At 43.3% G+C, this 115,343-nt stretch carries 108 protein-coding genes and 1 riboswitch (2 of these 109 only partly in view); of the genes, 68 read left to right on the plus strand and 40 right to left on the minus strand.

Annotated elements, in window-relative coordinates; genetic code table 11:
* The 5 genes from DYI25_RS18765 to DYI25_RS18785 all read right to left on the minus strand — a co-directional run.
* Positions 1-860, minus strand: the 5' portion of a protein-coding gene (locus DYI25_RS18765) for a hypothetical protein (RefSeq protein WP_213371793.1). Its footprint begins 43 nt before the window's first position; 860 of the gene's 903 nt are visible here — the first part of the coding sequence; it begins with the start codon at positions 858-860; the stop codon falls past the left edge of the window.
* A gap of 369 nt (positions 861-1,229) precedes the next feature.
* Entirely contained in the window at positions 1,230-1,421 is a 192-nt protein-coding gene (locus DYI25_RS18770; RefSeq protein ID WP_213371794.1) for a YvrJ family protein, read from the minus strand.
* A 69-nt stretch (positions 1,422-1,490) separates the two neighbouring features.
* Positions 1,491-1,709, minus strand: coding sequence for a DUF2922 domain-containing protein (locus tag DYI25_RS18775; RefSeq protein WP_213371796.1), 219 nt, complete (start codon positions 1,707-1,709; stop codon positions 1,491-1,493).
* Positions 1,710-1,745: 36 nt separating this feature from the next.
* Positions 1,746-1,961 (minus strand): DUF1659 domain-containing protein, encoded by a 216-nt coding sequence (locus DYI25_RS18780; RefSeq protein ID WP_213371798.1) that lies wholly within the window; start codon positions 1,959-1,961, stop codon positions 1,746-1,748.
* A gap of 334 nt (positions 1,962-2,295) precedes the next feature.
* Positions 2,296-2,664, minus strand: coding sequence for a PH domain-containing protein (locus DYI25_RS18785; RefSeq protein ID WP_213371800.1), 369 nt, complete (start codon positions 2,662-2,664; stop codon positions 2,296-2,298).
* A gap of 235 nt (positions 2,665-2,899) precedes the next feature.
* Here DYI25_RS18785 and DYI25_RS18790 point away from each other — a divergent pair, with 235 nt between their 5' ends.
* The 4 genes from DYI25_RS18790 to DYI25_RS18805 all read left to right on the plus strand — a co-directional run bounded on the left by DYI25_RS18790 (position 2,900) and on the right by DYI25_RS18805 (position 6,614).
* Positions 2,900-3,475, plus strand: a complete 576-nt coding sequence (locus DYI25_RS18790; RefSeq protein ID WP_213371802.1) for a hypothetical protein — start codon at positions 2,900-2,902, stop codon at positions 3,473-3,475.
* Between the two features lie 88 nt (positions 3,476-3,563).
* On the plus strand, positions 3,564-4,655 hold the full coding sequence (locus tag DYI25_RS18795; RefSeq protein WP_213371804.1) for a mechanosensitive ion channel family protein: 1,092 nt from the start codon (positions 3,564-3,566) through the stop codon (positions 4,653-4,655).
* 217 nt (positions 4,656-4,872) lie between these two features.
* A complete protein-coding gene (locus DYI25_RS18800) occupies positions 4,873-5,490 on the plus strand; it encodes an acetate uptake transporter (RefSeq protein ID WP_213371806.1) in 618 nt (205 codons plus the stop codon).
* A gap of 293 nt (positions 5,491-5,783) precedes the next feature.
* Positions 5,784-6,614 (plus strand): formate/nitrite transporter family protein, encoded by an 831-nt coding sequence (locus tag DYI25_RS18805; RefSeq protein ID WP_213371808.1) that lies wholly within the window; start codon positions 5,784-5,786, stop codon positions 6,612-6,614.
* Positions 6,615-6,807: 193 nt separating this feature from the next.
* On the opposite strand, the gene DYI25_RS18810 is transcribed toward DYI25_RS18805, so the two are convergent.
* On the minus strand, positions 6,808-8,373 hold the full coding sequence (locus DYI25_RS18810; protein ID WP_249745549.1) for a cation acetate symporter: 1,566 nt from the start codon (positions 8,371-8,373) through the stop codon (positions 6,808-6,810).
* Complete coding sequence (locus DYI25_RS18815; RefSeq protein WP_213371810.1) at positions 8,373-8,735, minus strand: hypothetical protein; 363 nt, start codon at positions 8,733-8,735, stop codon at positions 8,373-8,375. Before DYI25_RS18815 ends, DYI25_RS18810 begins: the two co-directional genes overlap by 1 nt.
* 198 nt (positions 8,736-8,933) lie before the next feature.
* Between DYI25_RS18815 and DYI25_RS18820 the strand changes: the two genes are divergently transcribed.
* Complete coding sequence (locus tag DYI25_RS18820; RefSeq protein WP_213371812.1) at positions 8,934-10,169, plus strand: helix-turn-helix domain-containing protein; 1,236 nt, start codon at positions 8,934-8,936, stop codon at positions 10,167-10,169.
* 81 nt (positions 10,170-10,250) lie between these two features.
* Here the strand turns inward: DYI25_RS18820 and DYI25_RS18825 are convergent, their stop codons facing one another.
* Complete coding sequence (locus DYI25_RS18825; protein ID WP_213371814.1) at positions 10,251-11,984, minus strand: ABC transporter ATP-binding protein; 1,734 nt, start codon at positions 11,982-11,984, stop codon at positions 10,251-10,253.
* A 176-nt stretch (positions 11,985-12,160) separates the two neighbouring features.
* On the opposite strand from DYI25_RS18825, the gene DYI25_RS18830 reads away from it, so the two are divergent.
* The 3 genes from DYI25_RS18830 to DYI25_RS18840 all read left to right on the plus strand — a co-directional run bounded on the left by DYI25_RS18830 (position 12,161) and on the right by DYI25_RS18840 (position 17,072).
* Positions 12,161-12,400, plus strand: coding sequence for an ABC transporter (locus DYI25_RS18830; protein ID WP_213371820.1), 240 nt, complete (start codon positions 12,161-12,163; stop codon positions 12,398-12,400).
* A 200-nt stretch (positions 12,401-12,600) separates the two neighbouring features.
* Positions 12,601-14,781 (plus strand): bifunctional diguanylate cyclase/phosphodiesterase, encoded by a 2,181-nt coding sequence (locus DYI25_RS18835; RefSeq protein ID WP_213371821.1) that lies wholly within the window; start codon positions 12,601-12,603, stop codon positions 14,779-14,781.
* A 113-nt stretch (positions 14,782-14,894) separates the two neighbouring features.
* Complete coding sequence (locus DYI25_RS18840; RefSeq protein WP_213371822.1) at positions 14,895-17,072, plus strand: beta-propeller domain-containing protein; 2,178 nt, start codon at positions 14,895-14,897, stop codon at positions 17,070-17,072.
* Between the two features lie 274 nt (positions 17,073-17,346).
* On the opposite strand, the gene DYI25_RS18845 is transcribed toward DYI25_RS18840, so the two are convergent.
* The 5 genes from DYI25_RS18845 to DYI25_RS18865 all read right to left on the minus strand — a co-directional run bounded on the left by DYI25_RS18845 (position 17,347) and on the right by DYI25_RS18865 (position 23,120).
* On the minus strand, positions 17,347-17,769 hold the full coding sequence (locus tag DYI25_RS18845) for a VOC family protein (protein ID WP_213371823.1): 423 nt from the start codon (positions 17,767-17,769) through the stop codon (positions 17,347-17,349).
* A gap of 136 nt (positions 17,770-17,905) precedes the next feature.
* Complete coding sequence (locus DYI25_RS18850) at positions 17,906-19,252, minus strand: GntP family permease (protein WP_213371825.1); 1,347 nt, start codon at positions 19,250-19,252, stop codon at positions 17,906-17,908.
* 161 nt (positions 19,253-19,413) lie between these two features.
* Positions 19,414-20,949, minus strand: coding sequence for a gluconokinase (gene gntK / locus DYI25_RS18855; RefSeq protein ID WP_213371827.1), 1,536 nt, complete (start codon positions 20,947-20,949; stop codon positions 19,414-19,416).
* The gene (locus DYI25_RS18860) at positions 20,942-21,670 is read right to left on the minus strand and encodes a GntR family transcriptional regulator (RefSeq protein ID WP_213371829.1); all 729 of its coding nucleotides are present in this window, start codon (positions 21,668-21,670) and stop codon (positions 20,942-20,944) included. Before DYI25_RS18860 ends, gntK begins: the two co-directional genes overlap by 8 nt.
* Before the next feature lie 544 nt (positions 21,671-22,214).
* On the minus strand, positions 22,215-23,120 hold the full coding sequence (locus DYI25_RS18865; RefSeq protein ID WP_213371831.1) for a nuclease-related domain-containing protein: 906 nt from the start codon (positions 23,118-23,120) through the stop codon (positions 22,215-22,217).
* 116 nt (positions 23,121-23,236) lie between these two features.
* Positions 23,237-23,414: riboswitch (Lysine riboswitch) on the plus strand.
* 156 nt (positions 23,415-23,570) lie between these two features.
* On the opposite strand from DYI25_RS18865, the gene DYI25_RS18870 reads away from it, so the two are divergent.
* From DYI25_RS18870 to DYI25_RS18880, 3 genes are all read left to right on the plus strand, one after another.
* A complete protein-coding gene (locus DYI25_RS18870; protein ID WP_213371833.1) occupies positions 23,571-25,169 on the plus strand; it encodes an amidohydrolase in 1,599 nt (532 codons plus the stop codon).
* 148 nt (positions 25,170-25,317) lie between these two features.
* A complete protein-coding gene (locus tag DYI25_RS18875; protein ID WP_249745550.1) occupies positions 25,318-27,045 on the plus strand; it encodes a methyl-accepting chemotaxis protein in 1,728 nt (575 codons plus the stop codon).
* 196 nt (positions 27,046-27,241) lie between these two features.
* Positions 27,242-27,439, plus strand: a complete 198-nt coding sequence (locus tag DYI25_RS18880; RefSeq protein ID WP_213371834.1) for a hypothetical protein — start codon at positions 27,242-27,244, stop codon at positions 27,437-27,439.
* Between the two features lie 51 nt (positions 27,440-27,490).
* Here the strand turns inward: DYI25_RS18880 and DYI25_RS18885 are convergent, their stop codons facing one another.
* The 8 genes from DYI25_RS18885 to DYI25_RS18920 form a co-directional block, all read right to left on the minus strand.
* On the minus strand, positions 27,491-28,285 hold the full coding sequence (locus DYI25_RS18885; protein ID WP_213371836.1) for an alpha/beta fold hydrolase: 795 nt from the start codon (positions 28,283-28,285) through the stop codon (positions 27,491-27,493).
* Positions 28,286-28,413: 128 nt separating this feature from the next.
* A complete protein-coding gene (locus tag DYI25_RS18890; RefSeq protein WP_213371838.1) occupies positions 28,414-33,975 on the minus strand; it encodes a pullulanase in 5,562 nt (1,853 codons plus the stop codon).
* A gap of 570 nt (positions 33,976-34,545) precedes the next feature.
* The gene (locus tag DYI25_RS18895; protein ID WP_213371840.1) at positions 34,546-35,361 is read right to left on the minus strand and encodes an alpha/beta fold hydrolase; all 816 of its coding nucleotides are present in this window, start codon (positions 35,359-35,361) and stop codon (positions 34,546-34,548) included.
* Between the two features lie 18 nt (positions 35,362-35,379).
* Positions 35,380-36,681 (minus strand): TRAP transporter large permease, encoded by a 1,302-nt coding sequence (locus DYI25_RS18900; protein WP_213371842.1) that lies wholly within the window; start codon positions 36,679-36,681, stop codon positions 35,380-35,382.
* Between the two features lie 28 nt (positions 36,682-36,709).
* Complete coding sequence (locus DYI25_RS18905; RefSeq protein WP_213371844.1) at positions 36,710-37,270, minus strand: TRAP transporter small permease; 561 nt, start codon at positions 37,268-37,270, stop codon at positions 36,710-36,712.
* 24 nt (positions 37,271-37,294) lie between these two features.
* The gene (locus DYI25_RS18910; RefSeq protein ID WP_213371846.1) at positions 37,295-38,323 is read right to left on the minus strand and encodes a TRAP transporter substrate-binding protein; all 1,029 of its coding nucleotides are present in this window, start codon (positions 38,321-38,323) and stop codon (positions 37,295-37,297) included.
* A 31-nt stretch (positions 38,324-38,354) separates the two neighbouring features.
* Positions 38,355-39,029 (minus strand): cysteine hydrolase family protein, encoded by a 675-nt coding sequence (locus DYI25_RS18915; protein WP_213371848.1) that lies wholly within the window; start codon positions 39,027-39,029, stop codon positions 38,355-38,357.
* Positions 39,030-39,301: 272 nt separating this feature from the next.
* The gene (locus tag DYI25_RS18920; protein WP_213371850.1) at positions 39,302-39,658 is read right to left on the minus strand and encodes a Na-translocating system protein MpsC family protein; all 357 of its coding nucleotides are present in this window, start codon (positions 39,656-39,658) and stop codon (positions 39,302-39,304) included.
* Between the two features lie 284 nt (positions 39,659-39,942).
* On the opposite strand from DYI25_RS18920, the gene DYI25_RS18925 reads away from it, so the two are divergent.
* The 3 genes from DYI25_RS18925 to DYI25_RS22685 are packed head-to-tail and all read left to right on the plus strand — an operon-like array spanning position 39,943 to position 41,786.
* Positions 39,943-40,725 (plus strand): arylamine N-acetyltransferase family protein, encoded by a 783-nt coding sequence (locus tag DYI25_RS18925; RefSeq protein WP_213371852.1) that lies wholly within the window; start codon positions 39,943-39,945, stop codon positions 40,723-40,725.
* A 59-nt stretch (positions 40,726-40,784) separates the two neighbouring features.
* Positions 40,785-41,597: an EcsC family protein gene (locus DYI25_RS18930; protein WP_213371854.1), complete on the plus strand. Its 813-nt coding sequence runs from the start codon at positions 40,785-40,787 to the stop codon at positions 41,595-41,597.
* Between the two features lie 57 nt (positions 41,598-41,654).
* Positions 41,655-41,786, plus strand: a complete 132-nt coding sequence (locus DYI25_RS22685) for a hypothetical protein (protein WP_274609538.1) — start codon at positions 41,655-41,657, stop codon at positions 41,784-41,786.
* A 41-nt stretch (positions 41,787-41,827) separates the two neighbouring features.
* Here the strand turns inward: DYI25_RS22685 and DYI25_RS18935 are convergent, their stop codons facing one another.
* The gene (locus tag DYI25_RS18935) at positions 41,828-43,081 is read right to left on the minus strand and encodes an MDR family MFS transporter (protein ID WP_213371856.1); all 1,254 of its coding nucleotides are present in this window, start codon (positions 43,079-43,081) and stop codon (positions 41,828-41,830) included.
* Between the two features lie 98 nt (positions 43,082-43,179).
* On the opposite strand from DYI25_RS18935, the gene DYI25_RS18940 reads away from it, so the two are divergent.
* The 8 genes from DYI25_RS18940 to DYI25_RS18975 all read left to right on the plus strand — a co-directional run bounded on the left by DYI25_RS18940 (position 43,180) and on the right by DYI25_RS18975 (position 51,889).
* Entirely contained in the window at positions 43,180-44,826 is a 1,647-nt protein-coding gene (locus DYI25_RS18940) for an ABC transporter substrate-binding protein (protein ID WP_213371858.1), read from the plus strand.
* A gap of 337 nt (positions 44,827-45,163) precedes the next feature.
* Complete coding sequence (locus tag DYI25_RS18945; protein ID WP_213371860.1) at positions 45,164-45,346, plus strand: hypothetical protein; 183 nt, start codon at positions 45,164-45,166, stop codon at positions 45,344-45,346.
* Positions 45,330-45,518: a hypothetical protein gene (locus tag DYI25_RS18950; RefSeq protein ID WP_213371862.1), complete on the plus strand. Its 189-nt coding sequence runs from the start codon at positions 45,330-45,332 to the stop codon at positions 45,516-45,518. Before DYI25_RS18945 ends, DYI25_RS18950 begins: the two co-directional genes overlap by 17 nt.
* 46 nt (positions 45,519-45,564) lie before the next feature.
* The gene (locus DYI25_RS18955; protein WP_213371864.1) at positions 45,565-46,431 is read left to right on the plus strand and encodes a GNAT family N-acetyltransferase; all 867 of its coding nucleotides are present in this window, start codon (positions 45,565-45,567) and stop codon (positions 46,429-46,431) included.
* A gap of 271 nt (positions 46,432-46,702) precedes the next feature.
* Positions 46,703-47,344, plus strand: coding sequence for a 2OG-Fe(II) oxygenase (locus DYI25_RS18960; protein WP_213372510.1), 642 nt, complete (start codon positions 46,703-46,705; stop codon positions 47,342-47,344).
* Positions 47,345-47,585: 241 nt separating this feature from the next.
* On the plus strand, positions 47,586-49,115 hold the full coding sequence (locus DYI25_RS18965; RefSeq protein ID WP_213371866.1) for an AbgT family transporter: 1,530 nt from the start codon (positions 47,586-47,588) through the stop codon (positions 49,113-49,115).
* Between the two features lie 123 nt (positions 49,116-49,238).
* Positions 49,239-50,216: a GNAT family N-acetyltransferase gene (locus DYI25_RS18970; protein ID WP_213371868.1), complete on the plus strand. Its 978-nt coding sequence runs from the start codon at positions 49,239-49,241 to the stop codon at positions 50,214-50,216.
* Between the two features lie 584 nt (positions 50,217-50,800).
* A complete protein-coding gene (locus DYI25_RS18975) occupies positions 50,801-51,889 on the plus strand; it encodes a hypothetical protein (protein WP_213371870.1) in 1,089 nt (362 codons plus the stop codon).
* 53 nt (positions 51,890-51,942) lie between these two features.
* On the opposite strand, the gene DYI25_RS18980 is transcribed toward DYI25_RS18975, so the two are convergent.
* Both DYI25_RS18980 and DYI25_RS18985 read right to left on the minus strand, forming a co-directional pair.
* Positions 51,943-52,899 carry a calcium/sodium antiporter gene (locus tag DYI25_RS18980; RefSeq protein ID WP_213371872.1) on the minus strand — a complete coding sequence of 319 codons (957 nt, stop codon included), beginning with the start codon at positions 52,897-52,899 and terminating at the stop codon, positions 51,943-51,945.
* A 131-nt stretch (positions 52,900-53,030) separates the two neighbouring features.
* Entirely contained in the window at positions 53,031-54,524 is a 1,494-nt protein-coding gene (locus DYI25_RS18985) for a peptide MFS transporter (RefSeq protein WP_213371874.1), read from the minus strand.
* A gap of 328 nt (positions 54,525-54,852) precedes the next feature.
* Here DYI25_RS18985 and DYI25_RS18990 point away from each other — a divergent pair, with 328 nt between their 5' ends.
* The 4 genes from DYI25_RS18990 (at position 54,853) to DYI25_RS19005 (ending at position 58,913) form a co-directional block, all read left to right on the plus strand.
* Positions 54,853-55,311: a DUF305 domain-containing protein gene (locus DYI25_RS18990; protein WP_213371876.1), complete on the plus strand. Its 459-nt coding sequence runs from the start codon at positions 54,853-54,855 to the stop codon at positions 55,309-55,311.
* 119 nt (positions 55,312-55,430) lie between these two features.
* A complete protein-coding gene (locus DYI25_RS18995; protein WP_213371878.1) occupies positions 55,431-56,273 on the plus strand; it encodes a hypothetical protein in 843 nt (280 codons plus the stop codon).
* 254 nt (positions 56,274-56,527) lie between these two features.
* On the plus strand, positions 56,528-58,021 hold the full coding sequence (locus DYI25_RS19000; protein WP_213371879.1) for an amidase: 1,494 nt from the start codon (positions 56,528-56,530) through the stop codon (positions 58,019-58,021).
* A 178-nt stretch (positions 58,022-58,199) separates the two neighbouring features.
* Positions 58,200-58,913 carry a hypothetical protein gene (locus DYI25_RS19005; RefSeq protein ID WP_213371880.1) on the plus strand — a complete coding sequence of 238 codons (714 nt, stop codon included), beginning with the start codon at positions 58,200-58,202 and terminating at the stop codon, positions 58,911-58,913.
* 152 nt (positions 58,914-59,065) lie between these two features.
* Here DYI25_RS19005 and DYI25_RS19010 read toward each other — a convergent pair whose 3' ends face one another.
* From DYI25_RS19010 to DYI25_RS19030, 5 genes are all read right to left on the minus strand, one after another.
* A complete protein-coding gene (locus DYI25_RS19010; RefSeq protein ID WP_213371881.1) occupies positions 59,066-59,557 on the minus strand; it encodes a hypothetical protein in 492 nt (163 codons plus the stop codon).
* 79 nt (positions 59,558-59,636) lie between these two features.
* Positions 59,637-60,485: a cation diffusion facilitator family transporter gene (locus DYI25_RS19015; RefSeq protein WP_213371882.1), complete on the minus strand. Its 849-nt coding sequence runs from the start codon at positions 60,483-60,485 to the stop codon at positions 59,637-59,639.
* Between the two features lie 90 nt (positions 60,486-60,575).
* Positions 60,576-62,231 carry a glycerol-3-phosphate dehydrogenase/oxidase gene (locus DYI25_RS19020; protein WP_213371883.1) on the minus strand — a complete coding sequence of 552 codons (1,656 nt, stop codon included), beginning with the start codon at positions 62,229-62,231 and terminating at the stop codon, positions 60,576-60,578.
* 141 nt (positions 62,232-62,372) lie between these two features.
* Positions 62,373-62,927, minus strand: a complete 555-nt coding sequence (locus tag DYI25_RS19025; RefSeq protein WP_213371885.1) for a glycerol-3-phosphate responsive antiterminator — start codon at positions 62,925-62,927, stop codon at positions 62,373-62,375.
* Positions 62,928-62,976: 49 nt separating this feature from the next.
* Positions 62,977-63,699 carry a TspO/MBR family protein gene (locus DYI25_RS19030; RefSeq protein ID WP_213371887.1) on the minus strand — a complete coding sequence of 241 codons (723 nt, stop codon included), beginning with the start codon at positions 63,697-63,699 and terminating at the stop codon, positions 62,977-62,979.
* Positions 63,700-63,894: 195 nt separating this feature from the next.
* Between DYI25_RS19030 and DYI25_RS19035 the strand changes: the two genes are divergently transcribed.
* From DYI25_RS19035 to DYI25_RS19050, 4 genes are all read left to right on the plus strand, one after another.
* Positions 63,895-64,815 carry a methyl-accepting chemotaxis protein gene (locus tag DYI25_RS19035; RefSeq protein ID WP_213371890.1) on the plus strand — a complete coding sequence of 307 codons (921 nt, stop codon included), beginning with the start codon at positions 63,895-63,897 and terminating at the stop codon, positions 64,813-64,815.
* A 437-nt stretch (positions 64,816-65,252) separates the two neighbouring features.
* Positions 65,253-66,917 (plus strand): ribonuclease J1, encoded by a 1,665-nt coding sequence (rnjA, locus tag DYI25_RS19040; RefSeq protein ID WP_213371891.1) that lies wholly within the window; start codon positions 65,253-65,255, stop codon positions 66,915-66,917.
* Positions 66,918-66,993: 76 nt separating this feature from the next.
* Complete coding sequence (locus DYI25_RS19045; RefSeq protein ID WP_213371893.1) at positions 66,994-68,442, plus strand: SulP family inorganic anion transporter; 1,449 nt, start codon at positions 66,994-66,996, stop codon at positions 68,440-68,442.
* Positions 68,443-68,457: 15 nt separating this feature from the next.
* On the plus strand, positions 68,458-68,877 hold the full coding sequence (locus DYI25_RS19050) for a universal stress protein (RefSeq protein ID WP_213371895.1): 420 nt from the start codon (positions 68,458-68,460) through the stop codon (positions 68,875-68,877).
* A gap of 53 nt (positions 68,878-68,930) precedes the next feature.
* Here the strand turns inward: DYI25_RS19050 and DYI25_RS19055 are convergent, their stop codons facing one another.
* On the minus strand, positions 68,931-70,787 hold the full coding sequence (locus tag DYI25_RS19055) for an LTA synthase family protein (RefSeq protein ID WP_213371897.1): 1,857 nt from the start codon (positions 70,785-70,787) through the stop codon (positions 68,931-68,933).
* A gap of 263 nt (positions 70,788-71,050) precedes the next feature.
* On the opposite strand from DYI25_RS19055, the gene DYI25_RS19060 reads away from it, so the two are divergent.
* The 3 genes from DYI25_RS19060 to DYI25_RS19070 all read left to right on the plus strand — a co-directional run bounded on the left by DYI25_RS19060 (position 71,051) and on the right by DYI25_RS19070 (position 73,318).
* A complete protein-coding gene (locus DYI25_RS19060; protein ID WP_213371899.1) occupies positions 71,051-71,920 on the plus strand; it encodes a cation diffusion facilitator family transporter in 870 nt (289 codons plus the stop codon).
* A gap of 86 nt (positions 71,921-72,006) precedes the next feature.
* Positions 72,007-72,198, plus strand: coding sequence for a hypothetical protein (locus tag DYI25_RS19065; protein ID WP_213371901.1), 192 nt, complete (start codon positions 72,007-72,009; stop codon positions 72,196-72,198).
* Between the two features lie 253 nt (positions 72,199-72,451).
* Positions 72,452-73,318: a TRM11 family SAM-dependent methyltransferase gene (locus DYI25_RS19070; RefSeq protein ID WP_213372512.1), complete on the plus strand. Its 867-nt coding sequence runs from the start codon at positions 72,452-72,454 to the stop codon at positions 73,316-73,318.
* Between the two features lie 243 nt (positions 73,319-73,561).
* Here the strand turns inward: DYI25_RS19070 and DYI25_RS19075 are convergent, their stop codons facing one another.
* Entirely contained in the window at positions 73,562-75,007 is a 1,446-nt protein-coding gene (locus DYI25_RS19075; protein ID WP_213371903.1) for a DEAD/DEAH box helicase, read from the minus strand.
* A gap of 433 nt (positions 75,008-75,440) precedes the next feature.
* Here DYI25_RS19075 and DYI25_RS19080 point away from each other — a divergent pair, with 433 nt between their 5' ends.
* Positions 75,441-75,623 (plus strand): DUF3896 family protein, encoded by a 183-nt coding sequence (locus DYI25_RS19080; RefSeq protein ID WP_213371905.1) that lies wholly within the window; start codon positions 75,441-75,443, stop codon positions 75,621-75,623.
* 64 nt (positions 75,624-75,687) lie between these two features.
* On the opposite strand, the gene DYI25_RS19085 is transcribed toward DYI25_RS19080, so the two are convergent.
* Complete coding sequence (locus DYI25_RS19085; RefSeq protein WP_213371907.1) at positions 75,688-76,188, minus strand: hypothetical protein; 501 nt, start codon at positions 76,186-76,188, stop codon at positions 75,688-75,690.
* A gap of 96 nt (positions 76,189-76,284) precedes the next feature.
* On the opposite strand from DYI25_RS19085, the gene DYI25_RS19090 reads away from it, so the two are divergent.
* The 5 genes from DYI25_RS19090 to DYI25_RS19110 all read left to right on the plus strand — a co-directional run bounded on the left by DYI25_RS19090 (position 76,285) and on the right by DYI25_RS19110 (position 81,037).
* Positions 76,285-76,869, plus strand: a complete 585-nt coding sequence (locus DYI25_RS19090) for a vWA domain-containing protein (protein WP_213371909.1) — start codon at positions 76,285-76,287, stop codon at positions 76,867-76,869.
* 18 nt (positions 76,870-76,887) lie between these two features.
* Entirely contained in the window at positions 76,888-77,535 is a 648-nt protein-coding gene (locus tag DYI25_RS19095; protein WP_213371911.1) for a DUF4352 domain-containing protein, read from the plus strand.
* 246 nt (positions 77,536-77,781) lie between these two features.
* Positions 77,782-78,819 carry a hypothetical protein gene (locus DYI25_RS19100; protein ID WP_213371913.1) on the plus strand — a complete coding sequence of 346 codons (1,038 nt, stop codon included), beginning with the start codon at positions 77,782-77,784 and terminating at the stop codon, positions 78,817-78,819.
* Positions 78,820-78,957: 138 nt separating this feature from the next.
* Entirely contained in the window at positions 78,958-79,644 is a 687-nt protein-coding gene (locus DYI25_RS19105; protein WP_213371915.1) for a response regulator transcription factor, read from the plus strand.
* Complete coding sequence (locus DYI25_RS19110; protein ID WP_213371917.1) at positions 79,628-81,037, plus strand: ATP-binding protein; 1,410 nt, start codon at positions 79,628-79,630, stop codon at positions 81,035-81,037. The genes DYI25_RS19105 and DYI25_RS19110 overlap by 17 nt, the downstream gene beginning before the upstream one ends.
* A 21-nt stretch (positions 81,038-81,058) precedes the next feature.
* Here DYI25_RS19110 and DYI25_RS19115 read toward each other — a convergent pair whose 3' ends face one another.
* On the minus strand, positions 81,059-82,129 hold the full coding sequence (locus tag DYI25_RS19115) for a UvrB/UvrC motif-containing protein (protein ID WP_213371919.1): 1,071 nt from the start codon (positions 82,127-82,129) through the stop codon (positions 81,059-81,061).
* A 268-nt stretch (positions 82,130-82,397) separates the two neighbouring features.
* Here DYI25_RS19115 and proC point away from each other — a divergent pair, with 268 nt between their 5' ends.
* Positions 82,398-83,246, plus strand: coding sequence for a pyrroline-5-carboxylate reductase (gene proC, locus DYI25_RS19120; RefSeq protein ID WP_213371921.1), 849 nt, complete (start codon positions 82,398-82,400; stop codon positions 83,244-83,246).
* A 38-nt stretch (positions 83,247-83,284) separates the two neighbouring features.
* Here the strand turns inward: proC and DYI25_RS19125 are convergent, their stop codons facing one another.
* Positions 83,285-83,761, minus strand: a complete 477-nt coding sequence (locus tag DYI25_RS19125) for a hypothetical protein (protein WP_213371923.1) — start codon at positions 83,759-83,761, stop codon at positions 83,285-83,287.
* Between the two features lie 179 nt (positions 83,762-83,940).
* Here DYI25_RS19125 and DYI25_RS19130 point away from each other — a divergent pair, with 179 nt between their 5' ends.
* From DYI25_RS19130 to DYI25_RS19175, 10 genes are all read left to right on the plus strand, one after another.
* A complete protein-coding gene (locus DYI25_RS19130) occupies positions 83,941-85,662 on the plus strand; it encodes an ABC transporter ATP-binding protein (protein ID WP_213371925.1) in 1,722 nt (573 codons plus the stop codon).
* 67 nt (positions 85,663-85,729) lie between these two features.
* A complete protein-coding gene (locus tag DYI25_RS19135; protein ID WP_213371927.1) occupies positions 85,730-85,945 on the plus strand; it encodes a hypothetical protein in 216 nt (71 codons plus the stop codon).
* 199 nt (positions 85,946-86,144) lie between these two features.
* Complete coding sequence (locus DYI25_RS19140) at positions 86,145-86,528, plus strand: GntR family transcriptional regulator (RefSeq protein WP_213371929.1); 384 nt, start codon at positions 86,145-86,147, stop codon at positions 86,526-86,528.
* Positions 86,528-87,430: an ATP-binding cassette domain-containing protein gene (locus DYI25_RS19145; protein ID WP_213371931.1), complete on the plus strand. Its 903-nt coding sequence runs from the start codon at positions 86,528-86,530 to the stop codon at positions 87,428-87,430. Before DYI25_RS19140 ends, DYI25_RS19145 begins: the two co-directional genes overlap by 1 nt.
* Positions 87,405-88,157 (plus strand): hypothetical protein, encoded by a 753-nt coding sequence (locus DYI25_RS19150; RefSeq protein ID WP_213371933.1) that lies wholly within the window; start codon positions 87,405-87,407, stop codon positions 88,155-88,157. The genes DYI25_RS19145 and DYI25_RS19150 overlap by 26 nt, the downstream gene beginning before the upstream one ends.
* Entirely contained in the window at positions 88,154-88,837 is a 684-nt protein-coding gene (locus DYI25_RS19155) for a hypothetical protein (RefSeq protein WP_213371935.1), read from the plus strand. The genes DYI25_RS19150 and DYI25_RS19155 overlap by 4 nt, the downstream gene beginning before the upstream one ends.
* Before the next feature lie 92 nt (positions 88,838-88,929).
* The gene (locus DYI25_RS19160; protein WP_213371937.1) at positions 88,930-89,985 is read left to right on the plus strand and encodes an aromatic acid exporter family protein; all 1,056 of its coding nucleotides are present in this window, start codon (positions 88,930-88,932) and stop codon (positions 89,983-89,985) included.
* A 448-nt stretch (positions 89,986-90,433) separates the two neighbouring features.
* A complete protein-coding gene (locus tag DYI25_RS19165; RefSeq protein ID WP_342032541.1) occupies positions 90,434-92,032 on the plus strand; it encodes an aspartate:alanine exchanger family transporter in 1,599 nt (532 codons plus the stop codon).
* Between the two features lie 302 nt (positions 92,033-92,334).
* Positions 92,335-92,907, plus strand: a complete 573-nt coding sequence (locus DYI25_RS19170; RefSeq protein WP_213371939.1) for a helix-turn-helix domain-containing protein — start codon at positions 92,335-92,337, stop codon at positions 92,905-92,907.
* Entirely contained in the window at positions 92,885-93,844 is a 960-nt protein-coding gene (locus tag DYI25_RS19175; RefSeq protein ID WP_213371941.1) for an alpha/beta hydrolase, read from the plus strand. Before DYI25_RS19170 ends, DYI25_RS19175 begins: the two co-directional genes overlap by 23 nt.
* Positions 93,845-93,934: 90 nt before the next feature.
* Here the strand turns inward: DYI25_RS19175 and DYI25_RS19180 are convergent, their stop codons facing one another.
* Positions 93,935-94,789 carry an amidohydrolase family protein gene (locus DYI25_RS19180; RefSeq protein ID WP_213371943.1) on the minus strand — a complete coding sequence of 285 codons (855 nt, stop codon included), beginning with the start codon at positions 94,787-94,789 and terminating at the stop codon, positions 93,935-93,937.
* 11 nt (positions 94,790-94,800) lie between these two features.
* Entirely contained in the window at positions 94,801-97,848 is a 3,048-nt protein-coding gene (locus tag DYI25_RS19185; RefSeq protein WP_213371945.1) for a GNAT family N-acetyltransferase, read from the minus strand.
* Positions 97,849-98,099: 251 nt separating this feature from the next.
* On the opposite strand from DYI25_RS19185, the gene DYI25_RS19190 reads away from it, so the two are divergent.
* The 4 genes from DYI25_RS19190 to DYI25_RS19205 all read left to right on the plus strand — a co-directional run bounded on the left by DYI25_RS19190 (position 98,100) and on the right by DYI25_RS19205 (position 101,754).
* Positions 98,100-98,603, plus strand: coding sequence for a methylated-DNA--[protein]-cysteine S-methyltransferase (locus DYI25_RS19190; protein ID WP_213371947.1), 504 nt, complete (start codon positions 98,100-98,102; stop codon positions 98,601-98,603).
* 612 nt (positions 98,604-99,215) lie between these two features.
* Positions 99,216-99,716, plus strand: a complete 501-nt coding sequence (locus DYI25_RS19195; RefSeq protein ID WP_213371949.1) for a flavodoxin domain-containing protein — start codon at positions 99,216-99,218, stop codon at positions 99,714-99,716.
* Positions 99,717-99,814: 98 nt separating this feature from the next.
* On the plus strand, positions 99,815-100,366 hold the full coding sequence (locus DYI25_RS19200) for an undecaprenyl-diphosphatase (protein WP_213371951.1): 552 nt from the start codon (positions 99,815-99,817) through the stop codon (positions 100,364-100,366).
* Between the two features lie 122 nt (positions 100,367-100,488).
* Positions 100,489-101,754 (plus strand): hemolysin family protein, encoded by a 1,266-nt coding sequence (locus DYI25_RS19205; RefSeq protein ID WP_213371953.1) that lies wholly within the window; start codon positions 100,489-100,491, stop codon positions 101,752-101,754.
* A 109-nt stretch (positions 101,755-101,863) separates the two neighbouring features.
* Here the strand turns inward: DYI25_RS19205 and DYI25_RS22690 are convergent, their stop codons facing one another.
* From DYI25_RS22690 to DYI25_RS19220, 4 genes are all read right to left on the minus strand, one after another.
* Positions 101,864-101,995: a hypothetical protein gene (locus DYI25_RS22690; RefSeq protein ID WP_274609539.1), complete on the minus strand. Its 132-nt coding sequence runs from the start codon at positions 101,993-101,995 to the stop codon at positions 101,864-101,866.
* Positions 101,996-102,031: 36 nt separating this feature from the next.
* Positions 102,032-102,895 (minus strand): permease, encoded by an 864-nt coding sequence (locus tag DYI25_RS19210; RefSeq protein WP_213371955.1) that lies wholly within the window; start codon positions 102,893-102,895, stop codon positions 102,032-102,034.
* A 27-nt stretch (positions 102,896-102,922) separates the two neighbouring features.
* A complete protein-coding gene (locus DYI25_RS19215) occupies positions 102,923-103,093 on the minus strand; it encodes a hypothetical protein (RefSeq protein WP_213371957.1) in 171 nt (56 codons plus the stop codon).
* A gap of 191 nt (positions 103,094-103,284) precedes the next feature.
* On the minus strand, positions 103,285-103,593 hold the full coding sequence (locus DYI25_RS19220) for an ArsR/SmtB family transcription factor (protein ID WP_213372516.1): 309 nt from the start codon (positions 103,591-103,593) through the stop codon (positions 103,285-103,287).
* A 257-nt stretch (positions 103,594-103,850) separates the two neighbouring features.
* On the opposite strand from DYI25_RS19220, the gene DYI25_RS19225 reads away from it, so the two are divergent.
* From DYI25_RS19225 to DYI25_RS19285, 14 genes are all read left to right on the plus strand, one after another.
* Entirely contained in the window at positions 103,851-104,195 is a 345-nt protein-coding gene (locus DYI25_RS19225) for an ArsR/SmtB family transcription factor (RefSeq protein ID WP_213371959.1), read from the plus strand.
* A 15-nt stretch (positions 104,196-104,210) separates the two neighbouring features.
* Entirely contained in the window at positions 104,211-105,506 is a 1,296-nt protein-coding gene (locus tag DYI25_RS19230) for an arsenic transporter (protein ID WP_213371961.1), read from the plus strand.
* 21 nt (positions 105,507-105,527) lie between these two features.
* Positions 105,528-105,947: an arsenate reductase (thioredoxin) gene (gene arsC, locus DYI25_RS19235; protein ID WP_102261348.1), complete on the plus strand. Its 420-nt coding sequence runs from the start codon at positions 105,528-105,530 to the stop codon at positions 105,945-105,947.
* A gap of 60 nt (positions 105,948-106,007) precedes the next feature.
* On the plus strand, positions 106,008-106,355 hold the full coding sequence (gene arsD / locus DYI25_RS19240; RefSeq protein WP_213371964.1) for an arsenite efflux transporter metallochaperone ArsD: 348 nt from the start codon (positions 106,008-106,010) through the stop codon (positions 106,353-106,355).
* A 15-nt stretch (positions 106,356-106,370) separates the two neighbouring features.
* A complete protein-coding gene (gene arsA, locus DYI25_RS19245; protein ID WP_213371966.1) occupies positions 106,371-108,155 on the plus strand; it encodes an arsenical pump-driving ATPase in 1,785 nt (594 codons plus the stop codon).
* A gap of 186 nt (positions 108,156-108,341) precedes the next feature.
* Positions 108,342-108,764, plus strand: a complete 423-nt coding sequence (locus DYI25_RS19250) for a protein-tyrosine phosphatase family protein (RefSeq protein WP_213371968.1) — start codon at positions 108,342-108,344, stop codon at positions 108,762-108,764.
* A gap of 136 nt (positions 108,765-108,900) precedes the next feature.
* Positions 108,901-109,059, plus strand: coding sequence for a hypothetical protein (locus DYI25_RS22830; RefSeq protein ID WP_425374537.1), 159 nt, complete (start codon positions 108,901-108,903; stop codon positions 109,057-109,059).
* A gap of 457 nt (positions 109,060-109,516) precedes the next feature.
* The gene (locus DYI25_RS19255; RefSeq protein ID WP_213371970.1) at positions 109,517-110,263 is read left to right on the plus strand and encodes a YveK family protein; all 747 of its coding nucleotides are present in this window, start codon (positions 109,517-109,519) and stop codon (positions 110,261-110,263) included.
* A complete protein-coding gene (locus DYI25_RS19260; RefSeq protein ID WP_249745551.1) occupies positions 110,250-110,936 on the plus strand; it encodes a CpsD/CapB family tyrosine-protein kinase in 687 nt (228 codons plus the stop codon). Before DYI25_RS19255 ends, DYI25_RS19260 begins: the two co-directional genes overlap by 14 nt.
* Before the next feature lie 214 nt (positions 110,937-111,150).
* A complete protein-coding gene (galU, locus tag DYI25_RS19265) occupies positions 111,151-112,029 on the plus strand; it encodes a UTP--glucose-1-phosphate uridylyltransferase GalU (protein WP_213371972.1) in 879 nt (292 codons plus the stop codon).
* A gap of 25 nt (positions 112,030-112,054) precedes the next feature.
* On the plus strand, positions 112,055-113,377 hold the full coding sequence (locus DYI25_RS19270; RefSeq protein ID WP_213371974.1) for a UDP-glucose dehydrogenase family protein: 1,323 nt from the start codon (positions 112,055-112,057) through the stop codon (positions 113,375-113,377).
* Positions 113,378-113,438: 61 nt separating this feature from the next.
* Positions 113,439-114,095 (plus strand): sugar transferase, encoded by a 657-nt coding sequence (locus tag DYI25_RS19275; RefSeq protein WP_342032549.1) that lies wholly within the window; start codon positions 113,439-113,441, stop codon positions 114,093-114,095.
* 27 nt (positions 114,096-114,122) lie between these two features.
* Positions 114,123-115,070 carry a glycosyltransferase family 2 protein gene (locus DYI25_RS19280; protein ID WP_213371978.1) on the plus strand — a complete coding sequence of 316 codons (948 nt, stop codon included), beginning with the start codon at positions 114,123-114,125 and terminating at the stop codon, positions 115,068-115,070.
* Positions 115,071-115,194: 124 nt separating this feature from the next.
* Positions 115,195-115,343, plus strand: partial view of a glycosyltransferase family 4 protein gene (locus DYI25_RS19285; RefSeq protein ID WP_213371980.1) — the 5' end (the start) only. It continues 955 nt past the right edge of the window; only the first 149 of its 1,104 coding nucleotides appear in the window; its start codon is at positions 115,195-115,197; the stop codon falls past the right edge of the window.

Below are 115,343 nucleotides of genomic sequence, written 5' to 3' on the forward strand. Positions count from 1 at the left end.
GTGCCTTCAAAGCTTTCGTGTATTATTCTTCCTTTATCATCTTTTTCTTCTTCCATTTTCTTCATTGCAAAGGTTGAAACAATATAACCTTCAACTGGCAATTGCTCATGATCTAATAATTGGATTTCTCCATTTGATACAAAGAAATCAGTTCGATCTTCTTCTGCATAAAAGACCCGTTCCCCGGAACTTTGAATAACATAGAATGAAAAACTGCCCTTCGTTTTCGTAAGGTCTTTAATATCAAGTTCATCAAGATTTTCAAAGAAACGGTCAGCATCAGTTAATCGATCATACTGAAGCCATGTATCGGCCCGGCTTTTCGTAACTTGATACCTGCTCCTGCCAGAATCATATTGAATATAATAAAGATAAAAGCTATTGTCATCTTGTCGTACCAGTTGCCAGCTTACTTCTTCAATGCTGCCATCTTCAAGATAATCCGCTTTAAAGTCTCCGAGCTTCAAAAAGTCGTTCTCCAGATTTAATTCCTGCTTAATCAGCTCATATTCATCTTGAAAATCCATCGTATATACGGAGCCAATTTCATGCTCGATAAAAATGGAGCGATTTTCCCATTGGTTAATGCCAAACGGGAAAATCCAATGCACAATGATAAAGGAAAAAACACCAAGAACAGCAGCCATCCGTTTTACATGCGCATTTAACTTGGGACGAAAAAACAGGAGATACAGTATAAACCCAAGCGGCAGAGAGACTTGATTTAAATTAAAGGCAAAAGAGCCTAATAAAAAGTATCCAATGATTTTTAACGGAAAATATGATTCTGTATCGTCTTTTTTCCGTAATAAAAATATGAAACTAGCAATTAATATGACATTATAAATAAAAGATGCCATTTTTGACCCCCTTAAGCCTTCAAGTCAGTCAACCAAGCAAAGCAAGCCGAATAAATCATTGATTACATTTTAACATATAATTCCAATAATTCTTTCGTAATTATGTAAAAAATTTAATCAAACGTTTGATTAAATAAAGGCTGTTTTCGTAAAGATTGTTGTTAAAATCCTAATGCCGATTTTAACGCAATATAATGCTATTTTGTAGTTCGGTATTAAGTTTGCATGCTCTTTTCTCATAAAAAGGGGCTGCTTTGAGAAGAAAAATAGTTCATTCACTCCTATTTTGTAGTCAATAGCAACAAAGTTTGAGAAAAGAGCCTAAATAAAAAACCACCCTCTTTTTAACAGAGTGATGGTTTCAAATGTTTAGTGATTGACTTCACGGATTGCCTTTTGGGTATAAACCGGCTCTGGCTCTTGCCTTTCCTGCAATCTCGCGGGCAGGCCCTGGATCGATTGGACGACCGTATCCAGCTTGGCTTCGATTCGGTGAAGCAAGTACAGTGTCACGACAATCGGGAACCCGACATCGCTGATGAACGGAATAAGCTGTTCCATTAGCGAGTCCTCCTTTCTTTTGGTTTTAAAATAAGAGCCGGTCCCTGGAAAAAGACCGGCTCAGCCTTATTAAATTAGTTCATAGTCAGTGACGTTACGTTCGACGACGCGTGCACTGTGAACGGAAATAAGGGTTCCGTTCGTTGGCTGGAATGCATTGGAAGCGATGATTTGTTCCATTGCCAGCTTGACAGCAGCTGGATCAACCGGTTCAGTCGGATTATCAACTGTAAGCTTGGCATACTTGCCAAGGTCGGTAGCGAATTGCAGCTCAAGTGTTTTAGCCATTTATTTCACCTCCTATTGAATTAGTAGATTGCCAGATTAGATGATATCAAAGCTGTCGTTACGCTCCACAGAGCTTAACAAGTTCGCGCTAAGGCCACCAAGTGCTACAGCCGCCTGCTGAACCTGGTCAGCAGTAGCTGATTTTCTTACATAGCGGTAAGTCTTGCCCTTGAAGATCGGCTCGCCCTTCTCATCAACACCAGCCTCAAACATCAGCCTGATATTAGAATCCTTCAACATCGCCATTGCCATTTGCCTCACCTCCTTTCACCTTCTATATACAAGTGGGGAGGGGGAAAGGACAGGGTGGGTGAAAATATTTAATTTAGTAAGCCGCAAGAAGGGTTTTATCGGACAAACTGGACGGAAAAGAAGAGGAGAATGTCCGATAGGAAGGCTCTATCGGACAAACTGGATGGGAAAGAAGAGGAGAATGTCCAATAGGAAGGGACTATCGGCCGAACCGAACGGAAAAGAAGGGAAAAGTGTCCGATAGAAATCAAGCAGGATTTGATTTAGTAGGGGCACCATCGCCATGCTTCCAAAACAAAAGCATTCCCTCTTGTTATCGGGAATGCCGTTAAATTTATAAAATCGCTTCAGCTATCAGCTTATCAAACTTGCGAATATCTACGCCTTTTTTCAAGTTGACCTTAATATGGCCGGCCCTGGTCCATAATTCCACTTCGGCGTTCACGTCGAACAAGCTGCCTGCATTTTCGGTGGACCACATATTGATGGATGAATACGGCAGGGAGTAGATCTCCACCTTTTTACCGGTAAGTCCCTGCGCGTCCCTGACAATCAACCGCTTGTTTGTGAAAATCGCGCTGTCCCGAACGGTTTTATAAGCGGCGACTGCCTTTTCACCTTCTACTAAAAGCTCATTCACGTCATTAGGAATCGGGCACTCAGAGATAAACGTCCACGCTAAAATTGCTTGTGTTGCAACCATCTTCATAACCTCCCAATTTATTATTTCTCAGTTGGTATTCTGTATATAATTAGCAATCCCTGCTGCTCCGTTTAAATCTTTTTCTTTTTCCAGGGTCTTATAAAGGAAATGATGAAAATGAAGACAGTGACGGAAAATCGACATCATGCCAAGAACGAAACGGATGCTCCTCCAAAATAATTACTCTCATAATGGTTACTCTATAAGTGGAAAAAACTATATGGAGGAGACGATTTTGAAAAGAATCACCTTGGTTAAAACAGTATTAATTTTCGTCAGTAGCCTGTTCGTTTGTTATGTCGCCCAACCCGTTTATGCTCAAGTGGATATGAGTGGAGTCACCTTCATAAAATCTGAAACGAAGCGGGATCCTGAATTGGAAAAGGCGTTCAGTAAAGAGTTTGGATTGAAACCCGGAGAGGATAATGTGAGGTATTTTTATAATCGTGTCGACCTCAATGAGGATGGGGCGTCAGAGACATTTGTCTATTTAACAGGCCCTATTCTATGCGGAACAGGAGGCTGCAGCGGGCTTGTATTACAGCGTGCCAATGGCGGCTATAAAGTTATATCTCGCTTCAGTTTAGTCAGAACGCCTGTCATTATCAGTAATGATAAAACGAATGGATGGAAGGATATCATTATGTATGTATCAGGCGGAGGGATTGAACCAGGATATAAGGTGTTGAAGTTTGATGGCCATACATATCCGTTAAATCCATCGATTCAACCAGATGTGAAAAGTGGAAAGATTAAGGGGATTGGGATTATTGGTGATGATGTGACCGAAAATCCCGGGATTGAATACTAGTGGCTTGGTGAAGAAGCATGGGACGCCCTCATGCTTCTTCAATATTTGTGTTATGATGGAACGAGTAAAAATAGAGAGGAATGATGAAATGACCTGGTGGGAATATCTTTTGTCTTATGAAGTGCTGAAAAATTTGGGGATCTCCATAGGGATCTTCTTTTTATTCCTTTTATTCAGGAAGCTTTTCACGAAGTATGTGTTTAAGCTGATGTTAAAACTCGGCCAGAAAACGCCGACTGAGCTTTTCTCCAATATAACCGTCGCATTTGAGCAGCCGATTCGATGGTTATTTATCATTATAGGAATCTATGTTGCAGCGGATTATTTTCCTTTCATGGAGCAATCTAATCCACTATTCTTAAAGATTATTAGAGCGTCAGTCATCGTTCTGATCGCCGGGGGACTGTACAATCTATCTTCGGGTTCATCACTGCTCTTCATGAAAATCAATGATCGTTTTAACATGGAAATCGACCAGATTTTGATTCCATTCTTCTCAAAAGCGATCCGGTTCATCATCGTCGCAATCAGCATCAGCATTATCGCGCAGGTGTTCGAATACGATGTCAATGGATTCATTGCAGGGCTTGGCTTAGGTGGCCTCGCGTTTGCGCTGGCAGCAAAGGACGCGATTGGGAACTTGTTCGGCGGCATCATCATTATTACCGAAAAACCATTTACGATTGGTGAGTGGATCAAAACTCCGAGTGTCGAGGGAACGGTTGAGGACATTTCCTTCAGAAGCACGAGAGTCCGTACCTTCGCACAAGCCGTCGTCACGGTTCCAAATGCCATTTTAGCAAATGAATCAATCACGAATTGGAGCAAAATGGGGAAAAGGCAGATCACGTTCAAGCTAGGTGTTACGTATGACACACCTAGAATGAAGCTGCAAAGAACGATCGTTAGGATTGAAGAAACATTGAGAGCAAATGACGACATCCATCCTGATACGATTTTTGTTAAGTTTGACGAATATAATGACAGCAGCCTCGACATCTTCCTGTATTTCTTCACTAAAACAACCGTCTGGGAAGAATACCTGACAGTGAAGGAAGAAATCAATTTCGCGATCATGGAAATCCTCGAAGAAGAAGGCGTATCCGTCGCATTCCCAAGCAGGACATTATATGTGGAAACACAGGCAGATCCCGTTGGCAAAATGGCAGGAACAATGTAAGGAAGCATGGGGAAGTATCTCATGCTTCCTTTTTATATGCAATACAGCGGTACTGAAGGTGAAAAATTGCTCACCTGACAAATAAATCATATTGACTCTCCTACTTGAATCCTGTAAAGTACAAAAGTATGTTTTTGCGCAGAACGCTCTTTCTTGCAGAAGTCTCCAGTTTCTGTTTTTGGGTGGCGCTTGCGCATTACTTTATAGGAGGAAAAAAATGGATACGAAAGATCAAACACAAATTAAAATCACAACAGCAGATCCATCAGCACTTGGTTTGTTTGGACTGGCGATGGTTACATTGGTGGCATCGTCCCAGAAACTTGGAATGACAGATGGCGTTTCATTCATCATTCCTTGGGCTATTTTCCTTGGTGGTCTTGCACAGCTATATGCTGCCATTCTTGACGGCAAGCATAATAATATATTTGGAATGACAGCTTTCGGCGCGTTCGGCCTTTTCTGGTTCGGTGTCGGAACGACTTGGCTGATTCAACTTGGATTTTTCGGTGAAAGCCTTGCAGCCGACGGCGATGCCAAGCAGTTAGGAATGGCCTTCATTGGTTACCTGATTTTCAGTATTTTTATGACCGTTGGTGCCCTGGAAACAAATAAAGTCTTGTTCTTTATCTTCATATTGATCGATTTCTTGTTTATTGGACTTTCATTAAGTTCATTTGGCGTTATCCAAGAAGCATCACATATGCTGGCAGCTGTGGCGGAACTTTGTATTGCGATTCTTTCATTTTACGGATCAGCAGCCAATGTGCTGAATACCCACTTTGGAAGAGTTGTTCTGCCGATTGGAAAGCCATTCGGGATTTTTAAAAAATAATCGGAAGGGTGCTAAGCATTGCTTAGCGCCTTTTTTTTGTATTAGTACGGCCACCTCTTTAAAAATAAAACGTGTAACCGCTTTATAAATAGCCAACAAATGTTCACAAGCGAAAGAGCAGACTTGAGGTACAATTTAAGTAGTGTTGTATGTGATTTATTTCACAATTCGTTAAAAATCTTGAAGTGGACTATTAGTATCACTATCTGGATACTGCATGTTAAAAAAAAAAGGATTCGTAAGAATAGCAACAATCAATGCGAAAACAGCCATAGAAAAGGAGCCCAGACGTCATGGCCTATTACAAACCTGAACAAATTATGGATATTACAATTGGAAGCGGACAAAAGAAGACGAGTTATTCATTAATGCAAACAATGATCCTCGGTTTTCAGGCTGGAGCCTTCATATCTCTTGGCTTTCTCCTTTACATAAGAGTGACCGCCCCGCTTGCAGGGCCGCTTGAAGGCTTGAGCAGCTTGATTGGCGCAGCTGTTTTCCCGATTGGCTTGATCCTCACGCTGTTGGCGGGAGGGGAATTGCTGACAGGAAATATGATGGCTGTGCCGCTTGCAGGGCTTGCCCGCAAAGTTTCGGGCTGGCAGGTGATGAAAAATTGGAGTTTGATCACACTCAGTAATTTTCTTGGCGCCATTTTTGTTGCATATGTATTTGGACATTTGACAGGGTTGACAGAGTCGGGTATTTACCTTGAAAAAACAATCAGCATCGCGGAGCATAAAATCGAAGCCACTTTTCTCGAAGCGTTCCTTTCAGGAATCGGCTGCAACTGGTTGGTTGCCCTAGCTGTCTGGCTGTCGTATGGATCGGAGGACATGGGAGGGAAAATCCTCGGAATCTGGTTCCCGACAATGGCGTTTGTGGCTATTGGATTCCAGCACGTGGTCGCCAACATGTTCGTCATTCCGGCTGCCATTTTCGCCGGATCTTTTACATGGATTGAATACTTCCACAATTTCGTGCCCGTGTTCCTGGGAAACGCAGCCGGTGGAACGCTGTTCGTCGCTATGGCCTACTGGTATTCATACAATAAGAAAACAAGTCCGCAGAAACAGAAGCATGTTTCCTTGGTGAAAAACAGCAGTGGTGTCTCAGTGAAATAATTGTGTGAGCGACTTATTATAGAGTCGCTCTTTTTTACATGAGTGCCCGTAAAGGGTTGGAGGAACAATGCGGAGGGAGTGATCAGAAAAAGAAGCTTGGAAAACCCATGAAGCCCTAAAAAAGACTCCACAAAAGAAAGAAAAGTCACTCATCTACAAGATGAGTGACCAAAAACGAAACAGCCATGAGATTCTATGCGGCTTCTGACTCTTTGGAATGAACTTGCTTCATAAAGTCGTTTACATCGGATGGCACTTTGCGGTCGAGCTTTGAGACGATGTAAACTGACAGGAATCCGATTGGTACGGTGATGATTCCCGGTACGTTGAACTGCAGGAACTCCGGCAGTGTCGTCTTGAAGAAAATCATGTACATGGAGGCAGCGAGACCCAATACAAGGCCGGCGATGGCTCCTTTTTCCGTCATGCCTCTCCACCAGATCCCCAGGATAAAGATTGGTGTGAACGTACTTGCCGCAACAGTGAACGCTAGTGCGACAAGGTGGCCGATGGAGGCTTCTTTTACCATCAGACCAAGGACTCCATACAAAACGCCAAGAACAATGATTGAAAGTTTACCAGCGATTACGCGCTCTTTTTCAGTAATGTTTTTACGGAAGAAGGTTGCGTACAAATCATGTGCCAATGCACCTGAACTTGCGATGAATAGCCCGGAAAGGTTTGAGAATACAGCTGCGAATGCACCGGCGATGACAAGGCCAAGCAACCATTCTCCACCAAGGGCTTGTGCTGTTGACGGGACAACCATGTTATTGCCGCCGGCAATCAGATCCTTCATGACAGCTGGATCAGCTTCGCCAGTCAAGAAGATGGAGCGTCCTACTACTCCAAGGTAAACAGCGAACAAGAAGAACACGCTCGCGATTCCGATTGCCATTAGGGCGGACCTTCGGGCAGCTTTCGCGCTTGGGTTTGTGTAGAAGCGCAAAAGGATGTGCGGAAGCCCGATGGTACCAAGTGAAAGCCCGATTGTCATCGAAATGGTTTGCCAGAAGGAAGGGAAGTAGTTGCCTGTTCCAGTCCAAACAGAACCGTCAAACGGAATATCTTTTCCATCAGCCGTGAAGCTTGCTGTACCTGTGATCGTTCCTTTGAACTCATTGATGGATGCCAGGATATCTTGATAATGAAGTCCGCCCCAGATGGCTGCGCCGACCATAAGGAGGAACGCACCAAGGCGAATCCATAATTCTAATGCCTGGTTCAGAGTAGTACCTTTCATGCCGCCGATTCCCACATAGAAAATCATGACGGAACAGGTAAAAATGATTCCGAATTCATAGCTGGTGCCAAAAAACATGCTTAGGATTTGAGCAGCGCCAAGCAGCTGAGGGGCTGCATAGAAACCGGAAATAGCGAGTACGACTGCGACGGCTGCAAGGCGGGCGCGCCGGCTGTGGAACCGGTAGGCCAAAAAGTCAGCCACTGTATAGGCTCCAAAACGGCGAAGCGGTCCAGCGACGAATATCGCCAGGAGTGTCAAGCCGATCGAGAAGCAAAATGCATAGTAAGCACCGTCATAGCCGAGCTGATAGGTCAGGCCGGCAATCCCTAGGAAGGTGGCTGCGCTCAAATAGTCGCCGCCAATCGCTGAGCCGTTGGTGAACCAGCCGAAGCTGCGTCCCCCGACGAAGTAGTCGGAAGCAGTCGCGCTTCTCTTTGTAAGATAAGTGATATACACAATGGTTCCCATCAGGATTAACGTTAACAGGAATTTCGGCTCAAGGAATGTGGACATCAGCCAATCCTCCTTCCATCAGCATGAGCTGATGACTGCTCAGTTTCATTTTTCTTCAGGCGCTTTTCATATAAAGTGGTATGAATGAATGCAATGACGAACGCCATTGCCATCGCGACAATACTTGTGAAGAACCAGCTGTAGGTCATGCCGCCCCACATCCGGGAAAACATAAATTCTCCGGCGTACCAATTCAAAATAGGAATGGAAAGGATAAATACATAATAAAAGAGCGTAAGTTTAATGCCAGTACTGAATTCACTTTTCATGATTTGCTTTGTTTCTGGATCAAGCGGCTTGAGTTCGCTTACGTCGATCGTATCAGCCGCTACATAATTATACTCCCGGTACTCCCCTGCCAATTATATTCCCCCTAGATAATATTTTGGCTTTTCCCGTTATCAACATTTCCCTCCTTTAGGCAAGCCATGATATGATTAAATTGATTGTACGATAGAGAATTGTCCAATACCTTACAAATAATTATCAGAAATATACAAATATTTAATGTGATTTAAATTTTTATTCACTGATGTGAATATTGCAAGGGGGTGTCATGGTTGTATTCAATTTGGCTTGCGGTGGAAGATGAAGGGGAGTACAGAAAGCTGGCTGCATGGATTTTAGAAGAATGTCAGGAGAATTGTCAACTCGTAGACGAAGAGAATAATATACATATTGCGATTATCGAAGTGAACAAATGGCATGATTGGGTGAAAATTCATCGGTTCCGCAAACGGAATAAAGGCTGCCGGGTCATTCCGCTTCTGGACCCTTCCCTTTTGCACACCTCTCCACTGGCAATCGAGTTCAAGCTGACCTACCTCTTGGTAAAATCGGTGAAACAGCGGATTTTTTTACGTACATTAAAACGGGCGGTCGACGAGATTGAAAGTGAGAATACCAGATTCGCAGAAAGCGAGGAAGTATTCCATCATATCGGTGCGGAGCAGGCTATTGGGCAGAATGACTTGCCTTTTAGGGAGGCTTTTTTACGAAGACTGTTGTCAGGGGAAGTGAAGACAGAGGAGGAGCTTCTGCAGGCCCGCTTTTTCCTGTCAGGGGAAGCTGTTCCGAATGTGGTCTGTTTTATTCAGGGATTCGTCCGCTGTCCGGATAAACGAATACAAGAAGACTGGCAGGCTCCAACGGTCATCCAGGAGTTTTTAAAAAGACAGTTTGAAGGGTATCACCTCACTTTCCTGTCCTACAGGAAACATCTGCTCGTGCTGATTCAGGTGCCGTCGGAGTTTGGTTCATTGAAGCATTGGAAAGAGGGTGAAGGGCGAATCCTTGCGACAATTGACTCGTTGGAAAATGAATACGGGATTCAGCTTTATATTGGAGTAGGCTCCATTTATCGCGAGCCGCTGCTGCTGCACCATTCGTATAAAGAAGCTTGTAAAGCAAGGCGGACATCGCCATACGAAAGACTTCAGCTCCGTTATTATGAAGAAATCACAAAAGACATGCAAATTCAAAAATGTACCGAGTACATTTACCAGTACTGTACCGAGGACTTGTCAATCAAGCAGGTGGCCGATCAGATCAATCTGAGCGTCCCCTATTTCAGTCGTATATTTAAACTAGAAACGGGACGAAGCTTCGTCGAGTATGTCACCTTCGTTCGCATGCAGCGCGCCGTCTGGCTGCTGCGCCACACCGACCACACAGTGGAAGCCATCGCCGAAGAACTAGGGTACAACACCCCTAACTATTTCAGCGGAACATTTAAAAAATATGTCGGCCTGTCACCAAGGGATTATCGGGCGACCGAGGAGATTATTTTTGTTTAGGGGTACTGGCTTGCTGCCGAGAAAATAAAAGCATGAAGAAGGAGGTCCGCCGTAATAATGGCAGGACCTCCTTCTTCATGCTTAAGCCAGCTGCTGCTGTGCAAACTCCCTGTATAAATCATGTGTCTGGATTAATTCCTGGTGAGTGCCGATACCGGTCACTCTTCCTTTTTCTATAAAAACAATCTTATCCGCATTGACGATGGTGGAGAGCCTGTGGGCGATGACAAATGTCGTCCGGCCTTCCATCAGGCGGGTCAGGGCCTGCTGGACGATGCCTTCTGACTGGCTGTCGAGGCTGGCGGTGGCTTCGTCCATCATCAGGATTTTCGGATCACGGAGAAAGGCGCGGGCGATTGCGATTCGCTGCCTTTGACCGCCAGACAGTTTGACGCCGCGTTCGCCGACTTCCGTATCAAGTCCTTTGGGAAAGTCTGCGATGAATTGGTCGGCATAGGCCATTTTTGCGACCTCCCAAAGACGTTCATCCGGAATCTTGTCTCCGTTTTCCAGCCCATAGTACAGATTTTCGCGGATGGTTCCAGCCATCATGGCGCTTTCCTGCGAGACATAGCCGATTTGGTTTCGCCAAGAGGAAAGCGATAGTTTCTGGATCGGAGTGTCACCAATCCGGATTTCTCCTTTTGTTGGTTCGTAAAAACGTTCAATCAGGCCAAACATGGTAGTTTTACCGCCGCCGCTTGGTCCGACGAAAGCAACCATCTGGCCAGGCTGCGCATCCAGTGAAACTCCTTCAATGACCGGCTCATCCTCGCTGTAGGCAAAGCTGACATTATCGATGGTGATGGGCAGGTTGCTGATGTCTGTTTCGATGCCTTCCTGACCTTCTTCAAGCGGCTGGTCGAGAATTTCAATGATCCGTTCTGTCGCGCCTTTCGCTTTTTGCAGCTGGGTAAAGAACATCGCGAACGAAGTGATCGGCATAATAATCTGGAACAGATAAAGCAGGAAGGCAATGAGCGCCCCTGTGGACATTGTCCCGTTAACTACGCGCATTCCTCCGTAGGCAATGATGATGACAATAACGACCATGATCATGAGTTGCATGACAGGTCCAATCAACGCAAAGATTCGCGCTTCCTTCAATCCAAAGTTGAACAGTTTATCAATTCCGCCATAACCGTTATTCTCTTCAATTTTTTCCGCGGTTGAAGCTTTCATTAAGCGAATTTCCCCGAGAGTCTGGGTGATATGTCCGGTGAAAACAGCCGTCTCATCCTGCAGCCCTCGCGCAATCTTAGCCATTTTCCTGCCGAGAGGAATCATGATTGCCAGCGTGAGCGGCACGGAAATTAGCATGAGCAAGGTCATTTTCCAGTCCATCACGAGCAAAATCACCACAGCACCGATGATTGAAATAATCCCCGTTGAGAAATTAGGAAAATGGCTCGTGATCAACTCTTTGACAATACTGGTGTCATTGACAATCCGGCTGACCGTTTCCCCGCTGGACTGCTTGTCAAAGTAGCGGACTGGCATGCGAATCAGCTTCGTCCACATCCGTTCGCGCAGCCGCGCGACGACCTTTTGGCCGACATAGCTGAGCAGATAGATGGAAATCCCGCTGATCAATGCCTGAATCACGAATGCAGCGCCAATCGCGATGACAAGCGGAACGCTGATCGCCTCAACAGAAAAGCCATCTACCAGATTTTTCGTCAGGATTGGAACCACCAGGCCAGCCAGGGTCGTGATGATACTCGCAGCCAGCCCGGTGAAAAGCGCAGCCTTCGGAATATTCGTTGATACAATGAGTGAAAGGAAAGGCTTTATACTTGTTTGCTGTTTCTCCATTGCTATTCTCCTATTCATTCTGGTTGATTACATCATAAACCACTTTCATTATAGATGGAAATAGTGGTAAAAAAGCATAAAAAGATAGTATATTCACCTCTTTTTCCTTCATTAATAAACAAGCTGTTTGGTACATGCATATTATGTTGGTGAACAAAGGATTGGAGGTGAAGCATATGAGTAATGGAGTTCATGCTGCATGCAGTGTGTTCGACTTATTTCTTGGAGTCCTGGTGGGGGCAGGATTGATTCTGTTATCCTATTTCGGCGTGATTGCTGTTGTCCTTGCTTGGTTGGGTTCATTCGCTGCTACAGTAAATACAGCTGTAGGTGTAATTGGTATTATCGCGGTAATATTGTTTGCGTATTGCATCTTCAGGAGATTATGGCGTTGTTGTTTTGGAGGACGGTGCTAACCACTAATCATACCCTTCCAATGACAGTCTGAGGCCCTTGATTAAGGGTCTTTTCTTCGTGATTTTATGTTTGAAAAAACCTCATAAATAGTCCAACAGGCCTGTTTTGTAAAAAAATACCTGTGTAACCATAGACAGGGAGTGCCGATATAAATCAATAACATGTATATACTACGAATTTAAAGGGGCGGGTGACTATAATGCAGCCAGATTTAAATAGCAAATCTCTTTTTGAGGTATATAAATCCTTGTTTGATTATAACCATGATGGTTGCTACGCCCTTGATATGAAAGGAAATTTTATTGGGTTCAATGAAGCAGCTGTAGTGATAACGGGGTATTCGCTGGAAGAGGCTTTGGATATGAATTTCATTTCGATCATTCATGATGATTTCCTGGAAGATACAATTCAGCAATTTAAGCAAGTGACGTCAGGAGGGCGAACCAGATTTGAAACGGCCATCTTTAAAAAGGATACTGGTGAACGAGTTGACCTGATGGTTACGGCTGTTCCGATTACCCTAGGTAAGGAGATTTTGGGCATTGTCGGGTGTGCACAGGATATCTCGAAAAAAAAGGAGCTCGAGGCATTGTTGAACGGCCAAAATCGAATCCTTAAAATGATGGCGAAGGGAATCTCTTATCAAGAGGTCCTGGATGAGATTGTCCTTTTTATCGAGAGTTTTACAGACGGGGCCCGCTGTTCAATCTTGATTGCCGACCAAGAGGGAAAGAAATTAGTACAAGGGTCATCTCCTAATTTGCCGCCAGTATATAATGTGGCAGTTGATGGGATGCCGATTGGTCCAAAGGCTGGTTCCTGTGGCACGGCGGCCTATTTGAGGAAATCCGTGGCGGTAAAGGATATTGAGTCCGATTCGTTATGGGAGGAATACCGAGATCTGGCCCTCTCTTATGGTTTAAAGGCATGCTGGTCAACACCAGTTTTCGACGATGATCATAGGGTGATTGGCACGTTTGGCCTTTATTACTGCCGTTCAAGGTCTCCGCGTGAAAAGGACCGGGAAATCATCCAGAAAGCAACGGATCTCGCTAGCCTGGTGATCCAGCATTATCAGGCAAAAGAAAAAATTGATTTCATGGCGTATCATGATGCGCTGACAGGACTGGCGAACCGGCGGCTGTTTGATGATAGGGTTAATAAGGCTTTAGCTGAGACAAAAGTGGATGAAGGTGAAAAACTGAGCCTCATGTTTCTCGACCTGGACAGATTCAAATTCGTCAACGATTCTCTCGGTCATTCTATAGGTGACCGCTTGCTTGTACATGTGTCTGGAAAGTTGAAAAACAACCTTGGAGATGGAGTGTTTTTTTCAAGACAGGGCGGGGACGAGTTTACTATTTTACTAGAGCACACTACGAAGGAAAAAGCTGAAGCCGTGGCGCGTGATATCCTGAAGACATTAGAGGAGCCTTTTGTGCTTGATGGGACAGATATTTTCATCACAACGAGCATAGGCATGAGCTTTTACCCTGATGATGGCGAAAAAGTTGACATGCTGCTGAGCAAGGCGGATGTCGCGATGTATCAGGCAAAAAAACAGGGGCGCAACAATTACCAGCTGTATGATGTGTTGCTCGATCGCAAGGCATTCGAAAAGCTCCAGATTGAGAATGCGCTCCGTAAAGCGCTCGAGCGTAATGAATTTGTACTGCACTATCAGCCAATCATCAACCTGTATACCAATAAGGTAACGGGAGCGGAGGCGCTGATCCGCTGGAAAAATGAGAGGGTGGGGTTTGTCTCACCAGATCAGTTCATCCCAATCGCAGAAGAAACAGGGCTGATCATTCCGATTGGGGAATGGGTGCTGAAAACCGCCATGCTGCAGCTCAAGGACTGGCACGAAAACGGAATGGAAGGTTTGACGATGTCGGTTAACTTATCGATTCGCCAATTTTATCAGCCTAATTTGATTCCGATGATAAAGGAAACTCTTGAGTTAGCCGGAGTGGAGCCGAGGTACCTGACAATCGAGATTACCGAAAGCATGACGATGGACGTGGAAAAAGCAAACGTAATCCTTCATGAGCTGAAAGGAATTGGAGTTAATATCTCGATCGACGATTTCGGCACAGGCTACAGCTCGCTGAGTTACCTGAAGAGATTCCCGATTGATCATTTGAAAATTGACCGTTGCTTTGTGAAGGACATCGCCGATAATAAAAGCGACGAAAACATCGCTACAACGATTATTCTGATGGCGCATAATCTGGGGCTGTCCGTAATTGCGGAAGGAGTCGAAACAGTAGACCAGTTAGGATTGTTGAAGCAGCATCACTGCAATCAAGCACAAGGTTATCATTTCAGCAAACCCGTGCCAGGAGAAGAGTTTCCTAGAATCAAAGTTCCTTCGTGATCCGGAGGAGCTTTTTTCTATAAAAAAAGATGTTTTTTCATTGAATTTTGAGGATGAAATCTGAAACACCTGGAACAAATTCCCGTCTAATTTTACAAGGGGGTTCGAAAAAGATGAAAAAATGGTGGCTTATAAGCGGTTTGTTGCTCGCTTCAATTGTTGCAGTGGCTTTCTTTTCTTTTTCCCAGTTCAAAGTCGTGAATGCATGGGAAGAAGAGCATGTGGTCCTTCCGAATAAGGTGTGGAAGCTCGAGTTTTCCGAGAATATCTCTGAAAAAAGTCTTGATGCCGATTTGATTTTTGTGACGAATGACAAGGGCGAGAAGATCGACACGAAGCTGGAGTTGGGTGACGACCGGAAAACCATTTACATCCTTCCTCCGGCACAAGGGTATGACCTAAAATCGAAGGAATACACCGTTCATTTTAAAAAAGGAATTAAATCTGCGCTAGGCAGGGAGCTGAACTCTGGGCACAACTGGAAGTTCGTTGTAAAAGAAACCCTGCCGACGGTTGGCTCGCAGGAGAATCTAGCGAGTTATTTTGAAGACATTATAGAGGAAGAGAAAGAGGCCCGAAGCTGGTTTGGCGGATTGAAGGAATCCTTTTCTGCTGGTGAGGATAAGGCGACGGAAGAGTCAGTGGCTGCCGATAAGTCCGGTGGCGGTGGGGATGTTTCCGAAACGAATGTCCAGGTACAGGGCGTTGATGAAGCGGATATCGTCAAAACAGATGGCGAAAGTATTTTTCAGGCTGAGCATAATAAGGTGCGAATCATTCAGGCAGTGCCTGGCACGCAGATGAAGGTTTTATCGGTTTTGCATTTTGATGAGAATTTTTCACCTAGTCAGCTATTCCTGCAAGACGATCAACTGGTGGTCATTGGCCATCAGTACAACGAAATATATAGGCCATATGAAGATGTCGCTAAGGACTCGTTGATTGCCCCTATGATGCAATCTACGACAATAATTGTCTATGATGTTAAAAATCCTGCTGATCCCAAGCAGATCCGTGAAGTCAAAGTGGAAGGTCACTATGTTTCGGCAAGGAAAGTCGAGAATCTTGTCTATCTCATCACTCAGCATTACCCGGATTACTGGCTGCTGAAGGAGAACAGGAAAATTGATATCAGGCCAAAGTTTACTGACACTGCCTATGATTCAAAGGAAAGAACGATTGATTATGATGATATTCATTATTTCCCAGAGTCACGCCAGCCGAACTATACATTGATTGCCGCTCTTGATCTCGAACAGCCGAAAAAGGAAGTGGCTCTGACGACGTACCTGGGCAGCGGGAACCAGCTTTATATGTCCAAGGAAAATCTTTACCTGGCTGTCGAGAATTATGGGGATATGGACAGGAAGGATCGTGGTGTCATCGCTCCGGACACCGATGTCCATAAATTTGAGATTAAGGGCCTGGATGTTAAATACCATAGCTCCGCTACCGTAACGGGAACCGTGCTGAACCAGTTCTCGATGGATGAACACAATGGCTATTTCCGCGTCGTGACGACCAAAGGCTACGCTTGGGATGAAAAGCGGCCTTCTAGCAACCATCTCTATATATTGGATAAAAACTTAAAAGAAACCGGGAAGATTGAAGAACTGGCTCGAGGGGAAAGAATCTACTCTGCGAGATTCATGGGTGACCGCATCTATATGGTTACTTTTAAAGAAACCGACCCGCTGTTCGTGTTTGACGCAAGCGATCCAGCCAATCCGAAAGTGCTTGGCGAATTGAAAATACCTGGCTTCAGCAATTATCTGCACCCATATGATGAAAACCATATCATCGGCTTCGGCCAGGATACGAAAATCGTCGCTGAAAAAGGAGCCTCACAGCCGAGAATCCTTACAGATGGAGTTAAGATTTCGCTATTCGATGTCAGTGATATGACCAATCCGAAAGAGAAATTCACCGAAATCATTGGCGGGCGCGGCACCTACTCACCATTGAACCATGACCACAAGGCCCTGCTGTTCAATAGGGAGAAAGACATTTTTGCCTTCCCAATCTCGGTTTATAGAAACAGCGAGAAAAACGAATACGAACAATTCTTTGAATATCAGGGAGCTTATGTATATAGTATCGATCCAGTGACCGGATTTAAGCTAAAGTCTAAAATTACCCATATAAATGGAGAAATGCCATATTACGAAGAGTGGGAGCACCAAATCCAGCGCCTGCTCTATATCGGTGACAAATTGTACGGCTTGTCACCAGAGAAAATCACGAGCCATAAAATGGGCAGCTATGAGAAGGTTGGGGAGCTGGAGTTTTAAAAAGCTTGCTAGGTGAATTGATTTCTAAAAAAGCTTGCTAAGTGAATTAATTTTTTAAAAAGGTTGCTAGGTGAATTAATTTTTTAAAAAAGCTTGCTAGGTGAATTAATTTTTTAAAAAAGCTTGCTAGGTGAATTAATTTTTTAAAAAAGCTAGCTAGTTGAATTCGATTTTTTCAAAACCTGGCTAGGTCAATTCGTGTTAAAAAGCCAGGGAATTAGAAGCTTCCATATAGAAGGCTCTTCTGCACCCACCGCAGAAGAGCCTTTTCACTTTAATTATTCCCCAACCCAGAAGAATTCTGGAGAACAATCCTCCAGCCATCCGGATCGGCAATCGTGACACCAGCATTTTTCCAATACGGATTTTCCGGTTCGACTTCCGGATAGCCCATATTGTGCAGCCGCAGGGCGATAGTGTCTCGTACTTCGTGATCAGGAATGTAAAAGACTAATAGATTGTCTTCGGTCGGTGCGGGGCAGGGACTGCCTTCCACATGCTGGGTGAATTCCAGGTGATAGCTGAAATCAGGCAGGCCTAGCATCACTCCGTCATAACCATCGTGTTTTTCAAACGAACCAACAACTTCAAGCCCAAGTCCATCACGGTAAAATTCAACGACCTTCTCCAATTGATCTGTTGGCCGCGCAATCCGGAATTGGACAGCAGGCATTTTATCTGACCAGATTTTTTTCATAAAAAATCACCTCTTATTTTTATTTTACAAGGTTAAAAACAAAAGTGTATTCGGAAGTTAGATTGATAAAATCTAAGACTTTGGTTGTAGACAAAATAAGAGGTCAGCCCTTCATTAAAGGACTGACCTCATCGTATTAAACAAATAGGCTAAGCAATAGGACGAATCCTAGACCAGCTACGGAAATGATGGTTTCAAGCAGTGTCCATGTTGCGAATGTTTCTTTCATGCTTAAGCCGAAGTATTCTTTGAACATCCAGAAGCCTGCGTCGTTTACGTGGGAAGCGACCAAGCTTCCTGCTCCTGTAGCGAGTACGACCAGAGCAAGGTTAACATCGCTTGTGCCAAGCATTGGAATAACCAAGCCAGCAGTTGTCAAAGCTGCAACTGTTGCAGAACCAAGAGCGATACGCAGGATGGCTGCGATGATCCATGCAAGCAGGATTGGCGATAATGCTGTATCCTTGAACATTTCAGCTACATAGTCACCAACACCGCCAGTGATCAATACTTGTTTGAAGGCGCCGCCTCCACCAACAATCAATAGCATCATGCCGATATGTGAGATGGCTGTTGCGCAAGAATCCATAACCGTCTTGATTGGAATGTTACGTGCAATTCCCATTGAGTAGATAGCGAATAATAGAGACAATGTCATGGAAGTACCAGCATCACCGATGAATCGGATCCCTGCTAGGAAACTATTATCTTCAAAACCCATTGTTTTTTGAAGCAATGTAATGATTGTTGCGATAGACATTAATATAACTGGTAGTAATGCTGTGAAAACGCTGATCCCGAAACCAGGAGTATCTTCAAGTTTGAATGTTTTTTGTTCGCCTAAAGAAGCGATGCTTCCAGTTTTGTTGAAAGATTCTGGTACAAGTTTTTTAGCGATTTTCGTAAATACAGGCCCTGCAAGAATCACAGTTGGAATGGCAATGATAAAGCCATAAAGCAATACTTCACCAATGTTTGCCCCAAACTCACCAGCAATGACAGTTGGTCCTGGGTGAGGAGGCAGGAATCCATGAGTTACAGATAAAGCAGCAGTCATCGGAATACCTAGATATAGGATTGAAATCTTTAATTCTCTTGAAATCGCAAATACGATCGGAATCAATAATACTAAACCTACTTCAAAGAATAGAGCGACACCAATGATGAACGAAGCCACTACGACTGCCCATTGGATGTTCTTTTCACCGAATTTGTTTACAAGGGTCATCGCGATTCTCTGAGCACCGCCAGAATCTGCGATCAATTTACCCAACATAGCACCAAGCCCGAAGACTAACGCCAGGTGGCCAAGTGTGCCGCCTAAGCCGGCTTCGATTGTTTTAACAACTTCTCCTAATGGAATACCAAGCGCTAAAGCAACCCCGAATGAAACGATGATCAATGAGACAAAAGTGTTTAGTTTTAAGCCCATGATCAATAAAAGTAAAGCTAAGATACCAATTGCTACAATAACCAATGGCATTGTAATTTCCCCCTAAGATGTCTATATTTCCCGCATAGAGCGGAGTGTTTCCTCTTTGAAATTGTGCAACGAGCAGGTCCCGCTTTTGAATAAGTGAAAAACCAGCTGTTACTCTGTAAAATAAAGCGCTAACATTTTGGTGCCGGGGATCAGGTGTCCCCTTATTTAATCAAGCTTCTTTGATAGTTTGCTATTCTTGAATAATCTTGTTCCAGTGCTCTCGATAAGCTGATGAAGATTGGCACCAGCTGTCTGTATTCTTTTGCGGCTTCCTCATTCGGCATATGTTTTTGAGTACTGCCGATCATGTCAGAAACTACATCAAACGAATCAATTTTACCTGTTGCATAAAGACCGAGGATGCAAGCACCAAGGCAAGAGCTTTCGTAGCTTTCAGGAACGACTACCTCAATGTCGAATATATCGGACATCATCTGGCGCCATACATCTGATCTTGCGAAACCACCGGTAGCCTGAATCCTTGTAACCGGACTCTCCATCGCTTCGGTGAGCGCTAAAAAGACGGTATACAGGTTGAAAATGACCCCCTCTAATGCTGCGCGGATCATGTGCTCTTTTTTATGGGACATCGTCAGTCCGAAAAAGGAACCGCGGACATCAGGATTCCATAAAGGGGCACGCTCGCCTGCAAGGTATGGATGGAACAACAACCCTTCCGCTCCAGGCCTTACGCGCTCAGCGATTTTAGTTAACACATTATAAGGATCGATTCCTAAACGCTTTGCTGTCTCGACTTCTGATGCAGCGAATTCATCGCGGATCCAGCGAAGGACCATCCCGCCATTGTTAACAGGTCCGCCGATTACCCAGTGGTTTTCAGTCAGTGCGTAGCAAAAAATCCGTCCTTTTTCATCGGTTTGCGGTTCGTCGATAATCGTACGGATAGCACCGCTTGTCCCGATTGTGACTGCAATTTCGCCTTTGCCAATCGCATTGACTCCGAGGTTGGAAAGGACCCCGTCACTTGCACCGATGACGAAAGGTGTCTGTGGGTCAATTCCCAGTTGCATCGCAATTTCCGGATCGATGTTCGTGAAAGTCTTTGTAGTCGGTACAAGCTCGGATAAATGGTTTTTGGTGATTCCTGCAATTTGCAGGGCTTCTTCATCCCAGTCCAGATTCTTGAGATTCATCATCCCCATTGCTGACGCCAATGAGTGATCAACCACATACTGATCAAAGAACTTTTTAAAAATAAACTCCTTGATACCGATGTATTTTTTCGCCTTGGTGGCGATTTCGGGACGCTCGTTCACAATCCAGGCAATTTTGCTTAATGGTGACATCGGATGTATCGGCGTTCCGGTGCGCTTGTAAATTTCATGTCCATTCAGTTCATTCTGGATTTTATGAGCCCATGCTTCACTGCGGTTGTCCGCCCAGGTGATGCATGGTGTAAGCGGCTCATCATTTTCATCAATCGGAATGACGCTATGCATCGCGCTGCTGAATGAGATGAAAGCCAATTTTTTTTGCTGGTGGTGCTTCATTATTTTTGTAATGGCCGTCAGAACCGCCATATAAATTTCTTCAGGATCTTGCTCGGCTGTTGAAATATCCGGTGTATAAAGAGGGTAGCCAATGTTCTCCTGCTGGACGACTTCACCTTTTTCACTGAATAAAACAGCCTTGGTACTTGTTGTACCGATGTCGACCCCTAGCATATACTCAGTCACTTTTCTCCACTCCCTTGGAAAGCGTTTGCTGCGATATCCAAAGGTCTTCAACTTTACCTTGAACATCATCAAAATTTTGGTGTAAGGATTTAATCATAAGTTCGCGATTCTTCGTTTTGATGGCTTCAATATAAAGCTCGTGATTTTCGAGGATGCGGTCGAAGTCCTCGTATTTTTCTTTGATTCTTGCCCGCATCGATAACAGGATGAAAGCTTCCATGACGGGTTTCGTGTTGTCCCAGATCATTTTGATATAGGAATGATTAATCGCCCGGATGATCGTTTCATGGAAGAGGACATCCTGCAGGCTGAATTCGTCGGCATCCTTGTATTTGATGGCAATTTTCATCATTTCGAGGATCTTGCTCAATTCAATTACCAGGTCAGTCGTGTCTATTTTAATGAGTCGTTCAAAAACAAATGATTCGATCAATAAGCGGACGTCGTAAATCTCTTCGATATCTTTTTCTGTCAGTCCAATGACAACGGCACCCATTCGTTCAAGTCGGATCAAGTTTTCGGAAGCGAGAATTTTCAATGCTTCCCGGATTGGAGAACGGCTGACACTGAAGTCGGCAGCCAGTTTATTTTCCGAAAGGATGGCACCGCTTTCAATCAATCCCGAGATTATTTGCATCCGTAGCTCACTTGCGACACGGTCACCAGTCGATGCTTTTGAAAGCCATTTCTGGGGATAAAGAAATTCCTGCTTTTCCGTCATTACATCACCTTCCTGGTTAATCAAGTATACTTGTATACAAGTATTATAAAACGGATTTGAAAAATTGCAAGCGTTTTCTGTTTTGTTTATTTTGCCAAATTATTTTGTGGTCATTCCAGGATGGGGGGATTTGTGATGTGATTTTGTCCAGAGGTGTATGGGAGTTAACAGAGTTAGAAATATGTGACCGAAAAGAGAAGGAGCCGAAAATTTCGGTAACAAGTTGGAGGAACATGTGCCCGAAAAGAGGAGGAGCCGAAGATTTCGGTAACAAGTTGGAGGAACATGTGCCCGAACAGAGGAGGAGCCGAAAATTTCGGTAACAAGTTAGAGGAACATCTGCCCGAAAAGAGAAGGAGCCGAAGATTTCGGTAACAAGTTAGAGGAACATGTGCCCGAAAAGAGGAGGAGCCGAAGATTTCGGTAACAAGTTGGAGGAACATGTGCCCGAAAAGAGGAGGAGCCGAAGATTTCGGTAATATAAAAAATAAAAAAATTACCATAAAGGTGATAGACACTTCATGGCAATTCTTATAGTACTCCATTACTCGTAATAGGTGGAACTACACTCTCCCTTGGCTGAGAAATTGCTCTTTAATACTCTCCTAATGGTTTTCGGGGGGATACGAGCATCGATCCACTCATAGAGAGTCGCTGTGGTCACTTTGCGCTCTGGAAAAAGCAACTGAAAACTTTTGGCGGCACGAATCACCACCGATTCAATATGCTCTTGAGATTCACATTGCCTGCAAATGAATTTATTCCTGCTATAACTCTCCAAAAACTCCCCGCAAGCCTCACAAATAACCCCTTTCCTCAACCGATCAAAATCGTATCCCGGCACTCTGGAAAATGGTGATTTCTTAATATGCAAAGACAATAGTGCCTCCGCCAGTTTGGTATGTTTGTTTGTTAATTTTGAAGTGGTACGGTTCATCTTATCCATAAAGCGGTTCAGTTGGTTTGGTAAAATAATGGGTGATTTTAGTGGTGTTTGCAGAAGGGCGAATTCAGGGTTGATGAACACGAGGTGAGGTTCGAGAGGGATGTAAAAGCCCAGATTTTTTAGTAGTTGCTTTAGTAGAGATTCTGCGCGGCTTAGTTGATGGAGGGGATTTTTGATTTCGGTGCCGGCGACTGTCTTAAATTTGTCTCCATCCAGATAATAGTCTCCTTCAAGATTTTTCACTTCGAAAAGATGCAGCCGGTCCTGCGTGATCACGAGGGAGTCGATTTGAAAATGAGTGCCATTTACTTCGAGGAGCAGGTCGTTGATAATGAGGCTTTCGACTATATGGTTCGTGAACCAATGATCGAAGTGTACTTCTCCTTCATAGCCTTTCTCCAGCGTTCGCAGGTTTTGAGCATCTTTCTCTTCCAATTCCATCCGGGCCTTAAGGGTTTGTAGGATTACTAATTCTTCTGGTTTGGTTCTTTCTTTTACTATCATATTCCACTTCCTTTCTTCTTTCATTGTAAAAAAGTGCCCGCGAAAAATCAGTGAACATTTTACGAATTATGATAAATCTGTTACTATTAACCTAATTTCATATGATCTTATCAGATCGGTGAGGTAGAGGAGCGAATAACAAGATTAGTCCATCGGAGTATGACATCGTTGATGGTGGATGAAAGGGTTGTTTGCCGAAGCGTAATTAGGGTCAAACTGGTTACTGCTGGGATGCTTTCTGAACAAGGAGCAGACTGTCATGCTTGGTTTTGTGCATGGAGAACTACTGATCGAAATGGAGGATAACGTATATTGTAAAAAGCAATGATAGGTTATTTTCTGTCATTGCTTTTTGCATGCCAGAGCTTTCCAAGTATCCCCCTTCTATCAAACTCCTAACGCACTCCCCAGGCATTCACCATTTTTATCTATCCAAAGGGGAGATTCTTCTTGAGAACCATATACAAAAATGGAACCATCTATACATTCAACACGCGCAATCCAATTGTACAAGCAGTGGTCATCGAAAATGGCCGTTTTATTGATATGGGATCATCCGCAGATATGGTGCTGCAATGGGGCAGCCAGGCACAGGTGATCGATTTGGAAGGAAAAACAGCTACTCCTGGCCTGATTGACAGCCATCTTCACCTGTCGATTATGGCGGATAGTTTTATCAATCTCGATTTTGTCGGAATCACGTCCAAGCATGAGATGCTGGCAAAAATTCAGGCAAAAGCCAGTCAGCTTGCGCCGGGGGAATGGATTGTCGGCAGCAGCTGGGATGAGAATCTTTTTACGGACGGAGGAATCCCGACGATTTCGGAGCTGGATTATGTGGCGCCTGTCAATCCGTTATTTTTAACAAGAACATGCTTGCACGCGACTCTAGTCAACAGCAAGGCGTTGGAAGTGAGCGGCTATCACCCGGCAATTACAGTGCCAGAAGGCGGCACCATCGTACTGGATGATATTACGAAACAGCCGACGGGATTATTCCTGGAGTCAGCGGCGAATCTGATCAGGCAGTACATCCCTGAGCGCTCATACGACGACTGGAAAAAAGCGATGCGCCAGACGATGCATTTTGCGATGAGCAAGGGGCTGACTAGCGTACATACGAATGATCCGCTTTATCTCGGCGGGCTTGAAAAAACGTGGAATCTATTCAATGAGCTTTTAAATGGAGAGCAGCTCGGCTTACGCAGCAATCTCTTGATCAACCATGAATTTTTACCAAACCTGAAAGAAGCTGGAATGTACACTGGTTATGGCAATGATACGCTGCAAATCGGCTCGGTGAAGATTTTTGCCGACGGGGCGTTTGGCCGGAGAACCGCACTGTTATCGGAACCATATAGTGATGCGCCAGGCCATTACGGCGATGCGATGTATGATCAGGAGCATTTATACGAACTCGTGAAAGGTGCACGGGAGCTGGATATGCCGATTGCAGTCCATACGATTGGCGATCAGGCACTGGAAAATGTTCTCGATGTGCTGGATCAGTTCCCAACTGTAGCATATCGCGACCGGCTGATTCATGCCCAGGTTTTAAGAGAAGAATTGATTCCTCGACTGAAAGCACCTAGCAGGATTGCGGATATCCAGCCGCGGTTTATTGCGAGTGATTTCCCATGGGTCCAGGAGCGTCTAGGTGAAGAGAGAATCAAGCTTTCCTACGCATGGAAAACATTAATGGAAGCAGGTGTTATTTGTGCAGGAGGCTCTGATTCTCCGGTTGAGCCAGTCGATCCAATTCTCGGAATCCATGCCGCAGTCACTCGGAAAAAACCAGGTGAAACCCATGACGGTTATGTGCCAGAGCAGAAGTTGTCGATGGTCGATGCGTTCCGCTTGTTCACAGAGCTCGGTGCTTATCCAACGAACGAAGAGACGCTTAAAGGAACGATCTCCCGCGGAAAATTAGCGGATATTACCGTTTACTCAGCCAATCCATTCGAAATGGAAGAACCGGATGAACTTTTAACGATGAAAGTTGAAATGACCATCATAGGCGGAGAAGTCAAATATCGCAGGCATTCTTAGCAGTATGGGGACGGTTTTTTACTTCTAAATTGGAAGAAAACCGTCCTTTTTTCGTTTTTATGGCTAAAGTCCTAAAATTTTCAAAAATTAAACCGAAATAGAAAGTAAGAATAGTAATTTACTATATTGCTGGACAGGAGAGCGGAAAATGAAATTCAAGAAGAGATTCGCAAGAAAATCACAGATGAAGTTCAATGTTCGCGCCAAACTATTGGCGGGCTTTTTCTCGGTTTTGACTTTGCTGGCAGTTGTGGCAATCATAACGAATTTTCAGTTTAACAAGATGAACAACCAGTATTCTTCATCCATTGATGAACGGATGGATAAGGTGAATCTGATTGTCGAGATGAAGGATGCAATCATGAGGGAGCAACTGGCACTCCAAAAGTATATGGCAAATGGTGATGGTGAAAGCCTGATTGAATTTGAGGGTGCGGTAGAAGATTTTGAAAAAAGCTCTAAAAAATATTTAAGCTCGACAGAATCAGCTGAGGAGAAGAAGGTAGGAGATAACCTTGTTGCAGCTGAGGCACAATATTATGAGATGGCATCAGAGGCTTTTATTTTAATAAGAGATGAACAAATGGTCAAGGTCAGGTTGTTGATGCAGGAAAAAGGAAATCCTCTTATCTTCAGCCTGAATTCTGCTGCTGAGGATGCGTTTGAGTACCAGGAAGATGCCTTGAATTCTACGAGTGAAACGTTATCTGGAGACGTACAAAAAGTAGCCTTGCTGATCATTATACTCAGTGCAGCGGCTTTTATCATTGGAATCGGAATTGCAACTTACATAAGCAGGGTGATTTCCAAGCCTGTCCAGCTTGTGTCTCAGGCGGCAAAGCAATTGGCTGATGGAAACCTCGTTATTGATAAAATCAATGTGAAGAATAACGATGAAATTGGGCAGTTAGCAACAGATTTTAATGAAATGGCGACCAACTTGAGGAATTTGATTTTGCAGGTAAGCAGTACTTCGGAGCAGGTTGCCGCCTCTGCTGAAGAAATGATGGCAAGTACGGAACAGACCAATTCTGCTACGCACCAGGTAGCAACGGCAATCCAGGAGGTCGCAGGCGGTGCAGAGCTCCAGAGTAAAAATACCGAGGAAAGTGCGAAAGCGGTAGGCGAGATGTCTGGAGGAATCCAGCGCGCTGCCGAAACGACTTCGAATGTTGCCGAGTCTGCGGCAGAAACGGCAAAACAAGCACAAGTTGGACAGGAATCTTTGGAAAAAGTAATCGAAAAGATGAAGTCCATCAATGATACGACAAGCGAAACTAATGGAGTAATAAAGGATCTGGATCGGAAGTCCGCTGAAATCGGCAAGATCATTGAGGTTATCACAGGTATCGCGGACCAGACGAATTTGCTTGCGCTGAATGCTGCCATTGAAGCAGCAAGGGCTGGGGAGCATGGCAAGGGCTTTGCGGTTGTCGCAGATGAAGTCAGGAAATTGGCCGAGCTTTCAAGACAGTCTGCCAGCCAGATTTCGGGTTTGATTGAGGTTATCCAAAAAGAAACCCACCAGGTCGTGGAAATGATGAATAAAGGAACGGTCGAGATATCTGAAGGGTCGTTATTAGTTGAGGAGACGGGTCGTACATTTGAGGAGATTCTAAAATCGATCGAAAATGTCAGCGAGGAAATCCAGGAGGTATCCGCAATTTCAGAAGAAATGTCGGCAAGCGTCCAGCAGGTGAACGCCTCAATCGAAGAGGTGACCAAAATTGCCCGCGGCTCCGTCGCAAGCACAGCAGAAATCGCATCCGCAACGGAGGAACAGCTGGCATCAATGGAAGAAGTCGCTTCATCATCCGCTTCACTAGCTAATCTGGCAGAGAATCTGAGAGAGATGGTCACAAAGTTCAAAGTATAATTTTGAGAAGCATGAGGACGAGGAGTTCTTATGCTTCTTTTTTTGTTGGAGTATTGGAGAACGCGAATGAGAAAAAATGAAAAAAGTGGTCACCGATAGGCATCAATCAGAATACAGGTACACTCGCCCAAGCCAAAGTCGTGATAAACGCATATAAAGTTAATGAATACAAAAAGAGAAGAGGGAGGTAAGCCGTATGCATGCATACAGACATCCTTATCGAACGCATGATCAGAGGTTTTGGGGCTTTGGATTACCGTTTTTAGGTGGTTTGGCTGGTGGATTATTGGGCGGTGCTTTACTTTATCCGCGTCCTTATTATGGTTATGGCTATCCTGGATACCCGCCATATGGATATCCTTGCTGTCCACCTAGATATCCGTTTTATTATTAATGAGCCAATAACAAAAGGGAATGAGCTGCTTAGCTCATTCCCTACTTTTATTTAACTAATGTTTGCTTGTTTATTTTCATGCTTATCCATGAATTCGAGTGATAGCTCATTGAATTCATCGGCTTTTTCAATATTGCAGACATGTCCGCACCGCTCCAAAATCACCAGATCGGAGCTTTCGTCCCCGTGAAGGTCTTCTGCTAATTCCTTAACAAACATATGGTCCTCAGCACCTGAGATATATAGCTTTGGGACATTCTTGCTTTTTTCTTGAACCTTGCTATAGGTGGTTTTGACGTCACTGGCAAGAGGGTACCACGCAAGGAAGTTTTTTCGCTTCATCTTATAGGCTTCCTGGATGAAAAATCTCCTTGAGCCTTTATGGTTTCCACGAGGCATCAGGATCCAGGCCAATATGCGGTAAAGCCACATAAATGGAATGAAATCCCTTATTAACCAGGCGAATTTAATCAGTGATTTTGCAAATAGGTTTAACCTTGTGATTGCTCCTCCAAGGACTGCTGACCTCACTCGTCCGGGTTCCGTCTGCAGCAGATGATGGACGATGATCGTTCCCAGCGAAACGCCGACAAAATGGGCCTTGCGGATTGAGAGGTGGTCTAATATCTTGAGGATTTCCCTGACAATCAAGTCAAATGAGAGTCTTTCTTTATAGGAATCTATGTCTGGTGATTCTGCATGGCCAGGCATGTTAATCGCGACTATATTATATTTTTTCAGGAATGGCTTTAGCTGTTTGTAGAAAATATTCGAGTTCCCGCCAATTCCGTGCAGCAGTACAATATACTCTGAGCCGCGGCCCTTATACAATCTGTAATCTAGCATCCGATTCTCCTTAGTGGTTCATATGGTGATAATTAATGATACCCTTGATGCTGATGTTAGTAAACAAAAAGCAGATGCCAAAATAATGGCAGGCACCATCCTGATAGGATGATACCTGCCGTGTGGAATTATTTTTTCTTGCCTTTGTGGTCCACTTTTATGACCACTGTTGTCAATGGATCAAGAGTTATCTTGCCATTTGTAAGTTTAAAGCCAGATGGCTTGGATACAGGTGTTTTTCCTGCTTCGTCGTTATCGACTAAAACCTTAGCTTTATAGAAATCAAGGTCCCCTAAAGTCAACTTGCGAGTTTCAGTGTCAGCGTTTACGAATACGTAGTATGTTCCGGTTTTATCCGTCGATACGTTCTCGTATGCGATGACTAAATCTGAATCTTTGATTTCAGGTAAATCTAGCAATTTTACATTCTGATCAACTAGTTCTTTCTCGCCTAGGCGGAAAGCATTTGTTGATTTTCTCAGTTCAATTAGGCCTTGAGTGTAGGCTTGTGTTGTAGTGTTAACTGAGTATTCCTTTTTGTTTGTTGCTTTTTGCCAGTCAAACATGTTGATGGCATCGGAAGAATCGTACGAATCGTGGATGAAGTATCCAAATGGATTTCCTTGTTCATCCGTCAATTCGTGATATTTCTGCTCAGGAACGCCTTCGCCTTTCCATTGCTTCGTTCTTCCATATTCCTGGCCGGCATGAAGGAATGCTGTACCCTGTGACGTCAGGATCATGGAGTTGCCAAGTCGAATCCGTTTATGAATCTCAAGGTTGTTTTCAGGAATTGCTGGATCCTTTTTAATCGACTGGGCAATGACATCATATAGCGGCAGGTTATCGTGTGCCGCGATGTACTGGACCATATCGCCCGGGTCATCGTCAGCTGTATTGCCTGGCTGGCCTTTGATGTTTTTGAAAATCGTATTGATATCACGCGCACCGCCAGTCAGGAATCGTGGCTCACCTTCAGAGCCAAAGCCTGATTTCAATTCGTTGCGGATTTCATCAGAGAATACACCAACATCATCTGTTTTATCCATCCAATCCTGGTCAGCACCCATGCCAGCAAGTTCAGGCTCGGCGATGTGGCCAGCGAATGTTCTCCAGCCTTCACCGATGAACAATGCATCAGGGTTAACGGAAGCTGCAGCATTGTATGCATTTTGGACTGCCGGATAGGTTGCGTCACCCATCATATCGAAACGCATTCCATCAATCTTGTATTCTTCAAACCAGTATTTCACGGAATCTACCATCAGCTTTTCAGCCATTTTGTGGCTTGTTGCCAGGTTGTTTCCAAAGCCGCCAAGGAAGTTTCCTTGCGCATCCTGGAACGCATAGTAGTTAGGAACGATATCATTCAGTTGACTGGATTTTGCCATATGAGTGTAAACAACATCAAGGACAACACCCATTCCTGCATCATGAATCGCATCAATCATCTGCTTCAATTCTTTTACGCGTAATTCAGGATCAGCTGCATCCTCTGAATAAGCGCCATCTGGCGAGAAGTAGCTGTGTGGGTCATAGCCCCAGTTGTACTCATTTCCGCCAGCAGAGTAATCGAGCTCTCTTTGGCCCATCTTCGTTTCATCACCATAATACCAAGCCATTACAGGAAGTAATTGAACGTGTGTTACACCAAGCTTTTTAATATAATCCAGCTTGTCGATGAAGGCATTGTAAGAACCCCATCTAGCGTCCAGGTCACCAGCGATAGATGGATCAGAAGTGAAGTCACGTACATGAACTTCATAAATCACGGCATCTTCACGCTTCTCATAGCCTTTGATTTTTGCATGATCGAAATCTTCAGGGTCTGTCCCGCTCATGTCAACAATCGCTGCTTTACCGACAGTATCTCCGTCCGGACCAGCTTCGCCCTCTGTATTCACTGTAAAGGCTGCCATCGATTTTGCATAAGGATCAAGAACCTTCTTTGTCACTCCAGCATTTGTTACCTCATACTGGTAAAAATAACCCTTAAGATCGGTTACATTCAAGTCGCCAGGAGCTACGTCAGCAGACCAGACTCCTTTTTCACCCTTTATTAACTCAATGCTGCCAATTTGCTCAGCTGCATTGTCTTTGTTGAAGAAGTTTGCCACAACCTTGCTTGCTTTAGGAGCCCACAGCTTCAATGTAGCTGCGCCATCCTTATAGGTAGCACCGAGGTCATCGCCATCATAGGCAAACATTTCATCAAGCATTCTCCAGCTTGTCGCAGCAGAAACTGTTCTGTCTGCAAATGTTACGGATAATGGAAGCTTATCTAAATCGAATGTTGCTTTCACTTTTACAGCAGTGGCGCTTGTGATTTCAGCACTTGTCACTGAAACTTCAGTACCATCTGAATCTTTGATTTCCAGTTTTGATTTTAAATCATCAGCAGTTAAGCCATCTGTCATCGTGAAGCCTAGTAGAATTGTATCTTCTGAGATGACTTCTGCAGACGTTAGGCCGGTAGCCTGCTCCCAGTAAGGAGAGATGTAGACATTGTCATCACCTTGTTTAACCCAGACGTGGTTGTATTTGTCGAGAAGGTTGAAGTTTTTGTCTCCGCCGTCCTTTTCTCCGTTTGTCTTTTTGAGAGTAATCATTCCAATTTCTTTCGCATTTTCCTTTAACTGAATGTCAACATAAGCACCATAACGATCCGTGCCAGAGAAGGAAGCAGCTCCTACAGGCCAGTTCTCAGAAGGTGCAGCGACATCGCCCCAGTTCCATAGGCCAAAGTTTTCGTAGTCAGTATTGTCACGTACATAGTGGACGCGGACAGTGTTATCAGGCAGGTTGACTGGTTCATAAGTGTAAACCTTGTCATCGCCTTGTTTGATGAAAATTTCATTGATTTCAGGTGAAGTGATGGTAAAGCCTTTGTCTCCGCCGTCTTTGCCAGCATCACCTTTTGTTACGTCCATGACGAGGAAGCCGATGTTCTTTGCGCCATCTGTAAGCTCGACGTCAATGTATGCGCCATAGCTGTCCGTTTTTTCGAACATTGTAGCTCCGACTGGCCAGTTGGCAGAAGGGGAGGTTACATCGTTCCATAGCCATGCTCCGTAGTTTTGATAGTTGTTGTCGTCACGCTTGTAATGGATACGGACATGGTTCGCAGGAATTGGTTCAACTGTTCCATCTCCGCCGCCATCTCCAGTACCAGCAGCAGCAGCTGTAATCGTGCCGCCTTCGACTGTTAGCAAAACAGTACCGCCATCAGCCATTGCAGGGATTGTTAAAGTGACTTCTCCCGCTTCTGTAGCAGTGTAAGTCTGGTTTGAATAGTGGTCTGTAACGACCGCTCCTGCATCAACTGTCAATATCACTTCTTTAGCCGCGTCAGCAATGTTCAATCCAACATATGCCGCTTCATTTCCGTAATTTCTTGCAAAAAACATGAACTGATCAGCGTCTTTTCCGCCGATTGCTGTACGTTCACCTTTAGCGAATACTTCAGAATGATCTCCCCTGAAGTTCAAAATCTTTTTATAGTGTTCTAGGACATCGTTGCCTTCAACCTGATCCCAGGCAAAGTCGTAGCGGTTATCATATTGAGGATAGTTATTCTCACCGCTTTGTCCAAGTTCTTCACCGTAGTAAATGACCGGCTGGCCTTTTGCTGTTGCCTGAAGGGAAGCAGCAACCTTTAGCTTGCCTGTGTCATTGCCAGTATCGAAAAGGAATCCATTTTCATCGTGGCTTCCCAGGAACTGGCCTAAAGTAGCTGTGTTATCAATTTTTGAGTTACGTGTCATTAACGCATCATTAGCTGACTTTAGGTTTCCGTTTACAAATGAATGAGCAATATCGTTAAAGTCAAAATCAAGCAGGGAATCCATCATACCTGATTCTAGGTAACCATAATCGTCGTTAGCACTTGCACCCCAGGCTTCGCCGATCATTTTGTGCTTCGGCATTTTTTCAGTGATTGCGTTCTTGAACGCCATCCATGTAGCATCTTCAACGTGCTTTACAGTGTCCATGCGGAAGTAGTCAATAGTGTTGCCGTTATCGGTCGTGGCTTTGTCAATCCAGTCAGTCTGCCAATCGATGATTTGCTGGCGTACTTCTGGATCTTCTGTTTTAAAGTCTGGAAGTCCAGCTAATTCGCCAACGACTTCATCGGATCCAACTTCGGCACTTGTTCCCTGACGAAGAAGAGTGCTGAATGTGCTGCGCTCATCATCTGTTGGGTAGCCGGCTGGCGGATTTTCCACAGAACCATCAATATCTTTCAAACCATATCCAGTATGGTTCAATACGACATCGACCATAATCTTGATGCCGCGTTCATGGGCAGCGTCAATCAGGTTATGGAAGTCTCCCATTGTCCCGAAGTGAGGGTTCAATTCGCCAAAATTGCTTGCCCAGTATCCGTGATACCCATAATAAGAAGGATCACCCTCATTGTAACGGACATTGTGCTTAACATTCTCAACAATCGGGCTGATCCAGATTGTGTTAACACCCAGCTCATCAAGATAGTCTAATTTTTCAGTGATTCCCTTGAAATCTCCACCCTGATATGTACCGCGATCAGTAGTGTCATAGTTTAATCCATAAGGATCATTATTAGCAGAATCCCCATCAAAGAATCTGTCAGTCAGCATGAAGTAGATGATTGACTCGTCCCAGTCAAAATCATTTTCGCCGACAGACTGTCTTGTTTTTACATCCACAGTAGCTGTTCCGTTATGTGGATTTCCGAATGAATCAATAACTGTTAGTGGAATCGATTTTGTACCTGCTGTTACGTTGTCATCGACGCTAATCGTAACTTCTTTTAACGATGGGTCGATTTCAAGAGCTTTTGACCCACCAAGCGCAGAAACATCAGCCGTGATATTGCTGATTTCTATTCCTTCTGTCAGGCCTTGTACATTAACTGTGAGCACAGCGTTTTGGTTGTAGTCAATCTCTGCCGGGTTGACTGAACCTGAAACAGTCAGGTCAGCGTTGGCGTAGGTGATTTTTGAAACACCATCAACTGTATTGTAAGGATCTGTTACTTCATTCGTAACTCCATCTTTTGTTACCAGATATGTGTATTCATTTGTGCCGTTTGGAATGTTCTCATATGAAACTGCGAACCTCTCATTCTCTGGCTCATATGTCATTGGAATAGTTTCGCCATTGAACTTCAATTCTACATTCTCAATCGTGTCCATTGCATCGTTAGCGAAAAGCTCTTTATCACGATAGTAGAAAGTAGCATTGCCATCCGTAATTAATGGAGCTGATCCATCGGGAACGATGCGAATCTGCTCTACTCCACTTGTGATGAATGCTTTTGTAATGGAGTCGTTTTTGTTGAGTTTGATAAAACGGTCTCCGAATTCTTTTTGTGCAGTATCCCAGTTATAAGTACTGCGAAGAACAAATCCCATTTGCGCAGTATCAGCGCCTACGGGGATATCAGCAACAGCTTTGCTGCCTTCCTTTGTTGTAAAATCAACCTGGCCATCTTGTACTCCTGTATTCCAGGTCCAAATATTCCATTCTCCAAAGTTTTGATCCTCGCGAATGTAAGTGAAACGTATTTTGCGATCAGTCGATTCGGAGGTTACAGTCGTCGTTCCTTCAGCATTAGCCTGCTGTGCAGGTATAAAAGGAAGCCATAAACTCAAAATCATGATCGCCGTCATGAAAATCGAGAAACTACGTTTTGTGCTTTTTCTCATATGGATTTTTTCCTCCCTAGTTTGAATGGTGTGGCTAGAGTAGTAGAAATGAACCTCCTTTCTATAAGTCAGGAATTTAAATGAAACCGTTTGCACAATCTGGTAAAAAATTTTAAACCACAGAATTATGCAAGCGCTTGCAATGTACTTTCCTTTTAATTTTACAATATTGCCATCTATCCAGCAACGAACCAACAACAAGCAACATACATGCAAATAGTGCCAAAAACCTACATAAAATGGTAGAGAAATAGGTTAAAAGCAACAAGAAAGTTATCAAATTTTATAAAATATACAAAAATAAAAGCCTCCATAAAGAAGATATGTCGAAATCTAAAAGAAAAATAAGTGAAAAGACCTATATTTCATTCTTCACTCACTATTGGAAATGAATAATCCATTTCTTGTATTCTTTATGCCAGAACAAGCCTGAAAATAGAATCTTAAAGGTCATTCATACGGTTGTGAGAACCCTAAAAGCAATGATGATTAAAAAAGGTCACTCATCTGTGTAGTGAGTGACCAAATAGTATTATCGGAAGACGAAATCATCTCTTCATTAAAACCAATCTACAACGTCCTGCCCAGGAACTCCACAACTTTAGGTGCGACTACCGTATTTGGTTCATCTACTAATCTCCCTCCTGGAATTCCAGGGAAGATGGTAAACCAGAAGTGCCCTTTATCTGGAATTACCAATTTTTCAACGGCGATTTCGGCTATGGAAAGCTGTGTGAAAAAGTCCCTTGATTGTTTCGCCGGTACAATGGTGTCTTGTTCACCCCAGATCATCAGGCAGTTAAGGTCTTTAAGTGACTGGAGTCTGGGTAATTGTGCAGAGGGGGAGGCGGCTTCGTATAAATCTGGTGCTTCTGTGGGACCTTTCCCAAAGAGATTTCCAACTGGATCGTCGTCTCTCGTAACCTGGGTATAGTTCCACCAGGCAGCCACATCGTATACTCCATACACACTGATAATGCTTTTGACGTCCGGCTTATCCAGGGCCAGCATCAAGGCAAGCTGAGCACCGCAAGAGTCGCCGATGATACCGATTCTGTCCGTATTGATATGATATTTTTCAGCATTCTTAATGAGCCAATCATAGGCATCACGAATGTCTTCCAACACTCCAGGCCACGTGGGATTATATTTGGATGAAAGCCGGTAGTCAATCGACATTGCGGTGTACCCATTTTCTGCAAGATATGGTCCCCAATCCTGGTACATCTCTTTTGAACCGGCCTGCCATGCGCCTCCATGGATAAGGATAACACCTGGTGCAGAATCCGACGATTCTTTCGCAGGCAAAAAAACGTCCGCCAGCATGCTTTTACCTTCTAAAACTTTAAAAACCTGATCTTTTTCAACTCGTATATTAGCAATCACGGCAACTCCTCCTAAACACTACATTCGATTTGGCAAGAATAACGAAATCTCTGGAAAAAGGATAATGATGATCAGCCCAATTAAGAGAGGGACAATGAAAATCAACGCTCCCTTTATGATTTCTCCTAGACTGACGTCAGGAACGACAGATTTTAAAACAAATAAATTAAAACCAACAGGCGGCGAGATGGCTGCAATTTCAATATTGATGGTCACCATGATCCCGAACCAGATCGGATCATAGCCTAATGCTGTTACGGTAGGGAAGAATAGCGGAATGACAATGACGAGGATACTCATCGGATCTAAAAACATTCCCAGTACTAACAGCAAAATATTAATGAGGACGATGATTACCCAACCTGGAATATCGAGCCCTAACAGCGAAGTCGCCATGCTTTGCGGAATTCCTAAACGGTTCAGAACAAAGGCACTGAACACTCCGCCGATGACTAAAAATAAAAACATCCCGGTTGTCTTTACCGTATTGCTAAGGATCTCAATGATATTTTTACGGCCTAAATATCCCATCAAACCAACGATTGCTAATGCTGTAGAGGCACCGATTGCTGCCGACTCTGTCGGTGTCGTGAATCCAGTGTAAATCGAGCCCATTACGAAAAACACGAGAATGACAATTGGCAGCACGGACCTCAAGGACAAGAAGCGCTCGCTCCATTTCACTTTCGTCCTCACGACAGGTACCATCTCCGGTTTTACAAGAGCAATGATGAGGAACGTCAAACATAGAAGTACTGCAATCAGCGCACCGGGCAAAAAGCCGGCGATAAACAATTTTCCGATCGATGTTTCGGTGATGACACCATACAGGATCAGCGCCACGCTTGGGGGAATCAAGATTCCTAATGTTCCTCCGGCTGCTGTTGCGCCAATCGCGAGCCGTTGCGAATATCCTTGTTTGATCATTTCCGGCACTGCAATTTTTCCAATGGCTGCTGCTGTTACCGGGCTTGACCCACATATGGCAGCAAACCCAGTGCTTGTCAGAACTGTACCCATTCCGAGTGCCCCCGGAAAGCGTCCAAGCCATAACTGGGTTGTCCGAAAAACTTGGGCCCCGATTGGGGATGAGGAGATGACTTCGGTCATTAAAACAAACATCGGTACGACCATAAGCACAAAACTGGTCGAGTTCGAGAAGGTAATACTCGATAATTGTGCCAGCGCGTTAGGAGAGATGAACAAAATCGTCCCTATAACCCCAATCATGCCCATGGCCACCGCAACGGATATACCAGTCGACAAGAATAGCATCAGCGCAATAATGAAGGCGAAAAATAACAAAAATGATTCCATCATGCTTCACTCCTATCCAGGCTAACAATAATCACTGATTGATCACTCTTTTTTGAGAGATTGATTCCACCTGTTGCTTTTTTACCGGAGCTTCTCGGTAAAATACAATCACCAGACATAAAATCGAGGTTAATATAAATTGCAGAGCTCCAATAGGGGCAATCATATAGATATATTTCATTGGAAGCTCGATGGCGACCGGAAAGATTCGATTATCCTCAAAAACTTTCAACGTCGTCTCGGTTACTTGCCAGAACAGTACAGATCCGTAAATGGTCGTTAACAGGAAGGCAATCATCTTTAAATACCATTGAACCCTGACTGGGAACTTGGACAAGAAGAGATCCGTCGACACATGCTGCCCGCTCTCTAAAGCGGGCGCAAGTGCGAGGAAAAAAATATAAACCAGAGTGAAGCGGGCAAGGTCCAAAGCCCATAATGACGGCGAGTCAAAGAAGTTCCGCATGATTACATCATAGGTAATGATGAACACCATTCCTAAAATGAAGATGCCTCCTAGAAGGGTAAATACAAAGTTTATCTTTTTCATCACTTTTTCAGTTTTGGTCAGGAATATAGGTTCTTTAGACATGCAGCCAGACCTCCCATCAATTCATTATTGATGCTTCTCGATAATATCGAGAATGGTTTTCGCCTTTTCTGATTCCTTGGCGATTTGTCCATTTACAGATTGGATTTCATTCAGTAATTCTTCCCGTTCAGAATCACTCAGATTGTAAAATTCTGCGCCTTTTTCAGACATGCTTTTAATCGCTTCTTCTTCGCGCTTTTGTAATAGGCTGTATGCGGATTGACCTACTTGATCAGAGATACTCTTGATTGCTTTTTGATCTTTCTCAGAAATCTTTCTCCAAACATCTGGATTGACCACATATTGAATTGTATTGATCGAAAGGCCTAAAGCCGTCATTTTCGGAGTTACTTCATGCAGGTTTTGTGAATTGGTCAGGCCAACTGTTTGGAAGGTAGAGGCAACGGTACCATTCTGCAATGCAAGGTATAATTCGCTTGGGTCCATCGTGATTGGTAGAGCGCCAAGCAGCTTAGCCTGTTCACCTTGCCATCTTCCTGCAGTTCTCATGCTGAGTTTTTCATATTGTTTAAGGTCAGTAATAAATTCGTCTTTATGGAGAACAAGTGTCTCTGTAGCACCCGGTGCCCACATCAGGAGTTCAAGATCATGATTGTTGAATAATGATTCCAATTCGGGGTTCACATCTTTATAAATACCCTTATACTGATCTTCAGAACGGAATGTGCCAATTGTCTCTAACAGCCCCATTTCTGGAATCTGGCCAGAAATTGCCCCGGCAGAGAGGATCCCGGCTTCAACCGAACCATCCCGAACGGCATCTAATGTCTCGAACAAAGAAACCAGGGAAGCGGAATAATAAGGTTTGAAGGTGACTCTTCCATCCGTTTCTTTTTCAATCGCTTCGGACCAATCTTTAAAAATATCATTGAATGGGTCGTTCTCAGTGTGGAAAATGGACATATCAATCGTTACTTTTGCATCGTCATCAGCAGAAGAGGAACCAGTACCTGCAGAAGCGCAGCCCCCGAGGATTAGAGCCAATACGATAAGTAAATAAAATCCAGACATCTTCTTTTTTAGAGATTTCATATTCTTCCCCCTGTTTATTAGTTTTCTAGTTTTATAAAATCGATTTCTTCACTGTGGCCATGCTTAGAGTCCGAGATTGCCCATTGATCAAATCAAGCATTTGATCAACTGAGATGACTGCGCCAAAGGTTTCGTTTACTAGCTTTAAGCTGGCGTTGTGGCTATCAGATGTTAAGCCGCCAACTGCTTCTTTTGCCACCAGCACGTCATAGTCTCGCTGATATGCATCCCGGATTGTTGTTTCCACACAGTGGGTAGTTGCGACTCCGCAAACGAGGAGTGTATCGATGCCTTTCATCCGCAGTAATGTATCCAGTCTTGTATCAAAGAAGGCACTAAACCGATGTTTTGTGATCAATTCGGCTGAAGAGTCTGTAAACGCTTTCAGCTCATCCACTACTTCAGCATCCCATGTGCCTTTTAAAGCGGGAGGCCCAGCAGACCAGCGATGTGTGTGAGGAGTAAGTCTGTGATTACTGCGAGTAATATCATCAGGGTAATGATTCTGGATGGTCCATATATCAAGAATTCCTGCTGAGCGGCAAGCAGCTAACAATTGTTTTACTTTCGGGATGGTTGCGATCATTGCTTGGACATCGTACCCTGCCCGGCCGATGCTTCCATCTTTGTGACAGTAGCTATTTTGCATATCAATAATAAGCAAGGCTGATTTATCAGGATGTAATTCAAAGTTTTGATTCATCATTACGTATTTTCCTCCTTAATTGATAAATGAGCAGTTATGTTCACCCCCTTTAAGAAATAAAAAAGAGCAAACCAAAATTTACCCAGAATCCACGCCAAAAAGACGAGAAAACAGATAAACTTTGGTTTGCTCTTGACTGTACTTCAAGACCCACCCATTGTTTAGAAATAAACGACCATAGTTCTTCACTAAGGCTTAGTTTATTTTTAGAATTTTTAGTTAATTATTAATATATATTAATCTTTCGTGAAAATCAATCCCTTTTATAACGTTTATGTGATGTTTTCTTCAAATACCAAAACCCCAACGGCTGCGTCTTCTTCAAGCTTCCAGGCTTCATAATGTTCGACAATCTTCATTCCAACAATTTTTTCAAATGCCTGAATCCTTTCCTGACCAGCTCCCTTAAGATAAAGGCGCCTGGCTTCCAGGGCAATGGGAAGGCCATCGCTGGATTTTAAAATGTTGCGTTCCATTGGTGTCAAAATTCCCTTCATAAAAAAAACAAGGACATTATCCGTAATCTTGATTTTCGTTTCACGGGGACCTCTTCCCAAATTCTCTTTAATATAATAGCTAAGAAAGTTTGCAAATTCTTTCTCAATTGCATTCTTGGATAATACATTCATATGGATTCCCACCTCATATTAAAAATAGTACTAAATAAACGGCAAATCGTGGGGGTTGGGGATATAATTAATAATATTGTAATTAATTAACTATTATGAATATTATTAATTATATCAAAAAATAGGTGGAAAAGGGACTTTAATCACTATGTGTTATGACTTATATTAAAAGCAAGAAACATTTAATAAAATCAAGGCCCATACTTTCCGTTCAAACAAAATTAAAATCAGTATAGTTATCGAATGATACTAAACTCTTAATGTGAGGATGTGCAGGGATTCATATGAGAATTGATCGTTTATTCCGGCAAAGAATCGGTTTTCCTTTTGACGAGAAAATTAACTTAAATAACCTGGATAATTTACTAGAGCAGATAGCTTCATTTATCCCGTTCGAGAATCTTTGCACATTATCTGGAGATCTTGATGCTATAAATGAAATTACTCTAGTAGATAAGATTCTAAATAGAAGTCAAGGCGGTCTCTGCTATGACTTGAATGGAATCCTCTATTTGTTCTTACAAGAGAATGGCCTGGATGTGCAGCTGATCCGCGGGTCAGTATACGTTCCTGATTTTAAGGATTATAGTCCAACTGGCAGGACTCATGCTGCGATTATTTTGAGCATAGATGGAGAAAGATTCTTGATTGATACCGGTTTTGGCGGGAATCTCCCGTTAAGGCCGGTGCCAATGGATGGAACAGAGATTAGTTCACCTAACGGGGATTTCCGTGTTAAACAACATGATAGTGAGTTTGGAGATTATCTTTTAGAGATGAAGCTAAAATATAAGGATTCAGACTGGAGAGTTGGATACGCCTTTGATTCCAGAGAGCCGGTAGAGAATGTCAGCGATTTATACGAAATGAAGAAAATCATAACGGAACATCCGCAGTCACCCTTCAACAAGAAGCCATTGCTGACAAGAGTGACAGCCAATGGAAGCATGGTGTTAACGGAAACTAGCTTTACACAATGGAAGGAAGATGGTGTGAAGAAAGAGGAAATAGATTCTGAACGCTTTAAAGAGCTTGCAATGGAATTCTATAATATTGAATTAAAATGAAACTTTCCTATGAGGGTAAGCGTTAATATAGTATCAAAAATGACAGGTGGATGAAGCAGATGGATTCACGGGACTTCTTATTGAAAGAACTAAAGGAAATTGAAAAATGGGAGAAGGACCAGAAGGGGCTTTGGTTTTGGGAACGCCTGACCCGTCTGCCATTCAAGATGCTTGATCGGTTCACGCCAAAGTTCATCCAGGAGAAGGTAGGAATCCTGCTTGATGAGCTTGGAAGCTACATTCAAACGGGCGGACAATATTTAACGAGCGAGAAGTCTGTGTTTCAATTTTTCGAAAAAAAGACTGGCAGGAGAGTCAGCCAGCTTACAGATATGGACCGCGTTCCGGTGGAAGAAATGAAGCAGGTATCACTGGCACTTGGCGAGCAGCGGAAGAAGGCAGCGACGATCCAGGGGGCAAGTACAGGTATCGGCGGAATTTTTACACTCGCGATTGATATTCCTGCCGTGCTGGCCCTCTCGCTAAAAACAATCCAGGATATTGCGATCATCCATGGTTACGATCCAAGGGATAAAAAAGAACGTGTCTTTATCATCAAATGTCTGCAGTTTTCTTCGGCGGATGTTGTTGGAAAGCAGGCCATCATGAATGAGTTGATTGAATTTAACAGGGAAAATAAATCAAAGGAAGTCATCTCGCAGCTGCAGGGCTGGCGTGAGGTCACCTTGACGTATACAGAATCCTTCGGCTGGAAAAAGCTTCTGCAGATGGTGCCGGTAGCCGGGATTGTGTTCGGAGCCTTCGCAAACCGGTCGATGGTGAGCGACCTTGCCGAAACCGCGACAATGTTATATCAGAAGAGACGAATTTTGGAAAGGCTTGAGGCCGAATCTCCTGTTTCCGAAGATTGAATAACCAGCAAAGGATGTTTGGATAATAAGGAGGAAACCTAAAGAGGAGGTCTCCATATGAGTCCAGACAAAAAGCAACAAGTGGAGCAAGTAAACCAAGACCCCAAAAAATCAGAAAAGAACGATCGGTCTTCCAATCAGGCCGACGGCTTTCGCTACGACTATGATGATTCTTCAGATTTGAAATGAAAAAGAGGAGAAACCCTTTAACCGGGGTTTTTCCTCTTTTTCTATACGGTTTTACTTAAAATCAATTCTTTGCGCCTTTTCTCTTGAAACACAAACAACCCGCCATACAACACGCCTGTACCTGCCAATAAAATCAATCCGATATAGACACTCATCATGCTCGGTACCAAAAATGCCCCCAAAATGATCGTTGAGCGGGCAATCAAATCGGCGCCGCTGAAGCTGATTCCTGAAAATGCAGAATAGGAGCCGCGTTTGTCATCTGGCATCATATTGGCTTTTTCGGCATTGGCGATTGGAGAGTACATAAGCTCGCCGATTGTTGCAACTAGATTGAATAAGAGCAGCATATACCAGATATTCGCTGATGTAATGACAGTGTAGCCAACGCTGTAAAAGACCAGGCCGGCCAGCAGCATTTTTCTCTTATCGAATTTATCGGTGAATTTCGTAACGATGAAAGTCAGAAGGACGACGAGCATCATGTTTTCGATGTTCAACAAACTCAGCATTCTGACGCCTGATAGCTTGAATTCACCCACGAACAGCGGACGGAATTCAGTGGCCAGGCGGACACCGATATAGCTGTTGAGCGAAAACTCTGCTGCGTAAATACACATTCCTCCTAATACGGCCATAACGAATGGTTTATCCTGAAGTGCTACTTTATAGTTTGCGAACAAGTCTTTGACGACATTTTTGTGTTGCTTTTTTAATTGAGGAACCGTCGTGTCCTGAAGCCAGATTGCATAAGCAATTGGCAGTGTGGCGTAAGCACAGGTAAGAACAATGAACAGGCCAAGTTGATGATAACTATAAAACAGTCCGCCAAGTGCGGCTCCAATTGCCATTGATAAGTTGGTCAGCCAGTAATCCACTGCATAAATGGCTTTCCGGTTTTCGGGTGTCGTGGAATCAATGATGATGGCTTGCATGGCCGGACGACCGAGACTGCCGGAAATCATAAAAAGCAGATATGCAGTTGCAAACACTTCTATCCATTTATATTGAGGAACCAGACTCGCGGTCATTAATCCTAACAAAATTGTACTCACGATAGATGTGATCATCAGGATTTTTTTCCGGCGGAAACGGTCAGAGATATAGCCTCCGATAAAATTGCCAATAAACGTAACGAAAACGATCATCCCAAGGAATATCCCTGCCCAAACGGCTCCTTTATGCTGGGCGAAAAACAGTGCCATGAATGGCATGACTGCACTGGAAATGGCGCGGTTAAAAAAAGATGTGATCAAACGGACTTTTAGGTTTTGTGGGTATTCTTTCCACTTCATATTGCCAGCCCCTTTCTATATATGTATATTAAAGGGGACTTAGAGAATTAAAAATTCCCTTTTTAAATAAAAATGTCCACTTTTAAGGAGACGTACATATGGATCGCTATTTATTAACATTATGGAACCGGGTTGATTCTGGAGAGGCAAAGGTAGAAGAACTCGCAGAGCTGCTGTTACTTAGCACGAAGCAAACTCGCCGTAAGCTGAAGCAATGGGAAGAAGAGGGCTGGCTCACTTTTCAATCCGGTCGGGGAAGGGGAAATAGGTCAACGGTAAAATGGTTACGAGATGTTGAACAGGAGTATGAACGGAGCTTTTTCATGAGTATGGAAAAAGAACCGATTGAGGCTGTCAGTAAACTATTGCTGCTGGATTGGACGACAGAAACGAAGCAGCGGCTGATGGCAGCTTTTCAGGGGAAACTGGGATTTAACCAGGAAGGACAGGATCGCTTGATCATCCCTAGATTTTATCGGTTTTTAACTTATCATCCGCTAAAATTGGCGGATGCCAACAGCGCGAACATCATTGCCAACCTATACAACAGGCTTGTTACACTGAATGCAGACGATTCGGTTGCCCCGGAATTAGCCCATAGCTGGGAATATACCGATACACAACTCTTATTGTATTTAAGGAAAGATGTTGCCTTCCATGACGGATCTATTCTAAAAGCGGAGGATGTCGTCCATTGTCTGCAGCAAATGAAACAGGATGAAAATTTTGCGAAGCTATGGGAACCAATCAAGGCAATCACTACTCCTTCTCCACTGGTGGTGAAGCTTGAATTCCCTGGCGGCTGCTCCTATGTGCTCCAGTTATTGGGTCTCTTGACTGCGAGCATTTTTAAAGAAGTGAATGTAAAGCTGCTGGGGACAGGCGGTTTTTATTTGGCTGAAGAATCAGCAGGGAAAACGGCTCTTAGTGCATTCAAGCAATATTTTGGATGCCGTCCGCTGCTCGATCGTGTAGAGTTTGTCCACGTCCCCAAAGAGTTCCACGTCGTCTATCATGCTGGCCATGAATCAGAACAAGTTGATACCTTTAAGGTGGAAAGTGATTCAGGATTTGGAATTGTCGTCTTGAATCCATTTCGCGGCTCAGACATGACCCGTAAAGAAGTACGGGACTACATCCATATGGTCATCGATCGTCATCGCCATGAGCTTCCAGAAGTTGATGCAAGAATCACAGGCAACAATGAAGGCTGCCTCATTGGATTATCAAAACCCTATGAAATGCCTGAATTGCCTTTGCCGACAATGTCCAGCCCGATCAAGATGAAATATGTAAACTATACGGCAAATACTTCAATTTGGCTTAAGGATAAGCTTGAACAGGCAGGGCTAGAGGTTGATTTTGAGGAGATTTCCTTCCATGATGCCATCTATGATCCCGATGTAAAAAAGGAGACGGATTTGTTCATCCATGGAGAAATATTTGAACTGAACCAGAGTTTCTCCTACTTCTTCTTTTTGAAAAACAGTTTCTCGCCGCTTCACTTCCTGGTTAACAGAAATGAATTTTTACAGCGTAAGATTGAAGCTTATACAACGATGCCTTTTAAACAATGGAGTAGCCTGCATTTGCAGATCGAGCAATATATGAAAGAAGAATCCCTATGTGTGCCTCTGTACTTCACAAAACGGCAGATCCCTTTTTCTATTAATCTGATGAACGTGGAAATCAAGCATTTTGGATATGTGGATTTGACGAAACTTTGGACGAAGCCTGAGGTTTAAATAGCGAAAATCCTTCTTTCGCGTAAGATCTACTTACGCGAACAGCTTGCATGAAAGTGGACCAATCAAGGCGTGCTCAAAGAATTGATTGCCGAGGTTGGCAGCAGATTATATGATACATATAAGAAGACAAAGGTTAAGAGAGAATCCTGATGAAGGTTGGGATTCTCTTTGTTTTTTAACGTGGAAAAGTTAGGAGAGCATTAAATGGATCGGGAAAAATTCGTAAAGAACGTAACCAGCCTTATGCCCAGCTTGCTTTTGGCTTTTTTATACTTATGGTGGTTACCCAGTTCATACTATGGTTTACAGGAGAACCTGGTGGGGAGGCTGTCAAATGGCTAAATCTATAGAAAAGGCGATGAGGAGCGCAAAAGCTTCATTAGAATTGTCCGGATTAAAAGTTGAAGACAAGCACACAGAACTAGTTAGGAAAGCTCTTGCGAAAGAAATCACAAATGAGGAATTCCTGAAAGAAGCTAAGAGATTAGCAGAGCAAAAGGGTGGGGATTCGAAATGATGAAGCAGCCGCCCCGGAGATTAGGCAGGAGTTATCGAGTGTCTCTGACGCATTGGAAAGTGGCTCAATCACTCTTGATCATGCGTTGTTCTGGGACCACATTGAAGCAAGAAAGATATTGCGGACGGATTTCTCTGATGTAGGTTTCCACCATATTACCTTAGGAAGCTGAGCGCTTTTAAATTTTATAATCGTGTATTAATAAAGGAGAAGCCTCTATGAAGAAATATAATGAAGGGCTAGAATTAGTTGAGTTAAACCCAAGTGATACATGGGGTTTAGTTATGCTGTCAGCATCTGTCGGCTGGGACTATGATGAAGAGGAAATAGGAACATTATTTTCTTCTTCGAGCAAAGTTTTTGGGCACAAAAATTTTGAGGGTAAGCTTGTGTCCAGTGCTGCTATAATCCCTTACGATAAAAAGCTGGCTTCAATTGGTGTGGTAATTGTCGATAACGATTATCGAGGACTGGGGTTGGGAAAAGAGGTTACCCAAAAATGTATAGATAGTGCCCGGGATCGATCCATTATGTTAATTGCAACCGCTGAAGGCAAACCCCTATACGAGAAATTGGGGTTTACAGTTGTGGATTCTGTGCATAAGTATCTTTGCGGCGAGTATAATCCTCCCTATTTAGAACCCTTAAGCGGAATTACGGTTGAAGCCTTTAATAAAGAACATTTAGAAGATATGATCAAGCTGGATGGACCTGCTTTCGGAGATATGAGAACCAGCTTTCTTCGTAATAGAATCCAACAGGCAAGTCAAAGTATAGTAGTGAAGGACCAGGATTCTAAAATCATAGGATATGGACTATCTATATTGGGACCTGTAAATTTGATCCTGGGCCCTGTCGTGGCACCGGATTATAGAATCGCTCAAATAATAATCGACCGCCTGGCTTGTCATCATCAAGGGAAATTAAGGGTAGATGTACCCTCTGGACACGAGAAACTGATGACTTTCCTGGAACAAAGCGGGTTTATAAAGGTCAACAATCCTCCAGTAATGGCTATCCATACGGATAAAATGCCGACCAGAAACCATACCTTATTCACAATTGCATCGCAGGCTTATGGATGATCCGTCAGTAAAGCGCCGCCAAAATGGTGGCGTTTGTTTATGTCTATAGCTAATGAGCTGTGGGAGAATTTTCTGAGAAAAAAAAGATAGTAAATCACCTTCCCCCGTTGTAAAATAAATTGAAAAATTGAATAGAGTTTAAGATTCGGTTTTGTCATCCATTTTGAATTACAGGAGGAAACAAGGGACATAAAGAATGAATGATGCTTTCGTTTATATATCAATCTAATTTTCGGAAAAATTTATATTAAGAGGTTGATGAAAGTTGATAATGGATGCTGTTGATTTAACTGTAAAAGAACCTACGATTTTTAACCATATCGGAAACAAAATCAAAACCGATGATCGTGAAATCAACATTATTGCTAGAATGGAAGAACCGCTGATCGTCATTTTGGGGAATGTATTAAGTGATGAAGAATGCGATGTGCTAATGAAGCTCTCAAAGGAAAAGCTGCAGCGCTCGAAAATCGGAAATACCCGCGAAGTTGATCAGCTCAGGACAAGCAGCAGTACGTTTATCGAAGATACCGAAAACGAGGTTGTTGCACGGGTTGAAAAAAGAATCTCTCAAATCATGGGCATTCCGAATGAACATGGAGAAGGGCTGCAGATTTTAAATTATAAAATTGGCCAGGAGTATAAAGCGCACTTTGACTTTTTCTCGTCAAATGTAAGCAACCCGAGAATCAGCACACTCGTCATGTATTTGAACGATGTCGAGCAGGGAGGAGAAACCTATTTCCCTAAGCTCAATTTCTCAGTATCCCCGCAAAAGGGCATGGCCGTTTATTTTGAATATTTCTATGACAATCAAGCTTTGAACGACTTAACCTTGCATGGCGGAGCACCAGTCGTCATCGGCGACAAATGGGCCGCAACGCAATGGATGAGACGCAAAAGCGTGAAATAGAGGAATGTAGGAGCATGGTGAAACATGCTTCTTTTTTTATCGATAAAAACATTTACCTAAAATGGTGAAGGCAGTAGCCCCTTTTCTTTCGCCTCTCTACAGCTTCTGAATCTTGGTAACAATTTTACTTTTTCAACTTATTGTTTACCACTTTTAATCATTGCAGACACCTTCTATAATATAAAACGTTCTATTAAGATATTTATCTGAATTTTTATATTAATTTGAAGGAGGTTCTCTCTTGGAAACGACAAATAAAAAAGGTTTTATTTTGCGTTCACTCGATGTGATTGAGCGTGTGGGAAATAAGTTGCCTCATCCGGTCACTCTGTTTGCTATTTTCTCCGTGATGGTCGTCGTTCTGTCTGCGGTTTTTTCGGCGATGGGTGTAAAAGTGGCAGACCCTATGAATGAAGGGGAATTTTTAACGGTAAAGAACTTGTTAAGCAAGGAAGGGATCGCCTATCTATTTGAAAGTGCAGTTACGAACTTCACTGGCTTTGCACCGCTTGGAACGGTTCTTGTCACGATGCTGGGGATCGGTATCGCGGAACGTACTGGCTTAATCAGTGCGGCTTTGCGCGGACTTGTTACTTCTGTTCCTAAGCAATTATTGACGGCTGCATTAGTATTCGGCGGCGTCATGTCCAGCATGGCAGCTGACGCTGGTTATGTTGTCTTGACTCCACTTGGAGCGGTTCTGTTCGCAGGTCTTGGAAGACATCCGCTTGCTGGTCTGGCTGCTGCTTTCGCAGGTGTATCTGGCGGCTTCAGTGCGAACCTGCTTCTGACTTCATTGGACCCGCTTTTGGGCGGATTGACGAAGGATGCTGCGGCGATTTTTGATCCGGCTTATGCTGAAAACATCAACTATGCAATGAACTACTACTTCATGATCGTATCTGTATTCTTGATCACGATTGTCGGAACATTGGTAACAGATAAAATCGTCGAACCACGTCTTGGTACATTCAAAGGCGATGTAAAAGAAGAGGTTGAATATTTATCTGCTGTCGAGAAAAAAGGGCTATGGGGTGCTTTGATTTCTATCATCATCACAGCAATCGGTATCGCATTGCTTGTTATTCCTGAATGGGGACCACTTCGTGGCGGGGAAGAGAACATCATCAATGCTCCATTCTTCCACTCGCTAGTTCCAATCATCCTGATCCTATTCTTCGTACCAGGTTTTATCTATGGAAGAATTACGAAATCGATCAAGAATGATAAGGATGTAGCGGATCAGCTTTCTGACACGATGGCAACGATGGGTTCGTACATCGTGCTGGCGTTTGTTGCCGCTCAATTCGTTGCCTACTTCAAGGAATCAAACCTTGGATTGGTACTTGCTGTAAACGGTGCAGAACTGCTTGAAAGCACAGGCTTCAAAGGAATCCCATTAATCCTGGCGTTCATCGTCATTTCCGGATTCATTAACCTGTTCATCGGCAGTGCGTCTGCTAAATGGGCAATCATGGCACCGGTATTCGTACCGATCATGATGCAAATCGGATACACACCTGAGTTCACTCAGCTTGTATACCGTATCGCAGACTCAACAACGAATATCATTTCACCATTAATGCCTTACTTCGCAATCGTCATTGCGTTTGCACAAAAGTACGACAAGAAGGTTGGTATTGGTACACTGATTGCAACAATGCTTCCGTACTCCATCGCGTTGACAGTTGCTTGGGTATTGATGCTGATCATCTGGATGCTGACAGGTATCGATATCGGCCCTGGCTCTTCTATCTATATGCCAAAATAATTTTGAAAGAATCCAAGCTTCGTAGCTTGGGTTCTTTTTTTTATGAAAAATTGGTATAAATTCACAAAAGTAATCATTTGGGTTGTATAATAATAGAACAAAATTAATAGGGAGGTGACTTCCATGGAACTATGGAATATCTATGATCAGTACAGGCATTTGACGGACCGGATTCATGAAAGAGGGCAGGAGATGAAGGCGGGGGATTACCATATTGTTGTGCATGTTTGGATCGTGAATGAGGATGGCCAGTTCCTCATCCAGAGGAGACAGCCGTGGAAAATCGGATTTCCGAACATGTGGGACTGTGCAGCTGCGGGTTCTGCCATCATGGGTGATGACAGTGAACAGGCAGCTATCCGTGAGGTAAAAGAAGAGCTTGGAATCGAACTTGATATCGAAAAAGGCGAACGCATATTTACTGTGAGATTTCCTCGAGGCTTTGATGATATCTGGCTAGTCAGGCAAAATATTGCGATTGAGGATTTGCAGCTGCAGGAAGAGGAAGTCGCCGAAGCGAAATGGGCGAGTAAAGCGGAAATAAAGGATATGGTTAAAAACGGCGAGTTCATTCCGTTCAATTATTTCGATCAGTTATTTGAAAGTGTTAATTCGCACATCAGCCTGAAAAAAGCATCAATAGAGGATGCTGAGGAACTTTTAGCCTTGCAGAAGGAAGTTTTCATGCCTCTGTATAAAAAATACAATGACCATGAAACAAGTCCTGTTACACAGACGATGGAAAGATTTTCAGCAAGATTCGAATGTGGAATTTATTATAAAATACTCCTTGATGGCACGCTTGCTGGAAGCGTCCATGTGCATGAAAAGTCCCCAGGATTAATGAGGCTCCATATCATCAACATTTTGGGAAGATTCCATAATAAAGGCATTGCCCAGGAAGTCATGAAACGGCTGGAGCTGATGCACCCGGAAGCAGATGCATGGGAGCTGGATACCATCCTTACCGAAGAACGGAATTGTTACTTGTACGAAAAGATGGGGTATATCCGAACTGGATATGCCAAGGTCATTAAAGATGATATGACGATTGTTCGATACTTGAAAGAAGCCAATCTGACCAAAATTATGAGTATATAGAAACGTTTGCTATTGGAGAAGCATGCTGAACATGCTTCTCTTTTTGCGCTTAAAAGGAAAAAATACGAATACTGGTTTGCGATTGCAGGAAAATGAGACTGAGGATTGCCATAATAACCATTAAAATGACAAGCTCCCAGCTCCAAACCTTACCTGATTTTGTCTTCTCAAGCCAACCAGTTAGTAATGAGAATAATAGAATGAGAGTGCTGATAAAAATCAATAGGATAGAGAAAATCAAAAGATAGTAGTTGGCAAAGACTGATACTGCCAACAGAATTAATCCAACTGTTAAAAAAATCCCAGAGAGGATGATTGATAAAATTCTAATTTCGCTTTTCAGATAACATTCCACCTTACTGTATTTTAGTGTAGTGTTTATATTTCCGTGTTGGATAGAAAAATTCCTTCTTACACTCCTCTGTCATCAGGGTTCGAGAGTAGAAACAGAAGCTGCCGCCAGGAATTTAACAAATATTCGAAATTAGTCGTCGAAATCTGTAAAAATAGGACGAGAGAACTAATGGAAATACAGGGAATACATGGTACTATTCATTTAAAGTATCTAATAGGAGGATTGAATCATGACAAAAGAAGAGAATCGCTCCATAGAAGAACCGGCATCTAGAGAAGAAAACCTAACTATAGAGGAGAGGCTTTTGGACCTCCGTAAGAAACTGAATAAGGAATCCATACATTCCAGCCTGCGGCCCAAGCTGATTGGCGGCTTGAATGAAAAGGATGTCCTTAAATACATAGACGTAATTGAACATAAATACCAGAGCATAGAACAGGAAATGAAAAAGAGTCTTTATGAGCTTGTTTCAGCCCGCGACCGATTGCAGAAGGAGCTTGAAGCTACCAAAGCTGAGGTATTGGAGGAAAAGCAAAACATGCAGGCCAGTCTGGATCAATCTCAAAAAGACCTGGCTGTTTATGCAGTTAAGTGTGAGGAACTGGAATTCACCATTCAGACCTTAAATGACAATAATAATTCGTTGATCAATCAATTACAGACTGAGAACAGCCATCTGGCTGCAGAGCGGAAAGAGCTGGAGAGCCAATTGACTGCTTCTCGCCAGGAAATAGCTGAGTTAAAAGAGTTTTCTGCTGAGTTTGAACAAAGGAATCAAGTTCTTGAATTGAGAGTCAAGGAACTGCGGGAAGAGCTTGAGCGTAAACCAGCCGGAAACAACGAGCAATATCTTGAAAAAATTAAATCCCTTGAAGGAACAATTGAACAATATAAGGCAGAAATCGAGGAACACCGTAAAACAAGGGCAAGGACTGAGGACGAACTCAAGTTGAAAAAAGCCCAGGTTACAAGCTGTAAAATCACCGGCTTTAAAGATGAAGTATTCAATATCTATCAGCAGCTTGATGCACTCACTCAGGAACAGGTCCAGATCAATAAGGAACTCCAGGAGCAGTTAAAGTTTGAACAGGTACGTGCAGAAAAAGCTGAGCAACGTGTGGAAATCCTCCATACATGGGTGGCACAGTTAAAAGAAAGGCTGTACGGCGAACAAAATCTGTTCGAAATCCAGTTCAAAAAAATGGCAGAAAGATACAGCTTGTTCCAGTCAGAAATAAATGAGAGCTTTGACGATTTGAAAAAGCAGGAATCAGTTATTGACAGTTTGGATTATGAGGAAGAATTAGTGGAAATTTAGTAATAAAGAATGGAAGGAGCCTGCTTATAACAAGACAGGCCTTTTCCAATCTTTTAATTCCGGAAAATAATATAAACCAAATATGCAATATAAACTGCTGCAAGGATGTACCCTTCTGCTTTTGAAATCTTGAATTTAGACCTTGAGAAAATCAGCAGGACAGCTGTCAAAATAATCATTAAGGCAATGTCGGTAAAGATTTTATCATTGACAGCGAGTGGTGAGATGGTTGCTGATATCCCCAGTACGAATAGGATGTTGAAGATATTGCTGCCCACAATATTGCCGAGTGCGATTTCGCTTTTCTTTTTCAGGGCAGCCGTAATTGATGTGATTAATTCGGGCAATGAGGTACCGACAGCCACAATCGTCAAACCTACCAATGTTTCACTCATTCCAAGGGAAAGGGCGATTTCCGTTGCATTATCAACAACCAGGTCACCGCCAAAAATAATCGCAGCCAGGCCGGCAAGCGTGAAGAGAATATTCTTTCCCCAAGTTCCTTTTCCGGAAACTGCAGCCGCATCTGGTGCTGGTTCACGGTTATTCAAGGCAACCTCAACTATGTAATACAAGAAAATCAAAAAGAAGAGAAGCAGGATGATTCCTTCGCTTCTGCCTATTAAATTGGTGTTTGCCATCTGAAGCGTTATATCATTGGCAACTACTGCTAACGCTACACTTGCCAACAGGGTGAACGGAATTTCTTTGCGAATTGTCATTGTTTCAACTGCAAGCGGATTGATCATTGCTGTGATGCCAACAACAAGAGTGATATTAAAAATATTGCTCCCTATGACATTCCCGAGAGAAACCTCGCTGCTGCCTTCCATTGCTGCAAGGATACTGACAGTTGCCTCTGGTGAACTAGTTCCAAACGCGACGATCGTCAAACCTACCAATAATGGCGGTACCCTAAGAAGTGTCGCAATCTTTGACGCCCCCTCGACAAAATAATCAGCTCCTTTTATGAGTAAAGCAAAACCTATAGTTAAAAGGATATATGTCAATTTACCATCCTCCTCGAAAGATTACTGTTTAAAACATAGCAAAAAAATGTTTCAAATGAAAATTTACATAGGTAAAATATCAAAAAAGACGGCCCTCCATATAGGAGTGAGCCGTCTTTTGCATTACCGAATTATTTAATACCCTTCATGAAACCTTGAATCTTCGGAGACATGACCAACAGGATGATCCCTAGTACGATGGATGCTCCACCGATTGTTCCAAAGTAAGCCATTTCTGTTTCAGGTGAGTAAAATTTAACGATCTGTGCGTTGATTGCTTGTGCAGCAGCACTTGCAAGGAACCAAAGGCTCATTGTTTGTGCGGAGAAAGCAGCCGGTGCCAATTTCGTTGTCGCTGACAAACCAACTGGGGAAATCAGCAATTCACCGAATACAACAATCAGATAGCTTAGTACCAGCCATAATGGGCTAACTAGTGCATCTGTGCCTGTGAAGTAAGCAGGGATCAGGATAACCAGGAATGAAAGACCTGCGAACATCAATGAGAATGAGAATTTCTTAGGAATTGATGGTTGACGGTCACCTAGTTTCACCCAGAATCCTGCAAAAATTGGTGCAAATATAATAATGAATAGTGGGTTCAAAGATTGGAACCATGCTGGTGAAATGGTCATTCCAGCAAATTCAAGCTGTGTACGCTTGTCCGCATAGTTAGCAAGGATGGTTGAACCTTGCTCCTGGATTGCCCAGAACATAACCGCTGCCAGGAATAACGGGATGTATGCAAGAACGCGTGAACGTTCCACTTCCGTTGTTTTAGGGCTGCGGTACATGATGATGAAGTATGCAGTCGGAATTAAGATACCAAGGATTGTTACTAAGTTGATAAAGCTTTCGAATGTTAAAAGTCCAGCAGGAATTAAAATAGCACTTAAAATACCGATTGCGACAACCGCTACTGCGACCCAAGTGAACGTTTTCTTCTTTTCAGATGGTGAAAGCGGGTTTGGTACAGCTGTACCAGCAAGTCCAAGATTCTTTTTCTTTGTAAAAACGAATACAACTAGTCCCAAGAACATACCGATCGCAGCAATTGCGAATCCGTAATGGAAGTTATAAGCCTCAGATACTGATCCAACGATTAGTGGCGCAAGGAATGCACCTGCGTTGATCCCCATGTAGAAAATTGTGAAACCAGCGTCACGACGAGTGTCTCTTTCACTGTACATTTCGCCAACAACTGTAGAAACATTGGGTTTTAATAGACCAGTACCGATGACGATGAGGATCATAGAAACGAAGAACATTGATACGCTGCCAGGAATCGCAAGAGCAATGTGACCTAACATGATCAAGATTCCGCCGTAGAACACGGCTTTAGATGTACCGAAAATTCGGTCAGCCAGCCAGCCGCCAATGATACCAGACATGTAAACAAGTGAGCCGTAAATGGACATGATAGAAAGTGCTAGTGTTTCATCAAGTCCCAGACCGCCTTTTGAAACTTCGTAATACATGTAGAATACTAGGATCGCTCTCATTCCATAATAAGAAAAGCGCTCCCAAAACTCAGTGAAGAAAAGTGTGAATAGTCCTTTTGGATGTCCGAAGAATCCTGTTTGAGGTACACTATCCACAATTTTCTGCCTATTAAGATTTGACATGATTACCCCTCCCTGTTTTCTATTTTAGAATACTTTTCGAGGTGGGAATTGTCAAAAAAAATATTGGGAATAAATCTTGTAAAATGTTGATATATAAGGTTTTTTGCTCGTTTTTCATTAAAAAGAAAGTTTATTAAAAATTATTGAATTAATAAGAATAACATTAATAATCAGGTAATTTAGTAAAAATATTCCATGCTATCACAAAGGCGTTCTTTACCTCCGTTACTTAATTTGCAAAACAACCAATTGAGACGAATATTTATTCGCCTGGCAGGAAACCTAAAGAATAATTTGTATTTAATCTGGTACATAGGAGGAAGAAATAATGAAAAATAAATATGGTAGATTCGGACTGATGGTGCTGACATCGACGATTTTAATGTTTATTCTGATGTATTTTAATGCATATAGTATTGATCATATATTTTTCAGTGAAACAAGATTTTACATGGCGCTGATTATGGGTGGCATTATGGCGATTGTCATGCTGGCCTTCATGGGGAAGATGTATACGAATAAGAAAGTGAACAGGGGCATCTACGCTGGCAGCTTCTTTTTGATTGCAGCTTCACTGTTCCTCGTCCGCAGTCAGGCAACCGTCGGTGATGAGTCCTGGATGAAAGCCATGATTCCACACCACTCCATTGCGATTCTTACAAGTGAACGCGCTAATATTGAAGATCCTCGAGTTCGAAAGCTGGCCGATGAAATCATTAAAGCACAACGTGAAGAGATCGCTGAAATGAAGATGCTGATAAAGGATCTTGAAGAGAAGGAAGATTAAATTTATAACTTGCAGAGAGCTTAGCCCACCCTTGGACTAGCTCTTTTTTTATGCCTGAAAAGGAAATATACTTAATGGCGGCGAATTATCGTGGGAACTGATTAATAGGAGTGTATGGAATGAAGACGAAATTGATTTTAGTTGAGGGTCTCCCTGGATCGGGGAAGTCGACAACTGCGAAATTGATACATGAAATCCTCACAGGAAATAATGTGGAGGCAAAACTGTATCTGGAAGGGAACCTCGACCATCCAGCGGATTATGAAGGGGTAGCCTATTTTACAGAAAAAGAATTTAAAGAACTTCTTGAAGAAAGCGGCAGTCTCGGCAAGGTTTTTCAGGATTGGGTAAGTGTAAAGAGAGGTCGCCATCTGCTGCCATATATGAAAATCAAAAATGAATTAGGTAATGGTTTTCCAGACGAGTTGTTTACTGCAATTTCTAAAAAAGATGTTTATGAACTTCCGCTGGAGCAGAATATTGCAGTCATAACAGAAAGATGGGAAGAGTTCGCACAACAAGCTGAAGCTGAAGAAAAGGTCTATGTTTTCGAATGTTGTTTTATACAAAATCCCTTGACCGTCGGCATGATTAAATATGGAGCTTCAGATGAAGTGACCATTGATTATGTGAAAAAGCTGGCTAAAGCCGTAAAAACTCTAAATCCTGTGCTTGTTTATGTGAATCAGGATGACATTGATAAATCGTTTCGGAAGGCAGTGGCCGAAAGGCCGGATGACTGGTTTAATGGGTTCGTCCATTATTACACATCTCAGGGATATGGGCTCAAGCACGGTCTGGTTGGGCTGGATGGGACAATAGACGTTCTTAAGGCAAGGCAGGAACTCGAGCAGAGTATTCTTGCCCACCTGCCTATTACTCCAATTATCCTGAATAATTCCCAATTTGAGTTTGACAAACATAGGGGAAATTTGAAAGTGAAAATACTAGCAGAATTATAAAGAGCCTTGATAATATTTCGAAGAGCCTATTCCTTCCGGAGTAGGCTCTTCTTATTGCGACTAAAGGGAGCAAGTATTTCTATTGGTGCCCGGAAATTGCTGAAATGGGAAAAAGAGGTCACCAATAAGCCGGATTGGCGCCCTAAAGTTGCCGAAATAGAGAAAAGAGGTCACCAATAAAAGCAAGCATATCCAAAGAGGAATTTTTATATTTTTATAGAAAGTAGATATAAAAGTAGACGGTGGTGAGGGCGATGAAGGGTTTCAATTATAAAGACTATGATGGGCTTGGTTTAGCGGAGTTAGTAAAAAAGAAAGAGGTTCAGCCTCTTGAACTTGTTGAGGAAGCAATCCGACTATTAGATTTGTTGAATCCGAAACTGAATGCGGTCATAAACAAGATGTATGAACAGGCCCGTAAAACAGCAGGGAAGAAGCTGACAGGCCCATTTGCGGGAGTGCCGGTGCTTCTCAAGGATATCTCGCAGGAAATCGAAGGTGAGCGCATTACAGCGGGATCGAAGGCTTTTTTAAACTACCGGGCGAAAGCAGATTCAGAGTATGCTAGACGTCTGCGCCAAGCTGGAGTGGTTTTCCTTGGGCAGACGAATGTGCCTGAATTCGCCTTAGTCGCTGTGACGGAACCTGCCCATTATGGACCGACTCGCAATCCCTGGAACCTTAACCACACTCCTGGCGGATCCAGCGGTGGTTCGGCTGCCGCTGTTGCTTCGGGAATCGTCCCGATTGCGGGCGCTAATGATGGTGGTGGGTCGATTCGGATTCCGGCTGCCTATTGTGGACTATTTGGCTTAAAGCCAACCAGAGGCCGTACACCAGTCGGTCCAAATTATGGCCGGGCATGGCAAGGGGCATCGGCTGAACACGTATTAACGCGGACGGTTAGGGACAGTGCGGCTATGCTGGATGCACTGCATGGACATGAAAAAGGAGGTGCATTTTCTGCAACGCCTTTTGAAGGGAGCTATCTGCAAGTGGCTGGCACTCCGCTTGAAAAAAAGATTAAGATTGCTTATTCGATAAAATCGCCGATTGGGACAGATGTTGACCCTGAATTCAGAGAAGGTGTCCTGAAAACAGCAAGACTACTTGAGTCGCTGGGACACCAGGTGGATGAGATAGACGCTCCAGTTGATGGGCATAAAATCGCGAAGAGTTATTTGACGATGTACTTCGGGGAAACGGCAGCCCTTTTAGCATCGCTGGAGGACGTACTTGGCCGGAGAGCGACTGCTTCGGATGTTGAACCCACAACGTGGCTGCTCGGCTTGCTCGGCAAAGCGACCTCCGCAGAAGAGTTTGTTTTGAGTCTAAGAGAATGGGACAGGGCGGCGCTACAGATGGAAACATTCCATGAAACCTATGATTTTTATATCACACCCACTACGGCCTATCCACCAGCGAAGATCGGAGAACTGGAACCGAGTTCGTCTGAGAAATTCCTTATTGGCACTGTAGGTAAACTAGGGCTTGGAGGAATGTTAAAGAAGGCGGGAATCGTGGAACAAATCGCTCAAAAAAATCTGGCGAGAACACCATTCACTCAGCTTGCCAACCTGACTGGCCAGCCGGCTATGTCGCTGCCACTGCACCAAACCAAAGATGGTCTGCCGGTAGGTGTTCAGGTCATGGCTGCGAGAGGACGAGAGGATTTATTGCTGCAGCTGGCAGGGGAGTTAGAGCAATCAGAGTACTGGCTGGATATAAAGAAGAATTCCTTGTTTTAAGATAGAAGAATAATGAATCTATTATTTGAGAGTTTGCTAGATTGAGTGGTGCGAGGAAAGGCAGGTAAATGTCTTTCCTTTTTTGTCTTGTGTGCAAATATTGTCGAAAAACCCCCTTAATAGGTGCCTTTTTAACGTAACTTCTACGTAGTGGAGTAAAAACTTCAGGAGGGTGATTATGGAAAACTTAATAGCTGTTAGCAAAGTAGTAATGGCACAATTATTGTCATTGAATGTATACTCGCCATTGTTGGGTGTATTGATTGGAGCGTTCATTACATACAAATTAACGGCCGACCGTGACCGTGTCCTTGCTGCAAATGAGGCTTACAAAACAATCTATGGTTCAATGTATATCAGATTAGCAACTATTAAAATCAATATAGAATTAAAGAAAAAGGAACTTGGAAGTAGAAATTTCAGAAGATTAAATAAACAATGCAAAAAAAGCAAAAACATAACTTTGATCGCCAAACAAGTAATAGATGTTTCAGATGAACTACATAAAATTGTAAAGACGGTCGACGAGGATAAATTGAGCGCAATTGTGATCTTAAGATATTTTGCTGTTGATCAAATTAAAGAAAACATAAGATTGGCTGAAATCAGTGATTTGGGATTCAATGAAGACCCTGCTTCCCGGGATATTCGGATCGCACGCCTGCAATATGAATTGACTCTTGCTAAAATCTCCTTTGTCCAAAGTATTTTAGAAGACATGAAAAAAATCACAAAGAACGCAAGGATAAAAGATAAAGAAACAAGGACTACGCTTATGTTCCTTCTTAAGACATGCAAAACAGCCAAGAAAAACGGAGTACTGAAAATGTACCGAATAGAGCAGCCGACAGAATTACAAAAATATGATGTAAAGAACCTCCCTGCAAGCTAAGCAAGAATCTGCTCGAACACATTTGTTATAATGGGCAGGGCAGTTTGCTTCACATTGTTAATACAATAGCCTTGAATATTAATCAAACGTTTGATTAAAAAGGTCCAAACTTTGATAACACTTGAAAGAGGCAGCAGAGGCTGCCTCTTTTTTCAACACAATACAATGATTCTATAAGGCGTCGTTTGAGCCGGGATGCTGAAAGTAGAAGGACCATAAACAACGATCAGATTTCGGTTCGCAGGACTCTTTGTAAACCTCTGCCCATTTTCCAGTAAAATCTGTGTCCCTGGTGAAAGGTTTAGCTTCAGCATTCCGTCACTGCTGACCAGTTGGCTGTTGAAAAAGTCCACTTTTGCATTTTGAGAAGGTGTTTCTTTTACCATGACAAGGGCTCGGTATTGCGGCGGGTAAATCATCGGGACAGGAGCGTCTGCATCATAATAGCCTGTTACCCGATCGCCAACTGCCACCATTGCGTGATCCAAAAAGTAAGTCTTCGGCTCCACGATAAAATTCACTTGTCTTCCTGATCCATCAACCAAAGACATCACCTTATAGCAGCCTTCGCTTTCACTGTTTGGCGAGACGGAAAAATCATTAATCATCGTTACCGTCCCGCTGAAAGGTAGAAATTTAACCATTTTTGCCCCTCCACTCCCATAACTGATGCCTATATCTTATTCGTTAAAACCTATCTTGTGATAATCCGGGGCAATCAAGCTATTCTGGTAAGTAGTTCACTTCCAATGTTGATACCGTAACTTTTTCCTTTTTTAAAATTTCGCGGACTTCTGCTCGTAATCGATTTGATTCCTCATTCGTCATATTCACAACCAAAAGCTGAATCATCGAAGTATTTTCTTTTCCATCCAGTGTCCATAGATGCATTTTTTGAATTTCAATAACACCGGGCTGCTTGAGGATTTTGTTTTTTAACGTATCCATGTCTACATCCTCAGGGGTAGATTCCAGCAGGACCAATAAGGTTTTCTTCAAATTTTTAATGACATGGAACAAAATGTAGATAGTAATTCCGATAGATAAAAGAGGGTCCAGAATTGGAATGTCCTTGAATTGTAAAATAATGCTGACGACTAAAACAGCAACCCAGCCGAGGACATCCTCTAATAAATGCCAGCTTAGCATCTTGGAATTCAGGCCCTCTCCATGCCTTAACTTTAACGCGGCAAATCCATTCACGAGGACGCCCAGGATCGCCAGCCACATCATTCCCTCTGAATGAGGAGAAACAGGATTGAACAGTCTTTTTCCTGCTTCATAGAAAATATATATTGACCCGGTAATCAGAACCGTGCCACTCAATAAAGCCCCAAGCAGGGAAAAGCGTTTGTAGCCGAAAGGGAATTTCTCTGTCGCTTCTTTATTTGATTTCTTTTCTAACAACCACGAAGCACCGAGTGACAAAGAATCCCCTAAATCATGTATCGCATCCGCAACAATCGCAATACTTCCGGTAAGAATGCCTCCGATTATTTCTATGACGGTAAAACCAGCATTTAATAAGAATGCAAGCCGCATTCTCTTGCTAGTTTTGGTATCTTGCTTCATATCATCACTCCTGTTTCCTACTTTCCCTCAGGAGAAATAACGAAACTGGTAACAAAAAAACCTGATCACTCAATGATCAGGTTTTGGGAGTTATTTTTCAGGAATGACCGCTTCTGTTAATGCTCCTTCAAGCTCTAAAGTGAAGACTTCCGTTTGCTGGTCATTCCAACCGAATTGCTCCCGCATGAAATTGATGACATTTTCCTTAAAGTTATGGACCAAGTGGATGTCGAACAAGATAGCTCCTGTGCGTCTGTTGAAAAAGTCGATAGGAGTTGTTGCCGCTTCGAACTGGATCCCATAAACCAGCTTTGCAAATAACTCCAAGGGCAAACCATATTTGTCTGCCTCCTCCTTATGAGTGGAAGCAAGCTCGAATACGATTGGAGTGTTGGATCCATACTGGTAGGCCAGGCGGCGTGCTTCTTTTTTTGAGAAGCCAGCCTTTATGCCTTCTTCCAGCTGTTTCTCGACGTATTGATCAAAGTTTGCTGAACCTCCGACATCTCCGCCGGAAATCGGCAAATTCTTCGTCTGGCAGGCAGGGAAGCTGAGTCCTTCTTCTTTGGCTAATTTTTCAGCAAGCAGGTCAACAATCGTTTCTGCCATTTTACGATAGCCAGTCAACTTGCCGCCGGCGATCGTGATCAGGTGTGAATCAGATTCCCAGATCTCGTCTTTCCTTGAGATTTCAGAAGGGGCTTTGCCTTCCTCATGAATCAGCGGCCTAATACCTGCCCAGCTCGATTCTACATCTTGTTCCGTGACAATGACGTCCGGGAACATATATTGAATAGCTTTAAGGAGATAGCTTCTGTCTTCTTCCGTCATACCTGGGTTTATGGGGTCTTCATTGTAGAATGTATCTGTTGTTCCAACATATGTTTTGCCGTCGCGCGGAATCGCGAATACCATCCGGCCATCGGGCGTATCGAAATAAATCGCTTGCTTGAGCGGGAAGCGTGATTGGTCAATGACGATATGGACACCCTTCGAAAGCTTCAGGGTTTTCCCTATTTTCGAATCATCCATCTCCCGGATGCTGTCAACCCAAGGACCGGTTGCATTGACGGCTTTTTTGGCATGTACTTCATATTCCTCGCCTGTTAAAAGGTCCTCGACCAGTACTCCTGAGACAATCCCGTTATTATATTTCAAGTTTTTAACTTTGGAATAGTTCAATGCCGTTGCACCTTTTTCAACAGCCTGCTTCAAGACTTCGATGGTAAGGCGGGCATCATCGGTACGATATTCAACATAATAACCGCCACCCTTCAATCCATCTTTTTTTACAAGTGGCTCTTTTGCCAGTGTTTCAGTTGCGTTAAACATTTTTCTGCGCTCGGCTTTTTTTACGCCTGCTAAAAAGTCATACACCCTTAGGCCGATTGACGTGCTGAAGCTGCCGAAAGTTCCGCCTTTATGGAATGGAAGAAGCATCCATTCAGGTGTCGTGACGTGCGGGCCGTTTTCATAGACAATGGCCCGTTCCTTGCCGACTTCAGCGACCATTTTTACTTCGAATTGCTTAAGATAACGCAGGCCGCCGTGCACAAGTTTTGTTGAACGGCTTGAGGTGCCTGCCGCAAAATCCTGCATTTCCAATAGGGCAATATTCATTCCTCTTGTAGCAGCATCAAGCGCGATCCCAGCGCCGGTAATGCCGCCGCCAATGACAAGGACATCGAATGCCTCTTTTTTCAGTTTCGCGACTATATGTTTACGATCGAGATTTGAGAATCTCATAGGATACGCCTCCTTAATATGAAAAAAAGAGAGACCACAAACAACATTATCGCCCTAAAGCCGAAATGTTATCGTGGTCTCTCCAGTTCTCCTACCCGATTTATTAACTTATAATCATTATATCACAGACATCTGAAATTTTCATATGTCGGATTCTTGAATTTTCCATAAATTGCTTTTGGATGTAGTAATGGCAGTGGCGCCGGCATCCAAAGCGTTTTTCACTTCCTCAGGTGTCCGGATAAGGCCTCCTGCAAAAATTGGGATATTAACCCGTTCCGTGACCTCCCTGATCATCCAAGGCATGGCTCCTGGTAAAACTTCAATATAGTCAGGACGAGTTTTTTCGATGAGTTTGTAGCTTTTTTCGAGAGCGTGGGAATCAATCAGGAAGACCCTCTGTACTGCGATTACCCCTTTTTGCTTCGCCTTTAAAATGACACTGGACTTGGTTGAAATCAGCCCGTAAGGCTTATACTCCTGACAAATATATTCCGTCGAAAAATCATCACTCTTCAAACCCTGAATCATATCTACATGATAAATCATTTTTTTGCCGTACCGTTTCGCCATTGAATGGATATTTTTCAATTGGGCGATATGCACTTCCAGCATGACGCCAATCTCAAAAGGACTTTGAAGAAAATGTTCAAATTCCTTCATGTTCGAAGAGGCGGGCAAGATTTTTTGGTCCAAGAGGATCCCTTCCTTAAAACAGATTATCCATTATCTTAACATAGGCTGATTAATGCTTTCTATTTAGGCTGAAAAAAATCCCAATCAGAATGATGGCTGATAAGACATACGATGTAGTACTTACAGACGGGAGGGAGGCAGCGTTTTTTAAACCGATTCCAATTATGGCCCAGATGAATACGAGAGGATAGATACGATCCTTATTTTTAAAGGTGAAATAAAGAGCTAGGAGTGTCGCAATCACTAGCATGATGATCGCCCAGGCAACATCCGAAAACCCGAATCCATTCCAGCCAATATGCTTCAAGTAATAGCTGATATTGGCAATTGTCGCAACGCTGATCCAACCGAGGTAGACTGAAAACGGGAACAAATCCCAAAATGAAGTGTTTTCATTTTTGATGACATGATAAAGCTTGATGAGAGTAAGCAGCAAGCCGATCATTACACACACCGTTAACAGGAAAAACTCATAATGCCATAAAAGAATCCAGGCAATGTTAAGGGCGGAGCTCAGCAAATAAAACGGAGTGGCTTTTTTGTAAACCGGCAAGTTTCTTCTTGAAGAAGGGAACTGCCTGATTGTCCAAATAAACAATAAAAAATAGATCAGTCCCCATATTCCAAAAACATAGCCAGCGGGGGTGAAAAGCACATTCAGCTTATCAGAGATTTCGCCGGTTGTCTGCCCGTTAATCGGAAGGATATTTGCCAGCGCATTGACCAATACGACTAGAATTGTAGCAAGCAGATTAACAATAAAACGTCCCATTCTATCCCTCTCTTTCGTTAAGGCGTTTTGTTCATACTATTCCACTTCTAATAAGTCCATAACCACTTTTAGCAGTTGGGGGAGGAGGTAAAATTGCAGCTTCCAAACAAGCATACTGAAATTTGTGAAAAGTAAGTACCCCCTAGTACTATAGTAACAGTGTTAATTATTTTGAAAGGCAAAGAGGTTGAAGACATGATTACTAGTATGAAAATGAAGAGTACACAGGTGTTTCAGGAAGATGCGGTATTGGCCGCAATTGAAAGATCACTGGCAATGATTGAGTTCGACCCCAATGGAAAAGTGCTTTGGGCGAATGAGAACTTCTCCAGGACGATGGGATACCGAGTCGAAGAAATGCCCGGCTTAATGCATAAACAATTTTGCACATCTGAATTTGCAGAGAGCAGGGAATACATGGAATTATGGAGGAACCTGCGTGCCGGCAAAAGCTTTCAAGAAAAAATTCAGCGCGTCACTAAAAGAGGTGAACTGCTCTGGCTTGAGGCGACTTATACTCCGGTCTTTGATTCAACAGGTAAAGTCGCTGGAGTGGTGAAGGTGGCAACGGATATTTCCACGCGAGAGGTGAATATATCAGGAGTAGCCGAGCAGCTCCAGAAGATGTCCGAAGAGCTGAGCGGCCGAGCGGAAATGGGCATTATGAGAAGCGAAGAAGCAGCCTTTGCTGCCAGCAAGTTAGCGGACGAATCAAAAGGGAGTCTCGAGATCCTTGAATCCCTGAAAACACAGGTGAAATCAATCGGCAGCATCGTGAAGACCATCCGGGAAATTGCCGCGCAAACGAACCTGCTTGCACTGAACGCAGCCATCGAAGCAGCAAGAGCGGGTGAGCATGGGAGAGGCTTTAATGTCGTTGCCGGTGAAGTAAGAAAACTCGCAACACGAGTGCAGGAATCCATCCAGGAAGTCAACTCACATGTCGAGGGTATCGCAGGTGAAATCAATAAAATCAGCGAGGCCACCCAGCGCTCCCAAAATGGCATAACTAATAACCAGGCACTCAATGAACAGGCAGTCGCAGCCTTCAAGGAAATAGGAAGCGCGGCCCGCGAATTAGACTCGCAAGCCAAAACGTTCAAGGACATATTGTGAAAACGGCACCTCCATCAAATCAACTTCCTGGATTTGATGAGGTGTTTTTTGTTCTGAGAGAGTGGCCAGGTGATGTAGGACGTCTGCATTGCCTGAAAATGAAGCAGAAGGGAGAAAACGGTAAAAGCAGAGCGTCTGCATTGCCCGAAAATAGTACAAAATCAGAAATATGGTAAAAGCAGCTGTTTGCATAACCAATTAAATGAAAACTACTACTCCTGCAAAAAAACAACTCTCCATCCCAGCAACTTTTCCACTCATTTGTTCGTCTAATTCATCAATAGGATAGCATTATTTGTTGAATGTCTTAATTTATGGTATATTTTAAGAACTTCAACCCCCTATTTTCTCCAACCAATTTCTTCACTATTCTATTTAAACTATGATTCCCATGGGAATTAATAAATACATTTGCACAAAGAAACAGGAGCTGAACTATGGAAACGAAATTGAAAAAGGATCTTAAGATTTTCGCTTTGGGCGGTCTTGGTGAGATCGGAAAAAATACGTATGTAATCGAATACAAAAATGAAATGGTACTGGTGGATTGCGGAATCAAGTTTCCGGATAACGAGTTGTTTGGGATTGACTATGTGCTCGCGGATTATTCTTATTTAAAACAAAACCAGGACAAGCTTGTCGGGATTTTCGTGACACATGGCCACGAAGATCACATTGGCGGGCTGCCATTTTTGCTTCAGGATGTAAAAGCACCGATTTACGGCGGTGATTTTGCCGTTGAGCTAATTAAGTCCAAGCTGCAGGAGCACAAAATCAAAGGCGTTAAATTCCACCAAATCAACAATGATACGGTTGTCGAGTTCCAGAATATCAAGGTGCGCTTTTTCCGGACGACGCACAGTATTGCGGATTCTTTCGGTGTTGTCGTGACGACTCCGGAAGGGAATATTGTCCACACAGGTGACTTCAAATTTGACCTCACACCGGTGGGCGCGGGCACTGATTTCCAGAAAATCGCCGAAATAAGCAATGAGGGTGTGCTATGCCTGTTATCAGACAGCACGAACAGTGAACAGCCAGGCTTCTCAGTATCAGAAAAACGTGTAGGCGAAGCAATCGAAGATATTTTCCAGACCGTGGACGGCCGCGTAATTTTTGCGACGTTTGCATCCAATATTGACCGAGTCCAGCAAGTTGTGCGGTCATCAGTAAGGCACGACCGCAAAATGGCCATTGTTGGCCGCAGCATGGAGAAGACCTTTGAAATCGGGCGCAGATTAGGCTACATCACCGCACCGGATGATGCATTCGTCAACGTCAATGAGATCGGGAAGATTCCTAGCGATAAGCTGACAATCATCTGTACAGGAAGCCAGGGAGAACCGATGGCGGCACTTGCGAGAATTGCAAATGGCACGCACAGGCAAATCTCTGTCATTCCCGGAGATACGATTGTATTTTCTTCCTCGCCGATCCCGGGCAACACGATCAGTGTAAATCGCGTGATTGATAAGCTGCACCGTATTGGCGCAGAAATTATCCATCATAAAATCAGCGAGGTCCATACTTCCGGGCATGGTAAGCAGGAAGAACAGAAACTGATGATCAAGCTGCTGAATCCGAAGTTCTTCATTCCGATTCACGGTGAATACCGTATGCTTGACCAGCACGTAAAGTTGGCGGAGCAATGCGGAATCCCGCGTGAAACCTGCTTTATTTTAGATAATGGAGATGTCCTGGAGCTTTCTGCTGATGGCGGCCAGGTTGCGGGGAAAGTACCAGCGCAGCCGGTATATGTCGACGGCAGCGGAATCGGCGATATTGGACATATTGTTTTAAAAGACAGAAGAGTGCTGTCACAGGATGGACTTGTAATCGTCACAATGATGATCGATCGCGAAAAAAAGCAGCTTGTCAACAAGCCGACGGTCGTGACAAGAGGATTCGTTTACGTCAGGGAATCAGGCGATCTTATGAAAAATGTTGAAGAATTGATCAAGGATAAAATTGTAACAGAACTGGCAGGCGGCACGAAGGACTGGTCGAGCATCAAGAAGGCAGTCATCGACGTCGTCAACCCATTCCTGTACAGCCAGACAGGCAGAAGGCCGATGATTTTGCCGATTATTATGGAAGTCTAATTCGAGAACGCTCCTTTAAGGGGCGTTTTTTATTTGCTTATATTACACACAATAAGGTCAGGAAGGAGGAGCAGTCTTGGAAAATCAAAGTTATCTCGAGTCTTGGTTTGGAAATATTAAAGGAGATATTCTTTCTGGACTTGTTGTTACCATTGCCCTGATTCCGGAGGCGATCGCCTTCTCAATCATCGCAGGTGTTGACCCGATGGTGGGATTGTATGCTTCTTTCACCATAGCGGTTGTGATTGCTTTTGTAGGCGGCAGGCCAGGAATGATTTCGGCCGCCACGGGAGCAATGGCCTTATTGTTTATCGATTTGGTCGCGGAGCATGGAATCCAGTATTTATTGGCGGCAACAATTTTAACGGGAATTATTCAAATACTATTCGGCGTTTTCAGGCTTTCTAGATATATGAAATTCATTCCGCGGTCTGTCATGGTCGGCTTTGTCAATGCACTGGCCATCCTGATTTTTATGTCACAGCTCGAAAATTTCGAAAACGCGACCTGGCATGTGTACGCATTGGCAGGTTTAACACTGTTGATCATTTATTTGCTTCCTTACATAACAAAAGCTGTGCCATCGACGTTAGTTGCGATTGTTGTTGTGACCTTTATTGTGATTTTGATGGGCATCGATGTCAGGACAGTAGGGGATATGGGCACATTGACGAGGACGCTGCCTGTATTTTTGCTTCCCGATATTCCTATAACACTTGAAACGCTGTTGATTGTGCTTCCATATTCATTAGCCCTTGCGGTAGTCGGTTTATTGGAGTCGCTGCTGACTGCCACGATTGTCGATGATATGACGGACTCAGAAAGCGATAAGAACACGGAAAGCAAGGGGCAGGGTATCGCCAATATCGTAACCGGCTTTTTCGGCGGGATGGCAGGATGTGCGATGATTGGCCAATCGGTCATCAATGTTAAATCTGGCGGCAGGAAAAGGTTGTCAGCCCTCGTAGCTGGTGTTTTCTTGATGCTGTTGATCGTCTTGTTAGGTGATATTGTCGTCCAAATCCCAATGGCCACGCTTGCTGGGGTGATGATTATGGTTTCGATTAGCACTTTTGACTGGTCGTCGATCAGGACACTGCATCTGCTGCCGAGAACAGATGCAATTGTGATGGTTATTACGGTATTGACGGTAATTTTTACTCATAATCTTGCCATTGGAGTATTCACAGGTATCCTGTTGAGCGCGATATTCTTTGTCTCGAAGATTTCACAAGTGGATGTCGAGAGCTCAGTCGTGAATAAACGCCGGACATATAAGCTGAAGGGGGAGCTGTTTTTCGCTTCTGTTACAGAACTCCAAAAGCAATTCGATTACAAAGAAGACATCGAATTTATTGAGCTGGATTTGAGGAAGACTCACCTTTGGGATGATTCAGCAGTTGCTGCCGTGGAGAAAATCGTCGGCAAGTTTGAAGAGGCTGGCAAAAAGGTTGTTGTTAGCGGCATGAATCAGGAAAGCTCCGATTTAGCTGAAAAGCTTGCAAATAAATTAGGTTCACATTAACGAAGAGGTGATGTAATGTATCAAAAAATACTCCTGGCCGCCGATGGTTCCGAACATTCTATTCGTGCAGCAGATCATGCGATCATAATTGCGAAATGCCAGGGAGATGCCAAAATGGAGATTGTGTATGCAGTCGATGGAGACAGCTCCAAGTCTGATGTACTGAGCAATTGGAACTCGGCTGATATCAATGATAAACGCAAGGAACGCCTGAAGGATATCGAGCGGAAGGCAAGGGAATCGGGAGTTAAATTCGAGATTAAAATCCTTCACGGTGAACCAGGCCCAACAGTTGTCAATTACACGAATAAAAACAATTTCGATCTTGTAGTCATCGGGAGCAGAGGCTTGAACGGACTACAGGAGCTCATGCTCGGAAGCGTGAGCCATAAAGTGGCCAAAAGAGCCAATTGTCCGGTGATGATTGTGAAATAAGTATAAGGGTAAAACAAAAAGACACACCGAACATTGTTCGGTGTGTCTTTGCATTATTCTTGGTCTTTTCCGTAAAAGCGAAGCAAATCTCCGTAAATGATTTGGTCGGAGTAGTTCAGTTCATTCTTGGCATGCTCGATGTGCGGTTCACAGCTTGCACCGTCTGTCGGCTCACCTGTGGCCTTATCGTAGCATACGCCTTTCGTGTAGACTACATCTTCAGTAATGAAGCTGCCGTCTCTTAGGGTAACAAAGTTATCCTGCTTTTCGGAGAACAGGTCCGCTCCAAACTGGATGTCCTGTTTTGTATCAATACCAGCAAGGTTCAACAGTGTCGGACGCAAGTCGATCTGGCCAGATACGGTTGATATTGTCTTGCCTTCGTGACCCGGGATGTGGATGATCATTGGCACACGCTGCAACTGTGTTGAAACAAATGGCGTGATTTCCTTGCCAAGATACTGCTCCATTGCCTTGTTATGGTTCTCAGAAATTCCGTAGTGGTCACCGTAGATCACGATGATTGAATCCTCGTATAGACCTTCTGCCTTCAAATCCTCGATGAAAAGCTTAAATGCTTCATCCGTATAGCGGACGGTTGGGAAGTAGCGGTTCAGGGTCCCACTATTTGAATCAAACTCATCGATGAATTTGTCTTCTTCATCAAGTTCAAACGGGAAGTGGTTTGTTAACGTGATAAACTTCGCGAAGAACGGTTTTGGCATTGCTTTTAAATGTTCGATTGACTGGTCAAAGAAATCAACATCCTTCATGCCCCAGCCAACAGAATTTTCTTCGTTCACTTCATAATCCGGCAATGAGTAGAAACGGTCGTAACCGAAATTGTTGTACATTACGTCACGGTTCCAGAAGCTCTTGTTATTCGCGTGGAGCTTCGCTGTGTAATAAGCATTTTCCTTCAGCCTTTCAGCAAGTGACATATACTCATTCCCTGAGTGGGTGAAGAATACAGCACCACGTCCGAGCGGATATAAAGAGTTTTCCAACAGGAATTCGGAATCAGACGTTTTACCCTGTGCAGTCTGATGATAAAAATTATCAAAGTAATAGCTGTCTTTAATGAACTCATTCAAAAATGGCGTGATTTCCTGGCCATTCACTTTCTGGCCGATGACAAAATTCTGTGTGGATTCCATTGAAATCACGATGATGTTCTTGCCTTTAGCAGCGCCAAACATTTCTTTTGATGGCTCTGTGTATTGTGCTCGTGTATAGTTTTCGATTTCAGTTAGCTGGTTTCCATCTGCCATGGCTCTTTGTGCAGTGGTTTTTGTTTGCAGGTACGCATCGTAAATGTGATGGTTGTATGTCCCGATGTTCTTAACTAGGATTTCCCTGTCAAACGTACGAGTCAGCAATTCAGGACGCTCGGATTCGGAAAGTCCGAGGTTGAAAAATGCCAGGCCAATTGCGCTGAAGTAAAAAGCAGCAGCATAAACGCTTTTGTACTTTTTAAAAGAGACTTTAGGTGTTTTCACCAAAGCTAAAGCCAAGATTAAAAGGGCATCTGCAAAATAAATAATGTCAGTCCAGCTAATCAATTCACCGACACTGCTCTTTAAATCGCCCATATTGCTTGTCTGTGTTAACAGCGGAATCGTGATAAAATCACTGAATTCCTTATAGTAAACAACATTAGCGTAAAGAATAAAGGATGTGATGAAGCTCGTCGTTACGACGAAGATTTTCTGCTTCCTGCCTGCCATGAAAACCCCGAGGCCCAAGATAAACATAAGGAAGCTTAAAGGATTGATGAACAGGATGAATTCCTGCATTTTATTTTCAATATCTATATCAAAATTTAACTTATAAACTGTGTAGGTTTTAAGCCATAATAGGACAATGGCAATCAATACAAAACTTACGGACATTTTCTTTTTTGTCCCCATGCAATCCCTCCTAGGAATCTACTGAAGTTTACATTTTACCACAAATGAAAATAGAATTGTAGCTGAGCTGATAAACGCGTAATTTTCCGATATTTATTAGTACGAATTAAACCCCATAAAAGTTTCTGGTAATTAATTCTATTTCACCTAAGGAAACTTTTTTGCTGCCCTGTCAATTATATGGGTAAGGTTAAAAAGGTTGCTATAGACTCACTCGCTCTTTAATTGTTAAAATGTTCTAGCAGTTGAATGGAGGCCAGTCCATGAATGAACAACGCTATTCCAATTTAAAACTAGGTGAACGCGGGGCCATTATAAGTATCCTCGCTTATATACTTCTTTCTGCTTTAAAACTTTCTGTAGGTTATATCAGCGATTCCGAAGCATTAAAGGCTGATGGTTTGAACAATACGACTGATATTTTAGCCTCGCTGTCCGTCCTCATTGGTTTGAGGCTGTCACAAAAACCTGCTGATGATGACCACCTTTATGGCCATTGGAAATCAGAAATGGTCGCTTCGATGGTAGCATCCTTTATCATAATTGTTGTCGGTTTCCAGGTTTTAACCAGCGCCTTCACCTCCGTTTTTGAAGGAGCTGCCGAAGCACCAGATCTCATTGCTGCCTGGACAGGATTATTTTCTGCAGCAATTATGTATTTCGTGTATCGTTATAACCGAAACCTCGCACGCAAAATAAAAAGCCATTCGGTCATGGCCGCGGCTAAAGATAATCTGTCCGATTCGTGGGTGAGTATCGGTACGGCCGTTGGGATCATTGGCTCCCAATTTGGTTTGCCATGGCTAGACCCTGTGACCGCATTTATCGTTGGCGCACTCATTTTAAAAACAGGCTGGGACATCTTCCGGGAAGCATCCCACCAGCTGACAGACGGCTTTGATGTAGACCTAATTAAAGAATATAACGAAACCATCTGTAATATTCCTGGTGTGAAAGGAATTAAAGATTTAAAGGCACGCAGCTACGGTAACAATATTGTCGTCGACTGCGTCATCACTGTGACACCTACCCTCGACATCAGCACGGCTCATGATATATCGACTAGGGTAGAAGAAAAGCTTATGGAAGAATACGATATATATGACGTCCATGTACATGTAGAGCCAGATTGAATAAGAAAAAGTGATGAACGACAATAGACTTGTTAATGCTATAGTTAGCTGGACTATTAGATTTTGAAGGGTAAAGGTAAAAACAAATGAAGTTTGTAAAATCTCAGATGAAACAGTTGATTAAAGATAATCCAGAACTGCAAACGCGCTTATCCAGTTTGATAAAAGAGCATGATCTGGAGAAAAACTTTGCCCTTAAGGCTTTATATCATTCACAAGTAGCTGAGGGCGGAAAATATCAGCTCGCATACCAAGCACTTGACTTGCCCAAGGGGTAAGTCATTTTTATTTCGATTTCCACAAGGCGCGTTATCCTTTATAGTTATGGAATGGATAAAACTATTACCACTTAGATTAGTGTCTAGCTCCAGCGCCTAGCCCCTCGAGACGTTTCGGGGCTGAGCAAGGGGCTTGCGCTTTTCTTACAGCGGAAGGATTTGAAACTGATTGGAATTTACTAACTTTGAGCCTAAGTCTTTTATATATAATTACGCTTTTCCGGGTGAAGAAAAAGAGTTGTGCGCACTGGAAATGCGCTCGTTTTTTGGGGAGGATACAGAATCCAGCGTCCTGGAGAGCACTTTGAAAATCGATCCAAGCCGTAGTCCGTTTATGAGGGGACGTATGGACATCATCCTAGAAGGTGAGCAATTAGAGGACCTAATTGAGCAAGTGAAGAAGATAGAATTGACTGGATCTACTTTTAAAGTGATGTATGTAAAAGTAACAGGTCCTGACAAGGTGGATTTTAAAGAAAGGCGCCGATTCGAACGGGAAGTGGGTCTGCATATTTCCGGAGAGCCGGAGCTCGTAAATCCAGATGTGCTTTTTGGAATCATGAATGTAAACGAGCGTTGGGTATTTGGTGAATACCACAGCAGTGAAGCGGTCTGGCTGAACCATCAGCAAAAGCCGCATAGCTACTCAACTTCATTAAGCACCCGTGTCGCAAGAGCTGTCGCCAATATCGCAGTTCCTGATCCAGCTGGAGTAAAAGCGATCGACCCATGCTGCGGAATTGGAACGGTAGTGGTGGAAGCATTGTCGATGGGTATCGACATCGTTGCCAGTGATATCAATCCACTCATACTGCCTGGAACAAGGGAGAACATCGCGCATTTTGGCTATTCAACGGAAGTGACGTTTAAGGACATTCGCAAGGTCACTGGGAGCTATGACGTAGCGATTATTGATATGCCGTACAATCTGTGCTCAGTAATCACACCCGAAGAGCAGCTCGAGATGCTCCAAAGCACATACGAATTCGCTGCCAAAGTAGTCATCGTCACGATTGAACCAATCGATTCTATCATCGGAAATGCCGGCTTTGAAATTGCTGATCGCTGCGTCGTGAGAAAAGGGACCTTCGAACGCGAGATCATTGTATGTGAAAAATAGGATAAATTTAAGGACGATTATGCCAGGCATAATCGTCCTTTCTTCTTTTCACTAGGGTGTTTTCGTAAAGATTGTTGTTAAAATCCTAATGCCGATTTTAACGCAATATAATGCTATTTTGTGGTTGGATATTAAGTTTAAATGCTCTTTTCTCATAAAAAGGGGCTGCTTTGAGAAGAAAAATAGTTCATTCACTCCTATTTTGTAGTCAATAGCAACAAATTTTGAGAAAAGAGCTTTTCACTATTTAATCGCCTTGCTGACTCTAAGCTTCTTTCCCTTGATTGTTGCATTCTCCATTGCCTGAATCACAAGCGAGCCTTTTCCGTTCAGGATATCTACATAGGACATTGTATCGTGAATCGAGATGATGCCGATATCGTCTGCCGTTACTCCAGGGATTTTCGCGATTGTTCCAACGAAGTCGACGGCGCGGAGCTTCTTCTTTTTGCCGCCGCTAAAGTGAAGCTTCATAATATCCTGGTTGATGCGGGCTGTTTTGTTATTTTTCACGACACGGCGCCCGCTGATTTTTTCATCGAAAGCAGCTTGGTTCCTTACAACGTCCTGCTTGCTCGGAGCTTCTGTCACAGGAATCTCAAAGCCAATGTATCGTTCGATTGCTTTGATGAATTTCCCTTCATAAGGTGTAGCAAGCGTGATCGCTTTTCCTTTGTTTCCGGCGCGTCCAGTACGGCCTGTCCGGTGCACATAACCCTCTTTTTCCATTGGAACGTCATAGTTTATGACAAGCGAAACGTTATCGACGTCAATTCCTCTTGCAGCAACATCTGTGGCCACAAGGTAGCGGAAATTCCCCATTTTAAAGCCATCCATCACAGCAAAGCGGTCTTCTTGTTCCAATCCGCCATGAAGTCTTTCACAAGAATAATTTGCTTCTTCAAGTTCGGCAAACACGTTATCGACATTTTCCTTCGTCCTGCAAAAAATGATACAGCTGTCAGGGTTTTCAACAACCGTAATATCTTTTAGAAGGGAGAGCTTATCCTCTTCTTTCACTTCGATCAACATATGGTCAATCGTATTTGTCGTAATACCGGTAGAAGCGATTTCGATGTTAACAGGATCCTTCATATATTTATGGCAGAGATTTTCAACATCCTTGGGCAATGTCGCAGAAAACACCATGGTAACCCGATTAGGAGGAAGTTCTTCTATAATTGATTCAACATCATCAATAAATCCCATGTTAAGCATTTCATCTGCTTCATCGATGATGAGATATTTTATTTGGTCCAAAACCAGCGTTCCTCTTTCGATATGATCAATGACGCGTCCAGGTGTACCGACGACGACATGAGTTTTTTGCTTCAATTCCTCTTTCTGTTTCGAGAAAGGCTCCTTACCATAAACGGCCATGGCCTTGATTCTTTTGAATCGTCCGATATTCGTGATATCTTCACGAACCTGAACAGCCAGCTCCCTGGTTGGAGTGAGAATTAAGGCTTGAGGATTCTTTTCCTCCCATTCAACCATATCGCAAATGGGAATTCCGAAGGAAGCTGTCTTTCCGCTTCCTGTCTGGGATTTAACGACAAGATCCTGATTTTGCAACGCCATTGGGATCACTTCTGCTTGGACCTCTGTGGGACTTTCATATTTCAGCACACTAAGTGCTCTTTTAATTTCATCGCTTAAATTATAATCCTCGAAACTTCTTTGGCTCATTAAATAACCTCTTTTATTTTTTATTTTGTCTAGCTCCAGCGCCTAACCCCTGGAGACGTTTCGGTTCTGCCAATGAAGTCAAAGAACGACTTCACTGCCAGGCCCTCCAACGCTTGTCGGGGCTGACCAAGGCGCTTGCGCTTTTTTTATTATCCCGACTTATATATATGATTCTCGCAAAGAATCATCATATGCATAAACTGAATAGTATCCATTATACTTGAATTGCAGTACTAAGCGACAAGGATTTTAAAATGTAAGTAGAGTCTAAACTGAGAATGAGTTGTGCTCTTTTGTGAACATTGAGAAAAGCGCCCATTCCTTTAGAAGGTTTCACAAATTCACAATAATTCCGTTGGTACCCACGTGGGTGTATGGAGTATAATGAATACAAGAAAGAAAGCGATTTCATTTTTAAGGAAGGGTGTTGGAAATGAACTATCAAGAAGTAAAATCACAATTAGAAGCTTTGCAGATGCAATTGGCGAATAAAATGCAGAATCCAAACCTGTCTATAGATGAAAAAACTGAACTTCTGAATGCAATTGCTAACTACGATTATATTATCGAACTGACTTGCATGAACCATTTTGAGCGAGGAAAAGCCATACAATAAAGCCTTAAAATAGAGCCTGGAGGATTCCAGGCTATTTTTATATATTCTTCGACAGTTGGATCTCTTATAATACCCCGCCCAAAGGCTTCTGGCTGAAATAATCAAGAGCATAATTAACCTGGTGGATTTCATAGATTTTTCTTTCAATGCAAAATTGAATCACAAGGTCAGAGGTTTCACTGTCTGACAAAGAGTAGCCGGCAGAGCCTAACAGCTTGTCGGTTTCTTTTTTGTTCAGCTCAAGCGCCATCGCGAGGGCGATGACGGTATTCTTGCTCGGCCTGTATTCAGGGTTCGAGCGTATTTTTGAAAAATGCCTGCGGTCTATGCCGGCTTTTTTATAAATTTCAGAGTCAGAAGCGGCACCCTTTTTATCGATAAAATCAAACAGCACTTTTTGCAATGTCGGCTTCCGTTTCTGCGCGATGAACGTTTCGATCTCTAAAGGAGAAATACTCTCCAGTACAAAATCCTCAAGTGGTGCAGCAGATTTTTCATAAAGGATGATCGTCATATTCTGATCGATATATTCCTGCAACTCTTGCAAAATCCTTTTATCAAGCATGAGGCCAGCCTCCTTAAAATGTCGCTTAACAGGCGACCAATATATGGATGAATCTAGATATGATTATATCAGATTCAACCTAGGAGGATGATAGTGATGAACAACAATTTAACGGAAATCATTTTTTTGCTAGACCGGAGTGGCTCGATGGCAGGATTGGAGAGCGACACAGTTGGCGGCTTCAATGCTTTTGTGAAAAAACAGTCGGAACTGGAAGGTGAAACAATACTGACAACGGTGCTTTTTGATGATGAATATGAGGTGCTTTGGAACGGAATTGATGCAAGGGAGGCGAAGCTGACTGAAGAGGAGTACTATGTCCGCGGGATGACTGCACTTTTGGATGCCGTGGGAAAGACGATCCTCGATGTTGGCTACCGCCTAGCCAAAACAAAGGAAGATCGCAGGCCAGGCAAGATTATTTTCGTGATCACGACAGATGGTATGGAGAACGCGAGCAGTGAGTTCACATATGGAAAAGTAAAGGAACTGATCCGGCACCAGCAGGAAAAGTACAACTGGGAATTCATCTTCATGGGTGCCAATATCGACGTCGCCAAAGAAGCCGACAGCCTCGGAATCAATGTTGAGAATTCTTTTAAATTCGAAGCCTCTGAGAAAGGCATTGAAAACATGTATGAAATGGTTTCGGAATCCATTATGGAAAAAAGATTGAAGTGAAATTCAGGAGGAATGAACATGACTAACAATAAATTGGGTAACTGCAAGATTTGTGGTAAAGAAATCGCAAAAGGTGTGAAGAAATGCCCTCATTGCGGGAAAGACCAGCGCAGCTTTTTCGGGCGACATAAAATTCTGAGTTTCATTGGTATATTGATGCTTTTTGTAATCGTCGGTACAGCACTTGGCGGCGGAGAAGAAGCAAGCAATGAAGGTGGTTCTGCTGCAACAGCATCTGCACCGGCCAAAGAAGAAAAATTATATAAAGTAGGAGAAGCTGTTCCAGCTGATAAGGTTGAAATCACTGTTACAAAGTTTGAAGAAAAAGATCAGGTTGGCAATGAATTCGTCAACAAAGCAGTATCTGAAGGTGGTACTTTCGTAGCAATCCAATACAAAATCAAGAACAGTTCCAAGAAGCCGGTCGGAATGTTTGATTATCCGAGCGTCAGACTGGTGGATGAAGAAGGAATAGAGTACGATTCCGATATTGATGCATCTTCTAACTACGCACTTGAGACAAATGTAGACAATGCTAAGATTGCGAGTGATTTAAACCCTGGAATTACCGTTACAGATACGAAGGTATTTGAGGTATCTAAAGAAAACTTTGATGCAGGAATATGGTTTATCAAGGTTGGGGATGAAAGAATTCAGTTGAAGTAAGTATACATACCCGGGGCTTCCCGGGTTTTTCCGTTTGACACTCCCCCGACATTTAAAATTACTCGCTTTTGCGAAATTATGGTTCTAAACACTGTACTTCTGCCCATTTTTAGCTAGGCAGAAATTTTATTATTATTATTTTCATCTGACATTTTGCTGACATATTCACCCTGTAAATTATGAGTATAAGGTTCATGTCCAACTTGAACCTGAAAAATAGAAATAGTTTATAGGAGGATGTCAGATATGAAAAAGAAATCAGTTATTGGATTCACAATTGCAGGAGCCTTATTACTTGGAGGTTATGCAACTACCTCTTTGGCGAATGACGACAGTACAACAAACACAGCTGCAACCACAGTCAAAAGTTTTTTTGGTAAAGGTTTTGGCCATAAAGGGTATTTCGGAGGCAACTCAGAAGCATTAATTGAAAAGGCAAAGGACCTTGGCATTAGCACTTCAGGAAAAGACGCTGAGACATTGATGGGTGAAATTCGCGAAGCAACAATTAAAAATGAAGCAAAAGAATTGGGAATCAAGACAGAAGGCAAGGATATCGCAACGCTAGCTGAGGAAGTCCAATTGGCTAACCTCAAGGAAAAAGCGAAGGATTTGTATATTTCTACTGATGGAAAGGATGCAGCAGCGCTTCACGATGCCATCCGTTTAGCGAACCTTAAGAGTGAAGCGAAGGAACTGGGCGTTTCTACAGACAATAAGGATGCCCAAACATTAATGGAAGACATCCGCACTGCAAACTTGAATAAAAAAGCCAAGGAACTAGGTGTTTCTATTGAGGGAAAAGATCTGCAGACACTCCAGCAGGAAGTTCATACGGCCTATATCAATCAACAGGCTAAAAAGTATGGAATTACAGTAGACGGCAAGGATATCCGAGAAATTGCTCAGGAAGTCCAGTCTGCTAAAGTTAAGGCAGATGCTAAAGAACTGAACATTACGATTGATGGAAAAACAATTGGCGAAATCGCCCAGGAAGTACAGGAAAAGAAAGTCGTGAACCTGGCGAAGGAACTTGGAATTTCCACTGCAGATAAAGATACACGCGAGCTTATGGAAGAAATTCAGGACAAGGATGCCGACAAGCTTGACGAGCTGTTTGAAGATGGAATGGGTCACTTTGGAATGAAGAGCTTTGGCGGCGGATTTGGACACGGAGGAAAAGGCGGATTCGGCGGCCATGGCGGAATGGGTGAAAAAGACGGATTCGGAGGAAAAGGCGGCCGTGGAGGCATGCACCATAACGGCGGTGGACAAGGCTTTTAATGTAAAATAATATTCATGATCCCTCGGTATCTAGCGGGGGATTTTTCTTGTAAAATTAGGAGTAGAAAATGAACCGGATGACGGTCTCCAGAGTGTTTTGTAGATGAAAGCTCTTTAGAAGTGATGGGAGAGGCGATAATGAAGACCATTTTAATCGTAGAAGATGAAAAAACGATTTCGAGAGTGTTGGCGGTTTACTTGAAGCATGAAGGCTATGAGGTTGTACAGGCCTTTGATGGTAGCGAAGGTTTGACATTATTCACTGAGCACAAGCCGGATCTTGTTCTGCTGGATGTCATGCTGCCAGGAATGGACGGCTGGGATATTTTAAAGGAAATCCGCAAAATCAGTCCCTGTCCTGTCATCATGCTGACTGCCCTCGGAGATATCGACTACCGTCTGAAAGGTTTGAATCAGGGAGCGGATGATTACATCTCCAAGCCGTTCATTGGTGAAGAAGTGGTTGCCAGGGTAAATGCCGTACTGCGCCGTTCTTCCCAAGTATTCGAAACGGAAAACATGAAACAGTTTGGCAGTCTCATAATCAACATGGATTCCCATGTGGTAACGGTTGGTGGCGAGAAAGTCGTCTTAACCCCCAAAGACCTTAGTTTGCTGATTTTTTTAGCAGAAAGGCCAAATCGAACTTTTACACGAGAAGACTTGATCGAAAATGTGTGGGGGATGGACTATGACGGGAGTGACCGCGCAGTGGACCTATCGATAAAAAGAATCCGTCAATCACTGGCGGGCTGGTCCTCTTCACAGGGGGAAATCAGGACACTAAGAGGATTGGGGTATCAGTTCAGTGTTTACGAAAAATAAAAAGCAAGTTACCTTGTTGAGATATTGGACAACCAGATATCTTCTAACCCTGATAGTCGGGCTTCTTTTGCTCGGTGCTGGTTCCATGTGGTGGATCAAGCAGACGACGCTAGAGAACCGGTTGAATTTAATGGAATATCTTGCGGTCGAAACGGCGGACCGATTTGGACAGTCCATCGGGAATAACGATTATGGTCGTCTTGACCGCAGGCTTGAAGATAGGGCCAGGCTTCTGCAGATGGAGAATCAGCCCCAGCTTTTCATAACCGATCTGGAAGGAAACATTCTGAATACGGGCCCCATGCACGGAGGAGGCGGTCCACGCCATATTTCAGGAAAGGTTCCCCAAGAAATCATTGCGATGGAAGACTCCATTAAGAGAGTCTCTGAGAATGGAACAGAAATTTACTCTGCAAAGGCTCCAATTTTGATAGACGATCTACAGACTGGCTGGGTTGTGGTCATGCAAAGCGCTGATGAATTGGCGGATGTAGACCAGGAATACCGTTTGTTACTCATTTTACTGCTCGGACTTGGTTTGCTTGGCTGGGTTGTTATCTATCTACTAACGAAGAGAATCCTGAAACCAATCCAAGATGTAGCGCGGGCAGCGTCACAGGTGCGTGAAGGGGATTATGACATCAATCTAGATTCCGGCCAAAAGGAACTTGAAATATCCGAACTTGTTACTTCTTTTAAAGAAATGACCAGCCGTTTGATCCAGCTGGAGCAAATGCGTGCCGAGCTGCTGGCAGGCGTAACACATGATTTGAAAACGCCTGTAACCTCGATCAGTGGTCTCGTCCAGGCTGTAAGGGACGGTATTGTAACTGGGGAGGAGCGCCAGGAATTTCTGGACATCACCCTAAAAGAAATCCAGAGATTGCAAACAATGATTTCTGACTTGGTGGAATTCAACTCACTGGCAGCGGGTGCCTTCACGATCAGGACAGAGAATTGTAATATGAACAAACTCGTTGAAGAGATTGGGAGGCAGTGGCAGGTCACGCAAAATGAATCCGTTAATCTAAAGGTCATCACTCCAGGCCATACCATACAGGCTATGACGGATCCATTACGGTTGCAGCAAATCCTGATCAACCTATTGAACAACTCCTATCAGGCTCTCGGTTATGGTGGTTCGATATCCCTCATACTTTCAGAGGGTAGAATTGATGTAAAAGATACAGGTTCAGGCATTCCAGAAGAAGAGCAGGCACTGGTGTTTGAGCGTTTCTTCCGAGGCGAGAAGAAAAAGCTCAAGGTAAGGGGACTTGGACTTGGACTTCCTTTTAGCAAAATGCTTGCCCGGTCCTTGGGGGCCGACTTGATTTTAAAGGAGAGCAGTCAACAGGGAACGACATTCTCCATTGTGTGGGATCACATAAAGTAGGGCTGCCATCTCAGGCAGCCCTTACATCTCTATTAATTCTTTTATAGAATTGTCTAACCTCTCATAGCTGCCGCCAATAATCAGCCAATCATCTGGAATGACGATAAATCTGCCGTTGCTTCCACTCAAATAACTGTAGATAATCTGTGCTTCATCAATCTCTTCTTTGCCGATCATACATGATTTTCCGATGGCGTTCTCTTGAAAATAGGTCAAAATGCTTGTCCTGATTTTTTCAAATTGATGCTCAATCATCTCCAGAGGATATTTTTTGCTGAAAATGACTTTATGGCCCTTGATTAAAAAAAGCTTCAGGTTACTGTCCATTAATCGTTCAATTGCCACAATGTTTTTACTGTCTTCGGTAAACTGAACAACGGTTTCTTTATATAAAAGGACCGAAATGGATTTAATGTAATTCCTGTATTTTGCCGCAGCCTCAAATTGAAATTCACTGGCAGCGTGCTGCATCTTCTCTCTTAATCTATCAATGATTCCTGAGTCATCCCCCTTGAGCAAGGAAATGATGTTGTCCACCACCTCATTGTAATGTTTGACAGCGACTCCTCCAATACACAAGCCATTGCACTGGCCAAGAAAATAATTCAGACACGGAGAACCTTTAAGGGGCTGGAGGCAGTTTATTTTAAAAAGCTCCTTCATATCCTCCATTGCTTTCTTTACATACACTGGGCTAGTGTACGGACCGAAATACATGATGCCATCTTTATCCGTTCTGGTTTGTGTGATGGTGATTTTTCGATACGGCCCGTCCATGTCAATTTGAATATATGAATAGGGCAGGTGACTTTTCATTTTTTTATTGAAAAGAGGCTTTAATTCTTTGATCAGCTGGCATTCAAGTAAGAAAGCCTCAAATTCTGTATCAGTTAGTATATAGTCAAAATCCTGGATATTTGTGACCAGTTTCCTAATCTTTTGAGGATGGGATGCTGATTTTTGAAAATAGGATTGGACTCGCTTCTTAAGACTTTTCGCTTTTCCAACATAGATGATTGTTCCTGCTTGATCTTTCATCAGATACACACCGGGTGTTAAAGGAAGGCTGCTGATTTTTTCTCTTAAATTCATTTCGTTCTCCTTTTTTATAGGGGTGTTTTCCCATATATTAAAGATACCAAAATTTTGAGTCCTTATATCTCCCCATATTTTAGCATGAAGGATGATTTAAGCTGTTTATCGGCATAAAATGCTTGCTTAAGTCCAAATGTTTCCGCTTTCATTCACTATCTCGCCAGTATGCTTCCGAATTGGCTCGATATCCTTGAATCTCATTCTGAAGATGTTACTATAGGTAACGTTGATAAAATGCGAACGGAAATATAAATTTATGGGGTGAATGCGGTTGTTAAAACATAAAAAAGTAGCTTTTTTAGGTGCCGGATCGATGGCGGAAGCAATGATTTCAGGTGTAGTCAAATCAGGTAAAATGCGTGCGGAAAATGTTTATGTTACGAACAAGAGCAATGCAGCGAAACTGGAGCGGTTGGAATCCAGATACGGAATCAATGCGATGCCTCAGGCTGAACTGCCATATGTAGAAATAGATATGTTTATTTTAGCGATGAAGCCAAAAGGAGCAGCGGGAGCGCTTGAGGCTTTGAAGGATAAATTAGTGCCTGGCCAGGTGGTTGTGTCAGTTCTTGCAGGTATTTCAACAGGTTTTATGGAAGATAACCTTAAAGATGGCCAGCAGGTTGTCCGTGTCATGCCGAACACATCAAGCACGATCCAGGAATCAGCCACTGCCATTTCACCAGGGATGCACACAACGAATGATAATATCGAGGATGTAAAAGAACTTTTAAGCAGCATGGGCAAAGTGTTCCTTATTGAAGAGGAGCAGATGGATATCTTCACAGGACTTGCCGGAAGCGGCCCTGCTTATTTCTACTACTTGATGGAGCATATGGAGCGTGTCGGCAGGGAAAACGGCATGGACGAAAAAATGGCCCGTGAAATCATTGCCCAGACGATTCTTGGTGCGGCCAAGATGATTATTGAAAAAGACGAAACACCAGAGGTACTCAGGAAAAACGTGACTTCACCAAATGGAACGACAGCATCTGGGTTGAACGCGTTGAGGAAGTACAATGGCGGTACGGCGATCTCCCAGGCAGTCAATCATGCTGCGAACCGCTCTAAAGAAATCAATAGAGAGCTTGAAGGAGTCCTTATTCCTTCTTAAAAAGCGAACGCTAGCGGCGATAAAACCGCTAGCGTTTTCTACATATACAATTTATACCCTCTCGTTTTCTCCATTAGATATTGGAACCCGTACAGCAAGTAAGCTTTATAGTGCAGATAGAGGAAGAACTGAAAATTGTTCAATTTGTTCAGTCTTACAATTTTTACTTTCTTGAGTACGTTAATGATAAAAAATGCAAATATCCCATCTGCAATTGCATTTAGCGTAATGAATTTTTTGAAATTCCCATACGAAATTTTCAGGAGCCACATTGACAGCGGCATGTAAGGCCCTATGCTAAATGGAATTTCATCTCGCAGGAAAGACTTTCGTTTGTTGTAAAACTTCCACCAGTTCCGCTTGTGGCCATACATATGGTTGATGATTTCAAAAACGATGATAAAAACTCCCGCAAAAGAGTAGCGTCTGAAGCTTCTTTTGCCAATGAATAATATAGTTAGCCATGGAACAAATACCAATATAAGATTAAAAAGGAAATGCCTCTTTGAAATCATCCGCTTTTTTTTCACCTCAACTACTTTCAATTCTTTCTATAAACTGTCCATAATTTAGCAAAATTAACCGTGAATAAAAAACAAATACATGAATTTTCACCCGCTAAATTTTCATAATTATTGAAAAAGTGATGCTCCTTAACATATAATCACTTGAAGATATAAAAGGAGATACTGAGATGATACGGAGATTTTTTACTTATTACCGCCCTCATAGGCGGTTATTTATCATTGATTTCAGCAGCGCGGTAATCGTTGCTTTGCTGGAGCTTGCTTTCCCGCTTGCTGTGCAATGGTTCATTGATACGCTGCTTCCAGGCGGGAACTGGAATATGATTGTCAGCGTAAGCATCGGCTTGCTGTTGTTGTACATCATCAGCACATTGCTTCAGTTCATCGTCAATTACTGGGGGCACAAGCTTGGGATCAATATTGAAACAGACATGAGGCAGCAGCTGTTCCAGCATGTGCAGAAGCAATCGTTTCGCTTTTTCGATAATACGAAGACCGGACACATCATGAGCCGGATTACTAATGATCTTTTTGATCTGGGCGAGCTGGCACACCATGGACCGGAGGATTTATTCATTGCGGTGATGACATTCGTCGGAGCGTTCTGGATCATGCTGACGATTAACGTCAATCTGGCATTGACTACGATGATTATCGTACCGTTTCTGATTTGGCTGATTACCTATTCCAACCTCAAAATGAATGCAGCGTGGAAAAATATGTACACGGATATCGCCGATGTGAATGCCAGGGTTGAAGACAGCGTGTCTGGAATCCGGGTTGTCCAATCTTTTACAAATGAAGATTTTGAGATTAAGAGATTCACTAAGAATAACCGCAAGTTCCGTCGTGCTAAATTGACTGCCTATAAGGTGATGTCCTTCAGTTCATCTGGTATTTATATGCTGACAAGGCTGATTATCCTTGTCGTCCTTGTATATGGGGCGTGGCTGAGCTTTAATGGCAGTTTGAGTTATGGAGAACTAGTCGGGTTCGTCCTGTATGTGAACGTACTTTTCAAACCGATTGATAAAATCAGTGCGATTCTGGAATTGTATCCAAAAGGAATGGCGGGTTTTAAACGCTTTACCGAGCTGATGGACCAGAGTCCCGATGTCGTTGACCAGGAAGATGCAATTGACGTCCCAAGTTTGAAAGGGAACATCCAATTCAAGGATGTCACGTTCAGCTATGACCAGAATAAACCGGTCCTAGAAGGAATAGATTTACATATCCGTAATGGTGAAACAGTCGCGTTCGTCGGACCTTCCGGTGCAGGGAAAACGACGATTTGTTCATTGATTCCTCGCTTTTACGATGTAAATAACGGCAGGATCACGATCGATGGCATCGATATCCGCGAAATGACCAAGAAATCGCTTCGTTCACAAATCGGTATTGTCCAGCAGGATGTGTTCCTTTTTACAGGGACCTTACGTGAGAATATTGCCTATGGCTCCCTTGGGGCAACTCATGAGGATATCGTCAGAGCCGCCAGGCAGGCACATCTTGAAGACTTCATCGCTGCCTTGCCTGATGGCTATGAAACACAGATTGGAGAACGCGGCCTGAAGCTTTCTGGTGGACAGAAACAGCGGATTGCGATTGCGCGTATGTTCCTGAAGAATCCGCCAATCCTGATTCTCGATGAAGCGACTTCTGCACTTGATACCGAGACAGAAAGAATCATCCAGAAAGCGCTAGCGGAGCTGTCCAAGAACCGGACGACACTTGTAATCGCACACAGGCTGGCAACAATCAGAAGCGCCGACAGGATTGTCGTCGTAACCGAGGACGGAATTGCCGAAGAAGGCAGCCATGATGAGCTGATTGAACAGGGAGGCATCTTCGCGAATCTGCATAAAGTACAGTTTGAAACTTCTGTTTAAGGTTGGTTTATTTTTCCTGTTTTGCTATGATATAAGTAAAATCATGATAGATTTGGAGTGAAGTTCCATGACAGGAACGATTACAATCATAATGGTGTTCTCCATCCCGCTAGTCGCCATCGTCACAAGCCATTATCAAAGAGTAGCCAAAATCAAACACAACATGATTAAAGACGAAATCGAGCTTGAAAGATTGAAACATGAAAACTACCTGCTTGAAACAGAAAAGATGAAACTTGAACTCATGAAACTGGAAAGTCCATTGGACAAAAAAGTGTTATAGAATTTGCCCTCTCGTGGAATGCGAGAGGGTTTTTTATATGAAGAAAATCTAGCCGCGGACTGACGCCAATGATAAGATTCAATAATTTTTTCTCCTTTTTTCAAAAAATGGTTAAATATCCCTTGTTATATTGCATAAGATGTTATATAGTACATTACAACAGTAATGCACTATGTGAACTGTTAAAGGAGGTGCAGGGTTGATCCTTAATTCAGATAGCATGAAACCGATTTACGTCCAAATCGCTGAGTGGCTGGAAACAGAGATTCTCAGCGAGAGTGTCAAGAAGGATGACAAGGTTTATTCACAGTATCAGCTTGCGGAAATGCTGAATATCAATCCGGCGACAGCAGCAAAAGGGTTGAATATTTTGGCGGATGAAAACATTCTTTATAAAAAGCGCGGTCTCGGGATGTTTGTATCGGAGGATGCGAAGAAGATTATCACGGCGAAACGGAGGGACCAGACATTGAAGTCATTGGTGGCTGAGTTGGTGCGGGAAGCGGAGCACCTCCAGGTGACTGAGGAGGAATTGATCGAAATGATCCAGGAAGCCAAACGGGATTTAAAGGGGGATTCATGATGAGTGTACTGAAGTTTGAATCGGTAACAAAAACATATGGGAAGAAAAAAGCTTTGGATAACCTTTCTTTTTCTCTTGGAGAAAACAAAATTACTGGTCTGATTGGCAGGAATGGAGCAGGGAAGACGACGATGCTGAAGATCGCTGCCGGTTTCATGCGTGAGAGTTCAGGTGAAGTCGAAGTGTTTGGAGAACACCCATTCAATAATCTAACAGCGTCTGCCAATATGATCATGGTTGATAATGATATGAATTTGCCAGCGGCACTAGAACTCGAGGAATTACTGGAAACAGCGGCCGATTTTTATCACAACTGGGATATGAAATTGGCGCGGAACCTGTTTGATTATTTCGGTCTGGATCCGAAGCAGAGCCATGCCGGGCTATCAAAGGGGATGAAGAGCACCTTCAACGCGATTATAGGACTCGCGGCCCGCTGTCCTCTGACGATATTCGATGAACCAACAAATGGAATGGATGCGGGAGTAAGGAAGGATTTTTACCGGGCGCTTTTGAAAGACTACATCGCTAATCCCCGGACGATCATCATCTCAAGCCATCACCTGAACGAAGTAGAGGATATCCTCGAAGACATATTGCTCCTGAAGGACGGAAAGCAATTTTTGCATATGCCGATAGAAGAACTGCGGGAGTATGCGGTTGTTGTCAGCGGTAAAGAAGAAGCGATGAAGACCTGGCTCCGCGGCCATGAGATATTTCATAAAAGCAATACCGAATTCGGAAGGATATATGCGGTAATCCGCAATGATCTCTCCGATGACCAGATTGCTGCAGCAATGAAAAACAGCCTGGAATTCTCAACGATATCAAACGAGGACCTCTGTCTGTACTTGACGAGCCAGGAGAAAGGCGGGATTGATGATGTATTTAACAAAGGTTAGCCTTTGGGATGTAGTAAAAAAGCAACTCCGTTTTAAATTAAAATCTTACCGGGGGATGTTCACCTCTCTAATGATGCTTCAGATTATCGGGCTCCTTTTTTCGCTTGGCGGAGAAGGTGGCGGTGGCGGAGGGTCGGAAACTTTCAGCTATAGTATGAACTACTACTCAGGCAATATAATCCTCGCTTTCATGATGATATGGGCTTTCATCTCAGCAATCGTCGTCACTACCCAGGCATATCGTTTTGATGATTACTCGTTTGTGGCCAACAGGCTGAGCAGTCATTTATCGAACATCCTGTTCCTTGGATGGGCAAGTGTCATCGGCGGGGTTACGTTTGTGCTTGCAAGCCAATCGTTGAAGCTGTCCTTTTTATTCCTGAAGGACCGGGAATTCATCGAAAGCCAGCCAATGACAGTGCTTCAAATGGCAGAAGGATTTGCTGCTACCATCCTGTATCTGTTCCTATTCACGGCGATAGGCTACTTAGTCGGGATGCTGGTCCAAAGGAGCAAGATTTTTATCATCGTCCTCCCTGCGCTCCTTTTCGGAAGTTTGTTCTTAAATGTGTTCCTGGCGAGCGAATCTACCCTTGTGATTGATATTGGTCAAATTTTTGTGAGAGAAACTTCATTTCTGCTGTTTCTTTTAAAGGTACTGTTTACAACTACCATTGCCTATGGATCCGCAGTTGCAATTTCGAACAGCCTGGAGGTGAGGAAATGAGTCTATTTATCTTGCTGTTTATCATCGTACTGTTGATGATTAGTTTTGGGAACTTTAAGTTTTTCGGAGCCAGGTTTATGAACGGCAGCGGCATCACAAAGATTTTCGCGGGGTACCTCATTATTCTTCTTGTCGGTGGGAGTCTATCATTTATGGTGCCTGTAGAGGGTACTTTAGAAGCTGAGTATTTGACTGATAAGGAATTAGAAGAAAACGATAGGTTGAATAGTGATATTTATTCTACGATCGAATCTGGAAAGATCGAAGAAACAGAAGGGCTTACAAAAAAAGAATCATGGGATTTTCCGCTCAATGGGCAGCTTCTAGACATAAATATTATGGGTCAGAATGCAATGATCTTCGTCGAGAAGGTTGATTCTCTTGAGGGGAAAGTGGAAGTGACCCATTATTCCACTTATTCCTATATTGACAATATTGATATAACCAATCGCTTCAAATCACCAGACGTGGAAATGAGCGATACAACACTGAAAATCTTCCCTCCTGACCCTGTGAATATCAAACTTGTAAAGTTCAAGAACGCATTTCCATTCACCCAGTTCACCGAAGATGGAGAGCAATTCACCGGAGGATATGGAATGATGCAAGGATTGGATTTCATCTATATTACTGTCCCGGCTGATACCGAGGTCAACGGAGACGGATATGTGATCAACTAATTCATGAGCCCCTAATATTAGGGGCTCTTTTTCGTATCTGGTTCCCATACGGTATAATGATAGTAAGAGTATTTTTAAATGAGGAATGCAAAATGGCTATACTTAAAAAATTCAATTTTGTCGGCGGAAGGGTCCTTAAAACGGGGATTGCTGTCTTCATTACGGCATTGATTTGCGACCTGTTAGGCTGGCCGCCAATGTTCGCCGTGATTACAGCCATTGTGACGATTGAACCTACTGCGGCAGATTCGATAAGAAAAGCATATGTACGATTCCCAGCATCGGCGATTGGCGCGGCTTTTTCCGTCGTCTTCAACTTTGCGTTCGGAGACAGCCCGCTAACCTATATGCTCGTTGCCGTCGCAACGATCATTGCCTGCCACAGGCTGCACCTGCAAGACGGGGCACTGGTGGCGGTTCTGACAGGAGTAGCGATGATCTCAACTGTGCATGATCATTATCTGTCCAGCTTTTTCATTCGTCTTGGGACGACTTTAACCGGACTAACGGTGTCGACCTTGGTGAACCTGCTCGTGATCCGTCCTGATTACTCAAAATCGATCAAGGCAAAAATCCAGCAATTGATTGTAGAGACGGGAGACCTGATAGAAGGCAGGGGAACGGAAATTACAAGGCATCAGCCTTTGCACCGGGAAACAAGAGCTGAGTTCCAGAAAATCCTGAAAGACATGGAAGGCATTGAAACACTATGCAAGTATCAAAAGAAAGAATGGAAGCTTCATCAATTCGACCGAAAGGATATGCGGAATATCCATTATGAATTCAAGAAGCTGACTATTTTGAGACAAGTCCATTATCACGTCGGAAATCTTGTTTCACTTCCCTCGATGCACCTTCCGAAAGAGAAAGCACAAGTCGTCGAAGCCATGGTAAAATCGATCAAGTCAGCTTTCCATCATCCCGATTTTGTAATGGATGAATCTCATGATGCCATTGTGAAAGAACTGCTAGAACTATTAAGACATGAGGTAGATGAGCGGGAGGCTTACTCCCATCGGTTCTCTGAAGAAACGGTCATCTATTACGAGCTGGTTTCGGTTCACGACCTGCTAGAAGAGTTGAATCACATACACAAATTTGAAATTAGGCATCAAAAGTTGCTGGAAAAGTCATTGGATATTAGTTGAAGCTCCTTAATAGGGGCTTTTTTTATTGGCAGGTTAAGGGAGTCGGTCAGCCAAAGCCAGATTATATCCTGGAATCCTCCCAGGATGTTTATGATGTGATTTAATGCAAAGAGACTCAGCAATGGGTCTTTTTTTCAATTGGAGAAAAAGATCGGTATTTTCCAGTTCGCTATAAAAATGATATAAAGCAAATTCTACGTTTAAAATAATTCTTTTTAAAAAAATGCTCCCTCCACTAAAGCGATCTTGAGCAGAAATAGTCGTTTACACAACTCAGCTTTGAGGAAAACGCATAAAAAGTATTTGCTTTATTAAAGGGGAAAACTTTTTCACCAGAGGGATGTTGTTTTGTACTAAATTCGTCAATGTCTGGTTATGAAATGGCCAGGCATCGTGATATTCTAAATTGTGTAGGTTTTCACAAACGCAATTATTGGAGGAATCATCTGTGGACGGCATAATGGGTTTGCTTGAGGAACCGTTAATTTTACTATTTGTGATATTATTTCTTGGCTCAGCGTTGGGTGAAATAAAAATACGGGGGCTAAGCCTGGGAACATCCGGAGTGCTCTTGGCGGCAATGGTATTCGGTCATTTCGGCTACCAGGTGTCGCCGATCATCCAGCAGCTGGGCCTTGGCTTATTTATCGTGGCAGTTGGCTTATCCGCAGGGCCCCGCTTTTTTCGGATGATGAAAACGAGCGGGATTGTCTTTGGAATCATAAGCCTTTTGATCGTTCTCGTTGCATCAGTCACTACTATTATTGTGGCCGAGCTGTTCAATCTGTCGCCGGCATTGAGCATCGGAATCATGACCGGTGCGCTGACGAGTACACCGGGACTGGCCGCGGCCCTACAGGCAACTGGGGATCCGCTCGCGTCTGTTGGCTACGGTATTGCCTATCCATTTGGAGTACTGGCGGTTGTTCTGTTCGTACAGCTTTTGCCGCGCGTCCTGAAGGTGGATTTAGCGGAAGACTTGAAAAAGAAATCGGGTCCCGTTCGCAATGATGAGTCGCCTGAAGTCATGACAATCGAGGTAACCAGTCCATCGATTAATAAAAGAACGTTAAAAGAACTGGAGTTCAATCGATACAATACGGTCGTCATCAGCCGCGTCATCCGCGGTGACAGGAACATTATAGCCCTGAATGATACGGTCATCCTGGTGGGCGACAGACTTGTTGCTGTAGGTCTCCGGAGTGATTTGACAAAGCTTTGTGAGGACATTGGCAGAGAAGTTCAGACGAATCTGAAAAATCACGATAATGTAAAGCTGCGTAAGATCATCGTAGATTCATTGGAATTGATCGGGAAGACGATCAGGGAGCTTGAATTAAGACGGACATATGGAGTGACGGTTACAAGGATAGAACGCGGCGGTTTTGAATTCAACCAGAATTCGAAATGGCGATTGGAGCGAGGCGATGTCCTGACTCTTGTCAGCAGTGAAGACCGTTTGGATGACGTAGAAAAGCTGTTCAGCAGAAAAAAACTGACGGTTACCAATATCCATATCCTGTCGTTGAGTTTGGTGTTGCTGCTGGGTGTGATTGCCGGTATGATTCCTTTCCATTTTCCAAAGCTTGGCACGATTACATTCGGCGTCGCAGGCGGACCGTTGTTCATCGCCTTGATCATCGGCCACTTCGGAAAGCTTGGCCCCATCCATGCGCGCTATTATCAGCCGTCAAACCAGGTCATTCGCGATATCGGACTGGTCTTATTCCTTGCCGGCGCTGGTACTACAGCTGGAAAAGGAATCGTACAGGTCATCCAGCAGGAAGGCTTTAATCTTGTAATCGGCGGTGCGATCATTACGATCCTGCCAGTCGTAGCCGGCTTTTTCATTGCAAGAAAGATATTCCGGCTTAGCATCATTCACTCACTAGGAGCATTGTGCGGTGGCATGACAAGTACACCTGGACTAGGGGCCACCAACCAGTTGATGGATTCCGAAGATCCCGCGATTGCTTATGCAGCTGCATATCCATTTGCGCTTATATCCGTTGCGGTGGCATCGCAGGTTTTGGTGTTCTTTTTATAAACTATTAACTCCTGCTGGATGAATCCAGCAGGAGTTTTTTTGACGGTCAGAATCCAGTTGGAACAGAAGAAAAGCGTCCGTCATCGAGGCTATGATGGACAGAACTTAATTGGAAAATAGAAGAAAAGTGTCAGTCAGCAGTGCTGTGGCGGATAGAAATTGGTCAAGAAATTGTAGAAGTGTCTGTCACAGAATTATAAGAAAAATTATCCAAATTTTATTGACATTATTTTCAAACAGGATTATATTATCATTATTGATAATGATAATAATCGCAAACTAATATATAGCAGGTGATCACGATGAAGGAAACGAAAGCAGATTTAATTTTACATCCAGTACGAATGAAGGTTCTTCACACGTTATCCAGCGGAAGGAGGAAAACAGTCCAGCAAATTGCCGAGAAGCTGCCGGAGGTGCCACAGGCGACTTTGTATCGCCATCTCAAAAAACTGCTTGATGCGAAAGTCATTGAGGTGGTTGAGGAAAACCAGGTTCGCGGAACGATCGAGAAAGTGTATGCCCTGCCGAAAAATAATGAAGTCATTTCAAGGGAAGAAGTGCTAAAAGCTGGTCCCGATGAGCATCTGGAGTATTTTATGAAGTTCCTGGCCAATGTACTGATGGATTTTGAAGCCTATATCCGTCAGCCCAATTATGATTTCCAAAAAGACATGGCGAGCTTCAGGACGGCAACATTATATGCCAGCGATGAAGAATATAGTGAATTCATCAGGAAGTACGTCGAACTGATTACGCCGCTGCTCCAAAATGAAGAAGCGCCGAACAGAAAGAAACGAGTAATGACAAATATTTTGACAACCTACCATACCGATGAAGAGGGGAATAAGGATGATGAACGCCCAAATGGTTAAAGAAGAAATTTCTTTTAAAAGTGACGTGAGTTTGAAAGGGACATTATTGATTCCGGATCAAGGTAAGGAAACCTATCCGGCAATGGTGTTCCTGCCGGGATCTGGTAAGCTGAACCGTGACGGCAGCACACCTAAAGGCAAATTTAAATTCGACTTATATAAAGACCTGGCTGAGTTATGCACTTCACTTGGGTTTGTTACGTTCCGCTACGATAAAAGAGGAGTTGGTGAAAGCGAGGGGGATTTTCACTCTGCCGGGCTTTCTGATGCCTTGAATGATGCTGAGGCAGCACTGGATATGCTGGCAGCACATCCGAAAGTCGAACCAAGCAAGCTGATTATTATCGGACATAGCGAAGGGTGCATGGTCGGCACTGCTCTCAATACAAGAAGGCCCGCATCCGGATTGGTCCTTCTTTCAGGTGGCGGTGAAACGCTCAAGGAAGCATTGGATCATCAAAGACAGCTACTTTATAAAGAGATGAGAGAAAAGAAGGGAATCCAGGGCTTCATCATCAAAAAGCTGAACACCCTTGATAAAGCCGAAAAACAAGCTCAGGGTACCTACAAAAAAATGGTTGAATCTGATAAAGACGTAATGAAAACGCTGGGCTTCATCAAAATGCCGGCTAAGTATTTCAGGGAGCACTTTGCCCTTAATATAGAAGAAGCTTTAACAAAGGTGGCCTGCCCGGTGCTGGCGATCAATGGCACAAAGGATTTTCAGGCCAACCCTGAAAAGCTGAAGCGTATTGAACAATTTGTCCAGGGTGAATGCGAAATCCATGTCGTCGAAAACATGGACCATGGATTGAAGGAACAGCTTACGCCAATGTCCCCATCAACCTACAAGAAGGATTATTTAAAAACAATCGGGAAACCAATTCATCCTGAGGCTGTTAAGCATCTGACTTCCTGGCTACAAAGATATCTTTAAATGTTAAAAGTCCCATTACCATAGTGATAATGGGACTTCCTCTTCTAATTCTAATGATTGGACCCCTTAATCATGGAACCTCTTCTTGTTCTACTCTAAAAACGCCTTAATTTTAGGAAACACCTTAAGTGCCGTATTGTAAAATACATCCTCATGGTGCTCCGGCGGGATCAGATCCTTAATGAAATTGATGTAAGGACCAATCGGGATCAAAGGCCAGTCTGTGCCAAATAGCAGCTTGTCGTACGAGTCGGCGAATTCAAGAGCGTGGCGCAGGTGGTCAAGGAAACGTCCCTGGCTGCGCTTATCTAATTCTTCTTTCGTGCCAACGATCAGTCCTGACAAATCGGCAAATACATTTGGGTTTTTATAGATGATTTCCGCTCCCGTCAGTGTCCAGGGATCCCCGAAGTGGGCCATCATGAAATTCACATCACGGTGGTTGACCGCGACCTCGTCAATCGCCATTGGGTGTGAGTATTTCAAATAACCACGCTCCGAATACGTATCTCCAGTGTGGAAGACGACCGGGAGCTGGTATTTTGCCGCCAGCTTGTAGATCGGTTCGTAAACTTCATCATAGGCATAAAAAGGGTAGTAGCCAAGATAAATCTTGATTCCGACCGTTTTCGGCTTTTGAAGCTCTTCCTCCAGCCGAATGAGAGCGTCGGGACCAAGGTCATAAGGATTGACCCCGGCGCAGCAGAAGATATTGTCCGGCACATTTGCCTCTAAATCAAGCCCCATTGGCGTCCGTGCTTCATAATCCGGGAAGCCCATTTTATCAGTCTCGGTCAACCCCATGCCGATGCCGAGGACCACATTGGCCTCCTTGAATTCCTTAAGGATTCCAGCATTGGAGTAATCAACGAACGACAGCTTCTCGGCTGTTTCGTAAAAGGATTTTATGTTTGATAGGTGTATATGGGCATCGATGATTTTCATGTTTTCTCCTCTTAAAATTGAACTCTTCTCAGTTTTTTCAGCAAGTCACCGGTCAGTCTGCGTTCATCAAACAGCAGGAACAGGGGAGCACTTTTCGCAAATTCCCCTTTATGCCTTGAGACGAGCTGGAAAACTTCTTTATTGGTGTACGCTTCAGTTCGGTCTGCATCGTTGTTTGGTATAACGTAAAACTTATCCTCCGAGTTGTTCGAGGTAAAATACGAATCTCCATCCAGAAGCAAAGGAATCTCCTCGCTGCCTGCATGATACGCATGTGCCTGCTGGCTGTCTTTAACAGAAATCTGCACATCAGTCAGCTGGTTACCGCCAATAAACATGTCTGTGATCCAAACTTCATCGGCAAGATTTTTCCCGCCATTGCCCTTCACTTCTGCAAAAGAACCGACAACCGGCACGCCAGGAAGCATCAAATAATATTGCGTGTACTGCACGCCTTTCCACTGCTTATGCTCCTTGAACTCAGTGGTGATTGCCAGTCCGGTCCAATTGTTGCCTTCACTGTCCGCAACTTCTACCACTTCAGCATAGCTGTTTTCTTTTAATAATGAAAAGGTATTGATTCCGTCCGGTACAGTCTTCATTCCGCCGGCCCATGGATTCCACCAGCTTTTTGCCGTCAGCTCTGGGTAGGAGTGGTCGAACCATTCGTGGCCATTCACTTCCATTGAATAGATTCCAGGATAGAAATCCGAATCTGCCTTGAGGGAAATGACGCCGTTATCGATGATCAAAGTGTCATCTTCCTTGCCGGCAGTAACACTTCCTGAAGGAGAGAGCAGCATTTCTCTCAATCTAGCTTCCGTCCCGTTGCCTGAGTAGGTGGCTTCAAGAATGGATACAGGCTCTAATGGTGCTGTTTGTACTGTCATAGAATGAGACGTTTTCTCCATCTCCGCGGTAATCGCATGAATCTCATTTCCAATCGTCAATGTTCCATTCAGGTAGCTGTTTCGGTACGTTTTTAAAGTGATATCCGTGACAGCATCAGGCTGAATCACGAACTGATCAGCATTGAAGCTTAACTCACTCGTCGTTTCAGGTTTCTTTTGGACCGGCACTTGCTGTGCGTAGGCGATGATTTCGTCGACATTCTGGAAGGCTCCCAGTGAAAGGGTTATAACACCAGACACTGCTCTTGCACCCGGCTCCAGCTTGCCGAATTGATCCTCGATGATGAACTGCCAGCTTTCAGGACCAGCGTTGCTGCCTTCAGACCACGCCAATCCGATTGGCCCGGAATGTCCTTCGGTAAAATACCAGTTCCCTGTGATTCTCTTTGTGTCCAGCTCGCCAATCTCCATGAGTCGATTTTCGGTAAAATGCACAACCTCGCCATCCAGTGGGAAGTAAACGTGCTCGAATTCATGATAGACTGGCTGGCTGAAGGCCACATCAGGATGGGGGATTTCCCCTTTATTCTCAACCTCAGCCCATGTGTGGATGATTCCATCACCGAACAAGCGGTACGTCTGTGTTAAAAATAGTCCTTCCATCTCGGCAGATTCCAGGCTAAGCTTCATATCAATCCAGGAATCGTTAATCTCCCAGGTTACTGAGGAAGGCTTTTTCTTCGTGAACTCGAGCGAATATGGTTTTCCGAGCTTCGGCGTCATGAAGGCAAAAGGCTGATTTTTCTTGTTGTTTTTAGCGGCTGTCATCAGCAGATCCCGTTTTCGGACATTAATCTGTCCAAGGCCGTTGAAAATATGCCAGAAATCCTTCGACTCACCGCCGAATTTTTCTCCCAATCCTTTGAAAGCAACCGAGATTTCCTGTTCGAAATTGAGTTTTTGTCCATCCGCTTTTGTTGCTGTAATCGTCAGCTCAGGATTATAAAATCCATGCTGTTTTACCGTTAAAGGCACAGACAACGTCTTCCGGCCACGAGCAGGAATTTCCACGGTGAACGTTTGCTTTTCTAATACAACCTGCTCATTTTCAGGGAGGATTAATTGAAATTCAGCGTTCTCTCTCAGGTTATTCGTTATTTCAACATTAATAGACGTCTCTTTTTCCAGGAAAGATAGATTGCCTGAATAGCTGGCCTCTATTTTTGCCGGATTGATTGGGAAGATGCCAAGCTTCAACTCGCATTCTAGCTCGTTGATCCAAACAGTCGCTTTGATGGTTGGATGCGTCCGCCAGTGGCTCGGTTCGTCTCCCTTTTCCACGGTGAATGTGGCGGTTATAGTAGATTCATCTTCTACCATTTGTTCCGCAACGAAATCATACTTAATGCGTCCATTGTCATTACCGTCTGCCTTGAAGGAAAGGGGAGCTGTCCCTTTGTTCATAATCTTGATTTCAAATTCCCTTTCTTCCTCCTGGATGACTTCATGGTCTGCCAATTTCATTTGCAGGATGAACTCATCTGTTTCAATCAAGCAGATGCCGCGGCTTGTTCGTTCGAATTGCACCCTAGCTGATGTTTCTGCGTTCTGCCAGCTATATTCATAGAAAGTAAAACCATTTTCCTTGATTCCGTCCGGCTTCACTTCTATTAATCTTGTGCTGTGCTCATACCAATCCAATTTTTCAAAAAACGACTTTAACAGAGGCGTGTTCAGGACCTGGGGAATGAAATTCATCAAGTGGGTCGAATCATCCCTGTCCTCCCAGAAAAATCCGCATTTTTTATAAAGCGGAACGGCCTTCGTGTTTCCAGCCCAAGTGTAAAGATCAAGTCGAGGCCAGCCAAGCTCCACCGTTTTTTCCAGGGCTTTAAGCAAGAGGTTCTTGCCGATCTTATGCCCGTGATAATCCGTGCGGACATTGAGCAGGGGGATATAGAGCGAGCCTGTATCCTCCTTATACTCAGACAATCCGCAGTAACCGACGACTTCCTCACCGTCCAGTGCCAGGTAAAGCTCGATGTTGTCAGAGTTGGCCTCTTTCTTTTTTACCTGATCCTCCGTCATGACGCGCGTATCGCCGCCCCAGCCGTCACGACTCAGATTCCACATCTTGGCGACCCCAGCCGCCAATCCTTCATGATACTTCTCGATTTGGATAAGCTTATTCAATTGTGTCACGTCCATTCTCCTCCCTAGCTATGGGCCATCTTCCTTTTTAGATAAAATAAGTTGCTGCTTTTTTGAATTGTCCATACTACTGAACCTCCTTTGATTTGATGGGAGTGTTTTTGCACTCCATATTCATCGTAAAGGGAAATTTTACTAGTGTAAAGAAAATTTAGAATATAATGTTTTTTAAAAATAACTATTATAAATATGGTGGCTTCCTTTTTTAGTTATAATGAAGAAAAGACACTTAGAAGGAGTGAGGAGTAGTGGAGAAAAAAATCTATTGGGACATCCTTCATTTTAATGGTAACGAGATTTATATTTCGGCGACAGACAAAGGCTTATGCTATGTCGGATCACCGGAAGAAAGCTATGAAGACATGGTCAAACGTTTGCCTGCTGCTGTTTTCGAAAAAAATGCAGAAGCTTTGAAACAGTACATGCATGAATTGACTGAATATCTTGAAGGAAAGCTCATCGATTTTTCTTTGCCGGTCGATGTAAAAGGGACACCATTCCAGGAAGCAATCTGGACCGCCTTAAGGGAAATCCCTTATGGGGAGACCTATACATATTCCGATATCGCAGAAAAAATCGGCAAGCCTGCTGCTGTAAGAGCTGTTGGAACCGCCATTGGCGCAAATCCAGTCCTAATTACCGTTCCCTGCCATCGCGTCATTGGTAAAAACGGCGCGATTACCGGGTATAGAGGCGGAATTGAAATGAAGCAGCAGTTGTTGGAACTGGAGAAAGTCCATTGTAGAAGTTAATGTGCCCGAAGTTCAGTATGTAAGTAAGCAGAGGCAACATGTGCCCGAAAAGGAAGAGGAGACACGATTTCGGTCACAAGAGGAGCCAACATGTGCCCGAAAAGGAAAAGGAGACACGATTTCGGTCACAAGAGGAGCCAACATGTGCCCGAAAAGGAAGAGGAGATACGATTTCGGTCACAAGAGGAGCCAACTTGTGCCCGAAAAGGAAGAGGAGACACGATTTCGGTCACAAGAGGAGCCAACATGTGCCCGAAAAGGAAGAGGAAACACGATTTCGGTCACAAGAAAAGGCAACATGTGCCCGAAAAGGAAGAGGAGACACGATTTCGGTCACAAGAGGAGCCAACATGTGTCCGAAAAGGAAGAGGAGTCAAGATTTCGGTAACAAGAGGAGCCAACATGTGTCCGAAAAGGAAAAGGAATCACGAATACGGTCACAAGCAGGGTGAACTTGGACTCCGAATGAGGTCATACGGGAATGCCCTGTTATTTTAAACTTGAATTGTAAGAAAATTGCCATACATCTTTCACACTTTTCTTGTGCCTAAAAGCTATAATGAACCCAAATGGACAATTGCACGATACCAGAGGGCTGATGGGGGCGATCTAATGAAGAGTTTGATTGTTTACTGCTCAACACATGGTACGACAGCCAAAGCGACACATCTTTTACGGAAGCAGATTGAAGGGGATGTTATAGTCATCAACCTGGATAAGACGAAGCTCCATTCGGATCTGGAGTTATTTGATTCAGTGGTGATCGGCGGTTCCATCCATGCTGGCAGCATCCAGGGGAAAATCAAGAAATTCATGAAAGAGCATGAAGACGTGCTGGAAAGAAAGAATCTCGGCCTGTTTCTTTGCTGCATGAGGGAAGGGCAGGAAGCACATCTTCAGTTTGAAAATGCATTCCCACCCAACTTGAGGGAAGCGGCAATAGCGAAAGGGTTATTTGGCGGTGAATTTGTTTTTTCGAAAATGAACTTCTTTGAAAAAATAATTGCGAAGAGTGTGAGCGGAGAGACGACGGATTTATCGAAATTGGATGTGGGCGCGATTAATGAATTCGCAAATACATTCAATCGACAAAATAAATTTTTACTTGTTTAGAATCGGAGGCTTTGCTGAAGCCTTCGTTTTTTTATTTTCTCCGTATGAATATGTTGTATAATCAAATTAATTTGTTAGGGGGAGAGTGTTTTAACGGAATGAACATTGAGCTTTTCAGAATGATCAATGACGCCGGAAAGGAATTCGAGATTTTGAATCCGGTCATGGTCATTATAGCTAACAATGCGATTTACCTTTTAGCGGCGGCTGTCCTTATATACTTGTTCAGCAGGAATCCGGGGGACCGATTGATGGTGGTGAGCGGTTTGGTAGCGATTTTGTTGGCAGAGGTGGCCGGGAAACTTGCGGGCATTTTCCATTCAAATCACCAGCCGTTTGCAGCGCTTGCCGAAGTTAATCAATTGATTGATATGGAAGTGAACAACTCGTTTCCAAGTGACCACACGATTATTTTTTTTTCGATGACTGTTACGTTCTGGCTGTTTAAAAGGAAGCATACCTATTTATGGGCTTTGCTGGCATTGCTTGTTGGTATTTCGCGGATATGGGCAGGCGTACATTATCCGGCGGATATCGCTGTCGGGGCAATACTAGGTTCAGCTTTTGCTTATATCGGCTATCGTCTGATTCCAAAAGTGAAGTATGTGAACAAGAATGATTTGGCAGGCAAGGAAATGAAAAATATCTGATTATGAAACCTTAGCGCCGGGTAAATCGTACATTAATGAAGCTGAGTTTGAGTATTTGATTTATATCGAACAGAACAGTAAAATATATTCTGACAAATTTTTTTTTCGGAGAGTGAATTTTTTTGGAAGTTCCCATAGGTTTAGTCATTTTATTAGGTGTTTTAATTCTTTTATCTGCCTTCTTTTCATCGGCAGAAACCGCTTTTTCCAGCGTCAATAAAATCAGGCTGCGGAATTATGTTTCCGAAGGCCGCGTTGGAAGCAAGAATGCTTTGTATATTTCCGAGAATTTCGATGACGCGTTGTCTACGATTCTAGTAGGAAACAACATTGTCAATATTGCCGCGGCGAGTATTTCGTCCAAGGTAGCCGTCGACCTGTTCGGAGCGAGCACCGGTCTGATTATAAGTACATTTGGTATGACGATTCTCATCCTGATTTTTGGTGAGATCTTGCCGAAGTCGATGGCCAAGGAAAATGCAGAGGATTATTCGTTAAAAATTTCTGGCATTCTGTTGCTGCTGATCAAAGTCCTAACTCCCGTCAACTTCGTGTTCAGTAAGTTGAAGGCGAATGTATCGAGGATGTTCTCGAAGGATGGGGAAGTCCAGCCATCCGTCACTGAAGAGGAAATTAAGGTGATGGTGGACATCAGTGAAGAAGAGGGAGTCATTAATAATGAGGAAAGGGAGCTCGTGCACCGATCCCTGGAATTTAACGATGTTCTTGTCGGAGAAGTCTTAACGCATCGAATGGATATGATTACAATCGAAGTAAACCAGCCACTTGAGGAAATCAAACAGATTTTCCTTGAAGAACGTTTTTCACGGGTTCCGGTTTATGAGGACAATATAGATAATATTATCGGATTCTTGTCCGAACGTGAATTTTTTGCAGAATTGATTCAGAATAAAGAAGTCAATGTGCGTGAGATGCTGCGTCAGCCGATGTTCGTAGTGAAGTCGATGAAGATTGCGACGCTGCTGCCTGAGCTGCAAAGGACAAAGAGCCACATGGCCATCGTCGTCGATGAATTTGGCGGGACATCCGGGATCATCACGCTTGAAGACATCCTGGAAGAGCTGGTCGGCGAGATTTGGGATGAGCATGATGAAAAGGTCCACATCATGACGAAGATCGATGAGAGCACGTATGAATTCGATGCACAGTATGACCTGGATGATTTTGCCGAATTGTTCAATGTACCAATGCCGGAGACATCGTACCATAACCTTGGAGGCTGGATTTTTGAAACCTTGGAGAGTATCCCGGTAAATGGAGATACATTTGTTTACGAAAACCTGCGGATCATCGTCAAGGAAGTAGAAAACCATCGAATCCGTAACATTAAGGTAGAAATCATGCCAGTTCTTGAAGTTGAAGAATAAAAAAGAAGGTGGAATCAGGCTGTTTGGATGCCTGGCTCCACCTTTTTTGCTTTTTTGAGGAAGCATTGATGCTTTAAAATTGTGCCGTCTTCCTTTTATTGTAAAAACACTAACAGCAAGTAGCGTCATCGCCGCAGCAAGCTTCGTTTTTCTCTTCTGTTTCCTGGACTTCCTTGATCTCCACACTGCAGCAATCAGACTTTGAGTTGTTGCCCATCAGGATTTTGATAATATTAGCCATTAGTTTCACCTCCTTTCATCAAGGAAATTTGATTTATTACACGAAATAGAACACAAACCCAGAGATAGTGGACATCGTGATAACGGAAGCGATGAAGGCAATCACGAGCTGCTTTTTAAATATCGACTTTAGCAAAATGACTTCTGGCAGGCTTGCACCGGCTGAGCTAATCATCATCGCCATTACAGGACCAAGGGCCATTCCTTTTAAAATCAGCATTTGTGAAATCGGAATCATGCTGGATAGCCGGATATATAATGGAATCCCGGCAATTGCTGCAACTGGAATCAGCCACCATGCATCGTGACCAAACCATTTCGTAATGATCTCAGTTGGAACAAGACCATGGATGACGGCGCCGATTGCAGCACCGATGATCAGGTAAGGGTAGACACTTTTCATCAGCGACCAGGTTTCTTCTAAAGCAAATCTCCAATTGAATTTTTGGTTCTTTTCTTCATAACCAGACATGATGACATTTTTGACGTAACGCTGGAATCCCAGCTTATCTAAGGTGAAACCGATGACGACTGAGAAAACACTCGTGATGACTGTGTAAATGATGGTAACCTTCCAGCCCATCACGACGCCCATGATCGTTAAAATTGTTGGGTCCAGTACCGGAGAAGCGAAGAGGAAAACCATAACGATTGAAAATGGGATTTTCTTTTTCAGCATATTGACGACTACAGGTATTGTGGAGCAGGAGCAGAATGGCGTAATAAATGCGAACAGGATGGCGGCAAAGCTGGCAAGTACTTTATTGCGTCCTGTCAGTTTCTTTTCGATTTTTTCGTATGGAATGTATCCCTGGAGCAGGCTGATCAAGAAGGAAATCCCAATAAAAAGCACGGTCAATTCAAGGGCGATCCATAAAAAGCTTTTTAGAAATTCAATCATTTTCCTTTACCTTCTTCCTTTGTCATTTTAAGCGTTAACAGGAACCTGGCAGCATTTAGGCTGTTGTTTTTGTTTTTGGAAAATTCGCGGGAATCGCTTCGTTTCCGGCTGTTCAAAGAACTTCCATGCGTGTCTTGCTTTTCTTTCCACTTCCTGCTGCTTTAACTGTGCCAAAGCTTGATAATCTTGATGAAACATATATATCCTCTCCTTAATCAAAATATATTGATTTATTTATCAAAAAAAATTGATTTAAAGTTTGAAAAAGAGACCTTGCTGAACTTGCTCTTTTCGAACGGTTCTTAGATTAGTAAGAACTAATTAACCGTAAAAATCCAAAAGCCGATTTTTACTCTAGGTTGTAAAAGTTACACGTGTACGAAAAGAGCTTAACAGCAGCTAGGTCTGAAAAGGCAGCAAAGCTCTGGAGATAATAGATGGTTGATTTCTTCGGTGTTTACTGTGTAGTAGCTCCAGGTTCCCTTTGTTTCTTTTTGGATCAGATTGGCATCAAGCAAAATTTTCAAGTGATACGACAATTTTGATTGTGGCATGTCAATGATCTCACTTAAATCACAAACGCAGCTGGAGTCTTGCTGGCATAGAAGATTGAGGATGTGCAGGCGTTTTTGATCGGCAAGGGCTTTGAATTTCTTTTCGTATTTTTCAAAGGTGCTTTGAAGCGGTGGTTCCTTAATGGCTTTGGAGTTATTGGTCAGTTCTGTTAAAGGAATGAATTTTTCCACTTTCAGCTCTCCTTAATCAAAATCTCTTGATATATTGTATTATATTTCATTCAAAACCATTTTGCAACTGTTAAATCAAATTTTTTTGATTTATTTTATAAATACGCTGTGATAAGGAATGTTAAGTATATGTAAACTGCAACTAATAACCCTTGAACATATAAGCAAATCATTATATGATAATACGGTAAATTGGAGGTGGGGAGTAATTGATTAAGCAAAGTATTGAAATGGATCAGGCTGCTGCGATTCTGAAGCTGCTTGGCGATAAGACGCGTTTGACGATGATGAGGATTCTTGCGGACCATGATTGCTGTGTCTGTGAGTTTGTAGCGATGTTCGATGCCAGCCAGCCGGCAATCAGCCAGCATATCCGCAAGCTGAAGGATGCAGGTTTGGTAAAGGAAAGCAGGAGGGGGCAGTGGGTATTTTATTCACTGAACCGACAGTACGAGCATTTTGAATTTGTCCAATTGCTCATGGATGCACTTCCAAGCCAGGAAGAAAAATTAACGGAACTTGAAAAGCAGGGAAAGCGAATTTCCTGTGAATAATGGAGGTGTTTGGATTTGTCAACAGCAATCATTGCTTCACTGATTTTCCTCGTGACGCTGACATTGGTCATCTGGCAGCCTAAAGGGCTTGGAATTGGCTGGTCAGCGGTGGGTGGAGCGATTTTAGCCTTGATTTTTGGAGTTGTCGATTTCCAGGATGTCATTGATGTTACGGGAATCGTCTGGAATGCGACACTCGCGTTTATAGCAATTATTATCATTTCACTAATTTTAGATGAGATTGGGTTCTTTGAATGGTCCGCTCTACATATGGCACGGGCCGCCAAAGGAAACGGAGTCAAGATGTTCGTGTATGTGACACTGCTTGGTGCTGGTGTTGCAGCATTGTTTGCCAATGATGGGGCCGCATTGATTTTGACGCCAATCGTTCTGGCAATGGTGCGTAACCTGAAATTCGAAGAAAAAATGGTGTTTCCATTTATCATCGCAAGTGGATTCATTGCCGATACGACTTCATTGCCGCTGGTTGTCAGCAACCTGGTCAATATCGTATCTGCCGACTTCTTTGATATTGGGTTCGTCGAATATGCATCCCGCATGATCGTGCCTAACTTCTTCTCTTTAGGTGCAAGTATTTTGGTTTTGTATTTATTTTTCCGCAAGAGCATCCCGAAAAATTACGAGATGTCTGATCTGAAAAAGCCATCTGAAGCGATCAAGGATATGAAGATGTTCCGCTTATCGTGGATTGTTTTGGGAGTTCTGCTTGTAGGCTACTTTGCAAGTGAATTCCTGAACATCCCGGTATCATTCATTGCCGGGATCGCAGCGATTTTCTTTTTGATGATGGCAAGAAGGAGCCCGGCTGTCCATACGTCCACCGTCATCAAAGGCGCACCATGGGCGATTGTATTCTTCTCGATTGGCATGTATGTGGTGGTTTACGGATTGCGTAATGCAGGATTGACGAACATCCTGGCCGATGTCATCCAGGCTGCGGCTGACCAGGGCTTATTTGTCGCAACGATTGGCATGGGCTTCATCGCAGCAATTCTTTCTTCGATCATGAACAATATGCCAACTGTCATGATTGATGCTCTTGCGATTGCGGATACTAACACAACAGGTGTTGTTCGCGAAGCGCTGATTTATGCAAATGTTATTGGATCCGACTTAGGTCCGAAAATCACCCCGATTGGATCACTGGCAACACTGCTGTGGCTGCACGTCCTTTCACTGAAAGGCGTCAAGATTTCATGGGGCACTTATTTTAAAACAGGAATCATTTTAACCATTCCTACTTTGTTCATCACTTTGGTAGGTCTATATATTTGGTTACTCATTATCTAATAACAAGGGAGCGAATCTACTATGTCTAAAAAAACAATATACTTCTTATGTACTGGAAACTCTTGCAGAAGCCAAATGGCTGAAGGATGGGCAAAAAAATATCTAGGTGACGAGTGGGAAGTGAAGAGTGCGGGTCTGGAAGCGCACGGCTTGAACCCTAACGCTGTGAAAGCAATGAAGGAAGTAGACATCGATATCACGAATCAGACATCAGATGTGATTGATACTGAAATTCTGAACAATTCTGAGCTTGTCGTAACACTTTGCGGCCATGCAGATGAGCACTGTCCAGTAACACCTCCCCATGTAAAACGTGAACACTGGGGCTTTGACGACCCAGCAAAAGCTGAGGGAACCGAAGAAGAAAAGTGGGCTGTCTTCCAGCGCGTCCGCGACCAAATCAGCGACCGCATCAAGACGTTTGCAGAGACTGGGAAATAAGAAAGATCATGCAGCCAAGGGGAAACTCTTGGCTGTTGCTCTAAGGGAGGAGAAGAAGCGATGAAGACAATTAAAATCTTTGACCCGGCATTGTGCTGCCCAACAGGCGTCTGCGGACCTAGTGTAGATCCGGAATTAACAAGGGTTGCCTCCGCGATTTTTATCTTGGAGAAAAAAGGCTTTCCGATCAGCCGCTATAATCTTGCAAATAACCCAGCAGCATTCGTTGAACATAAGGAAGTGAATCAGGTATTGCATGAAAGAGGACCAGATGCCCTGCCACTTGTAATGCTGGACGGAAAAGTCGAGAAAGTGGGCAGTTATCCTTCCAATGAAGAGTTTGCGAGCTGGCTGGGGGTTGATGTGAAAGAACTTACCCTTGAAAAGCCGCGTAACCAATTGCTGTAAGGAGGGAGACCAGCTATGTTCCAAACTTTCCATCCAAAATATGTAGTCAACACCCCTTATCTCTTTTTTACCGGAAAAGGCGGAGTGGGGAAGACCTCCACTGCCTGTGCCACAGCAGTTGCGCTGGCGGATACGGGAAAAAAGGTATTGATTGTGAGCACAGACCCGGCATCGAATCTGCAGGATGTGTTTGATATTGAAATCGGTAATGATCCAGTTGAAGTCCCATCTGTTCCAAATCTTTCGGCATGCAATATCGACCCGGAGGAATCTGCCCGCCAATATCGAGAAAAAGTGATTTCTCCTTATCGGAGCGCATTGCCGGAAAGTGTGGTCGCGACGATGGAGGAACAGCTTTCCGGTGCGTGTACAGTGGAAATCGCTGCTTTCGATGAGTTCTCCAACCTGCTTACCGACCAGGAGTTGATTAGTCAGTACGACCACATCTTGTTCGATACGGCTCCGACAGGACATACCCTGAGACTCCTTCAGCTGCCAACTGCCTGGAGCAGCTTTTTAGAGGAAAGCACTCACGGAGCTTCGTGCCTGGGCCCGCTATCAGGTCTTGGTGAAAAAAAGCAGATGTACAGCTCGACGGTAAAAGCTCTGTCTGATCCAAAAATGACGACACTGATCCTCGTGACAAGGCCAGAACCTTCTTCGATGCTCGAAGCAGAACGGGCTTCGGCAGAGTTAAAGGAAATCGGGATGGAAAACCAGGTCGTCATTATCAATGGACTGTTGGAGAAGCATATAGAGGAAGACAGAATATCAAAAGCATTCTTTGACAGGCAGCAAAGCGCTTTGGCTGAAATGCCTGCTCGCTTGAAGCAAGTAGGGATGTTCGCGATTCCATATGTTCCATTTTCATTGACCGGAATCGGAAACCTTCGCCACATGTTCAATAGTGTAACTCATTCTGTTGAAATCAATGAGGTAGAGCTTTCTGAAGACCGTCTGCATTCCCTGCAGGATCTCGTAAATGATTTTGCTCAAAGAGATATGAGGATCATTTTTACAATGGGAAAGGGCGGAGTTGGAAAAACGACGATCGCTTCTGCAATTGCCGTCGGTCTTGCTGAAAAAGGCATTAAGGTTCATTTGACGACAACAGATCCAGCGGCTCACCTGGACTATGCGTTCCAGCAGAAAAATGCCTATAATCGTTTGTCAATCAGCCGCCTTGATCCGAAAAAAGAGGTTGAGGCATATAAGGAAGCGGTTCTGTCGCAAAATAAGAACCAGTTAAATGAAGAAGCCCTTGCTTATCTCGAGGAGGACCTGAATTCACCATGTACCGAAGAGATTGCCGTATTCCAGGCATTTGCCGATATTGTGGAGAAGTCTAAGGACGAGGTAGTGGTCATTGACACAGCACCAACTGGACATACTTTGCTGCTATTGAATTCGGCTAAGTCATATCATAAAGAAATATCACGTTCGACAGGTACGGTATCCGAAAGTGTCCAGAATTTATTGCCGAAATTGCGAAATCCAGAGGAAACGAGCGTGGTAATCGTTACATTGCCAGAAGCGACTCCTGTTCTGGAGGCAACACGCTTGCGGGATGATTTAAAGCGGGCCTCGATCGAACCGCAATGGTGGGTAATCAATCAGAGCCTGTATGCACAGCAGACGACGGACCCTATTTTACAGAGCAAAGCTGAAGCGGAAAAAGTCTGGATCAAGAAAGTCAGTGAAGAGATTGCTGAGAAGACGAGCATCGTTCCATGGCAGCCAGAAGAAAAACTCGGGTACGATAAAATGAAGGACTTGATCAATAGCAGTTTTTCGCATTGATTATTGCTTTTCAAACTTGTCCTTGCATCCGTAGTTTTATAAGCGTCGGGCTCTTTTCGAGGAGACTACTGAATAGGGAATGCAGGAAAAATAGTAAAAACCCAGTTGCCGGTTTTTACTATTGGTTGTACAAGCAACAAAGTTTACGAAAAGAGCTTAATCAATAGCTGAAAGGTGGATTCATAAATGAACGGATACCAGGAATTAATCCCAAAACGAATTTACATTGGCGGAGCAGACGCCATTCCAGAATTGCTGGAAAAGGAAAAAATCGATGTTGTGTACGATTTACGTGCAGAAAATACAGAAGGCGATTATGATTATAATCGTAAGCACCAGCCAATCGTCGACAATGCTGAACACCAGGACGAGTCTGTGAAGCAGGCCATTGACGAGGTCATCAACGCATACGAATCTGGCAAGAATGTTTATTTCCACTGCTCAGGCGGAAAAAACAGGACAGGCACTGTAGCGATTGGAACATTGCTGAAGCTTGGAGAAGCGAACAGCGTTGAAGAAGCTGAAGCAAAGGCTAAGGGTATTCGCAAAGTCATTAACGTGAATCCAGAAATGAAGGCAGCGCTGAGAAGATTGTTCCCAAACGCGTAAGATAGGAGGATGTTTTGTGAAAATTACAGATCAAGCTCGAGACAGCTTAAAACAACTGCTGCAAGAGCAAAATGCAACCGGTATCCGTGTGTTCTTTGCCGGCATCAGTTGAGGTAGGCCAAAGTTAGGACTGGCTCTGGATGAGCCGGAATCAGATGATGAAGTAATTGAATCAAATGGTATCAGAGTAGCAATCGATCCATCGATTGAAATAGAAGCTAAGGAATCGACGCTCGATTTTGACGAGCAGGCAAACGGGTTCGTTTTATCAGGGAACGAGGGAGATTGCTGTTAGTTTTTCATAGTCGTTGTGTTCTCTTCTTGAGAAGAGAACACAACGACTTTTTTTATGCCGAAAAAAAAGAAATCATAGAATAATACTTGATTGGCATCAACAAACATTGGATGCTGAACGCGAGACTCTAGGAATTTTTAGCACCTTTTTTGAATAGAACAGGATAAAAGCGAGAACGTTCTTATCCACTATTTTTGTATCGAAAATAGCACGAAATCCAAGAATGTTCCTTCTCCTCAAGCCGCCATTATAACCATTCCTTCAGTTGGCACGGTCAACCGCACTCGTTTTCGCAAGATTTGATTTCTAGTAAGAATAGTTGACAACTATAAATCAATATTCTATAAAACCTTTCACCCTCCAGTTACATCCAAAAAATAGGTAATTAAAATCATAAGTCAAGCATATTCATGCATAGACGCAAGTTGAATTGTCCACATTCCCGGGAGGTTGAACAATGGAAGATAAGCTTATTTTAAAAGGGGCATTTAGCATTATCAGGAAGTGGCTGTGGCTGATCATTTCTCTGACTATTAGTGCAGGACTCATAGCAGGAATAATTAGCTTTTTTATCCTCAATCCAATCTACGAAAGCAGTTCTCAGTTTCTCGTAAACCAAAACAACCCAGGGGCTAATCAGGAGTATACAGAGAATGATATCAGGACTAACGTGGAACTGATCAATACTTATAAGGTTATCCTCCAAAGCTCAAGAATCCTGGACCAGGTTGCTACGGAATTAAAGCTAAAAATGTCGAACGAGGTATTAGGGAAAAAAATCGATGTTTCCAGTGCAGAGAGTTCCCAGGTGGTTACAGTAGCTGTCACTGACACAGATCCTCAGCTTGCAGTGGATATTGCTAATACAACCGTACGGATATTCCAAAATGAAATCTCTGAACTTATGAACATAGATAACGTGAGAGTATTATCAGAAGCAAAGCTATCACCTAAACCTGAACCAATCGGACCTAATAAACTCCTGAATATATTCGTTGCTATGTTATTAGGAGCCCTGACAGGTACAGGGATTGCCTTTCTATGGGAGTACATTGACACCAGGATAAAATCAGAAGAAGACATTGCAGAAAAACTACATATCCCGGTGATCGGGGTGATTTCACATGTCGATGAAACAGAAGAATCCAAAAGGCGAATGACGAGTAAAAAAAAACAGGGAGTGATGCTTGATGGGACATCCTAAGTATCGGTTTCGTAATCCTGCAATGCGCTATTTAATTACAAAAATAAACCCGCAGTCCCAAGTTTCAGAACAGTATCGAACTATCAGGACAAACATTGAGTTTGCCGCGGTTGACCATAAAATTCAAACCTTGGTTATCACGTCTGCCTCTCCTGGGGAAGGAAAGTCCATGACTGCTGCAAATCTTGCTGTTGTCTATGCTCAGCAAGGTAAAAGGGTCCTTCTCATTGATGCTGATTTAAGAAAACCAACAGTGCATTATACATTTTGCCTGGATAATTATAAAGGACTTAGCAATATTATTGTTGGAGATGCCTTACCTGATGAGGCTATAGTAACTTGTGATGTTGAAAACTTGGATATTTTAACATGTGGGCCTATACCACCCAATCCATCTGAACTACTGACCTCGATGAGAATGAAAGCTTTCGTGTATGAAGCTCGAAAATTTTATGACATTATCTTATGTGATACCCCGCCAGTTTTAGCTGTATCAGATGCCCAGATATTAGCCAATCTTTGTGATGGGACAATTCTGGTGGTCCGCTGCAAAAATACAAAGATAGAGCACGTACAAAAAGCAATTGGGGCTCTAAAGGCAGTGAACGCAAGGTTAATAGGGACTATATTAAATGATTCTAAGAAACGGACAGAAGACTATTATTATAATTAACCTGGGAATGGGTATAAGTGGCTTCGGTAATTTGCCGGAGCCTTTTTTCCGTCTAGAAAAAATCGCTTCCAAAATAAACACTCGATGGTCATATTTTACAATAATTGTTCATAACTTGAAAAATATAGGTTCTTTTACATATGAACTATTACTCAAAAGCTTTTTTCTTAGGAGTTATTGCTCATAAAAAAAGAATTAACAGGGGGAAACAGTTTTGATACAGGTTAAAAAGGCCATAATTCCTGCAGCTGGTTTGGGTACGAGATTCCTGCCTGCAACAAAAGCAATGCCTAAAGAAATGCTTCCAATTCTTGACCGGCCCACGATTGAGTACATTATCGAGGAAGCCATTGAGTCAGGTATTGAAGATATCATCATTGTTACGGGCAAGGGGAAAAGGGCGATTGAAGATCATTTCGATAATAATTTTGAGCTAGAAGAAATCTTAACAAGTAGAGGAAAGCTGGATTTACTGGATAAAATCGAACAATCTTCTAGTGTGGAGATTCATTATATACGTCAAAAGGAGCCTAGAGGATTAGGTCATGCTGTCTGGTGTGCACGTAAATTCATAGGCAATGAACCATTTGCCGTTCTATTAGGGGACGATATTGTCAAAGCTGAAAAACCGTGCCTTAAGCAATTGATAGAGCAATATAACGAAACAAACAGGTCTATCGTCGGCGTGCAAAAGGTCGGTTATAAGGAAACTGAGCGTTATGGAATTATTGATCCCTCCTCAGTTGAAGGGAGACTGTATGAGGTTAGACGTTTCGTGGAGAAGCCTGGAATAGGGAATGCCCCTTCTAATCTGGCAATCATGGGTCGATACATCCTGACACCAGAGATTTTCGATTTCCTTGCCCGTCAAGAAAAGGGGACCGGCGGAGAAATACAGTTAACAGACGCGATTCAAAAATTGAATCAGGTCCAAGCGGTTTACGCATATAACTTCGAAGGCATCCGATATGATGTTGGCGAGATGATGGGATATATCCGGACAATTATCGATTTTGCCCTTCAGCATGAAGTCCTTGGGGATGAAGTTAGAGAGATGTTAGAGAAACTGATTATGGATAGAGTAATGAAATAATCCTGGCTCAACTGGAGGAAGAAATATGTACATTGCTGTAGTTGGTACTGGATATGTTGGCCTTGTGACAGGTGTCAGCCTGGCTGAAGTCGGCCATCGAGTAGTCTGTATTGATATCGATGCTGCAAAGGTCAAGAAGATGAGCAAGGGTATTTCACCTATTTATGAGCCATCTTTAGATGAATTGATGAAAAAGAATTTGACAGCAAACCGTCTGTCCTTCACGACGGATCATCAAGAAGCGTTCAAGGAGTCTGAGGTCATCTATATAGCCGTTGGGACACCTGAAAATGAGGATGGCTCAGCAAACCTTGGCTTTGTAGAACGAGTTGCGATTGATATTGCTAAACATGTCAGGAAGGACGCAATCGTTGTTACGAAAAGTACCGTCCCAGTCGGTACGAACGATACGATCAAGCAGGTAATAAGGACAAACCTTGTAAGAGATGTAAAAGTAGAGATTGTTTCAAATCCTGAATTCTTAAGGGAAGGTTCTGCGATACATGATTCCTTTCACGGTGATCGTATTGTCATCGGGGCAGAAAGCGAGCGTGCTGCAGACATAATAGAAGAAATTAACAGGCCCTTTGGTATTCCGGTATACAAAACCGATATTCGAAGTGCAGAAATGATTAAATATGCTTCTAATGCATTTCTTGCCACTAAAATCAGTTTTATTAATGAGATTTCGAACATTTGTGAACGTGTCGGGGCCAATGTGGAGGATGTAGCAATAGGGATGGGACTGGATCATCGCATTGGAAATCAATTTTTAAATGCCGGGATTGGCTATGGAGGCTCGTGTTTCCCTAAGGATACAAAGGCACTGATCCAAATCGCTGGAAATGTAGACTATGATTTTGAACTGCTAAAAGGCGTAGTCAATGTAAATAAACATCAGCAGCAGCTTTTATTAAACAAACTTAAGGAACGGGTTGGTTCAATAGAAGGAAAAAGGATAGCCGTCCTGGGCCTGGCTTTCAAACCAAATACTGATGATATGAGAGAAGCCGCATCCATCCGCGTTACCGAAGAACTGGTAAACAATGGCGCTTTTGTTGTTGCTTATGATCCAGTGGCGATGGAGAAGGCCAGGCAGGTGTTGGTTCCACAAGTGGCCTTTGCAAACAGCGCTTCGGAAGCTATCAAGAACAGCGATGCGGTGCTAATTCTTACCGAGTGGGATGAGATAAAGGAACTAGACCCAGAATTATTTGAAACGATGGCCTATCCGCTTGTCATTGATGGCAGGAATTGTTTCGATCTTGAATTGATGAGAAAGTACAGACTTGAATATCATTCCGTGGGCAGGCCGGCAGTCAGGAATATGTTGATTACTCGCAACTAAAAAACGGCAGTGGGTGATTATAAGAAAGGAGTGTTCAAACGTGAAATCTGCTTCTTCAAATATTACAGCTGCCGGTTCTAATCCAGAAAAAATTGTCGTTTCACCCATTTACTTATTTGAGAAGCGCTGTCTCGACATTATAGGAGCTGCTTTAGGTTTAATTATCGTCTTGCCGCTTTTTATAGTCATAAGAATTATCTATTGTTTCGGTGAGTCGAAAGGACCGTTATGGTTCAAACAGCAGCGGATTGGCAAAAACGGAGAGTTATTTAATATCTTTAAAATTCGGTCCATGGTGGTTGATGCAGAGGGGATTTTAAAACGGAATCATGAACTTTTTCAAAAATACATCCAGAACAATTATAAGCTCGAACCAGATGAGGATTCCAGAATAACCAGGGTCGGCAGGATATTGCGTAAAAGCAGCCTCGATGAGCTTCCGCAATTAATAAATGTTCTAAAAGGTGAAATGAGCCTGGTAGGCCCTCGGCCGATTGTGGAAGAGGAATTGAAAGAATACAAGCATAAAAGACAGGATTTTCTTTCGGTGAAACCAGGGATGACAGGGTACTGGCAGGTGTGCGGACGCAGTGATGTAGGGTATCCGGAACGAGTGGAATTGGAGCTATATTATGTTTACCACCAGTCGCTATCCCTTGATATGAAAATTTTGATTAAAACGATGATTATCGTGTTGAAGAAGAAGGGTGCTTACTAATGACGAAAGTGAAAGTGGGATTATGATATGGAAAATCGACAATTAAAAATAAGTATAATCATCCCTACCTTCAATCGGGAAAAATTAGTAATGGAAGCAATCGAAAGCCTAAGAAAACAAACTTATGAAAATATCGAAATCATTGTAATAGACGATTGTTCTACAGATAACACTCAACTTCTAATAGAAAATGAAAGGCTGATCGATCCGCGTATTGTCTATATCAGGCATGAACAAAACAAAGGGGCTCCCACAGCGAGAAATACCGGCATTGAAAGTGCAACAGGAGAATACATTGCCTTTCTTGACTCAGATGATCGCTGGCTTGCGGAAAAATTGGAAAGGCAAATGGCAGTTCTTAAAGAGAACAAGAATGCGGGTTTAGTATATACCGGATATAAAAATGTATTAGGCACTCAAATCCGGTCAGAAGTAAGACCCCATGCCAGAGGAAATATGCTCGCTGAAGTATTGAAGAAAAATTGCCTTGGTACGACATCTACTGTCCTGGTGAAAAAAGAAATCCTTTTAGCAGCGGGCGGCTTTGATCCTGAACTCCCAAGCTGCCAGGATTGGGATTTGTATGTGAAGCTAGCTCAAATGACTGAATTTGATGTCGTACCGGAGCCGATGGTTTTATATAACGAGCATGACGGAGACAGGATTACGAATAATGTGAATTCAGTCATCAAAGGCCATTTAGTATTTTATCAAAAATATCATTCGCTGATAAAAGGGCTGAATAACAGGGATTTTCATACTCTACATGTAAATATGGCAAAAGTAATGGTCAGGACAGGCATCATGGGCCAAAATCGGAAAACAATCAAGAAAGGGCGGGATTTTCTCAAACATGCTATGAAAGCATATCCCTATTCATTAAAAGTTTATTTAATATTCATTGGTACTCTATTGAACAATGGCCTGCTTTTGAAAATGTATTCTATGTTCAAAAGAGTACGTTTCCGTTTTTAGGATCAAGAAGTGTACAACCATAAGGAAGAAGGATCGGACCAGAACGCTTGTGAATTGATAAAGGCTTTTTTACAGGGGATTTGCAGGCCATATTAACTAATGAGCAGAAAACGGGGATTAAACGATGAGAAAAAAGGTGTTAATTATTTGTGAAACCGTTAGTGGCGGGGTTCGAAAGCATATAGTCAATCTATTACAGTATCTTTCTCCTGAAAGGTTTGAAGTCGCTATTGCATATGGTGAGAAGCGGGCCGATCAAATATTTATGAATTT

The sequence above is a fragment of the Mesobacillus boroniphilus genome (genome assembly GCF_018424685.1).
Lineage (GTDB): Bacteria > Bacillota > Bacilli > Bacillales > Cytobacillaceae > Mesobacillus > Mesobacillus boroniphilus_A.

Bases quoted from the DNA above. Each gene is read 5' to 3' on its own strand.
- DYI25_RS18770 (WP_213371794.1), bottom strand. From the start codon at position 1,421: ATGGAACAGCTTATTCCGTTCATCAGCGATGTCGGGTTCCCGATTGTC.
- DYI25_RS18775 (WP_213371796.1), bottom strand. From the start codon at position 1,709: ATGGCTAAAACACTTGAGCTGCAATTCGCTACCGACCTTGGCAAGTAT.
- DYI25_RS18780 (WP_213371798.1), bottom strand. From the start codon at position 1,961: ATGGCAATGGCGATGTTGAAGGATTCTAATATCAGGCTGATGTTTGAG.
- DYI25_RS18785 (WP_213371800.1), bottom strand. From the start codon at position 2,664: ATGGTTGCAACACAAGCAATTTTAGCGTGGACGTTTATCTCTGAGTGC.
- DYI25_RS18795 (WP_213371804.1), top strand. From the start codon at position 3,564: ATGACCTGGTGGGAATATCTTTTGTCTTATGAAGTGCTGAAAAATTTG.
- DYI25_RS18800 (WP_213371806.1), top strand. From the start codon at position 4,873: ATGGATACGAAAGATCAAACACAAATTAAAATCACAACAGCAGATCCA.
- DYI25_RS18805 (WP_213371808.1), top strand. From the start codon at position 5,784: ATGGCCTATTACAAACCTGAACAAATTATGGATATTACAATTGGAAGC.
- DYI25_RS18810 (WP_249745549.1), bottom strand. From the start codon at position 8,373: ATGTCCACATTCCTTGAGCCGAAATTCCTGTTAACGTTAATCCTGATG.
- DYI25_RS18825 (WP_213371814.1), bottom strand. From the start codon at position 11,984: ATGGAGAAACAGCAAACAAGTATAAAGCCTTTCCTTTCACTCATTGTA.
- DYI25_RS18830 (WP_213371820.1), top strand. From the start codon at position 12,161: ATGAGTAATGGAGTTCATGCTGCATGCAGTGTGTTCGACTTATTTCTT.
- DYI25_RS18835 (WP_213371821.1), top strand. From the start codon at position 12,601: ATGCAGCCAGATTTAAATAGCAAATCTCTTTTTGAGGTATATAAATCC.
- DYI25_RS18840 (WP_213371822.1), top strand. From the start codon at position 14,895: ATGAAAAAATGGTGGCTTATAAGCGGTTTGTTGCTCGCTTCAATTGTT.
- DYI25_RS18845 (WP_213371823.1), bottom strand. From the start codon at position 17,769: ATGAAAAAAATCTGGTCAGATAAAATGCCTGCTGTCCAATTCCGGATT.
- DYI25_RS18850 (WP_213371825.1), bottom strand. From the start codon at position 19,252: ATGCCATTGGTTATTGTAGCAATTGGTATCTTAGCTTTACTTTTATTG.
- DYI25_RS18860 (WP_213371829.1), bottom strand. From the start codon at position 21,670: ATGACGGAAAAGCAGGAATTTCTTTATCCCCAGAAATGGCTTTCAAAA.
- DYI25_RS18865 (WP_213371831.1), bottom strand. From the start codon at position 23,120: ATGATAGTAAAAGAAAGAACCAAACCAGAAGAATTAGTAATCCTACAA.
- DYI25_RS18875 (WP_249745550.1), top strand. From the start codon at position 25,318: ATGAAATTCAAGAAGAGATTCGCAAGAAAATCACAGATGAAGTTCAAT.
- DYI25_RS18880 (WP_213371834.1), top strand. From the start codon at position 27,242: ATGCATGCATACAGACATCCTTATCGAACGCATGATCAGAGGTTTTGG.
- DYI25_RS18885 (WP_213371836.1), bottom strand. From the start codon at position 28,285: ATGCTAGATTACAGATTGTATAAGGGCCGCGGCTCAGAGTATATTGTA.
- DYI25_RS18890 (WP_213371838.1), bottom strand. From the start codon at position 33,975: ATGAGAAAAAGCACAAAACGTAGTTTCTCGATTTTCATGACGGCGATC.
- DYI25_RS18900 (WP_213371842.1), bottom strand. From the start codon at position 36,681: ATGATGGAATCATTTTTGTTATTTTTCGCCTTCATTATTGCGCTGATG.
- DYI25_RS18905 (WP_213371844.1), bottom strand. From the start codon at position 37,270: ATGTCTAAAGAACCTATATTCCTGACCAAAACTGAAAAAGTGATGAAA.
- DYI25_RS18910 (WP_213371846.1), bottom strand. From the start codon at position 38,323: ATGAAATCTCTAAAAAAGAAGATGTCTGGATTTTATTTACTTATCGTA.
- DYI25_RS18915 (WP_213371848.1), bottom strand. From the start codon at position 39,029: ATGATGAATCAAAACTTTGAATTACATCCTGATAAATCAGCCTTGCTT.
- DYI25_RS18920 (WP_213371850.1), bottom strand. From the start codon at position 39,658: ATGAATGTATTATCCAAGAATGCAATTGAGAAAGAATTTGCAAACTTT.
- DYI25_RS18925 (WP_213371852.1), top strand. From the start codon at position 39,943: ATGAGAATTGATCGTTTATTCCGGCAAAGAATCGGTTTTCCTTTTGAC.
- DYI25_RS18930 (WP_213371854.1), top strand. From the start codon at position 40,785: ATGGATTCACGGGACTTCTTATTGAAAGAACTAAAGGAAATTGAAAAA.
- DYI25_RS22685 (WP_274609538.1), top strand. From the start codon at position 41,655: ATGAGTCCAGACAAAAAGCAACAAGTGGAGCAAGTAAACCAAGACCCC.
- DYI25_RS18935 (WP_213371856.1), bottom strand. From the start codon at position 43,081: ATGAAGTGGAAAGAATACCCACAAAACCTAAAAGTCCGTTTGATCACA.
- DYI25_RS18940 (WP_213371858.1), top strand. From the start codon at position 43,180: ATGGATCGCTATTTATTAACATTATGGAACCGGGTTGATTCTGGAGAG.
- DYI25_RS18945 (WP_213371860.1), top strand. From the start codon at position 45,164: ATGGCTAAATCTATAGAAAAGGCGATGAGGAGCGCAAAAGCTTCATTA.
- DYI25_RS18955 (WP_213371864.1), top strand. From the start codon at position 45,565: ATGAAGAAATATAATGAAGGGCTAGAATTAGTTGAGTTAAACCCAAGT.
- DYI25_RS18960 (WP_213372510.1), top strand. From the start codon at position 46,703: ATGGATGCTGTTGATTTAACTGTAAAAGAACCTACGATTTTTAACCAT.
- DYI25_RS18970 (WP_213371868.1), top strand. From the start codon at position 49,239: ATGGAACTATGGAATATCTATGATCAGTACAGGCATTTGACGGACCGG.
- DYI25_RS18975 (WP_213371870.1), top strand. From the start codon at position 50,801: ATGACAAAAGAAGAGAATCGCTCCATAGAAGAACCGGCATCTAGAGAA.
- DYI25_RS18985 (WP_213371874.1), bottom strand. From the start codon at position 54,524: ATGTCAAATCTTAATAGGCAGAAAATTGTGGATAGTGTACCTCAAACA.
- DYI25_RS18990 (WP_213371876.1), top strand. From the start codon at position 54,853: ATGAAAAATAAATATGGTAGATTCGGACTGATGGTGCTGACATCGACG.
- DYI25_RS18995 (WP_213371878.1), top strand. From the start codon at position 55,431: ATGAAGACGAAATTGATTTTAGTTGAGGGTCTCCCTGGATCGGGGAAG.
- DYI25_RS19000 (WP_213371879.1), top strand. From the start codon at position 56,528: ATGAAGGGTTTCAATTATAAAGACTATGATGGGCTTGGTTTAGCGGAG.
- DYI25_RS19005 (WP_213371880.1), top strand. From the start codon at position 58,200: ATGGAAAACTTAATAGCTGTTAGCAAAGTAGTAATGGCACAATTATTG.
- DYI25_RS19010 (WP_213371881.1), bottom strand. From the start codon at position 59,557: ATGGTTAAATTTCTACCTTTCAGCGGGACGGTAACGATGATTAATGAT.
- DYI25_RS19015 (WP_213371882.1), bottom strand. From the start codon at position 60,485: ATGAAGCAAGATACCAAAACTAGCAAGAGAATGCGGCTTGCATTCTTA.
- DYI25_RS19020 (WP_213371883.1), bottom strand. From the start codon at position 62,231: ATGAGATTCTCAAATCTCGATCGTAAACATATAGTCGCGAAACTGAAA.
- DYI25_RS19030 (WP_213371887.1), bottom strand. From the start codon at position 63,699: ATGGGACGTTTTATTGTTAATCTGCTTGCTACAATTCTAGTCGTATTG.
- DYI25_RS19035 (WP_213371890.1), top strand. From the start codon at position 63,895: ATGATTACTAGTATGAAAATGAAGAGTACACAGGTGTTTCAGGAAGAT.
- rnjA (WP_213371891.1), top strand. From the start codon at position 65,253: ATGGAAACGAAATTGAAAAAGGATCTTAAGATTTTCGCTTTGGGCGGT.
- DYI25_RS19050 (WP_213371895.1), top strand. From the start codon at position 68,458: ATGTATCAAAAAATACTCCTGGCCGCCGATGGTTCCGAACATTCTATT.
- DYI25_RS19055 (WP_213371897.1), bottom strand. From the start codon at position 70,787: ATGGGGACAAAAAAGAAAATGTCCGTAAGTTTTGTATTGATTGCCATT.
- DYI25_RS19060 (WP_213371899.1), top strand. From the start codon at position 71,051: ATGAATGAACAACGCTATTCCAATTTAAAACTAGGTGAACGCGGGGCC.
- DYI25_RS19065 (WP_213371901.1), top strand. From the start codon at position 72,007: ATGAAGTTTGTAAAATCTCAGATGAAACAGTTGATTAAAGATAATCCA.
- DYI25_RS19070 (WP_213372512.1), top strand. From the start codon at position 72,452: ATGCGCTCGTTTTTTGGGGAGGATACAGAATCCAGCGTCCTGGAGAGC.
- DYI25_RS19075 (WP_213371903.1), bottom strand. From the start codon at position 75,007: ATGAGCCAAAGAAGTTTCGAGGATTATAATTTAAGCGATGAAATTAAA.
- DYI25_RS19080 (WP_213371905.1), top strand. From the start codon at position 75,441: ATGAACTATCAAGAAGTAAAATCACAATTAGAAGCTTTGCAGATGCAA.
- DYI25_RS19085 (WP_213371907.1), bottom strand. From the start codon at position 76,188: ATGCTTGATAAAAGGATTTTGCAAGAGTTGCAGGAATATATCGATCAG.
- DYI25_RS19090 (WP_213371909.1), top strand. From the start codon at position 76,285: ATGAACAACAATTTAACGGAAATCATTTTTTTGCTAGACCGGAGTGGC.
- DYI25_RS19095 (WP_213371911.1), top strand. From the start codon at position 76,888: ATGACTAACAATAAATTGGGTAACTGCAAGATTTGTGGTAAAGAAATC.
- DYI25_RS19100 (WP_213371913.1), top strand. From the start codon at position 77,782: ATGAAAAAGAAATCAGTTATTGGATTCACAATTGCAGGAGCCTTATTA.
- DYI25_RS19105 (WP_213371915.1), top strand. From the start codon at position 78,958: ATGAAGACCATTTTAATCGTAGAAGATGAAAAAACGATTTCGAGAGTG.
- DYI25_RS19115 (WP_213371919.1), bottom strand. From the start codon at position 82,129: ATGAATTTAAGAGAAAAAATCAGCAGCCTTCCTTTAACACCCGGTGTG.
- proC (WP_213371921.1), top strand. From the start codon at position 82,398: ATGCGGTTGTTAAAACATAAAAAAGTAGCTTTTTTAGGTGCCGGATCG.
- DYI25_RS19125 (WP_213371923.1), bottom strand. From the start codon at position 83,761: ATGATTTCAAAGAGGCATTTCCTTTTTAATCTTATATTGGTATTTGTT.
- DYI25_RS19130 (WP_213371925.1), top strand. From the start codon at position 83,941: ATGATACGGAGATTTTTTACTTATTACCGCCCTCATAGGCGGTTATTT.
- DYI25_RS19135 (WP_213371927.1), top strand. From the start codon at position 85,730: ATGACAGGAACGATTACAATCATAATGGTGTTCTCCATCCCGCTAGTC.
- DYI25_RS19145 (WP_213371931.1), top strand. From the start codon at position 86,528: ATGAGTGTACTGAAGTTTGAATCGGTAACAAAAACATATGGGAAGAAA.
- DYI25_RS19155 (WP_213371935.1), top strand. From the start codon at position 88,154: ATGAGTCTATTTATCTTGCTGTTTATCATCGTACTGTTGATGATTAGT.
- DYI25_RS19160 (WP_213371937.1), top strand. From the start codon at position 88,930: ATGGCTATACTTAAAAAATTCAATTTTGTCGGCGGAAGGGTCCTTAAA.
- DYI25_RS19170 (WP_213371939.1), top strand. From the start codon at position 92,335: ATGAAGGAAACGAAAGCAGATTTAATTTTACATCCAGTACGAATGAAG.
- DYI25_RS19175 (WP_213371941.1), top strand. From the start codon at position 92,885: ATGATGAACGCCCAAATGGTTAAAGAAGAAATTTCTTTTAAAAGTGAC.
- DYI25_RS19180 (WP_213371943.1), bottom strand. From the start codon at position 94,789: ATGAAAATCATCGATGCCCATATACACCTATCAAACATAAAATCCTTT.
- DYI25_RS19185 (WP_213371945.1), bottom strand. From the start codon at position 97,848: ATGGACGTGACACAATTGAATAAGCTTATCCAAATCGAGAAGTATCAT.
- DYI25_RS19195 (WP_213371949.1), top strand. From the start codon at position 99,216: ATGAAGAGTTTGATTGTTTACTGCTCAACACATGGTACGACAGCCAAA.
- DYI25_RS19200 (WP_213371951.1), top strand. From the start codon at position 99,815: ATGAACATTGAGCTTTTCAGAATGATCAATGACGCCGGAAAGGAATTC.
- DYI25_RS22690 (WP_274609539.1), bottom strand. From the start codon at position 101,995: ATGGCTAATATTATCAAAATCCTGATGGGCAACAACTCAAAGTCTGAT.
- DYI25_RS19210 (WP_213371955.1), bottom strand. From the start codon at position 102,895: ATGATTGAATTTCTAAAAAGCTTTTTATGGATCGCCCTTGAATTGACC.
- DYI25_RS19215 (WP_213371957.1), bottom strand. From the start codon at position 103,093: ATGTTTCATCAAGATTATCAAGCTTTGGCACAGTTAAAGCAGCAGGAA.
- arsC (WP_102261348.1), top strand. From the start codon at position 105,528: ATGTCTAAAAAAACAATATACTTCTTATGTACTGGAAACTCTTGCAGA.
- arsD (WP_213371964.1), top strand. From the start codon at position 106,008: ATGAAGACAATTAAAATCTTTGACCCGGCATTGTGCTGCCCAACAGGC.
- arsA (WP_213371966.1), top strand. From the start codon at position 106,371: ATGTTCCAAACTTTCCATCCAAAATATGTAGTCAACACCCCTTATCTC.
- DYI25_RS19250 (WP_213371968.1), top strand. From the start codon at position 108,342: ATGAACGGATACCAGGAATTAATCCCAAAACGAATTTACATTGGCGGA.
- DYI25_RS19255 (WP_213371970.1), top strand. From the start codon at position 109,517: ATGGAAGATAAGCTTATTTTAAAAGGGGCATTTAGCATTATCAGGAAG.
- DYI25_RS19260 (WP_249745551.1), top strand. From the start codon at position 110,250: ATGGGACATCCTAAGTATCGGTTTCGTAATCCTGCAATGCGCTATTTA.
- DYI25_RS19270 (WP_213371974.1), top strand. From the start codon at position 112,055: ATGTACATTGCTGTAGTTGGTACTGGATATGTTGGCCTTGTGACAGGT.
- DYI25_RS19280 (WP_213371978.1), top strand. From the start codon at position 114,123: ATGGAAAATCGACAATTAAAAATAAGTATAATCATCCCTACCTTCAAT.